Genomic DNA, 112,438 nt, shown 5'->3' with positions numbered 1-112,438 from the left:
ACGCTGGCTGAACTGGCGGCGCAGGCTGCCCTCAGCGAATACCATTTTGCCCGCATGTTCCGCCAGTCGACGGGGCTGGCACCGCATCAGTATGTGATGCAAAGACGCATGGAAAAGGCGAAAGAGATGGTGCAGCATACCTCAACGCCGCTAACGGATATCGCCCTGGCCTGCGGGTTTAACTCCGCCAGCCACTTCAGTAACCGTTTTCGCAGCGTTATGGGCCTTACGCCGTCTCAGCTGCGCGCGGCGAGCGCGTGAAAACAGGGCATAGCACACGCCGCCCAGCACCAGCCCCCAGAATGCCGAACCGATGCCCAGGAGCGTGACGCCGCTCGCGGTCATCAGGAACGTGACGATGGCCGCGTCGCGCTCCGCTTCGTGGCTTAATGCCTGATATAAACTTCCGCTGATGGTGCCCAGCAGCGCCAGACCGGCCAGCGTCTGGATCCAGCTGAGCGGCAGAGCGGCCATCAGCCCGGTGATCGAGCCGCCGAAAATCCCCGCCAGCAGATAAAACCCGCCTGCCGCGATGGCCGCCAGCCAGCGTTTATCGGCATCCGGATGGGCATCCGGGCTTTGACAAATGGCGGCAGTAATGGCCGCGATACAAACAGAAAAGACGCCAAAAGGCGAAAGCAGCAGCGCCAGCGCGCCGGTAGCAATGATGAGCGGCGAGACCGCCAGCGGGTAACCGGAGGCCTTCATCGTGGCGAACCCCGGCGCGTTTTGCGAAGCCATGGTGACCAGGAAGAAGGGCACGCCAATGCTCACCAGGCTGGTGAACGTGAACGTAGGGGCAATAAATTCAGGCATGACCAAAGAGAGGGTAACCTTATCCGTGACAACGTCACCGCCCGCCCAGGCCGCGATCCCCCCGACCAGCAGCGTGACCACGATGGCATAGCGCGGAGCCAGCGCCCTGGCGATGAGCCACGCCGCTATCATGCTGCCGCACAGCAGAAAGTGCCCCTCAAGATGCGCAAACGCGTGGAGGCCAAACTGCAGCAATACCCCGGCCAGCATGGCGGCAGCAAGCGAATGGGGGATCAGCTTCATCAGACGGGCGAAAAGGCCGGTGATGCCGCAGAGCAAAATAAGCGCGTTAGCAAAGATAAACACGCCGATGGTCTCTGCCAGCGTCACGCCGTGCAGGCTGGTGGCGAGCAGCGCCGCGCCGGGCGTCGACCAGGCGGTCAGGACCGGTGCTTTATACCACCAGGAAAGCGCCAGGGTGCTGACGCCCATGCCAATCCCCAGCGCGGTCATCCAGCCCGCAATCTGCTGCGCGCTGGCGCCTGCCGCAGCGGCGGCCTGCCAGATGATGGCGGCCGAGCTGGCGTAACCGACCAGCACGGCGACAAATCCTGCCAGTACGGCCGGAACAAGATGAGAGGAAGGGCGCATGATAACTCCGCTGTGCGTTATAACGTCCGTTATAAGGTAGCACTGTGCGCTATAGCGTACAAGTGGTATGCTGATCGCCATCAGGAGGAAACATGGACATCACACAACATCTTGCAACCACGCTGAAAGCGCTGCGCCAGGCGCGCGGCTGGAGTTTGTCGAAGCTCGCGGACGAGACCGGCGTGTCAAAAGCCATGCTTGGGCAAATCGAGCGCAATGAGTCCAGCCCGACGGTGTCGACGCTGTGGAAAATTGCCACCGGGCTGAACGTGCCGTTTTCCGCGTTTATCACGCCGGAGGCTGACCGGCAGGCGGTGTTTGACCCGCAGCAGCAGGCGATGGTCGTCAAGCCGCTTTTTCCGTGGGACGAAACGCTCGGGGTTGATTATTTTTCCATTACCCTGGCCCCCGGCGCGCTGAGTGAATCCACGCCGCATGAGGCCGGAGTGATTGAACATGTGGTGGTCATTAGCGGAGAACTGGAGATGAAAATCGACGGCGAATGGCAGACGGTTTATGCCGACTCGGGCGTCCGTTTTGCCGGCGATAAACCGCACGCCTACCGCAACAGCAGCGACCGGACGGTGCATTTTCACTCCCTGATTCATTATCCCCGCTGACGCTGCGCAAAACTGTTTCGCTGACGCAGACTTCTGACTACAATAGCCGCCATTTTGACCATAACGGATAACGACGAAGTATGCGCCTGCAATCCCATCATCTTGAACTTTTAAGCCCGGCCCGCGACGCCGCCATTGCCCGTGAAGCGATCCTTCACGGCGCTGACGCCGTCTACATCGGTGGCCCGGGCTTCGGTGCCCGCCATAACGCCAGCAACAGCCTGAGCGATATTGCAGAACTGGTGCCGTTTGCCCATCGCTTCGGGGCGAAAGTGTTCGTGACCCTGAACACCATTCTTCATGATGATGAGCTGGAGCCTGCGCAACGTCTGATTACCGATCTCTATCAGGCCGGGGTGGATGCCCTGATCGTTCAGGATATGGGCGTGCTGGCGCTGGATATTCCGCCCATTGAACTGCATGCGAGTACCCAGTGTGATATCCGTACGGTAGAGAAGGCGAAGTTTCTCTCCGACGTCGGCTTTTCGCAGATCGTTCTGGCGCGCGAGCTTAACCTGAATCAAATTCGTGATATTCACCAGGCCGCGGACGCGACGATTGAGTTCTTCATCCACGGCGCGCTGTGCGTCGCCTATTCCGGGCAGTGCAACATTTCCCACGCGCAGACGGGCCGCAGCGCCAACCGCGGCGACTGTTCTCAGGCCTGCCGACTGCCGTATACCCTGAAAGACGATCAGGGGCGCGTCGTCGCGTTCGAAAAACACCTGCTTTCCATGAAGGATAACGATCAGACGGCCAACCTGGGCGCCCTGATCGACGCGGGCGTGCGTTCCTTCAAGATTGAAGGGCGCTACAAAGATATGAGCTACGTGAAGAACATCACCGCGCACTATCGTCAGATGCTGGACGCCATCATCGAAGACCGCGGCGACCTGGCGCGCGCGTCGGCTGGCCGTACCGAGCATTTCTTTATTCCGTCGACGGACAAAACGTTCCACCGCGGCAGCACGGACTATTTCGTGAATGCCCGTAAAGGGGACATCGGCGCGTTCGACTCGCCGAAGTTTATCGGTTTACCGGTGGGTGAAGTGCTGAAGGTGGCGAAAGATCACCTGGATGTCCAGGTGACGGAACCGCTGGCAAACGGTGATGGCCTCAACGTGATGATTAAGCGTGAAGTCGTGGGCTTCCGTGCCAATACGGTTGAGAAAACCGGCGAAAACCGCTACCGCGTATGGCCGAATGAAATGCCTGCCGATCTCTACAAGGCGCGGCCAAACGCGGCGCTTAACCGTAACCTCGATCATAACTGGCAGCAGGCGCTGCTGAAAACCTCCAGCGAGCGTCGTATCGCGGTGGATATCGAGCTTGGCGGCTGGGAAGAGCAGCTGATTCTGACCATGACCTGTGAAGACGGCATCAGCGTGACCCATACGCTCGAGGGTCACTTCGACGTGGCAAACAACGCGGAAAAAGCGCTTAACAGCCTGAAGGATGGCGTGGCGAAGCTGGGCCAGACGATCTACTACGCGCGCGCTATCGATGTGAATCTGCCGGACGCGCTGTTCGTGCCAAACAGCCTGCTTAACGCATTCCGCCGTGAAACGACAGAGTTGCTGGATGCCGCGCGCCTGGCACAGTATCCGCGCGCCAGCCGTAAAGCGGAAACCGTCCCTGCGCCAGTCTACCCGGAGACCCATTTATCCTTCCTGGCCAACGTCTACAACCATAAGGCGCGCGAGTTCTATCATCGCCACGGCGTGCAGCTGATTGACGCCGCCTATGAAGCGCACGAAGAGAAGGGCGACGTGCCGGTGATGATCACCAAGCACTGCCTCCGCTTTGCGTTTAACCTGTGTCCCAAGCAGGCGAAAGGCAACATTAAGAGCTGGAAGGCCACGCCCATGCAGCTGGTAAACGGTGACGAAGTGTTGACGCTCAAGTTTGACTGCCGTCCATGCGAAATGCATGTGATTGGTAAGATGAAGAACCACATCTTCAAAATGCCGCAGCCCGGCAGCATCGTGGCGTCCGTTAGTCCGGACGACCTGATGAAAACGCTGCCAAAACGCAAGGGCAGCTAATTACCGAACGTGCGTGTCCGGTTTGCGCGATTTTTGCCACAGGTGATGCTCGCGCAAACCCTCCGCCGATTCTTCCGCAGCACTCCGCAACTCATCGCTGTCGGCTTCATGACGAAGCTGATGCGCGACGTTCTTTACCCATAAATATTCATGTCCTTTGTGCCCGGCCATAAGCTGGCCTGAAAACAGCGCACAGATAAGCATGATGAGAGATAACCCTTTTTTTATCATGGCTTCACCGCTAAATGATTTTGCCGGGTAATCATGGCGATTATTTCTTAGGGTTATTATTCAAAACGTCAAAGTACGGCAAAGAAAATGTCAAATACTGTTGGTATGGAATTCTTTTTAAGAAACATCCTAAATGCCACTAGCGCGCTGTAAACTACCACTTCTGGTAATTAAACAGACGTTTCTTTTAAGGATTATCCTATATAATAGTGATTCTCTGGCTAAGGAATGAGTCTCAATAAATGAAAAAAATAATCGCGTTTGCGCTCCTCGTGGTGGCCGTTGGTGCAACGGCAGGGGTTCGCTATATCGGGAATGATGAACCAGAATACATTCAGTCCGCAGAAACCCGCGTTGGTTCATATTTAACCAGTGATTACGGGCGTGTAGCCTGCAAGAGTAAAAAAGTAGACGTCCAACGCTGGGAATTAGATTGCCTGCATCAGGCAAGAGGAAAAATATTCCAGTTTGCGGTGTATCCTTCTGAAAAAGCCCCTTATGGCGTTTCGCGTTCGTTTTATCTCGAAGCGATTAACGACGATGCTAAGCAGAGCGCCGATCAGGGCCTGATGCGTTATTTGCAAATCAACACGAAGGCGAGTTAATAAGGCTGTTTAGCTTTCGTTAATCTAATCAGTGTTAGTTTGTAAGGGATCCGCAGCCCGACCATGGAGTGTCGGGACGTAGAGACCAAAATACAAATCTATCCATGCAAGCATTTACCGCCTTTTGGGGCGGTTTTTTTTTGGACGGTTCACTGCGGGCTTAACCCTGCGTGAAACCCTCGGCCGTTAGCGGGCCGTACCTGGACGTGAAAATTGCTTGCGGTACTGAGCCGGAGAAAGGGCAAACTGCTGGCGGAAATGATGACGCAACGTGGCCGCCTGACCAAACCCGGTCTGTTCAGCGATGCTGTCGATGCTTAACCGGCTGCTTTCCAGATAATCTTTTGCTCTCAGCAGACGCTCATTGATCAGCCAGCGAGCAGGCGTCGTACCCGTTGCCGCCTCAAAGCGACGAAGGAAGGTGCGCTGACTCATGCCGACCCGACGCGCCAGGGAGTCGACGCTGTGCGCCTCGATAAGATGCGTGTGCAGAAAATCAAACAGCTGGCCCAGGCGCTGGCTCTCCCGCAGCTGGGCCACCGGCCGGCTCAGCTGCTGTGGCTGTGAGCCATCCCGGTGAGGTGGAATGACCAGCCGCCGCGCCACGCTGTTGGCGGTTTCCATGCCATAATCCCGACGCACGACGTGCAGGCAGAGATCGATCCCCGCCGCGCTGCCCGCGGACGTCAAAATATCCCCTTCGTCCTGGTAGAGCACGTCCTCAACCACCTCGATGTCAGGGTAGCGGGCCTTAAGCACGTCAATATAGCGCCAGTGCGTTGTGGCCTTGCGGCCATTTAGCAGGCCCGTAGCGGCCAGCACGAACACCCCAGAACAGATAGAGAGCAGCCGGCATCCTCTGGCGCTGGCCTGGCGTAGCGCGCCGCAGAGCGCATCCGGAACCGGTGAATCCAGCCCCCGCCAGCCGGGAACCACAATCAGGTCCGCAGACGCCAGCAGGCTTAAATCACCATCGGTAATGATGCGGATCCCGCCCGTCGCCCGAAGTTCACCGTCGTCAACGCTCGCCACCGCAAAACGATACCATTCGTCGCCCAGCTCCGGACGCGGCAGGCCGAAGATCTCCACCGCCACGCCAAACTCAAAGGTACACAGACCGTCATACGCCAGCACAACCACCTGCGGGCGCGCAATTTGTCTTAAGTTTGTCATCTTTTTGCTGTTTTCTGGCATAAGCGAACGCATTCACGGGCTGAATTTGTGGATAGAGTAGTGTTAACACAAACGCCAAAGATGAGGAAGGATCATGAGCTATGTTACTGAATTTCCGGCTGCCGAGCCGCAGGAAGCCGTTACCCATTTTCTGCGTCGCCTGAGCGTCGAGACCGACTGCGCCGATGTGCATCATGCCATTGCCAGTGATGAGCAGGACTTTGTTTTGCTGCACGTGGTGGGGAGCCCGGCGCAGTTTGCCCGTCGTCACGTGCCGGGCGCTGTGCATATGCCGTGGAGCCAGATTACCGCCGAGCGCATGGCCCAGTGGCCGGAAGGCACGCTGTTTGTCGTTTACTGCGCGGGGCCGCACTGTAACGGCGCGGACAGGGCCGCGCTGAAGCTGGCGCGTCTCGGGCTGCCGGTCAAAATTATGCTCGGCGGCATCACCGGCTGGGAAGACGAACGCTACGCGTTTGCCGGCCAGGAATCCGTTGCCACCCTGTGAAGATGAATTTTTTTCAACACCCGTGAAATTTTCTCGTTTGCCGGAGCCGGTGAGGTATGACATTGTTTTCGGACATTTAGACATCCAGAAGTCTAAAGATTCAAATAATGAATTATCACTGCTGGCAATCATCGCCGGCAGACTGAGGAGATTTGCATGCAACGACACCACGCCCCATACCGCGCCGACGTAGTCGGCAGTTTTTTACGCCCGGATGCCATCAGGCAGGCTCGCCTGAAGTTCGCCAGCGGCGAGATTGATGCCGGACAGCTTCGTGCGGTCGAGGACGAGGCGATTCGCCACGTCGTCGAGCAGCAGTGCGCGTGCGGCCTGAACGTGGTCACCGACGGTGAGTTTCGCCGCGCGTGGTGGCACTTTGACTTCTTCGACGGCCTGCAGGGCGTCGAGCGTTACGATTCCCAGCAGGGGATCCAGTTTAACGGGGTGCAAACCAAAGCCCACGGCGTGCGCGTCACCGGCAAGCTGGGCTTTGGCAACCACCCGATGCTGGAAGACTTCCGCTATCTGAAAAGCATCAGCGGCAGCGCGCAGCCGAAGATGACCATTCCCAGCCCGAGCGTGCTTCATTTCCGCGGCGGTCGCAAAGACATTGACGCGACGGTGTATCCCGACCTGAACGTCTATTTTGACGATCTGGCAACCACCTGGCGCGACGCCATTCGGGCCTTCTACGACGCGGGCTGCCGTTACCTGCAGCTGGACGACACCGTCTGGGCCTACCTGTGTTCGGACGATCAGCGCCGTCAAATCCGCGAGCGCGGGGACGATGCCGATGAGCTGGCGCGTATCTATGCCCGCGTTCTCAACAAGGCGCTGGAAGGCAAGCCGGAGGATCTGACCATCGGGCTTCACGTCTGTCGCGGTAACTTCCGTTCCACCTGGATTTCCGAAGGCGGCTACGAGCCGGTGGCTGAAGTGCTGTTTGGGACGGTCAACGTTGACGCGTTCTTCCTGGAATACGATAACGACCGCAGCGGTGATTTCGCGCCGCTGCGCTTTGTTCGCCCGGGCAAGCAGCAGGTGGTGCTGGGCCTGATCACCACCAAAAACGGCGAGCTGGAGAATCCGGAAGGCGTGAAGGCCCGTCTTGGAGAGGCGGCGAAATACGTGGCGAAGGAGCAGATTTGCCTGAGCCCGCAGTGCGGCTTTGCCTCGACCGAAGAGGGCAACAGCCTGAGCGAAGCCCAGCAGTGGGACAAAGTTCGCCTGGTGACGCAGATCGCCAGCGAAGTTTGGTAAAAGCCCCTCCGCAGCGCTGCATTATAAAAGTGCAGCGCTGTACCATTCTGAGTCGTTCTCTTTACATCCCGCATTCCACCGCCCGCTATAGCGCAATTTTCATTCTGGCACTCTTTTTGCTCCTGCTTCGCTGAGACTTTTTTTCCGCGTCCATGCCGTAACGGACGTTTTCGCACAGCGTTCTTTTCAGGAGTGAAAATATGCAGCGTCGTACCTTATTAAAGGCCTTTGCGTTATCCGCGTCCGTCGTGGCGATGGGCATGAGTTTTGGCGTGCAGGCGGCCGACACCATCAAAGTGGGGATCATGCATTCTCTGTCCGGCACCATGGCGATCTCGGAAACGCCGCTCAAGGACGTTGCCCTGATGACCATCGACGAGATCAACGCCAAAGGCGGCGTGCTGGGGAAAAAGCTGGAGCCGGTAGTGGTGGATCCCGCCTCAAACTGGCCGCTGTTTGCCGAGAAGGCGCGCCAGCTGCTGAGCCAGGATAAAGTGGCGGTGGTGTTTGGCTGCTGGACGTCGGTGTCGCGCAAATCCGTACTGCCGGTGTTTGAGGAGCTGAACGGCCTGCTGTTCTACCCGGTGCAGTATGAAGGTGAGGAAATGTCGCCAAACGTCTTCTATACCGGCGCGGCGCCGAACCAGCAGGCCATCCCGGCGGTGGAGTACCTGATGAGCGAAGACGGCGGCGCGGCGAAGCGCTTCTTCCTGCTGGGTACCGACTACGTTTACCCGCGCACCACCAACAAGATCCTGCGCGCGTTCCTGCATTCGAAAGGGGTGGAGGATAAGGACATCGAAGAGGTTTACACCCCGTTTGGTCACAGCGACTACCAGACCATCGTCGCCAGCATCAAGAAATTCTCCGCCGGCGGCAAAACCGCCGTGGTGTCGACCATCAACGGCGACTCCAACGTGCCGTTCTACAAAGAGCTGGCTAACCAGGGGCTGAAGGCCACCGACGTGCCGGTGGTGGCGTTCTCCGTCGGCGAAGAAGAGCTGCGCGGAATCGACACCAAACCGCTGGTGGGTAACCTGGCGGCGTGGAACTACTTTGAGTCCGTGGATAATCCAACCAACCAGGCGTTCGTCGCGGATTACAAAGCCTATGCGAAGGCGCACAAGCTGCCGAATGCCGATACCGTGGTGACCAACGACCCGATGGAGGCGACTTACGTGGGGATCCATATGTGGGCGCAGGCGGTGGAAAAAGCGGGCACCACCGACGTGGATAAGGTGCGCGCGGCGATGGCCGGTCAGTCATTTAAGGCGCCGTCTGGCTTTACGCTCACCATGGATGCTACCAACCATCATCTGCATAAGCCGGTCATGATCGGTGAAATTGAAGGCAACGGCCAGTTCAACGTGGTCTGGCAGACGGAACAGCCGGTGCGCGCCCAGCCGTGGAGTCCGTTCATCGCCGGGAATGACAAAAAGCCCGACCAGCCGATGAAAACCGCCAGCAACTAGGCCATTGCCTCAGGGAGAAACGTCATGAACGCCATGCGCATGTTCATCGTTCTTGTATGGCTTTCCGGACTGCTGCCAGGGATGGCGCAGGCATCGGATGCCGATCGTTTTGTTGCCGCCAGCCGAAGCCAGCAGGCGGAGTTGCTGACGCAGTGGGCCGCCGCGCCGGATGCCGCGAGGCTGCCGCTGCTGCAGGCGCTGCAAAAGGAAAACCTGTATACCGACAGCCAAAAGCACGCCTTCGCGCAGCGTAACGGTCAAATGGTCTCGCTCGGTGACGCTCAGGCGGCCGCAGCGCCAACCAAAGCCGTCCGCCTGACGAACCGGCTGCGGGTGCTGGCCGCCACGGCTATCGCTACGCATCAGCTGGTGAGTGACAGTGTCACGGAAAGGCGGGCGGCAGCTCGTCAGCTTCAGCGGGATGCCCAGCCGGAGATGCTCGCGTTTCTGGAAAAGCGGGTAAGCGATGAAACGGATGCCGTGGCACGTAAGGCTTTGCTGCTTGCGGTAGCTCATCTCCAGCTGGCAAGCACGCAGGCGGAGGTGCGCCGCAAGGCCGTCGAATTATTAGGGCAGTCCGACGATCCGGACGAGGAATCCAGACTCACCCCGTTTACCCAGGCACAGACAGAGCCGGATGCCGGGGTTCGCGCCGCCGCGCAGGAGAGTCTGAGCCAGATCCAGCATCGACTGATGTGGGGCGATCTGCTGGGGCAGGCGTTTATGGGGCTGTCGCTCGGATCGGTGCTGCTGCTGGCGGCGCTGGGGCTGGCCATTACCTACGGCCTGCTCGGCGTCATTAACATGGCGCACGGCGAGATGCTGATGCTTGGGGCGTATGCCACCTGGATGGTGCAGCAGGCGATGGCCGGGCTTGCGCCCCAGTGGCTGGCGCTCTATCCGGTGATTGCCTTGCCGGTCGCGTTCTGCCTGACGGCGGGCATCGGGATGGTGCTGGAGCGTACCGTGATCCGCCATCTGTACGGTCGTCCTCTGGAAACGCTGCTCGCAACGTGGGGCATCAGCCTGATGCTTATCCAGCTGGTGCGCATGACGTTTGGCGCCCAGAACCTGGAGGTGGCGAACCCGGCATGGCTTTCCGGCGGGGTACAGGTTTTCGCCAACCTGACGCTGCCGTGGAACCGTATAGTGGTGCTGGGTTTCGTGCTGCTGGTGCTGTTCTTTACCTGGCTGATTCTGAATAAAACCCGTCTGGGGCTCAACGTGCGGGCCGTGACGCAAAACCGCAGCATGGCTGCCTGCTGCGGGGTACCGACAGGTCGCGTCGATATGCTGGCGTTTGGGCTGGGCTCGGGGATAGCCGGGTTAGGCGGCGTGGCGCTCTCGCAGCTTGGTAACGTCGGGCCGGAGCTTGGTCAGGGGTACATCATCGACTCCTTCCTCGTGGTGGTGCTCGGTGGCGTAGGCCAGCTGGCAGGCAGCGTGGCGGCGGCCTTTGGCCTCGGCATTTTCAATAAAATTCTTGAGCCGCAGATGGGCGCGGTGCTGGGCAAGATCGTGATTCTGGTGGCGATCGTGCTGTTTATTCAGAAACGCCCGCAGGGGCTGTTTGCGCTGAAAGGGAGGGTGATTGACTGATGAGCCAGCCGCTAACCTTAACGCTGGCGCGTAAAGCGCCGCGCACAACGCAGATCGCAGGCAGCCTGCTGGTGGCGTGTCTGCTGATATTGCCGTTTTTTGCCCTGCTGCCTGCGACGCATCCGCTGGCGCTTTCGACCTGGATGCTGACGCTGATGGGCAAAATCCTCTGCTATGCCATCGTTGCGGTGGCGCTGGATCTGGTGTGGGGCTATGCCGGAATGCTGTCCCTCGGGCACGGCATCTTCTTCGCCCTCGGCGGCTATGGGATGGGCATGTACCTGATGCGCCAGGCCGCGGGTGACGGTCTGCCCGCGTTTATGTCGTTTCTTTCCTGGAGCGAACTGCCGTGGTTCTGGTGGGGGACCCAGCATTTTGCCTGGGCGCTGGCGCTGATTGTGCTGGTGCCGGGGCTGCTGGCGCTGGTGTTCGGCTGGTTTGCCTTTCGCTCAAAGATCAAAGGCGTCTATTTCTCGATTATGACCCAGGCGCTGACCTACGCGGGCATGCTGCTGTTCTTTCGCAACGAAACCGGCTTTGGCGGCAATAACGGCTTCACCGGCTTTACCACGCTGCTCGGGTTTTCAGTGACGGAAACCTCCACGCGTATCGCGCTGTTTCTGACGACCGTGCTGTTGCTGATTCTGGCGCTGGGGAGCGGATTTGCGCTGGCGAGGAGCAAGTTTGGCCGCATCCTGACCGCCGTTCGCGACGCGGAAAACCGCCTGACGTTTTGCGGCTACGATCCGCGGGGGTTCAAGCTGCTGGTATGGACGCTCTCCGCCGTGCTGTGCGGCCTGGCGGGGGCGCTGTACGTCCCGCAGGTCGGCATCATTAACCCCGGCGAAATGTCGCCGACGAACTCGATAGAAGCCGCCATCTGGGTGGCGCTGGGCGGACGCGGCACGCTGGTCGGGCCGGTGATTGGCGCGGCGCTGGTGAACGGGGCGAAGAGCTTTTTCACCGTCGCGATGCCGGAGTACTGGCAGCTGTTCCTGGGGCTGATTTTTATCGCCGTCACGCTGTTCTTGCCGCGCGGCGTCTACGGACTGTTTCGTAAGGGAGAGAAATAATGCAGCCAGCCGAAGGGTTATTCACACGCCAGCTGCCGGGCGACCGCTACCGAGACCAGACCGACCCGGTGCTTCAGCTTGAGGCCATTAACGTCAATTTTGATGGCTTTCAGGCCCTGACCGATCTCACGCTGCACATCGGCGTGGGGGAGCTACGCTGCGTGATCGGTCCCAACGGGGCCGGTAAAACCACGCTGATGGACGTGATTACCGGCAAAACGCGGCCAAAGAGCGGCCGGGCGATTTACGATCAGTCCATCGACCTCACCGCGCTGGAGTCTGCGGCCATTGCCCGACAGGGGATCGGGCGCAAATTCCAGAAGCCCACGGTCTTTGAGGCGCTGACGGTGTGGGAAAACCTGGAGATCGCCATGAAAGCCGATAAATCCGTCTGGGCGAGCCTGCGGGCCACGCTCAACGGCGAGCAGCGGGACCGCATTGACGAGATGCTGGTATTGCTGCGGCTTAGCAGCGAGCGCGACCGCCGCGCCGGGCTGCTGTCGCACGGGCAAAAACAGTTCCTCGAAATCGGTATGCTGCTGGTGCAGGACCCGCATCTGCTGCTGCTGGACGAACCGGCCGCCGGGATGACCGACGCAGAAACGGAATACACCGCCGAGCTGTTCAAAACCCTGGCGGGCAAGCATTCCCTGATGGTGGTGGAGCACGATATGGGCTTTGTTGAAACCATTGCCGATCGCGTGACGGTGCTGCACCAGGGGCGCGTGCTGGCAGAAGGATCGCTTCGCGAGGTGCAGGCCAACGAGCAGGTGATTGAGGTCTATCTGGGACGCTAAGGAGAGAGGATGCTACAGGTCAACGAACTGAATCAGTTTTACGGCGGGAGCCATATCCTGCGCGGCGTGAGTTTTGCAGCCGTCACCGGTGAAGTCACCTGCCTGCTGGGACGCAACGGCGTCGGGAAAACCACGCTGCTGAAGTGCCTGATGGGGCTCATCCCGGCGAAAACCGGGGAGATTATCTGGCAGGGGAAGAAAATCACCCACAGCAGGCCGCACCAGCGGGTGCAGTCTGGCGTGGCGTATGTTCCGCAGGGGCGCGAAATTTTCCCGCGCCTGACCGTGGAAGAGAACCTCCTGCTGGGGCTGTCGCGGTTTCCCGCCCGCGAGGCGAAGCGGGTGCCGGAAGAGATCTGGCGGCTTTTCCCGGTGCTTAAAGAGATGCAGCACCGCCGCGGGGGCGATCTCTCCGGCGGACAACAGCAGCAGCTGGCGATTGGGCGCGCGCTGGCGAGCCGCCCGCAGCTGCTGATCCTCGACGAACCGACCGAAGGCATACAGCCGTCGGTAATTAAAGAGATCGGCCAGGTGATCCGCACCCTGGCGAACAGGGGCGATATGGCGATTCTGCTGGTCGAACAGTTTTATGACTTTGCTGCCGAGCTGGCCGACAGCTACCTCCTGATGTCGCGCGGCACCATCATCCAGCATGGGCGGGGTGAAAACATGGAGCAGGAGGGCGTTCGCGGGCTGGTTGCGATTTGAAATGTTATAATATAACATCCTCATTCTTATAAAACGGAATGAGGGTGTTACTTTGGCTGCACATATTGGAAAATTTGCCATGACTCTGGGGGCGCTGCTGGTCAGCGGCCAGCTGTTTGCCCACTCGCACGGCCATCAGATGACCGAAGCGGAACAGAAAGCGGCAAACGGCGTGTTTGAGGATAAAGACGTGAAGGACAGAGCGCTGTCAGACTGGGACGGAACCTGGCAGTCCGTCTATCCGTTCCTGCTGGACGGCTCGCTGGATCCGGTCTTTAAGCAGAAGGCGCAGAAGGATAAAAGCAAAACCTTCGACGAGGTGAAGGCCTACTATCGTAAGGGATATGCAACGGACGTGGATGCCATCGGTATCGAAAATAACGTGATGGAATTCCATAAGGGTAAAGCGATCAGCCGCTGCCACTATGACTACAGCGGTTACAAAATTCTGACCTACGCGTCAGGCAAGAAAGGCGTGCGGTATCTCTTTGAGTGCAAGGACGCAGACAGCAGGGCACCGAAGTATGTTCAATTCAGCGACCACACCATCGGGCCGAAAGCCTCTTCACACTTCCACATCTTCATGGGCAACACCTCTCACGAGGCGCTGCTGAAAGAGATGGATAACTGGCCGACCTATTACCCGAACGAGATGTATAAAGAGCAGGTGGTGGAGGAGATGCTACACCACTGATGCTTTATTGCCGGGTGGCGGCTGCGCCTTACCCGGCCTACATTTTCTACGCTGCTTTGGGCGACTCGCACCATGCCTTCACGCTCATCCCGCGCAAAATCATCAGCCAGGCAATGATAATGGCGACCATCATAATGACAAACAGCGACCAGTGCGGCAGGTGGGTCAGGATAATACCGGTGATCATCGGGTTTGCCGCCGCGCCGAGCCAGCCCAGCGCCTGTGCGGAAAAATAACTTGCCTTCATTCCCGGCGGCGCAATATTGTCGATCAGCATGTATTCGCCCGGCGCATAGATAATCTCACCCAGCGTAAAGACGGCGGCGGCGATGCCCCAGTAAACCAGGTTTTCACCGGAGAGCATAAAACCGCCCAGCCCCACGATAAAAAACAGGGTAGCGAGGGTCATCAGCGGGCGAATATTGCTGGCGGAGATCTTGCGCCCGAGCGCATATTGCAGCGTCACCACCACGGCGGCGTTGACGGGTAAGACCACGGCAACCACCTTCTCGGCAAAATCGCTGTCCGCGTGCGCGGCGAGAACGTATTGCGAAATACAGCTCGCGAACGAGCCGCCGACGTAGGAGGCCAGCAGGCCAGACAGCGTATACCAGAACAGCGCGCGGTCTTTCAGCAGGACCGACGGCTGCCAGGGCATCTTCTCCTCGGCGGTATCTAACGCCACGCTCTTCTGCACGAAGAAATGAATAAATCCCAGCGGCAGGGCGGCGCAGAAGGCCGCCAGCCAGAACGGCAGCTGCAGGCTGTACATCACCAGCAGGGTGCCAATCGGCGGCCCGATCGTCCAGCCAATGTTCAGAAAGCTGTAGTTCAGCGAGAAGACGCGCGCTTTCTGGCTTGCGGTGAGCACGTCGGAGAACCAGGCTTTTAGCACTGTCGAAAAGACGGAATAGGCGCAATTGATCAGCGCAAAGAACAGCACCACCAGGGTGACGTTATCCACCAGCGGGATCGCGACAAATCCGGCGATAAACGCCACGATCGCGATCAGCATGTAGCGTTTTTTATCAAACTTATCGGCAAGAATGCCAAATCCCAGGCTGAACACCACGCCGATGGTTAGCGCAATCGTCAGGGCATAACCAATATTCTCCACGCTCATGCTATAGACGCGCGTGAGATAAATGGTCATGAACGGCAGCGTCGCTCCCCGACCGATGGTTAACAACAATGACGATGCCAGCAGCGCTGCGGTTGAGCGCCTGAGAGATGGTTTCATATTTCTGCCCGACAGTTGCTTATGCTTTTATTAGAGGTGTGTTAACAGGATTACCATGACATAAGGGGCTTGTATAGCACCTGGTTTATCCGTAAGTGCTTCTGCTGCCTGCCAGAATTAATGATCTTCTCGCGGCGTCCTTTTTTCTGTTACCTTGAAGTGTTAACAAATTATTAATAAATCAGGGGCAGGGTATGACGCGTAAAGACGGGCTGCTGGCGTTGCTGGTGGTCGTAGTATGGGGGCTCAATTTTGTGGTCATCAAGCTGGGGCTGCACAACATGCCGCCGCTGATGCTGGCCGGTTTGCGTTTTATGCTGGTGGCGTTCCCGGCCATCTTCTTTGTCGCCCGTCCGAAGATACCCTTCAAACTGCTGCTGGGCTACGGTCTGACCATTAGCTTTGGCCAGTTCGCGTTTCTCTTTTGCGCCATCAAGTTCGGTATGCCGGCTGGCCTGGCCTCGCTGGTCTTACAGGCACAGGCGTTCTTTACCATTATTCTCGGCGCGTTTGTGTTTGGCGAACGCCTGCAGGGCAAGCAGCTGGCGGGAATTACGCTGGCGGTGTTTGGCGTGCTGGTGCTCATTGAGGCCAGCCTGAACGGTCAGCACGTGGCGCTGCTCGGCTTTATGCTGACGCTGGCGGCGGGGCTGAGCTGGGCGTGCGGGAATATCTTCAACAAGCTGATTATGCAGCACGAGGCGCGCCCGGCGGTGATGTCCCTGGTGGTGTGGAGCGCGCTGATCCCGGTGATACCTTTTCTGCTGGCGTCGTCTGTTCTGGACGGTCCGGCCGTCATGCTTAACAGCCTCGTTGAGATCGACCTGACCACCATTCTTTCGCTGGTCTATCTGGCCTTTGTCGCCACCATCGTGGGCTACGGGATCTGGGGATCGCTCCTGGGGCGCTATGAAACCTGGCGCGTCGCGCCGTTGTCCCTGCTGGTGCCCGTGGTGGGGCTTGCCAGTGCGGCACTGTTACTGGATGAAACGCTGAGCGCGCTGCAGCTGTTTGGCGCCGTGCTGATCATGGCCGGGCTCTATATTAACGTCTTTGGCCTGCGCGTGCGCCGCGCGGCGCGGGTGTGATAAAGGCATAAAAAAAGCCCCGCGTCTGCGGGGCAAAAACGAATCAGAGGCCGTGCTGATTATAATAAGGCACGCCTAATTCGTCGGATTTGTCGCTACCAGCACCCATATGGTTGAAATCATAAGGCGACTGGTCATGTGCTGACGGCAAAATCATCGTATCAGGATTATTTTGCTGCGTTGCACGAGGGGTTTGCTCCGCGAAGGTCTGGCTGGAGAACAGCACCAGCAAGGCGAGGGCGGCGGAGGCGATAACTTTCATGATTTCCTCGGTTACGTCTGTGACAGGCGATAATTAACTACAGTGTTTTAACGGATACAGGTATCGGGATTCGCCCGGCACGCTGGTGATTCGGTACTTATGAGGCGGCACGTCAAAATAGTTCTTGAACGTACGGGTCAGGGTTTGCTGCGATTCAAATCCGTAGCGCTCCGCCAGGTAAAGGATTGGCTCATTGCTTTCTTTCAGTTTCTGGGCAATTTCCGTCAGCTTGCGGCTGCGAATATATTGACCTAGTGAATGGCCGGTCTCTTTTTTGAACATCCGTTGCAGGTGCCATTTGGAGTAACCTGAACGCTCTGACACTTTTTCAAGGGAGAGCGGCGATTCCAGGTTATCCTCGATCCAGTCCAAAATGCTATGAATGGTGATAGCGTCAGTATTGCGTCTGGACATCGTCATACCTCTTTTTCTGTTTACGGCAGTATTTTCTTAAGCAGAAGCTCAAGGGTTGCCACCTCATCTGCCGTTAAGTTTTTTGTTAGTTCCTGATGCAGTGTTTGTCCTACTAATTGATGACATTGCTCGCACATGGCCGCGCCATCGCTGGTCAGCTTCACCAGTACGCCGCGTTTGTCATTCGGGTTAGGGCTTCGTTCTATCCATCCTTTGCAGACGAGACGATCCAGCATGCGGGTTAACGCGCCCAGATCGACAGAGAGCACCTTTTTCAGCTCAACCGGTGTGATACACACTTCGCAGCGAATGGAGCACAGCACTTTGAACTGTGTTGCGGTGATATCCAGCGGTGACAGGTAGTCATTGAGCAGGCGATCTTTTTTCTGATTGACCATATGAATAAGACGACCCAGCGGAACAACGTCGTTAAAGATATCACTGGTGCTTTTCACAATGGTTGCCCTGGCAAGTAGTTAGTCACGGCAGATATTATTGCTCAGGCAAGTATAAGTCAACTGAATGAATAGGCCGATGCCACGAATTGCTAAAACGTTTCATGAACTTTTTTTGAACGCTTTAAAATCATATAGATAACCACCAGTTATCTTTTCCGAAGGAAAATAATCGTTACGTTGCGCGGATGGCCTAACGTCACACTTTCCCCCTATACTTGCGGGGATGAATATGGATAAGGACGACGATGCACTATGTTGGATTTAATTAAAGCAGTGAGTCTTGGGCTGGTGGTCTTGCTGCCGTTGGCGAACCCGTTAACCACGGTGGCGCTTTTCCTTGGGCTGGCCGGGAATATGAACAGCGCCGAGCGCAATCATCAGTCGATGATGGCTTCCGTCTATGTGTTTGCCATCATGATGGTGGCCTACTATGCCGGACAGGTGGTGATGAATACCTTCGGGATCTCCATTCCGGGCCTGCGTATCGCCGGGGGGCTGATCGTCGCTTTTATCGGTTTCCGCATGCTGTTCCCGGCGCAAAAAGCGCATGAGTCGCCGGAGGCCAAAAGCAAATCCGAGGAGCTGGAAAGCGAACCGTCCGCCAATATTGCCTTTGTGCCGCTGGCCATGCCGAGCACGGCGGGACCCGGGACCATCGCGATGATCATCAGTTCCGCGTCGACGGTGCGCGATAGCTCAACCTTCCCGGACTGGGTGCTGACGGTTGCGCCACCGCTGATTTTTGCGATTATCGGGATTATCGTGTGGGCATCGCTGCGCAGCTCCGGCGCCATTATGCGCTGGGTAGGCAAGGGCGGTATCGAGGCGATTTCCCGCCTGATGGGCTTCTTACTGGTCTGTATGGGCGTACAGTTTATTATTAACGGCGTGCTGGAGATTATTAAGACTTACCATTAAATTCATTGCCGGGTGGCGCTGCGCTAACCCGGCCTACGTTCGAGCAGTTGTAGGCCGGGTAAGGCGTAGCCGCCACCCGGCACAAACACTCCTCACCCGTGCTGCCCCTGTTCCTCCAGCGCCACCGGCCATTTGCGGAAGATAAGCACCGACCAGATCAGCGCCACCAGGGCCGGAATAGCCCCCAGATAGCCAATCGCCGACATCGAGACGTGCAGAATAACCTGATTTCCCACCAGCGCCCCCGCGCCAATGCCCAGATTGAAAATCCCCGAGAACAGCGACATGGCAACGTCCGTCGCGTCCGGCGCCAGCGCCAGCACCTTCACCTGCATGCCCAGACCAATAATCATGATCGCCACGCCCCAGAACAGGCTGAGGATCGCCAGATGGCTTTCACTGCCAGCGGCGGGCATCAGCAGCAGCAGGCAGGCCAGCAGCAGGCCGATGGCGCTGCTCACCAGCAAGGAGGCGTGCCGGTTACCCAGCTTGCCAAACAGCACGCTGCCAATAATGCCCGCGCCGCCGAGGATCAGCAGTAAGACGGTGGCAAAGTTGGCGCTAAAGCCCGCCACCACCTGCACAAACGGTTCAATGTAGCTGTACGCCGTGTAATGCGCGGTCACCACAATGACGGTAAGCAGATAGATACCCAGCAGCGCGGGGCGACGCATCAGCAGCGGCAGGCTTTTCAGCGAGCCGGAATGTTCGCTCGGCAGCGCGGGCAGCAGCTTAATCAGACACACCAGCGTCACCAGCGCGCCCATGCCAATAGCAAAGAAGGTGGTACGCCAGCCGAAGTATTGCCCCACGATGCGGCCAATCGGCAGGCCCAGCACCATCGCCAGCGCGGTACCGGTGGCAATCAGGCTCAGCGCCTGCGCGCGTTTGCCTGCCGGTGCCAGGCGGATTGCCAGCGACGCGGTGATCGACCAGAACACCGCATGGGCAAAGGCAATGCCGATGCGGCTTATGACCAGCACCGTAAAATTCCACGCCATAAATGACAGAATGTGGCTGCCGATGAACAGGGTAAACAGGCCGATCAGCAGCTTACGACGCTCTATCTGGCTGGTCAGCAGCATAAACGGTAAGGACATCAGCGCCACGACCCAGGCGTAGATGGTCAACATAATGCCCACCTGAGCCGTTTCCATCTGGAAACTTTCAGCGATGTCAGACAACAGCCCAACCGGAACAAATTCTGTGGTGTTAAAAATAAACGCGGCAATGGCCAGCGTGACCACGCGTAGCCACGCAACCCTGCGGGAAACTATGTTCGTTGTCATAGGGATGTCGGAGATTCGTTGCTGAAAAGAAGAGGTGACGATCTTAAAACGGCAAACGGCGAAAACTCAACCATTATGTGATGCAGATCTCAATATTTACCTTATGAAGGCGGTAGCCGGGAAGGCGGTTTTCGTTGAAGATAAAAGAACATCACAATAAAAACAGGCGGTAAGACAATGCAGGAGATTGATTTTTATCTGGTCGATGCGTTCAGCGACACCACGTTTGGCGGCAACCCGGCAGCCGTTTGCCCGCTGAACGCGTGGTTACCTGATGAGACCTTGCTGAAAATGGCGCAGCAGCATAATCAGTCAGAAACGGCCTTTTTCGTCTGCAGTAAAGGGGGCATTGAGCTACGCTGGTTTACCACCCTCACCGAAGTCAATCTCTGCGGTCACGCCACGCTGGCGGCCGCACACGTTCTGTTTACCGAGCTGGATTACCCGGATTCGCGGATCCACTTCGACACCGCGTCTGGCCGCCTGACGGTCAGCCGGGAGGGGGAGTGGATGACGCTGGACTTCCCGGCGTGTCCGACCCATACAGAGACACCGCCGCCGGAGATGCTCTCGGCGCTGGGTATCAGCCGCTACGTCGAAGCCCGTAAAGGGCGCGCCTGGACGATCGTTCTGGAGAGTCGCGAGCAGGTTGAGGCGCTTGCGCCTCACTTTTCGGCAATGACGCCGGGCGAGCATAAGGTGAGCGTGACGGCGCGCGGTGAGGGGGAATATGATTTTGTCAGCCGCTTCTTCTCACCGGGCGTGTCTGTCCCGGAAGATCCGGTCACCGGCTCCGCGCACACGATGCTGATCCCCTACTGGGGCGAAAAGCTGGGCAAAACGTCGATGTTTGCCCGCCAGGTTTCTGCACGAGGGGGGGATATACGCTGCGAGCTGAGAGGATCGCGCGTGCTGATGAGCGGGCAGGCCACACTTTATCTGAAAGGCACAGTTTTTCTGCGCTAGATACCCATAACAAGAGAGGAAGAGACAATGCAGAAAATTGATTTTTATCTGGTGGATGCCTTTAGCGACAAAACGTTTGCCGGCAACGCCGCGGCGGTATGTCCTCTGGAAGCGTGGTTGCCGGACGAGACGCTCCTTAAAATGGCGCAGCAGCATAATCAGTCCGAGACCGCCTTCTTCGTGCGAACGGACGGTGGGTTTGAGCTGCGCTGGTTCACCACGCGGGATGAAATTAACCTTTGCGGCCATGCCACCCTTGCCGCATCACACGTCATTTTTGAATATCTTGATTATCCGCATACCGAAATCACCTTCACCACCCGCTTCGTGGGCGAGCTGACGGTAAAACGCAGCGGCGACTGGCTGACGCTGAATTTCCCGGCCTGGTCGACGGAGGTCGTGGATAATCCGCCCGAGGTGCTGTTTAGCGCGCTGGGCATCACGGACGCCAAAGAGGTGCGCGTTGGACGCGATTACATGGTGGTGCTGGAGAGCCAGCGGCAGGTGGAGGCGTTAACGCCGGATATTGGGGCGATGCTTCCGCTGGATAAAATGGTCTGCGTGACGGCGCCTGGAGAAGAATATGACTTCGTCAGCCGCTTTTTCTGCCCCGGCGAAGGGGTGCCGGAAGATCCGGTCACCGGCTCCGCCCACAGCATGCTGATCCCCTACTGGAGCGAAAAGCTGGGCAAAACGTCACTCAGCGCCCGCCAGGTGTCCTACCGTGGCGGGGATCTGCGCTGCGAGCTGAAGGGCGATCGCGTGCTGATCGGCGGCCAGGCCACCCTGTACCTGAAGGGAAGCGTCTTTTTACGCTAACAGGGCAGTGCGATAAGTTAATCGTATGAAGCACCCGGGCAGGCCTGCGCTATGTTGAAATTTAGCCTCACATACAAAGCAAGGAGCCTGCCATGTATTCCATTACCTCTGAATCCGCACGTCACCCGGACATTCTCAAGCTGATCGCGGCGCTCGATCGCTATCAGAGTGAGCTTTATCCCGCCGAAAGTAATCATCTTCTCGACCTCGCCGCGCTGCCGGAAACCTCCCTTATCCTGATGGTTATTCGTGACCAGCAGCTGCAGGCCGTGGGCTGTGGAGCCATCGTGCTCAACGGTGACGGCACGGGGGAGATGAAGCGGGTGTATATCGATCCGGCCCATCGCGGGCAGCATCTGGGGGAGACGCTGCTGGCCGCTCTGGAAGATGAAGCCCTGAGCCGTCATTGCCACACGGTACGGCTTGAAACGGGGATCAAACAACCCGCCGCGGTGCGTCTTTACGCGCAGTGCGGGTACGATTTGCGTCCGGCATTTGCCCCGTATGTTGACGATCCGCTCAGCCTGTTTATGGAGAAGGCGCTGGTTGAAGACGTTCGTTTAGCAGCGCTATAAAGGCTTCGAGCTGTCGAGTCATCGCCCCGCGTCGCCACACCAGCCAGGTGGTGAGCCAGCGCCAGTTTTCTGCCAGCGGCCATGCCTCAACCTGATGATGTCCCGGCATACTCTCCAGCATCGAGCGCGGCATCAGCGCGATGCCCGCCCCCGCAATGACGCAGGCGAGCATGCCGTGATAGGATTCCATCTCATGAATGCGGCCGGGCGCGGCGCGGTCAGCGTGAAACCAGCTCTCCAGGTGTCGGCGATACGAGCAGTTCGCGCGAAAGGCGTAAACATCGCTGCCGCTGACCTGTGCGGCGCGTGAGATTTCCGCCTGTCCGGCGGGCGTGACCAGCATCATCTCTTCTCTGTAGACCGGCATCCCCTCCAGCTCAGGGTGCGACAGCGGCCCGTCGACGAAGGCGGCGCTTAGGGTTCCCTCCAGCACGCCGTCAATCATCGTCCCGGATGGCCCGGTAGAAAGGGCAAACTGGATGCGCGGATAGCGCTGGTTAAACTGCGCCAGCGTTTCGGGAATGCGCACGGCGGCGGTACTTTCCAGAGCGCCGAGGGCAAACAGCCCCTGCGGCTCGTCACCCGCGACGACCATCCGCGCTTCATCCACCAGCGCCAGGATCTGCCTGCTGTAGCGCAGGAAGTTATGCCCGGCGGGCGATAAGCGCAAACGCTGGTTCTCACGGATAAACAGCTCCACGCCAAGATCGGCTTCCAGCTGGCGGATGCGGGTCGTCAGGTTTGAGGGGACGCGGTGCACCTTCTGCGCCGCCTGGGTGATGCTGCCCGTCAGCGCGACGGCGTTAAACATTTCAAGCTGGGTTAGGTCCATAGCATTCTCGTTTCGTGAATAAGGTGGTCAGTATTATTCATTTTTAAGAAATAGCAGAGTGGGCCACAATGAATCAACCGAAATGCGTGGAGAACATCATGAAATATTCATCTGCTACACATGCCCTCTCTGTTAACCCGGCTACGGGTGAAACGATCGCAGCGTATCCGTGGGCGACGCCGGAAGAGGTAGAGCGCGCGATTTCTCTGTCTGACTCAGGCTATCGCCAGTGGCGACGCGAAAGCGTGTCCCACCGGGCGCAGAAGCTGCGGGATCTCGGCGCCGCGCTGCGAAACCGCGCGGAAGAGATGGCGCAGACGATCTCCCGTGAAATGGGCAAACCCATCCTGCAGGCGCGGGCCGAAGTGGCAAAATCCGCCGGTCTGTGCGACTGGTACGCCGAACACGGCCCGACGATGCTGCGCGCGGAGCCTACGCTGGTGGAAAACCAGAACGCGGTCATTGAATACCGTCCCCTGGGGCCGATCCTCGCCGTGATGCCGTGGAACTTCCCGCTCTGGCAGGTGCTGCGCGGCGCGGTGCCGATCCTGCTGGCCGGGAACAGCTATCTGCTCAAACATGCGCCCAACGTGCTCGGCTCTGCTGAGCTTATCGGGCAGATCTTTGCGGATGCGGGTTTTCCGGAAGGCGTGTTCGGCTGGGTGAACGCCACCAACGACGGCGTCAGCCAGGCGATTACCGATCCCCGTATTGCGGCGGTAACCGTTACCGGCAGCGTCCGAGCCGGTGCGGCGATTGGCGCCCAGGCAGGGGCCGCGCTGAAAAAATGCGTTCTGGAGCTGGGCGGCTCCGACCCGTTTGTCGTGCTTAACGATGCCGACCTGGATCTTGCCGTGAAGGCCGCGGTGGCGGGTCGCTACCAGAATACCGGGCAGGTTTGCGCGGCGGCGAAACGTTTTATCGTCGAGGAGGGTATCGCCGAGACCTTTACCCAGCGCTTTGTCGAGGCGGTTGCTGCGCTGAAGCTGGGCGCGCCTGACCAGGAAGAAAACTACCTGGGTCCGATGGCGCGTTTTGACCTGCGCGATGAACTGCATCAGCAGGTGCAGGCTACCATGTCGGAAGGGGCAACGCTGCTGCTGGGCGGAGAGAAAATCAGCGGCGACGGCAATTATTACGCGCCAACCGTCCTGACGAACGTCACCCCATCGATGACGGCGTTCCGCCAGGAGCTGTTTGGTCCGGTCGCGGCCATTACCGTCGCGAAAGACGCGGCGCACGCCCTGACGCTTGCCAACGACAGCGACTTTGGCCTGTCCGCCACCGTCTTTACCGCTGACGCTGCGCTTGCGGATACCTTCTCTCGCGAACTGGAGTGCGGCGGGGTGTTTATCAACGGCTATAGCGCCAGCGATGCGCGCGTGGCCTTCGGGGGCGTGAAGAAAAGCGGCTTTGGCCGCGAGCTTTCCCACTTTGGCTTGCACGAGTTCTGCAACGTGCAGACCGTGTGGAAGGATCGCGTGTAATCCCGTCATGTCGGCCCTCATCGCGAGGGCCGCTGTCATTATTCTGCAATGGTTCTGTCATTTTCATTTCGTAGACTCGCACGCGTCTAACGCATTGTTAATGAAGCTAATTATGAACCTAACGCAAATTTCTCGCCGTATTGCGCAGCGTCTTACCCCTCGTCGCTTTGGCCTGTTGACGGGCATCTTTTGTATTATTGGCCTTTTCTCCGCGCTGCAGCTCTCCTCATCCTTCCTGCTTAACGCCTCCCTGAACGAAGCCCAGCGCAACGAGCAGCAAAACCTGCTGGCCTGGCAGCAGCAGAGCAAGCTGGATCTGGCCCGCGTCTCCCTGCTGGCGGCAAGCGATCTGCTTAACCGCGCCGGCGTCTGGTTTATGCAGGATAAAGAGACCGGATCCGACGGAAGCTGGCATAGCCTGATGGATGATGCGCAAAAGGCGCTGGCGGTTTCACAGCAGGCGTGGAAGGCCTGGCTGGCGCTGAATCCGCCGAAAGACGACGCCCTGGTGAACAGCTATCAGCTTTTCTACGGCGCGATCGAAGAGCAGGCCGAAGGGCTTCTCAAAACCAACACGATTGACGCCTTCTTTGCCGTGCCGTCTCAGGCGTTTCAGTCTGATTTTAACGACAACTACGCTCGCTATCAGCAGGCAAGCGAAAAGCAGGCCATGCAGGGGCGTCAGAGCTTAATGGCGCAGCTCTCCGGCCTGCAAACGCTATTCCTGCTTGCGCCGGTGCTGCTGCTCGCCATCGCGGTTGCCGTCTGGTTCGGCATGTCCCGGTGGGTGATTACGCCGCTGCGTCGCCTCATTGCGCATATTAACCGCCTGGCGGCAGGGGATCTCTCCGGCACGCCGCCGAACGTCATGCGCTTCAACCGGGAGATAGGGCAGCTTAGCGACAGTATTGCGACGATGCAGCAGGGTCTCCAGCAGCTGGTAACGCAGGTTAGCCATGCCACTGCCACCATGGTGGAGAATATTGGATCCCTGGCGGAGGGTAACCAGAAGCTGTATCAGCAGTCGGCACGCCAGGCGAAAGAGCTGGAGGACGTGACGGCGCATATCGCGGCGCTGGAAAGCCATGTAGAAGGGAATACCGGCTATGCCAGGCTCGCCAGCACGCGGGCCGATGAAGCGCGCCAGGCCGCCGTAGGGGGCGACCAGATGATGTCGACCGTTAACGCGTCCATGCAGGCGATCGTCGACCGATCTTCTGAAATGCGCGGGATCGTGGCGATGATCGACAGCGTGGCGTTTCAGACAAACATTCTGGCGCTGAATGCCGCCATCGAGGCGGCCCATGCCGGAAACCAGGGGCGCGGGTTCGCCGTCGTCGCCCGGGAAGTTGGGCTTTTGGCCAGAAAGAGCAGCCACTCGACGCAGACCATTCAGGAGCTGATTAACCGCTCGCTGCAGGGCATTGAAGACGGCTCCCGCGCCGTTAATCTCATGGAAGAGAATCTACAGCAGGTCACCGGCCTGGTGGGAAATTTAAGCAGTTTACTGAATGAGATCTCAACCGCCACGCTCAGTCAGGGAGACAGTATTCATCAGATGACGCGCCAGCTTCAGGCGCTGAATCAGGTTTCCCGTCAAACGGATCTGCTGGTCTCTGACGCGTCGGATGCGTCGGAACGCCTGCAAAAGCAATCCGACCTGTTGCTGCAGGCCGTTTCGCGTTTTCGTCTTAGCGCCTGACGCAATACATTAGCCTCTGTTATACTCGCAGCCCGTTTTAGCCTGAGGGCAAGGAGCAAAGTGTGGCTGCGGTCATCCATAATGAAATGTTGGACGAGATTCTGGCGCAGGTTCGTCCGTTAATTGGAAAGGGGAAGGTTGCCGACTATATTCCGGCCCTTGCCTCGGTGAGCGGGAACAAGCTGGGAATTGCTATCTGTACCATCGACGGACAGCGGTTCCAGGCAGGCGATGCCACTGAACGTTTTTCCATTCAGTCCATTTCGAAAGTGCTGAGCCTGGTTGCGGCGATGCGCCAGTATGAAGAGGAAGAGATCTGGCAGCGCGTGGGCAAAGATCCGTCCGGCCAGCCGTTTAACTCCCTGCTTCAGCTCGAAATTGAACAGGGTAAACCGCGAAACCCCTTTATTAACGCCGGGGCGCTGGTGGTGTGCGATATGCTGCAAAGCCGCCTCAGCGCGCCGCGCCAGCGCATGCTTGAGATCGTTCGCCAGCTCTCGGGCGTGGACGATATAGCCTACGACCCGGTTGTTGCCCGCTCGGAGTTTGAACACTCCGCCCGTAACGCGGCCATCGCGTGGCTGATGAAATCCTTCGGCAATTTCCATAACGACGTGGCGACGGTGCTGCAAAACTACTTCCATTACTGCGCGCTGAAAATGAGCTGCGTTGAGCTGGCCCAGACGTTCCTGTTCCTGGCACACCAGGGGCACGCGCCGCATCTCGATCAGGAGGTCGTTTCTCCGCTGCAGGCGCGCCAGGTTAACGCCCTGATGGCGACCAGCGGGATGTATCAAAACGCCGGTGAGTTTGCCTGGCGGGTTGGGCTTCCGGCTAAATCCGGCGTTGGCGGCGGAGTGGTGGCGATCGTGCCCCATGAAATGGCGATAGCCGTGTGGAGCCCGGAGCTGGATGAAACGGGAAATTCGCTTGCAGGCGTGGCGGTTCTGGAGAAACTGACCCAGCGTCTGGGACGTTCGGTATACTGATGTCCGATCTGGATCCTCTTTTTTCCCGCCTGGCGCGATCGACATTTCGCTCGCGCTTTCGCTTAGGCGAGAAGGAACGACGGTACTGCTGGGACAAAGGCCCCGAAACCATTGACCAGCACGCCGCTGATTTTATTGAAAAGCGGCTTGCGCCCGCTCACCCCGTAAACGACGGCAAGCAGACGCCGATGCGAGGTCACCCGGTATTTATCGCCCAGCATGCCACCGCCACCTGCTGTCGGGGCTGTCTGGCAAAATGGCATAATATTCCGCAGGGCGTCACGCTCACCGCGCAGCAACGGTATTATATCGTCAGCGTTATTCATCACTGGCTGGTACTGCAAATGAACGCCTAAATTTGACGAGTTATGCTCCCGTTATATTTGTGTTATAGATGCATCCCAAGTGAGCCCCGATCATGCTGACGACCGCAATTATTGCCATAAGCCATCACATGGAATGATATTTGATGCGATCTGCCCTTACCGCTTTCAGGCCGTTCCAGCCCGACACGCCGCTGCGAAATGCCGCGACGATCTTTATTCTCACCACCTTATTTTATTTTGTGGGTGCGGAATTGCGTCTCGTGGAGGCCTTGTCGCTGTTCTGGCCGCTAAATGGCGTAATGGCAGGGATCTTTGCCCGCTATGTTTACCTGAATCGCCTGCATTACTATGCGGTATGTTATGTCGCAATGCTGTTGTACGACGCGGTAACAACCAACTGGGGGATGGCCTCCGTGACGATCAACCTGTCGAACATGGTCTTCATCGTCGTTGTGGCCGTGCTGATTCAGCGTGACAGGCGGTTGATGAAGAAAACCCCCGATCCGCTTAACGCATTACGCCTGTTTAACTACTGCCTGATTGCCGCGCTGTTCTGCGCCTTGCTTGGCGCGGTGGGCTCGGTCGGGATTGACAGTCATACCTTCTGGCCGCTTTTTGCCGACTGGTTCAGCGAACAGTTCTCAACCGGGGTGCTGGTGGTGCCCTGTATGCTCACGATAGGTATGCCCGGGAGCACGCCGGTGTTACGTCTGGAGAAACTGCTGCCGGTGATTGCGCTGATCGTCTCCGTTGCCGCGTCGGTGGTGATTGGCGGCGCGGGGAGCCTCTGTTTTCCGCTGCCGGCGCTTATCTGGTGTGCGGTTCGCTACTCATTGCCCGCGACCTGCCTGCTGACGTTTATCACTGGCGCGACTGAGATCGTTCTTGTCGCCAACGCGATTATTAATATTGCCGTGGCGACGCCCTTTACGACGCCAATGATGTTTTCAGTCCGGCTGGGCATTGCCACGATGGCGATCTGTCCGGTGATGGTATCCGTCAGCATGGCAGCCATTAATTCCCTCATCCGCCAGGTTTCACTGAGGGCGGATTATGACTTTCTCACGCACGTCTATTCGCGTTCCGGGCTCTATGAAGCGTTAAAACAGGAAGAGACGTACCGGCACTCCCGTTTTCTGACCGTCATGCTGCTGGATATTGATTACTTTAAAAGCATTAACGATAACTACGGCCACGAGTGCGGCGACCGCGTGCTGGCGTCGTTTGCCCGTCAGGTTCAGCAGGTTGTTGGCGAAGATGGTATGGTCGCGCGGATGGGCGGTGAAGAGTTCGCGGTGGTGGTGAACTCTGGCGATGCGCAGCACGGATTTGAACTGGCCGAACGTATCCGCGTGACCGTTGCCAGCCATCCGTTTACCTGGCGGAATCAGACGCTCTCTCTGACGGTCAGTATTGGCCTCGGAAGCGGGAAGGCCGAGGCCTGGCAGTTGACCGAGGTCTTCAACAAGCTCATGGCCGAAGCGGACGATCATCTCTATCGTTCCAAAAAAGCGGGGCGAAACCGTACCAGCGCCCGGGTGTCGGACGAGCACATTGTCGCGCCATCCGGAAATGAATCTTAGCTGCGTTAATCGTCATAAGGCATTGACGTGAATAGTAAGCGGCTTAACAGGATGTGGGGACACTGACAATGTCTCTGTTTAAGCTACGCTTTTAGTAAGGCTTTACGTCAGGAGACATTATGAAAGCACCTGCAACCCCTGAAAATGAAACAGACAGACTCAACTCGCTTCGTGAATCAGGCCTGCTTGAGATCGACAGTTCCCCGGCGTTTGACCGCTTAACGCGCCTGGCAAAACGCTTCTTCCAGGTACCGCTGGCGATGGTCAATCTCATTGATGAGCACTCGCTCATCGTTAAGTCGGCTGATGGTCAGGCACCCGGTTCCGTTCCGCGTAATATCTCATTTTGTGGCCATACGATCCTCGCCGAAACGCCGCTGGTGGTGGGGGATATGCTTCAGGACGATCGTTTTGCGGATAATCCGCTGGTGGCCGGTGAGCCTCGGGTGCGTTTTTACGCGGGGTTCCCGCTGCGCCTGCGTGACGGTGCAAGCGTCGGCTCGCTCTGCCTGATTGACTACGCCCCCAGGGAGTTTTCCGCAGCCGATCTCGCCGTTCTTGGCGATCTGGGCGCGCTTGCTGAAGATGAGTTTGCCGCCATCAGCGCGGCGACAACGGATGAATTAACCGGCTTATTCAACCGCCGGGGCTTTAATCAACTGGTGCGGTTCACGCTTTCGGTCGCCCGACGCCGGGCCGAGCCGCTGACGCTCGGCTGGCTGGATTTGGATCGCTTCAAGGAGATCAACGATCGCTACGGGCATGAAGAGGGGGATAAGGCGCTGAAGGCCATGGCGCAGCTGATGCGCACCTCTTTCCGTGAAGCGGATCTGCTGGTGCGTTTTGGCGGGGACGAGTTCGCCGTGCTGTTTGCCGATACGGATGAACAGGGCGCCTGGATTGCCATGCAGTATCTCGCCGAACAGGTCGAAAACTATAACGCGCGCAGGCTGCATCCCTGGTCGCTTTTATTTTCGTGGGGCCTAAGCGAATTCGATCATAACGGCAACGACCTGCAGCAGTGGTTGAAGGATGCGGATGAAAAGATGTACGCCATGAAGCAGCAGCGACAGCGCGCCCGGTGACATAACGAAAGCCTATGTCCGAACCGCTTGCGTTAATAAGTTGTTAAATACAAAGTGAGCGTATTCAACGTAAGGAAAAACAATGAATACCTCACTGCAAGTCAAAATCCTCACCGGGGAAGCAATCCTTGCGCACCTGGACGCGCTGGCCGGGATCCTCGAAAACTGCGTAAACGGCGGGGCATCCGTCAGCTTTATGCTCCCTTATAGCCTCGATAAGGCCCGTATTTTCTGGCGCGGCATTGCTCAAAGCGCAGCGCGAGGCGAGCGTCTCGTGCTTGCCTGTTTTGACGAGCGGGACGGCGTCATCGGAACGGTGCAGCTGATCACGGACCAGCCGGAAAACCAGCCGCACAGGGCCGATGTGGCAAAGCTTTTGGTTCACGAGAAAGCGCGTCGGAAAGGGGCCGCGATGGCACTGATGGAAGCGCTGGAAGCTGAGGCCAGGGCCAGAGAGATTTCCGTTCTGGTGCTCGATACCGCTACCGGCAGCGGCGCTGAGACGTTCTACCAGCGAGCCGGCTGGCAAAAGGTGGGGGAGATCCCTCGCTATGCCCTGATGCCGGACGGCGCCATGACGGCCACGTCACTCTTTTATAAGTTCTTATAATTATTTTGCACAACTACGCGGCGGATTGATCAAAACAGGGTTTCTGGTCGTTAAGTTTTGATAAGTTATCGTACCAATCTTATCAGGCTGTATGACTAATCATAAAAGGAACCCCCTTGTGAACACGCTCAACCGTCATGATTTTCCCGGTGCTCAATACCCCGAACGCATCATTCAGTTTGGTGAAGGCAATTTCCTGCGCGCCTTCATCGACTGGCAAATCGACCTGCTCAACGAGCATACCGACCTGAACGCTGGCGTGGTTGTCGTCCGTCCTATCAAGAGCGACTTTCCGCCGTCGCTGAGTACGCAGGACGGGTTGTACACGACGATTATTCGTGGCCTGAACGAGAAGGGGGAGGCGGTGAGTGACGCCCGGCTTATCCGCTCCGTGAACCGGGAAATCAGCGTTTATGACGACTATGACGCATTTCTGACGCTGGCCCACAATCCGGATATGCGCTTTGTGTTCTCGAACACCACCGAAGCGGGCATCAGCTATCACGCGGGTGACAGATTCGACGATGCGCCAGCGGTGAGCTATCCGGCGAAGCTGACGCGGCTGCTGTTTGAGCGCTTTAGCTACTTCAAGGGAGCGACAGACAAAGGCTGGATCATCATTCCGTGCGAACTGATTGACTATAACGGCGACGCCCTGCGCGAGCTGGTCTTACGCTATGCGCAGGAGTGGGCGTTACCTGCCGCTTTCATCGAGTGGCTTAATCAGGCAAACACGTTCTGCTCAACGCTGGTTGACCGTATTGTGACCGGTTACCCGCGCGACGAAGCGGCTACGCTGGAAGCCGAGCTGGGTTATCACGATGGGTTCCTGGACACGGCGGAACACTTCTATCTGTTCGTTATCCAGGGGCCAGCCTCTCTCGCTCAGGAACTTCGTCTCGATCGGTATCCGTTAAACGTGCTGATCGTCGACGACATCAAGCCCTACAAGGCGCGCAAGGTCGCCATCCTGAACGGTGCGCACACCGCGCTGGTGCCGGTGGCTTTCCAGGCGGGTCTGGATACGGTGGGCGAGGCGATGAACGACACAGAGGTCTGCGCGTTTGTTGAAAAAGCGATTTATCAGGAGATTATTCCGGTCCTCGATCTGCGGCGCGACGAGCTGGAATCTTTTGCCCGTGCGGTAACAGGGCGTTTTCGCAATCCCTACATCAGACACCAGCTGCTGTCCATTGCGCTCAACGGCATGACCAAGTTCCGCACCCGCATCCTGCCACAGCTGCTGGCGGGGCAGGAGGCAACCGGACGCTTACCTGCGCGCCTGACCTTTGCCCTGGCGGCGCTCATCGCGTTTTATCGCGCGGAGCGTAGCGGGGAGAACTATCCGGTGCAGGATGATGCATTCTGGCTGGAACGTTATCAGCAGCTCTGGGCGCAGCACCGGGACCAGCAGTTGACCACCCGTGATCTGGTGCAGGCTGTACTGCGCGTGAGCGAGCACTGGGAACAGGATCTGACGCAGGTGGCCGGACTTGTCGACCAGGTCACGCTGGATCTCGATGCCATTCTGCTGAAGGGGATGCGCGCAGCGGTGAAACCGCTTTGCTAATGACTTTACCCGGCTTCGGCCGGGTTTAAATACCCCTTATTTTAGTTACAACATACTATATACCCTGTTTTTAAAAACAGATGCAGCACCGTGCGGTTATTGCCTTGCAGGTGAGAAAATTCAATGTTTCGTTAACATGCTTGCAACCGTGAGGGGGATCACGTTTAATAGCCCGGCACTTTCCTTTCCTGAAACTCACTATGATTGTTCGTCCTAAACAGCACTGGCTCCAACTGATTTTTGTCTGGCACGGTTCGGTACTTCCCAAAATCTATACCCGACTGTTGCTCAACTTCCTGCTCTCTATCGCCGTAATCCTGATGCTGCCCTGGTATACCTCGCTGGGCATCAAATTTACCGTGGCGCCATTCAGCATTCTCGGCGTGGCGATTGCCATCTTTTTGGGTTTCAGAAACAACGCCTGCTATGCACGCTACGTTGAGGCTCGCCTGCTCTGGGGGCAGTTGATGATAGCGGCACGCTCGCTGTTTCGCGAGGTAAAAAACACCTTGCCCGACGATAAGCACCTTGGCGAATTCGTCCGCCTGCAAATTGCTTTTGCCAACTGCCTGCGCATGACCCTGCGCCGTGAGCTGACCGCCGGGCAGCTTTCTCGCTATCTTGCTGCGGATGATTTACGTAAAGTCATGGACGCCAGCTCACCGGCGAACCGTATTTTGCTGATCATGGGTGAGTGGCTGGCCGTGCGGCGGCGTAACGGGCAGCTTTCGGACATCCTGTTCCATAGCCTGAACAACCGTCTGAACGATATGTCCATCGTCCTTTCCGGATGCGAACGCATTGCGACAACGCCGGTGCCGTTTGCCTATACGCTGATTTTGCACCGCACGGTGTATCTGTTCTGCATCATGCTGCCGTTCGCGCTGGTTGTGGACCTGCATTACATGACGCCGTTTGTCTCCGCGTTGATCTCCTATACCTTTATCTCGCTGGACACCCTGGCGGAAGAGCTGGAAGACCCGTTTGGCACGGAAGATAACGATCTGCCGCTGGACGCTATCTGCAACAATATGGAACGCGATCTGCTGCAGATGAACGACGAAGAGAGCATTCCGGAAAGGCTGATGCCGGATAAGCACTATCAGCTGACCTGACGGGCGTTCCACTCGTCGCGGGTGATCTCCCACAGTTCGGAATCCAGCATGCCGCTGACGTAGGCTTTCTTCTCCGTCCTGATGAGCCGCATGCCGCTGCTGTCCGAAATACGACGCGAGCGGCCGTTTGCGGCCGCCTTCGGCGCACGTAATACGGGTTTGTTTAGCGTGTTGAACCAGTAATCAGTCGCGGCAATGCTGGCCTCGCGCATATATCCTTTGCCCTGGAACTCCGGCGCGAGCCAGAACCCGCGATTGTTGTCCTCGACGTCGTACAGGCAAATAATGCCCATCAGTTCATCCGGCACCTCGCGTCGTCGGATGCTCCAGAACCAGGCAATCCCTTTCGCCATATCCGGCAGCGCGACGTTGTTAACATAATTTTCCGCACCGTTATCCGGGTAGGGCCAGGGCACGGAAGAGACCATATAACGCACGATCTCCCAGCGTGGATACAGCTTCTGTATCTGGATGGCATCGTCGGCAACCAGCGGTTTTAGCAGCAGGCGTTCTGTCGTCAACGTCGGAATTGTCATGCGCGAATCTCCCTGTTTAGGCGTTATCTTGCCGGGTGGCGCTGCGCTTACCCGGCCTACTGGGTGCTAAAATATCAATGAGTTTCATATTACACTGTTTCGAAATGGCGATTAATGTCTAATGTGAGGAACACATGGCTATTACGGTAAGACCGCTGCGTGAAGACGATTACCCCCAATGGCGACCGCTGTGGGACGGCTATACCCAATTTTATGACTGCTTTTTAGAGGAATCCGTCACCGCATCAACGTGGGAAAGGGCGCTCTCAGCGCAATCGTCGATGTTCTGCCGCGTGGTAGAGAAGGACGAAAAGGTCATCGGTTTCGCCATGTGCGTTCTGCACGAAGGCACTTGGTCAACGGCCCCCATCTGCTACCTGGAAGATCTGTTTGTTGATGCTGCCGAACGCGGGGCGGGTGCCGGTAAGGCGCTCATCGACGCTTTGATTGAGGAGGGCAGGCGCGAAGGGTGGTCGAAACTGTACTGGGTCACCCGGGAGAACAATCCGGCGCGTAAACTTTATGACAAATATGGTGAAGCCGACGATTACGTCCGCTATCGCCTCTCCCTTTAAGACAAAAACGCCTGCGTTTGTATCGTACTGTATCAGCGTTCCACATACATACACAGGCTTGCAATAAACCCGCTTTCGCACATATTCGCAATACACTGCAGTGTTGTTATATCCCCGTGAATTGTACTCAACCGGAGATACCAACATGTTCAGCAAACTCGCTTTCTCAACCCTCGCACTGACCGTTTCTCTTGGCACCGTGATGTCCTGTCAGGCCGAAGTCGCCGGTACCAGCTTCGCCGCGGCCTTCGATCGTCCACAGCAAATTAACGCTGGCGATCTGAACGTCGGTTATGTCGACATTGGCCCGAAAGACGGCCAGCCGGTTATTTTACTGCACGGCTGGCCCTACGATATTCACAGCTATGCCGACGTCGCGCCCGCGCTGGCGGCAAAAGGCTACCGGGTGATTGTGCCGTCTCTGCGCGGCTACGGCACCACGCGCTTTCTGTCAGCCAAAACGCCGCGCAACGGGCAGCCTTCGGCCATGGCAAACGATGTTGTGAACCTGATGGATGCCCTGAATATCAAGCAGGCGGTATTTGCAGGATATGACTGGGGGGCGCGCACGGCGGATATCGTTGCGGCATTATGGCCAGAGCGCGTGAAGTCGCTCGTTTCGGTGAGTGGATACCTCATCAGCAGCCAGCAGATTGGCAAACAGCCGCTGCCGCCAAAAGCCGAGCAGCAGTGGTGGTATCAGTTCTACTTTGCCACCGCGCGCGGTGCGCAAGGCTATGCTAAAAACACGCATGACTTTGCGCGATTGATCTGGTCGCAGGCCTCGCCTGACTGGAAATTTAGCGATGCAACCTTTAACGCCAGCGCTAAATCGCTCGATAACCCGGATCACGTCGCGGTGACGCTCAGCAACTATCGCTGGCGCTTAGGGCTGGAGAAAGGCGAGCGCAAATACGACGGCTACGAGAAAAAACTGGCCACGCTGCCGAACATCACCGTACCGACGATCACCATCGAAGGCGGAAACAACGGCGCGCCGCATCCGGCACCGCAGGCCTACGCGGGTAAATTTACCGGTAAGTATGAACACCGCACCTTTGGGGCGACCGTAGGACACAATCCGCCGCAGGAAGATCCGCAGGAATTCGTCAAAGCGGTGGTCGACGCAGATAAACTCTGAAATGTGCTATTTTCAATACGTTACCCTTCGGTCTGGAGATTTCGGTGGAGCATATTGATCATATCCTTGTCGTCGATGACGACAGGGATATCCGTGAACTGATCGTCGATTATCTCGGCAAGTCTGGTTATCGCGCGACGGGGGCGGCCAACGGCAAAGAGATGCGCGTCGTGCTGGATAAACAGCATATCGACCTGGTGGTGCTGGACGTCATGATGCCCGGTGATGACGGTCTTACGCTATGTCGGCAGCTGCGCAGCGGCAAACATAAAGATCTGCCTATTCTGATGCTGACGGCGCGCAATGAGGAGACGGACAGGATCCTGGGGCTGGAGATGGGAGCCGATGACTACGTGGTGAAGCCATTTGTTGCGCGCGAGCTGCTGGCGCGTATCAAAGCGATTTTACGCCGTTTTCGTACAATGCCGCCCAATCTACAGGTGACCGAAGCAGGGCGGCTGGTGACGTTTGGTGAATGGCAACTCGATACCGTCGCCCGGCACTTAATCGATCCGGAAGGGATGATTGTCGCGCTCAGCGGGGCGGAATATCGCCTGCTGCGCGTTTTCCTCGATCATCCTCAGCGGGTGCTGACCCGCGATCAGCTGCTCAACCTGACGCAGGGACGGGACGCCGAGCTGTTTGAACGCTCTATCGACCTGCTGGTTAGCCGGGTTCGCCAGCGCCTGAATGAAGATGCCCGCACGCCCGCCTACATTAAAACCGTGCGCAGCGAAGGCTACGTTTTTACCATGCCGGTCACGATTAAAGAGGCTCACGAATGAGGTTTTGGCCGCGTTCTCTGCTGGCCCGTTTGCTGATCGTCGTGCTGCCCGGTCTGCTGCTGGCTAACGCCCTGAGCCTGACGCTGGTCATGATTGAACGCATGCACAGCGCCCGCTCGGTGATGCTCGGTAATCTGGAAAACGACGTCGCAACCAGCGTCGCCATTTTAGACCGGCTACCGGCCAGCGAACGCGCCGCCTGGCTGCCGCGGCTGGAACGGGGTAACTATCGTTATATTCTGGGCTCAGGTGAGCCCGGCCCGGTGCCGACGGATACGCGTTCGCAGGATGCTATCCGTACCTTAAAAGCGACGCTTGCGGCAGAGTATCCGCTCAGCTTCACCGCCGTTCCCGGCGCCGTTTCCCACATCCAGGCGCATCTTACGCTACGCGATGGCTCGCCGCTGACCATTGACCTCATCCCGCGCATGCCGCCGGTCGCCAGCTGGCTCCCCGTGGTACTCATCCTGCAGCTGCTGCTGCTCGCGGCATGCGCCTGGTTTGCCGTGCGCCAGGTCGTGCGGCCTTTTTCACAGTTTACCCGTGCGGTTGACTCCCTCGAACCGGGAGCCACCACGCCAATGGCAGAGAAAGGGCCGATGGAAGTTAAGCGGGCAGCCCATGCGTTCAACGCCATGCAGGCACGCATTCAGTCTTACCTTAAGGAGCGGGCGCAGATCCTGGCCTCCATTTCTCACGACCTCCAGACGCCGATTACCCGCATGAAGCTGCGGGTCGAAATGACGGAGCAGCCTGAACTGCGCGACAAGCTCCTGAACGACCTTGATAACATGTCGCGCCTGGTGCGGGAGGGCATTGCGTATGCCCGGTCATCAGAATCACTTGAAGAGACGACCCTGAAGCTGGAGCTGAACGCATGGGTCAACAGCATCGCCAGCGATTATCAGGACATCGGTAAAAACGTGCAGTTTCAGGCAGGCGAAGTCCGCTTACCGATTGTTACCCGCCCGCAGGCGCTTCGCCGGGTGATGACCAACCTGCTGGATAACGCCCTGAAGTTCGGGGAGTATGCCGTCATTACCCTTGATGCGTCATCTGCCGCACAGGTGATTATTCACATTACGGACGGCGGACCGGGGATCCCCGAGGCCGAGCTTGAGGCGGTACTGCAGCCGTTTTACCGGGTTGAAACATCGCGCAACCGCGATACCGGCGGAACCGGCCTCGGCCTTGCCATTGCCGCGCAGCTCACCGCTCAGCTGGACGGGAAGCTCCACCTGGCGAACCGGGCCGGAGGCGGGCTTGACGTATCCATTACGCTACCGCGCCGCTAGCGAATTGTACGGTTTTGTATCTCCCGCCCAGGGGGATACAGGGCCAGACAAAATCCGCGTTTTTACACACATCCTGAATACATCCGCACGATGAAATGGCCTCACTGCAGCGTCGCAGGACTTCTATCGTGAGGTTTCTATGTTTCTGGTAATCGCTTTTCTGGGCGGGATGATAAGCCTGCTCAGTCCATGTACGCTCCCGGTTATCCCGCTTCTGTTCGCCGGTTTTCAGGGGCAACGACGCCATATTCTGGCCCTGCTTGCGGGGATGATCGTGATGTTCACCCTGGTGGCGATGGTTGTCACCGCCGCCAGCGCGTGGATCGCCGAGGCAACCCTCGTCGGGCGCTGGGTCGCCCTCGTCATCCTGGGCGTGGCCGCGCTGGCGTTAATTTCTCCGTCATTCGCCCAGCGTATTGCAGGGCCAGCCGTCAGCGCGGGTAATATCCTCAACACCCGAAGCGGCAGAACGCGCGGTATGGCATCGGCTTTTCTGGCCGGGCTTGCGGTCGGGCTACTCTGGTCTCCCTGCGCCGGGCCCATTCTGGGGGCGATATTCAGCATTAATATTGCGGGGCATTCCGCCATTGCGACGGGCGCGCTGTTGGCGGCCTACGGCAGCGGATGCGCGCTGATGCTGGGCCTGCTCGTTTCAGGAGGCCGCAGGCTGATGGCGCCGTTAAGAGCTAAATCGGCGCTGATGGCAAAGCTGCGGCAGGGGGCGGGCGTGGTGATGCTGGCAGCTGTAGTGCTCAACGCCACAGGGATGACGTCGCTCCTCAGAGGGGCAAACGGCATCGCGGATCGTCTGGAGACAAGGCTTCTGACGCTGGTGAAACCGACGAACGTGCCGGTGAAGCTCCAGCCGGTCGTGATGACAAAGCCCAGCAGCCAGTTGCCCTCATTGAGTGTGGGAACCGGGTGGATAAACGGTGACCCTGTCACGTCTGAATCCCTGCGAGGGAAGGTGGTGCTGATTGATTTCTGGACCTGGGACTGTATTAACTGCCAGCACACGCTCCCGCATGTGCGAGACTGGGCCGCGAAGTACCAGCCGCAGGGGCTGGTCGTGATTGGGGTTCACACGCCGGAATATCCCTGGGAAAAACCGCTCGCCTCGGTGAAAAACGCGGTCAATAAATGGCAGCTGCCGTATCGGGTGGTGACGGATAACAACTACCAAATCTGGAACGCTTTCGGCAACCAGTACTGGCCAGCGCATTACTATTTCGATGCCAAAGGCCAGCTGCGCTATACCGCCTTTGGCGAAGGCGATTATGAGCAGCAGGAAAAGGTTATCCAGCGGCTGCTCAAAGAGGCCCGGTCTTAGCCCCGTTCAGGGCTGACGCTGAGCCACAATAAACAGCCGCGGGAAAGGCAGCAGTATCTGCCCGTTTTCCTGGAGCGGATACTGCTCTTCCAGGAGCTCATGGTAGCGTTTCAGGAAACGTTTCTGCTCGCTCTCATTCAGTTCCTGAAGCCACGGACGCAAGCCGGTGGCGCTGACCCAGTCAATGATGGCCTGGTGGGAGCGCATTTTATGGAAATAGGTTGTCCGCCAGATATCCACCTCACAGCCCGCCTCCGACAGGATGTCGTAATAGGCACGCACGCCCGGCAGAGGTTCCCGACCGCGATCGGGGTAGTCTTGCTCCAGCGCCACTTCGCGCATCGCTACGTGAGTCGGCTCAAGCCAGTTGTCTGGCATCTGGATCGCCAATACGCCATTCAGCGCCAGGAGAGAAACAAGGTGCGGCAGGAGATCGTAATGGTCTGGTATCCACTGTAGCGATGCGTTAGCGTAGATCAGATTCAGCGGCTGGCCAGGCTTGTACTGGCGGATATCGGCCTCAACAAAACGGCAATCGGGTAACGCGGTGCGCGCTTCCTCGAGCATTGCAGGGGAGTTATCGACCCCGGTAATCTGTGCCGACGGCCAGCGGTGCTTCAACAACGCAGTACTGTTTCCTGGCCCACAGCCCAGATCGGCGATGTTTGAAACCTCATCCAGAGGAACTCTGGCGAGCAGCTCAGCGGCAGGACGCGTTCTTTCCGCGCCGTATTGCAGGTAAAGAGAAGGATTCCAGTCGGCCATCTTCAGATCTCCGTTTTGCGTGTACCAGCAAGAATAGCACAGGCCGACACCCGCACTGAGGCAGGCGTCGGAACAGGAGCAGATTACAGAATGCCTTTCAGCGCAACATGATAGAGGAGCATAATGGTCTTCCCGTCGACAATCCTGCCCGTTTCAATGCCGCGTAACGCTTCTTCAAGCGTCATTTCCAGCACGTCGATATCTTCTCCCTCCGCCTTGATCCCGCCACCTGCGCCGGTTTTGTCTTTCGGCTGGTATTCGGCAAGATAGAAATAGAGTTTTTCCGTGACGGAACCCGGGCTCATATAGGCTTCAAAGATTTTCTGCACGCCTGAAACCTTGTATCCCGTCTCTTCTTCCGCTTCTGCTTTTATGCGGCTTTCGGGATCCATGTTGTCCAGCAGCCCCGCGGCGGCTTCAATTAAGTCGTCCTCATGACCGTTAATAAAGACGGGGAAGCGGAACTGGCGAGTCAGGATCACCGTCTTTTTATCACGGTTGTAGAGCAGGATAGTCGCACCGTTCCCGCGGTCATAGACTTCCCGCTGCTGTCGCTGCCATTCGCCGTCACGTCGCTGCAGGTCAAAGGTGTATTTCTTAAGGACATACCAGTTATTTGACAGCACTTCACCGTTGATGATGCGCACATCTGCACGTTTTGATTGCACGTTTGTCTCTCCTTACGTAGAGTAATCATAATAAACAGCATTATCGTGCACAATCAAGATAAAACATGCAACATCAGGAATTAAGATGCTCACCAGTCAGCGAAAACAATTGATCCTTGAAAAGCTCGGCGCCGAGGGCCAGGTCCAGTCTAAAGCGCTCAGCATTATCTTCGATGTCTCTGAAGACACCATTCGGCGCGACTTACGCGAACTGGCGGCAGAAGGGCGTTTGCAGCGCGTTCACGGCGGCGCGCTGCCGTCGTCTTCCGCTATTGTGCCTTTTGCGGAACGTCAGTCCGTCAAAATGGATGCCAAAAAAAAGGTGGCGCAGAAGGGCGCGCAGCTGATCTCTTCGGGTCAGGTGGTGATTGTTGACGGTGGAACGACCACCTCGGAGCTGATTACCTTCTTACCGCCCGATCTGCGTATCACCGTGGTGACGCACAGCCCGAGCATTGCCCTGGGGCTTGTCGATCATCCGTCTATAGAGGTGATTCTGATTGGCGGCCGCTTGTATAAACACTCAATTGTCGCCGTCGGCGCGGCGGCCATTGAAGGCATCGAAAATATTCATGCGGATCTGTTCTTTATGGGCGTGACCGGGATCCATCCCGAAGCAGGGCTGACGACCGGCGATTTCGAAGAGGCGTGTATCAAACGTGCATTTTCCGGCAGAGCCGCCGAGACGGTCGTTCTGGCTTCGCCGGAAAAAATCAACACCGCTTCTTCGTTTGTGATTGGCGATGTGTCCCTGGCGAATACCATTGTTGTCGAGGACGATACCGATCGTGGCTGGGTGAACGCGCTATCGGAAAAAGGGGTATCGGTCGTGCTGGCTACGGCATGAGCCAGCCAGATAACTGACTGGCTCGGTTACGTTAAGCCTGAGGAATGCTCTCTAGCGTAGTATAGACCTTAAGGCCAAGTTTCCGGGCCACGTCAACGTCCATATCCGCCCCCTTAGACGCACCGGCAATACGATAAATCGCATCGCATTTGGTGATGAGCCGGTGAGCAACGGGGTAAAGCATTGATTCCGCGATCTCATCTCCCAACGATTTCGAGCCCGCGGCCGTCGCCAGCGGAAGGGCCAGCCACTCCCCAATCACCGGGACGTGACCTCTCTGGTAAACATCTAAGGCCGCGCGTTCAAGACGGGCAAGATTCTCATCAATACGAGCCTGATTGCCATCAGTGCCGCTTCGATAGGGCCCGGCAATTAAAATTAGCTGTTGTGTCATAGATACCTCGTTACGTGTTTTTGCATGAGCTTGCAGGTTTGCTAGTGACTAAACGGAATAATAACCGGCAATATCGTGCACACACAAGAAGTATCGTGCATTAAGAAGAGTGTTAACGGCTACATAACGGATCATTTTCGTCCCACAAAGGTCCAACGCAGGTAGTCGTAAAGCCAGTTATACAGCATCGTGTATGGCAGGAAAAAGAGCACAAGACCAATCTCAACAAAAAATGCTTCTGTGATGCTTAAATCCAGCATAAACATAGCCACGGGGATCAGGGTGACGATAAGTCCTGTTTCAAAGCCAACCGCATGGATAGCTCTCACGAGAAATGTACGTTGAAAGCGGTGTTTTTTCTGCAGGGAGTCAAAGAGTTTGTTGAAGAGAAAATTCCATGCGGTGGCGGTAAGTGCGGAGATCGCGGATAACGAGCCAGACTGGAGTACGGAAACGTTCATCAACCGTGCCAGAGACAATGCGATGATAGTGTTGGCCGTTACTTCAAAAATGACGGCATGGAAAATTCGTTCTCTATAACTTTTATCTAATATGTTTTGTCAAAGCGCAATTCAAATGACCGTATTCCGGCTCAATTAAAATGTCCACTTTGATCTCGATTTCTCTTTGCTGGTAAACTGTCTTCCGACTGACACAACGGGATGATTGACGTCATGCTTCGATACGAATTAACGCCTAACAATGCCGGATTTGTACTGTGGGGAGATTCAGAGGCGCTGGATGAGTTACACCAGTTAATCCATTTCCTTGTCGATGAAAGCCCTCTGATAGAAGGTAAGGATGGCTTTATGTTGTCCCTTGCTTATGATATTCGCAAGGCAAGAGAAGGCTGTCGCAGAACTGAACAATATGAGTATGAGAGCCAAGACACATACAATATTTATGGGGTCGAGCTTTTATGGCCACTTATTTTAATCCAGATAGCTTTATTCCGGCGTTCAATGAGCTATATCCAAGTGAATAAAAATCACTTGTCACAGATGTATTCATTTGAGCACATACTGGAATCCGCGTTAAAAGAGTTAATCCCAGAGTGCTGGGAAGATCTGATAAGAATCGCCAAATGTGCCGCCGATTCAGATTTTAAGTCGCTTGAAGATAGCATCGACAGCAGGTGCTGCTATTTTATCAATCTGCAACCTGAAGCCAGAAAAAAACAATTAAGAAATATTCTCTGTTCGTTTGATTCGCTATGGGGGAAATATAACCGTAATAAAGAGGACATAAAAATGTTGAATGAAATGAATAGCACTACTTGGTATTGGCCAGAAAATATAACATGGTAAAAAGAAGGGGAGTCAGGCTCCCCGACAACTTTATTTAGATAAAGAGTTCAGCCTATCTATAGACTGCCGCATCTTTTCCTCGTCTTCCCAGGAGTTACGCTCATGATAGACCGAGTGCCCAAGCTCCCAGAGGTTCCAGTGCCTGATCTGCTAGTCTTGGCAACAATTGGCGGTTACCACGCATCCCACATCGACGGCTGGCCATACTTGAGATTGAGCTACAGGCGGACATTACTATTGAGCCTCTACATGTTTGGTGCGCATAATGTATATTATGTTAAATCACCTACTGTGGTAAATAAGTTCATAAGCCCCTTCCACTAACTTGGATAAGCCATAGTGACGTATTTTTCCCTCCTTGATCAAATCTCCCAGCGTTCCCGCGATATCACCTATTTCCATGTTGATCCGCAGCATTACGGTTGGTTATTTGCCGTCAACATTGAATGGGGCTAAGTGCGATTAACCGTCGCCTGGTGCAACGTTACCCTCTGGAAACGCTCTTAAAAGGTGCAGTACTGATTGCCGCTACTGCGTCCCTGATGCTGGCGGTTGCGACAAAACAGGATGTCGGTGGAATCGGCCTAATTGCTTTCGCAATCTTCATCCTGTTTTCAATGAATGGCATTATTGCCGCCACCGCAACGGCCGCCGCGCTGGATGCCGCTCCGAATGCTGCGGGGTCGGCTTCGGCACTGATTGGTTCACTCCAGTACGGCAGTGGCATCGTTTCATCATTGCTGTTGGCGATGTTCAGCGATGGAACCCAATGGACGATGGGCTGGATTATCACCCTTTTCACTTTGGCCAGTGCAGCTATGGCGCTGACCACCCGAATGAGCTCCGGTGATTTTTTTTAAGCGCTATAGCGTAACGTATCAATCATTAAGGCAAAGGCCGGTGGGTGCTGTTTTCTACTGGGATAATAAAGGTAATAACCGGGAAATACCGGGCTCCACTCCTGCAATACCTCAATGAGTGTTCCTGATTCAAGCTGCTGCTGAATCATGTCTTCAGGAACAAACGACAGGCCGAAGCCGTCTTCTGCCGCATCGATTCTTTCAGAGAGGTGATTGAAGGTAAGCTGGCCATCCACCTTTACCTGAAGCGGTTTTCCGTCTTTTTCAAACTCCCACTGATATAAGCCGCCCAACGTCGGAAGACGCATATTGATACAGCGATGGCGCTGAAGATCGTGTGGGGTATCAGGAATGCCATAGCGGGTAAAATAGTCGGGCGAACCCACCACGACCAGCCGCAGGTCTGGGCCGATGCGCACCGCGACCATATCTTTTTCGAGGCTTTCTCCGAGGCGAACGCCCGCATCAAAACGGCCTTCGACGATATTTACAAAGCCGTTATCAACAACCAGTTCAACATTAATTTCGGGATATTCACGCAGGAATGGTTTGAGTTTCGGCCACACCAGGCTTTTCGCCGCATGCTCTCCGGCTGAGATACGAATATTCCCGGCCGCCACGCCGTTAAGCTGCACCAGCTGTTCCAGTTCCTGTTCCAGCTCTGTCAGACGAGGCTCCAGACAGGCGATGATCCTCTCCCCCGCTTCCGTAGGTGCCACGCTGCGCGTGGTGCGTGTCAGCAGACGGATATTAAGTCTGGCCTCCAGCGCCTTCATGGCATGGCTCAGGGCTGACTGGGAAACACCAAGTTTGGCCGCCGCCCGGGTAAAACTTCGCTCCCGCGCCACGGCCAGAAAGAGCTGAAGTTCATTAAAGTTTTCTTTAAGCACCCGTATTCCCTAAGTGTGTTGGCTAAGAAATTAATCATGAGAAGAGTTCATAGAAGCAATCATTTTAGCCCCATTATTCTCAATAATCACAGTTGATACACTTATCACAGTGAAATGTTCCGATTACATAACAGGTTCATAATGAAAGTCTTAATTAAACATCTTTAACAGGCGGTGAAATCTGGCTGGTACTCTCTATTTCCCGACCAAAAAGTGCGGTAAATAACGGATGCAAAGAACCGTCCAAAGATGAGCAAATCGATTCTGGCACGAAGCGAATAGACTGACTGACCTGAAGGTCCGCAATGAGCCGTGAATTCAATGGGTCGATGCAACGCTATCCTTAATCAAAGGGGGGCTATGAAACGATGAACTGTTCTCTTTACTGCCCCATAGCGGATATCAGAAAATCAATCAGGGCCTTCACTCTTTTCGTTTTACCCGCGTTTTTGGGGTAATAAAGATACACTGGCGGATAGGTTTTCCAGTAGCTCTCCATCACGGGAATAAAATGCTCCCTGTCGGGCTGTAACTGCCAGATTGGTTCAAACAAACGTCCAATTCCAAGCCCGTTACGGATCCCGTCAGCCATAACATCAATATCGTTGCTGATTAACTGCCCGGGCATCTCAACCGTCAACTGCTCTCCGCGATCGTTCAGGATCAACGGAAGGATGCGGTTGTTAGTGATGAAACGGTAGCCAATCAGCTTGTGTTGGCCTAGATCTGACGGCACCTCAGGCATTCCGTGCTCGCTGATATAAGCTGAGGATGCATATAACCCTTCACGAAAGGGTTTCATTAACGGTCGCGCCACTACCCCACCCTCAAGGATATCGCCAAAACGGATCCCAAGATCAAAACGCTCTTCGATAATATTCACGGTACCGTCGTAGACCGATATTTCCAACTGTATACCCGGATATTGCTGACAGAATTTCGCCATGGCAGGCTTAAGAATTAACAGATAGGCAAAACGCGAGAGCGTGATCCGAACGATACCAGAGGGCTCCTGATTCTGGTCGCGAATGCTTTCAAGCGAATTTTCCAGCGACTCCACCGCCGCAGCGGTCTGTTCCAGCAGCAGCTGCCCGGTTTCCGTCAGCTCAATACGGCGCGTCGTACGCACAAAAAGCGGATGGCCAATATGCTCTTCCAACAGCTTTAGGGCATTACTTACTGAGGGCGGCGTAATTTCCAGTTTTCTTGCGGCTGCTGAAATATTGCCCTCACGTGCAATGCTCTGAAAGATGCGTATCTGGTTATAAAGGGCGTTATTCATAATGCATTCCTTGAGCAATCTCTGCCTGATTATTAAGTACAGCCTAATGATGCTTAAGTCAATCTCCCTCTAATCTTCCTGAAATGCGCCTCTTATACTTTACTCTCTTTCTACACCGACCTGAGATCAGGAGACAAAGATGCGTATTTTATGTCTGGATATCCCCGCTCCTGGAGCATCGCTGGAAAGCTATGCTCCGCACCTTAACGCTGAAGCGTTGCACGCCTGGGGATTGTATAAATCCGGCTTCATCCGCGACATCTACTTCCGTCAGGACAGACCTGGCGTCGCTATTTTTCTTGAATGTGACTCTGTCGATGAGGCGATGAACGTCATGGCCGAATTCCCGCTGGCAAAAGCAGGCTTACTAAGCTTCGAGTGCATTCCGCTTGGCTCATTTATTAACTGGGAAAATCTCTTTGCCGCTGAATTTAAAAATAAAGAGTGAGGCCCGATATGAAACCTGCAGATAAACCCGTGCTGTGTGTCGTTTCCAGCCACCCGATTAAAGGCGCATCCGGCGTACCGACCGGTTTTTTCCTGGCAGAGCTGACGCATCCGCTGAAAGTGCTGGAAGATGCCGGACTAAAAACGACGATAGCCAGCATTCGCGGGGGACAGCCTCCGGTGGATGGATTTGACCTCAGTGACCCTGTCAACGCCTGGTACTGGAACGAAACCAATTTTCAGCAGCGTCTGGCAACCACCCCTGCGCTATCGGAGCTGAACGGTGCCGATTATAGCGCCGTTTTCTTTGCGGGCGGGCATGGCACCATGTGGGATTTCCGTGACAGCCAGGATGCCCAGCGCATTATCCGCGAAGTGTATGAAAGCAATGGGATTGTCTCAGCCGTCTGCCACGGCCCGGCGGCACTGGTTGACGCCAGGCTCTGCAGCGGCGAATACCTGGTGAAAGGCAAAAACGTGGCGGCCTTTACCAACAAGGAGGAAGAAGAAGTACAAACGACGAACGTTGTTCCTTACCTTCTGGAAACAGCACTCCGCGAGCATGGCGCACTTCATCATGAAGCACCAAACTGGTCTGAAAACGTGGTTACCGACGGTCGCCTGATCACGGGGCAAAATCCCGCTTCAGCGCAAGGTGTCGGTGTAGCGCTGTTAAATGCCCTTCGCCAGACAGCTTAAGCCATTCATTTCTCTTTCACCGTTACTCACCCTCTTTGGCCGGTTTACATCAGCAACATTCCGGCCTTTTTTCAGGAGCTGAATATGAAAAACCTTCCTCCCGTCGCGCTCGGCACCTGGTCCTGGGGCACAGGCTTTGCCGGTGGCGACACTGTATTCGGTAATCATCTTTCTGATACTCAGATGGCAGAGGTGTTCACCACGGCCATGAGTAAGGGCCTCAATCTCTGGGATACCGCTGCTGTCTACGGCATGGGAAGTTCCGAGGCAGCGCTGGGAGCATTAGCCCGTCAGTGTGTTCGCGAGGACATGATTTTATCCACTAAATTCACGCCGCAGATTGCGGACGAACAGTCAGCGCAGCCTGTCAGCGATATGCTTGAGGCCAGCCTTGGACGTCTGGGCGTGGACGCGATTGATCTCTACTGGATCCACAATCCTTTGGACGTCGAGAAATGGACGCCAGGACTGATCCCACTTTTGCAAAGCGGCAAGGTCAAACGCGTCGGTGTGTCCAACCACAATCTGGCACAAATCAGACGCGCCAACGAGATCCTTAACGCTTCCGGTTATTCCATCAGTGCAGTACAGAATCATTACAGCCTGCTCTATCGCGCTTCTGAAGAGGCCGGGATCCTTGAGTATTGCCGAGAAAATAACATCACGTTCTTTGCTTACATGGTCCTTGAGCAAGGCGCGCTCAGTGGTCGTTATGATTCAAATCATCCCATGCCTGCCGGAAGTGGCCGGGCCGAAAGTTATAACGCCGTACTGCCGCAGATAGAGAGATTAACCGCCGCCATGAAAAAAATGGGGGCCGATAGGAATGCCAGCGTTGCGCAGATAGCCATCGCATGGGCTATTGCGAAAGGTACCCTTCCACTCATCGGTGTGACTAAAGTCCAACACGTTCTGGACGCCGCCAGCGCTTCAGATATCCAGTTACGCGATGAGGAAATCAGCCTGCTGGAACAACTCGCTGCAGAGACCAGAGTGGATACACGAGGCGCATGGGAAAAACCGATGGTGTAAACCCCGTCTTTGTATGAAGGCTAAGAATATGAAAATCATTTGCCTCAAAGAAGATTATCTCGACAGCGAGTTAGGGCGAGCGTGTATGCCCGTTGCGCTTGAGCAGGCGCCTTTCCTTGGTGACTGGGGGAAAACCGTCGCTGATGGTCATCATCCGGACCGAAGCCGGCCGCATGATGACCGGGCACAATAAGTTCGGCCGACCATTATTAGTTTTTGTCTAAAAGTGAATGAGCCTTTACTGCTCTAAAAAAAATAATGGTGTCACTCTATACTGGGTTAAATATTCACCAAGACATTTAACCTATTGAAATGAAAAATATCCTTGTTATTTCAGGTCATCCTGAGCTGAACCGTTCCGTCGCCAACGCCACTATCCTCGATGAAGTGGCGAGCGCCCTTCCCGATGCTGAAATTCGTCGTCTGGACTGGCTCTATCCGGACGGCAAATTCAACATCGCCGCGGAGCAGGAAAGCCTGCTCAGGGCCGATGTGATTGTCTGGCAGTTCCCTTTTTCCTGGTATGGGCTGCCCGGGTTAATGAAACAATGGCTGGACGAGGTCTTTGTCCACGGCTTCGCGCATGGCTCAACGGCGAAACTGGGCGGTAAAAAGCTGATCCTCTCCTTCACTACAGGGGCGCCGCAGGCGCTCTATACCGCTGACGGTTTCTTTGGCCATCCCATTGAAGCGTATCTTATTCCGTTCGAGACCACGGCAAGGCTGTGCAATCTCGAACTACTGGCGCCGGTTTATACCTGCGGTATCAGCTACGCCGACCGGGATGCCGACAAAATCGCGCAGCAAAAAGCGCTTGCCCGGGAACACGCTTCAAGGCTTGTCGATGTGCTCAACATCGTTTGTAAAGGATCCTCGTGAAAAAGACTCTTATGCTTTTAATTTGCATGCTAATCAGCAGCCCTGTCTTTGCAACAAAACTGGACGCGCCGGATAAGGTAGTGATGAATATCTTTGAGCTAGGCGTCAGGCCCGATCGGGACAACGACTTTGCAGACGTGGCCAGGCAGACGATTTCCGCTTCGGTTGATCATGAAGCAGCTACGCTGGCGATGTATGCCCTGCAACGCAGCGACAATCCACGTCAGGCATTCATGGTCGAACTCTATGAAAATGAGAGTGCTTATCGCAAACATCTCAATGCCGCCCCATACAAAGCATTCGCTGCTCGTGCACCTGACATTATTGACAGTAAAAATAAAATCGCCCTGGAGCCACAGTTTCTGGGCGATAACCACATTATACCGAATGAGCGAACCATCAATAATCTGGTGATCGTCGAGGTAAAGCCTGAATTTCAGAGCGAATTTAAAAACATCGTCCTTCCTGAAATGGCCGAGTCGCTCAAAGTAGAGAAAGGCGTGTTAGCCATGTATGCCGGTACAGATTCAGAGACGCCAAACCGCTGGTATTTCTATGAGATTTACGCCAGTGAGGAGGATTATCAACTGCACCGACAAACGCCGCACTTCCTGGATTACCTCAGGCAAACGGCGCATATGAGCGCCAGGAAGGACGCTATCCCGGTAAAACCGGTATTTCTTCGTAACAAAGGCGGAATCAAACAGGATCCGCAACGTTGACCAGTAAGGACTAACATGAAAAGCGTACTTGCAGCGGCGGCCATGTCGCTTGTTATTTCTGATTTTGCCAATGCTGAGGAAACAAGAGGTAAAGCTATGATGAAAATTGAACCTTCAGCGATCTCGGAAGCTGATATTCGTGCCGTCTCACCGGCTCTCGCACGCTTTGGTCGCGAAGCTATTACTGAAGATCTGTGGACACGCGACGCCCTCTCGCCCAGGGATCGTAGTGTGGTAACCGTCGCCATGCTGATAGCCCGCAACCAGCCTGCCGAGCTTAAGCACTATATTGACGTCGCTCTCGATAGCGGCGTGACGCCAGCGGAATTATCAGAAATCATTACCCATCTGGCGTTCTACTCAGGTTGGCCAAATGCAATGTCAGCCGTCGGCGTGACAAAAGCGGTTTTTGAATCTCGCGGCGTCACGGCAGATGCACTTCCTGAAGCTTCTCCGGACCTGCTTCCCCTCAATCAGGAAGCAGAAAAGCAGCGTTCAGAGACGGTGGAAAAAAACGTGGGCCCAATATCTCCAGGCCTGGTTAAATTCACTGCCGATCCACTCTTCCTGGATCTCTGGCAAAGACCCGCTCTGAAACCCCGCGACAGAAGCCTGATTACGGTCAGCGCGTTAATCGCATCCGGACAGAGCGCGCAGATTGGCTATCACCTTAACAGAGCGATGGATAATGGACTTTCTGCTGAGGAGGCTGGTGAAATCGTTACCCAGGCTGCGTTCTACGCTGGCTGGCCAAATGCATTTACCGCTGCCCCGGTTGTCGGAGAGGTGCTAAACAATCGATCATTGAGTAAAAGGTAATATAACTGAACACTAAAACCTGAGGTTCCGATGTTGCATGGCTTTCTTGTAAAAAAACCGCCGCGACCGGCGGTTTTTTTATGCCTTCCTATGCCTGCGCAACCAGATTAACTTATACGCCGCAGGAATAATAAACAGCGACAACAGCGGCGCGGTGATCATCCCGCCGATCATCGGCGCCGCTATACGGCTCATGACTTCTGACCCGGTCCCCGTCCCCCAGAGAATGGGCAGCAGCCCCGCGATGATCACCGCAACGGTCATCGCCTTTGGTCGCACGCGAAGCACGGCACCATGATAAAGAGCATCATCAAGCCCCTGCTCGGTGAACGTTTCCCGATGGGACAGCGCAGGATGCGCTTCAATGGCATGACGTAAATACATCAGCATCACCACGCCAAACTCCGCCGCGACCCCGGCCAGTGCGATAAAGCCCGTGCCGGTTGCCACAGACATATGAAAGCCCTGCCAGTAGAGGAACCATATCCCGCCTACCAGGGCGAAAGGCAGACTCATCAGGATCAGCAACGCTTCATCCACGCGCCGGAACGCCAGGTACAGCAGAATGAAGATGATCATCACCGTCATCGGCACCATCAGCTTTAGCTTCTTGTTCGCGTGCTCGAGCAGTTCAAACTGTCCGGAGAATGACACGCTAGTACCTGGCCGCAGCTTCACGCGCTGACCGATGGCCGTCTTGATGTCACTCACCACCGATACCATATCCCTGCCCCGCGCATCGATGTAAATCCAGCTGGCGGGTCGGGCATTCTCCGTTTTCAGCATCGTGGGGCCGGAAACAACCTTGATATCAGCCACATCGCCCAGCGTGATCTGCTGCTTCATCGGCGTCAGGAGCGGCATCTGCTTCAACGCGCTCGGGCTGTTCCGGTAGTCCTGCGGATAGCGAACATTAATCGGGTATCGGGCGACGCCTTCCACCGTTTCGCCCACCGTCGCCCCGCCGATAGCCGAGGAGACGAACAGCTGCACGTCGCCCACCGTCATCCCGTAGCGGGACGCTTTTTCCCGGTTGATATCCACATCAATATAGCGCCCGCCCTCCAGGCGTTCAGCCAGGGCCGACACCACGCCCGGCACCGTTTTGGCGACCGCTTCAATGCTCTGCGCCGTCGCGTCGATATCAGCCAGAACGGTACCGGACACCTTGATGCCGATGGGGCTTTTTATCCCGGTTGACAGCATATCAATGCGGTTGCGGATGGGCGGAACCCAGAGATTTGCCAGGCCGGGCAAACGAACGGTTTTATCCAGCTCGTCAATAATCTTGTCAATCGTCATGCCGGGCCGCCACTGGTCCGCGGGTTTAAGCTGAATGGTGGTTTCCACCATTTCGAGCGGCGCGGGATCCGTTGCCGTTTCGGCCCTACCGGTCTTGCCGAAAACAGACGCCACCTCCGGCACGGTTTTGATGAGCTTGTCCGTCGTCTGCAGGATCGCCGCCGCTTCTGCCGGAGAGACGCCGGGAAGCGTGGACGGCATATACAGCAGATCGCCTTCGTTGATCTTCGGCAGAAACTCTCCGCCCACCTGGCTCAGGGGCCAGATCACCGTGAAGATGGATAAGGCCGCAATCAGCAGGGTTGTTTTTGGCCAGTTGAGCACCCGAAGCAGAAGCGGATGATAGGCGTTAATCAGCCATCGGTTCAGCGGGTTACTGTTCTCTGCGGGGATTTTCCCGCGGATCCAGAAGCCCATCAGGATGGGGATCACGACGATGGCCAGCGCGGCCGCGCCCGCCATCGCGTACGTTTTGGTGAAGGCCAGCGGACCAAACAGCCGCCCCTCCTGCCCCTCGAGGGTAAAGATGGGAATGAAGGATAAGGTGATGATCAGCAGGCTGATAAACAGCGCCGGGCCAACCTCGACAGAGGCATTGGTGATCACCTTCCAGCGGGTGGCGTTATCAATCTGCTCTCCCGGATGCTGGTGATCCCACTCCTCCAGCCGCTTGTGCGCGTTTTCAATCATGACGATGGCGGCATCCACCATCGCGCCGACGGCAATGGCAATGCCTCCCAGCGACATGATATTGGCATTTAGCCCCTGGAAATGCATGATGATAAAGGCAATACACAGGCCAAGCGGCAGAGAGATAATCGCCACCAGCGCGGAGCGGACGTGCCAGAGGAACAGCGCGCAGACGATGGCCACCACGATAAACTCTTCGAGAAGCTTGCCGCTCAGGTTATCAATGGCCCGGTCGATGAGCTGGCTGCGATCGTAGGTGGTGACAATCTCGACGCCTTCCGGCAGGCTGGCCTTCAGCGTCTCCAGCTTATCCTTCACCGCTGAAATGACCTCGCGCGCGTTTTTGCCCGAACGCAGGATCACCACGCCGCCCGCCACTTCACCCTGCCCGTTCAGCTCGGCAATACCGCGCCGCATTTCCGGCCCCGTTTGCACGCGCGCAACATCGCGCAGGTAAATCGGAACCCCGTTCACGCCGGTTTTGAGCACGATATTATTGAAATCTTCTATCGTCTGCAGATAGCCGCTGGCGCGGACCATATACTCCGCTTCCGCCATTTCCACGGACGATCCCCCTGCTTCCTGATTAGACGCCTCAAGCGCCTGCTTAACCTCCGGCAGGGTAATGCCGTACTGGGCCAATTTTAACGGTTCGATCTGAATTTGATACTGCTTCACCACGCCGCCAACCGAGGCTACCTCAGCCACGTTTGGAATCGTTTTCAGCTCAAATTTCAGGAACCAGTCCTGCAACGAGCGCAGCTCGGCGAGATCGTGCTTTCCGCTGCGATCCACCAGCGCATACTCAAATATCCAGCCCACGCCGGTCGCGTCAGGACCGATTTCGGAACTCACGCCGGCAGGCAGTTTGCCCTGAACCTGATTCAGGTACTCCAGCACGCGCGAACGGGCCCAGTACAGATCGGTGCCATCTTCAAAAATGACGTACACGTACGAATCACCAAACTGCGAAAAACCGCGCACGGTCTTTGCGCCGGGAACCGAGAGCATGGTGGTAGTCAGCGGATAGGTCACCTGGTTTTCAACAATCTGCGGAGCCTGTCCGGGATAGCGGGTTTTGATAATCACCTGAACGTCAGAGAGATCGGGCAAGGCATCGACCGGGGTGTTGATGATGGTCCATGCCCCCCAGACGCTGAGGAACAGCGCCCCCATCATGACCAGAAAACGGTTGGCCACTGACCGTCGGATAATCCATTCAATCATCATCGTCTCCTTAATGGCCAGCATGCGCGTCGTGAGCGGTTTCAGCCTGACGCATGCGCTCCAGCGCGCCGGTGATATTGGCCTCCGAGTCAATCAGGAACAGACCGCTGACCACCACCGACTCCCCCTCTTTCAGGCCAGAACCAATGCCGGACTGCTGCTGAGATTCATGCAGTACGTGTATTTTTTTCGGCACAAAGCGCCCCTCTGCGTCAACGGTAATGACGCGCTGCTCCCTGCCGGTATCGATAACGGCCTGGGACGGGATCAGCAGCATCTCCTGACTTTGGGTATTCAGCTGCAGGTATGCATTCATGCCCGGTTTCAGCAGCTCATCCTTATTAGAGACCTGCAGGCGAACCTGCAGCGTACGGGTGGCAGGATCCACGCTCGGCAGAAGATTCCATTTTTCCACCGGGAAGGTTTTATCCGGATATGCCGGTATGGAAACGGCAAACTGCGAGGTATCTTTCAGCAGATATGCAATGGACTCAGGCACTGCCGCGCCGATCCAGACCGGATCCATCCCCTGTATTTGCGCTACCACCTTATCTTTCGAAATGTTCATGCCGGTACGCAGGTCAAATGCCGTAATCACCCCGTCGATCGGCGCCCTGATGGTAAACCGGGTCTGAATGGTGCGGGTCGCACGCAGCCTCTGAACATCCTCCTCCGGCATCCCGGCCAGCCGAAGCCGTTCCAGAACGCCTTTTATTTGCGTTGGCGTTCCGCCGGTGCCGGATAGCAGCAGATACTCGCTCTGGGCCTCAACCCAGTCAGGAAGGGTAATATCAATCAGCGGCGCGCCTTTCTTTACCTTATCGCCAATCGTCAGCGGGTAAACTTTCTCCACGAACCCGTCCGCGCGCGCCTGCACAATGACAAACTGATAGTCGTTGTAGCTGACGTTGGCTGGGATCGTCTGGCTATAATTCAGCGTTCCGCGCGTCACCTTTTGCGTTTTTAATCCCAGGTTCTGAACCTGCGTGGGGTCAATACGTATTCCGGCACCGCTTTTATCATCATTTTCATCCGCATATTTCGGCACCAGGTCCATATCCATAAACGGCGATTTACCCGGCTTATCGAATTTAACGTCCGGCTTCATCGGGTCATACCAGAAAAGTACCTTTCTTTCTGGTGCGCTACTTTCCGTTTTTACAGATGAATGAAAAACCTGCCATGCAGTCACCGATATCAGCCCCCCCGCAATAAGGCTGCTGACTATCATGGCAGCGTATTTTATTTTTAAAGATGCCATGCTGCTTCTCGCTATTTAATGCTCTTCAGTAAAGAGATATTGCCCTGCTGGACAAACGAAAAATCAACGTGGCTACCAACTTTTAAGGCATTGATACTCTCGTCAGCCTGAAGAAAGGTGAAACGCATCGTCATCGCGGGCCAGCCCACCGCCGGGATAGCATCATGGGCAATAGTGACTTTTTTATTCGTGAGATCAATATCCTTGATAATGCCAGTCCCCTTTATGATCTGCTCTGAGGTTCCTTCACTGGCAACATTCATTCCTGCGTGCTGATGTACTTCGGCCTGAAGGCTGGCGGAAAACATTACGGCGATCGCGCCGAAGGCAAGGGTTTTAAGTGAATTACGCATTTTACTTTCCTGTTTAATGAAATGAATTTATTCGACCCAGCCGCCGCCCAGCGCGGTGAAGAGAGTAATTTCATTCACCTGACGGGCATAAATAAGGTCGAGAATAGTTTGCTGCGTGGAGAACAGAGAACGTTCTGCATCAAGCACTTCGATATAGCTCACTGCACCGCTGGAATATAACCCTCTGGCACGTTGCAGGGTAATATTCAGCGAATTAAGATACCGCTGCTGGGCATTAATTTGCTGGTTAATGCTCTCCCGCAGCGCGAGCGCGTCGGCAACCTGTTTAAAGGCGGACTGAATTTTTTGTTCGTAATTCACAACCGACTGCTGCTGGCGAATTTCAGCCAGCTTCAGGTTGGCTTTATTCCTGCCTGCATTAAAAATGGGGATATCAATTTTAGGGATAAAATTCCACATCCCACTGCCCGTCGTGAAAAGGCTGGACAGTTCCGTGCTGCCCGTTGAAAGCCCGCTGGTCAGGGAAATGGACGGGAAAAAGGCCGCGCGCGCCGCGCCGATATTCGCATCGGCCGCTTTAAGCTGATATTCCGCCTCCATGATATCCGGACGCTGCAGCAGTATCGCGGAGGAAAGATGGGGCGGCAGCCTGACCGGCGCAATATCGCTGGCGTTCATGCCGCCGTCGCCCGGCAGCGCGCGATACGTCCCCAGCACCAGCTGTAGCGCATTATTGGCCTGCGCCAGCTCCCCCTCTCGTTTGGCAATCTCTGCCTGCGCGCTTTCGATCTGCCCCTGGGCCTGTTCCAGCGCCAGGACGTTCGCACTGCCCGTCACAAGCTGCTGCTCAACGAACGCAAAAGACTGTCGGTAATTTTTCAGCGTATCCCGCGCGATACGCAGCTGTTTATACGCCAGCTGCTGGTTGAAATAGCTCTGCGACACGTTAGAGACGAGCAGAATATGCACCGCCCGGCGGGCTTCCTCGCTGGCAAAATAGTTTTGTCTGTCGGCCTCACTCATGTTCTTCAGCTTGCCGAAGAAATCGAGTTCATAGCTCAGCGCAAGACCCGCGTCGTACTCCTGCTCGGTGGGTTTGTCATTTTTCAGCCCTCCGCCGTAGGTGATACCCGCGGACGCGTTCAGCTGAGGATAACGATCCGCATCCGTTACGTTGAGCTGCGCCCGGGCTTCTTCAACCTTCAGGGCGGCCATTTTGATATCGCGGTTATTTTTCAGGGCTTCCGTAATCAACCCGGCTACCTGAGGGTCGACAAAAAAGTTGCGCCAGCCGGTGTCCTGATACCCGGCCTGCGCGGGGCTCAGGCCGTTGCGCGAGAGCGAAAACTGCTGGGGCACCGGCGGCGCCGGAGGCGGGTACTCAGGGGCCAGCGAGATGCAGCCAGCGAGGATAAACACCGTACCGATGCTGAGTCGTTTTAACGGGAACATAATGGTTCAGATAGAGTCCAGATTATTTTTAGGGCTACTCTACTGAACGCATCCTGTTTGACGGGTGACAGGATAATGACAATGTTGTCATTTATGGCGTAAGTCATTGTTAACGGCCTCAGGCTCACTAGAATGTCGTCAGCAGCCAGTAGGGGAAAAAGATGAAAATACTGATCGTTGAAGACGAAATGAAAACCGGGGAATACCTCAGCAAGGGGCTGACCGAGGCGGGGTTTGTGGTGGACCACGCTGACAACGGCCTGAACGGCTACCATCTCGCCATGACGGCGGAATACGATCTGCTGATCCTCGATATCATGCTGCCCGACGTGAACGGCTGGGATATTGTCCGCATGCTCCGCTCCGCCGGAAAAGGAATGCCCATCCTGCTGCTCACGGCGCTCGGTACGATTGAACACCGGGTTAAGGGGCTTGAGCTGGGCGCAGATGACTATCTGATCAAGCCTTTCGCCTTTGCTGAGCTGCTCGCCCGGGTGAGGACGCTGCTGCGACGCGGAAATACGGTGATCGCGGAAAGCCAGCTTCAGGTGGCGGACCTGACGGTTGACCTCGTGTCGAGAAAGGTCAGCCGGGCCGGGAATCGCATCCTGTTAACCAGCAAAGAGTTCAGCCTGCTGGAGTTTTTTATGCGCCATCAGGGGGAAGTGCTTCCCCGCTCCCTGATTGCCTCCCAGGTGTGGGACATGAACTTTGACAGCGACACGAACGCGATTGACGTGGCGGTAAAGCGGCTGCGGGCAAAAATCGATAACGATTTTGAACCGAAGCTGATCCAGACGGTGCGCGGCGTAGGCTATATGCTGGAGGTACCGGATGCGCGTTAAGCCCCTCCGACGCCCTTTCTCTCTTGCGCTGCGGCTGACCTTTTTTATCAGCCTCTCGACAATACTGGCCTTTTTCGCCTTTACCTGGTTTATGCTCCATTCCGTTGAAAAGCACTTCGCCGAGCAGGATATCAGCGACCTCCAGCAAATCAGCACCGCGATGCACCGCATACTGCAGTCTCCGGCCGATCCCGACCAAAAGAAAATCAGCAAGATCAAAGAGTCGATCGCCAGCTACCGCAACGTGGCCGTCCTGCTCCTGGATCCGCAGGGAAATACCCTGTTCAGCTCGGCACAGGGGGCAGCACTGCGCCCTGCACTCAATACAGCGGATTTCGACGCACACCGTCGCGCGCGGGACGTCTTTCTCTTGACGGTTGAAGACCCCGGCACGCCCATGCACGCCGGGTCCGGCATGAACATGGAAACGTACCGGATCGTCGCCTCTGCTGGCGCGGCGACGCTGCAGGGCAAAACCCAGGACTACGTGATGCTGATCGGGCTCTCCATTAATTTTCATCTCCACTATCTTGAGGCGCTGAAAAAAAACCTTCTGGCGATTGCCGCGGTTATCAGCCTGCTGATTATTCTTGTCATCCGCATCGCGGTGCGCCAGGGACATTTGCCCCTGCGTAACGTCAGCAACGCCATTCAAAATATCACCTCAGAGAATCTGGACGCGCGGCTGGAGCCGTCCCGCGTGCCCGTTGAGCTGGAACAGCTGGTCATCTCCTTCAACCAGATGATCGAAAAGATTGAAGATGTCTTTACCCGTCAGGCGAATTTTTCCGCCGATATCGCCCATGAAATCAGAACGCCCATCACCAACCTGGTGACGCAAACGGAAATCGCGCTGAGCCAGCACCGCTCGCAGAAAGAGCTGGAAGATGTGCTGTACTCCAGTCTGGAAGAGTACAACCGAATGACCCGCATGGTCAGCGACATGCTTTTTCTGGCGCAGGCGGATAACAATCAGCTGATCCCCGACCGGGTAATGTTTGACTTAAGTGCCGAGGTGATGAAAGTCTTCGATTTCTTCGAAGCCTGGGCGGAAGAACGCAATATCATGCTGAAATTCAACGGGAAGCCCTGCCTGATTGAGGGCGATCCGCAGATGTTAAGAAGAGCAATAAGCAATCTGTTATCCAATGCCCTGCGCTATACGCCGGGAGGTAAAACGGTCACGGTCTCCATCAGAACGCGGAATAACGACGTAGAGCTGGTGACGGAAAACCCCGGCACGCCGATCCCGCAGGAGCATCTGCCAAAGCTGTTTGACCGTTTTTATCGCGTCGATCCGTCCAGGCAGCGCAAAGGCGAAGGCAGCGGGATCGGGCTTGCCATCGTGAAGTCCATCGTCACCGCGCATCACGGAAAAGTCCGCGTGGAATCGGATGCGGTATCCACTCGCTTCATCCTCTGCGTACCGGGAAAAACGACCTGAGCGCTTAGCGCACAGAGCGGCACACCTCCAGAACCGTCTCCCTGAGCCACCGGTGCGCCGGGTCCTTCTCCATGCGCGGATGCCACATCTGTGACACCGTGATGGCTCGGGCTTTAAACGGCAGCTCAAAGACGTGCACGCGCTCGTTCATCGGCTGATTAAGCAAGTACAACGCGGGCACCATTGCAATCAGGTCGGAGGCCAGCGCCACGGATAGCGCCGTCGGAAAGCCGGGCACTACGCTGGCGATCTTGCGCGTCATCCCGCGCTCCGCCAGCGCCTCATCGGCAAACCCGTGTAATGAGCCGTCCGGCGAGGCCACCACGTGACCCCACGCGACATAATCGTCAAGCGTGACGTCAGGCTGTAATGACAGCGGATGCCCCTTGCGCACCGCGCCAACAAACCGATCCTGGAAAAGCCGCTGCAGCCGTATCTCTGGCCCCATATTGCTCTGCACGCCAATCTCCAGGTCGACAAGCCCCTCCCGCAAATAGCGCGACGTTTTTTCCGGTTTTGGCGCAAAGCGGATGCATACCCCGGGCGCAGCGCTCGCCACCGCCGCGATGAGCAGCGGCCCAAAGGCCACCACAAAACCGTCGTTGGCACGGATGGTAAACAGCCGTTCGAGGCCTTCCACCTTCAGCGCGTCGGTAGAGGGCTGCAGTACCGCCCTTGCCTCCTGTACGGCGTTTCTGGCGCGGTCCCGGGTCGCTTCGGCCCAGGGCGTCAGCACCATATGACGCCCTGCACGCACCAGGATAGGGTCGCCGGTCACCTCCCGCAGCCGGCTCAGGGTGCGGCTCATGGCGGAAGCGCTGAGATTCAAACGACGCGCCGCGCCCGCGACGCTGGCTTCCGCCAGCAAAACGTCGAGCGCAGCCAGCAGGTTAAAATCAGGATCGGACATGATAAATCTCCAGATGTGGCGTTACGCGCAACGATAAAGTGCAAATGCTGCGTCTTCCGCCCTGTATAGCGCATGATTATAGTCTCGTCATCACTATTCTTATCCGGAGTAACGACGATGACGATCTTCTCAAACCAGCCCGGCGATGAAGGTTTACCCGGGCATGAACGCGCCCGGGTCCTGGCCGCCGTCATGACCACCACGCTGATGGGCGTCTTTGACGGCACCATGATCAACATCGCGCTCCCCTCCATGGCAAGGGCGATGCAGGTCCCCGCGAACGTTGCGGTCTGGTTCGCCAATGGTTATCTGCTGTCTGCGGCCATGACGCTCGCCATCTTTGCCGCGCTGGCGGCGCGCGTGGGCTATCGCCCGGTGTTTCTGGCCGGGCTTGCCACCTTTACGCTCACCTCGCTCGGCTGCGCGCTGGCAACAGCGCCGGAAATGTTAATCGGCATGCGTATTCTGCAGGGCATCGGCGGCGCGGCCACCCTGAGCATCGCCCCGGCAATCCTGCGTTCCGTTTTTCCGGGCCGACTGCTTGGCCGCATTCTGGGGCTGCACGCCCTGCTTATCGCCTCCAGCACGGCGATTGCCCCCGTGTTGGGCGGGACGATACTGGACGCGCTGAGCTGGCAGTGGCTGTTCGCCATTAACCTTATTCCGGGCAGCATCGCCCTGCTGCTGGCATGGCGGGCCTTACCGCGGGAATCGGCCGTGGACCGTACTCCCTTTGATGTGCCGGGCGCCGTGTTCTCCGCCGCGCTGTTAGGTTCGGCGATTATGCTGGCCGACAGCCTTCAGCGGGTGACGCAAGGCATTAACCTGGCGGCCACAGGCTGGGGGCTGCTCACGCTGTTCAGCGCCCTCGCCTTTATCTTGCGCATTCGGCGCGCGCAACATCCCATCCTGCCGCCCGTCATGTTTAAAAACGGACGCTTCACCCTCGCCGCGCTGACCTCGCTGGCGTCGTTTGTGAGCCAGGGCATCACCTTTGTCGCGCTGCCGTTCCTGTTTCAGAGCGTGTATGGCTACAGCCCGGCGGTGTCGGCGCTGCTGTTCACCCCGTGGCCGATTGGCATCGTGCTGATCGCGCCGCACGCGGGGCGCTGGGCGGATAAAATCTCCGCGCCGCTGATCTCGACAATCGGGCTAATGATATTTGTCGGCGGGCTGGTCCTGCTGGCGACGCTGCCGGACAATCCTTCCGCATGGAATATCTGCCTGCGCAGCCTGGTGTGCGGGATGGGGTTTGGGTGCTTCCAGAGCCCCAATAATCGGGAAATGCTCGCTAACGTGGCGCGGGAATATGCCAGCTACGCCTCCGGCGTGTTGTCGATTGTGAGGACGTTTGGCCAGTGTCTCGGCGCCGCTACGGTGGGGGTTCTGCTTGCGATGACCGGAGCAGACCATGACCGGGCCGTGCATCTGGCGCTGTGGATTGCGGTGATGGCCTCAACGGGATCGGTATTGTTTAGCCTGAGCAGGCTGCGCCCGGCGGCGCTGCGCTTGCACGGGCCTACAGGATAATTTCACCATGTAGGCCGGATAAGCGCAGCGCCATCCGGCAAGAAAGACGACTCGTTCGTTTACTCCAGCGCCAGCAGCGCAAAGCTCGCCAGCCAGTGCCCGCCGCTGTAGTGGCTGCCGACCACGTGCTCGACGCTCGCCGCCAGATGCTTCGCCACCGCCTCGCGCAGCGCCTGCTGCGCCGGATGGTTTGCGGGAAGCGCGCGAGCAATATGCTTCATGCACCACGCGCGGCTGAGGTTTAACCCGTCGAGATGGGCAATTTTCGGGTCGGTACGATCGCTCACTTCCGCCGGGTTCATCAGCGCGGCAACGGAACCGACATCCGGCAGGAACGCGTCAAACCAGGCCGGAAAGTCTTCGGACACCTTGCTCATCAGCAGCGCTTCCGTCAGCGCGCCGGAAATATACTCGTCTCCGCCGGGTTCGTAGTGCGCCGGATAGCGCGTGTCGGCGAGATAAAAGCGGTCCGCCGCCGTCAGTATCGCCTGCTCAAGCGCGTTATCTCCTGCGGCTCGGGCATAATCGATCGCCAGCGCGAGGGCAAACGCGGTGTTGTAGTGTGTCCCGACGCGGATCGGATAGGTGAGCTTGCCGAGATAATCCACCAGCCGGTTGCGAATGTCCTGGGTGAGCGGCTCGAGCGTCCGGGACCAGCCTGCGGCCTGCGGCAGCAACGACTGTTTCAGCTCCTGGGCCAGCGCCAGCAGCCAGCCGTAGCCGTACGGCCGCTCAAACGAGGCGCGGAACGGCGCGGTAAAATAGGCCAGTTCCTTAGCCACGTTCTCTTCGGTCAGGTGTTCGTCAAATAGCGCGACGATTTCATCCCGGCACGGCAATTCGGGATAGAGACGCACGCAGCGCAGCAGCAGCCAGTAGCCGTGCACCGCCGAGTGCCAGTCAAAGCAGCCGTAGAAAATCGGGTGCAGTTCGCGAGGCGGCAGCACGTCACCATCATCATTCAGCAGGTGCATGATGTGGTTCGGGTATTCCTGGCGCAGATAGGTTAAAGGCATGCGGGCAAACGCGTCGGCCTGATGTTGCGTTAATTCCATAACAGCTCCTTAGCGAAACACGAGGAAATACATTAAGAACACGTTCACCACCAGCAGGGTTAACGCGGTCGGGATCTGGATCTTGATCACCTGATATTTGTCCTTCAGCTCCAGCAGCGCGGCGGGAACGATGTTGAAGTTCGCGGCCATCGGCGTCATCAGCGTGCCGCAGTAGCCCGCGTACATGCCAATCGCCAGCAGCGGCGCCGGGTTGCCGTGATGCACGTTGATCAGAAACGGCAAGGCGATCCCCGCGCTCAGCACCGGGAAGGCCGCAAAGGCGTTACCCATGATCATGGTAAACAGCGCCATCCCCACGCAGTAAATCACCACCAGCATGAAGCGGCTATCCGGGTTCACGAACAGGCTCACCACCTTTTGCACGGAGTCACCGGTGTTGGCGGCCACGAACACCCCGCCCAGCATGGCCAGCATCTGCGGCAGGATCACCGCCCAGCCGATGGTATCCACAAGACGGCGAGACTGGCGAACCGCGTGCAGCGGCGTGCCCTTCGTCAGCCACCAGCCGGTGAGGATCGCCGCGACGCAGGCCACGCAGAGCGCCGCAAGGGTAAGCTGTTTCTGGTCAAGAAGATAAACGCCGCCAATCGACACGCCCTTCAGGAACAGGGTCCCGATAACCGTCACCACGGGGATCATCAGCGCGGGCAAAAACAGCCAGTTTTTCAGCCGGTTCGATGAGGCAACGCGCTCCTCGTCGGATGCCATTTTATAATGCCCTTTCCCAACCAGGCCAAACCCCGCCAGCAGCGCGATGGCGATCACGCCGCCGCCAATAATCCGGTACGCCAGCGATTTTCCCAGCTCCTGAACCATCAGGTCGCCAAACAGGAAGATCCCGCCAAACAAGAACCAGAACAGCGCCGTGGTAAAACGTTTAGGATTGGCGCGATCGCGCAGGGTCATCACAACCAGCAGCATCACGATAAAACCAATCAGGTAGTACACGCGGTTAATGGTGATAAGGGTCATCATTGCGCGGCCTCCTGCGTACCCTGCTCCGCGCGCCAGGCCATCACGTCGCGACGGATGCTGGCATCCAGGCGCAGCAGGCGAGCCATATGAATAATCAATGCCGCAATGGCGGTTGGAATGGCCCACAGGCCAATATGCAGCGGTTCGATGCCCGGAATACCGTTCTCTTTCAGGAACGCGTCAATCAGCAGCACCGCGCCAAAGGCAATAAAGATATCTTCCCCAAAGAAGACCGCGATGTTGTCACACGCGGCGGCATGGGCTTTGATTTTGTCGCGAATGTGCTGCGGCAGCTCGCCGTATTCGTTCAGCGCTGCCCCTTCGGCCATCGGCGCCAGCAGCGGGCGCACCGTCTGGGCATGACCGCCCAGCGACATCAGCCCCAGCGCGGCGGTGCCTTCGCGGGCAACGAAATAGAGCATCAGAATACGCGCCGAGGTGGCGCTGGCGATCTTCGCCACCCAGGCCTGGGCGCGCTCCTTAAGCCCGTAATATTCCAGCAGGCCAATCACCGGCAGGATCAGAATGAAGGTGGCCAGCGATCGGCTGTTCACGAACTTTTCGCCAAAGGTCTCCAGCAGCATCCCGAAATCCATACCGACCAGCAGACCCGTCGCCAGCCCAGCCACCACGACCACCAGCAGCGGGTTGAAGCGCAGTGCAAAACCAATAACCACGATCGGAATCCCGATCAGCGGCAGCAGCGTAGTACCGTCCATAACGTTTACCCTATCGAAAGTGAGCGTTGCGCGCCGACGGCTATTTTTTTAATTTGCGGCGAGCGATGTTGTGTTTTTGGGCAGGCTTCACAAAACCTGCGCTAAAAAGCTATATCTGAACCTCAAAAACATGTAAACAAATTATCAATAAAATGTTCTTATTTTATCGATGAGTTTACATTTCTGGCTAAGGAACGTTATGACCCCGAAAAAGAGTGCTTCACCCGATCGCGACGATATCAACGACGGTCGGATCGTCTCCTCCCGCCACCTGGTGTCGGAGCGCTGCGCGGAGCTGTCAGAGCTGGAGTACGCGCTGATCATGACCAGCAACGCGTTTAATAAATGGATGGTGCGCTGCATGACCGCCGCGGGCGAGCCCGACATGGGCGCCTTTGACGTCTCGCTGCTCCATCACGTAAACCACCGCGACCGCAAAAAAAAGCTGGCCGATATCTGCTTCGTCCTCAACGTGGAAGATACGCACGTGGTGACCTATGCCCTGAAAAAGCTGGTTAAAGCGGGCTACGTGACGAGCGAGAAAGCGGGCAAAGAGCTCTTTTTCTCCACCACCGAGGAAGGGAAAGCGCTGTGCATGAAATACCGTGACGTGCGGGAGGCGTGTCTGATCGCGATCCACGCGGAGAGCGGCATTGCCGGGAAGTCGATTGGCGAGACCGCGCAGCTGTTACGCACGATCTCCTCCCTGTATGACACCGCCGCCCGGGCGGCGGCGTCGCTATGAGCTTAAGGACGCCTGAACAGGGTAATACTGCGCCCGGCCAGGTCATATTCTACGGCATCGGCGATCGCTGTCCCGGCGGCAGCGTCGTTCGCCGTAGAGAGCTCCAGCACCCATCCCCCTTCACCAAACTGCGGGATCTGGAACGGCACGGTGCCTTCAAACGGGTTGAACAGCATCAGCACGTCGTGCCAGATGCCCTCCTCCTGCCGGAGATCCGGCCTGCTGATGGAGACCCCGAGCGTTGAGCCTTCATCCCACTGCTCCGCCTTCTGCGGGCCGCCTCCGGCATTGAACCAGCGGATCTCCAGCCCGTCGCGCCAGCTCTCACGGCGCAGCAGCGGCTGCTGCGCGCGAAGCGCAATCAGCCGTCGGGTAAAGTCGCGCAGCGCGGCGTCGTTTTCGGACAGCCCCTTCCAGTCGATCCACGAGATCTCACTGTCCTGACAGTAGCCGTTGTTGTTGCCCTTCTGCGTGCGGCCAAACTCGTCCCCCGCCAGCAGCATCGGCGTGCCGTGGGAGAACAGCAGCGTGGTCAGGAAATTGCGCTTTTGCCGTTCGCGGGTAGCAATAATATCCGGGTTTTCCGTCGGCCCCTCCTCGCCGTAGTTGTACGAACGGTTATCGTTGTGCCCGTCGTTATTGTCCTCGCCGTTGTCGGCGTTATGCTTTTCGTTGTACGACACCAGGTCATTCAGCGTAAAGCCGTCATGGGCGGTGATGAAGTTGACGCTGGCCCACGGGCGACGCCCGCGCAGATCGTACAGATCGCCAGAGCCGAGCAGCCGCGCGGCAAAGTCCGTGGAGACGTTATCGCCCTTCCAGTATTCGCGAACGGTATCGCGATATTTGTCGTTCCATTCTCCCCAGCCCGGCGGAAAACCGCCGACCTGATACCCGCCGGGACCAATATCCCAGGGTTCACCGATCAGCTTCAGCCGGGACAGGACCGGATCCTGAGTCACGGCGTCGAAGAAACCGCCGCGCGGGTCAAACCCTTCCGGCTCGCGGCCCAGAATGGTCCCGAGATCAAAACGAAAACCGTCTATGTGCATGGATTCCGCCCAGTAGCGCAGGGAGTCCATCACCATCTGCAGCACGCGCGGGTGCGAGGTATTCACCGTGTTGCCCGTCCCGGTGTCGTTGATGTAATACCGGTGCTGGTCGGGCAGCGTGCGGTAGTAGCTGTAGTTATCGATCCCCTTAAACGAGAGCGTGGGGCCAAGCTCGTTCCCCTCCGCCGTGTGGTTATACACCACGTCCAGAATCACCTCGATGCCCGCATCATGGTACGCGCGCACCATATCGCGAAAGCCCTGGATCCCCGCCGGGCCGCAGTAGCGCGACGCCGGAGCAAAAAAACCGAGGGTGTTATAGCCCCAAAAGTTCTTCAGTCCGCGGTCGAGCAGGTGCTGGTCGTCCGGAAACCAGTGCACCGGCAGCAGCTCCACCGAGGTGATGCCCAGGCTTTTGATGTAGTCGACCGAGGCTTTGTGCCCCATCCCTTCAAACGTCCCCCGCAGCTCGGGCGGAATGGCCGGGTTCATCTGTGTAAACCCTTTTACGTGGCTCTCATAAACAACGGTATGCGGCCAGGGCACGTTCGGTCGGCTGCCGTCCTGCCAGTCAAAGGCGTTCGGGTCGATGACCCTGCATTTCGGCGTGAACGGCGCGCTGTCCCGCGTATCAAAGCTCAAATCTAATTCGTCGTGCCCCAGCTCATAGCCAAAATGGGCGTCGTTCCAGTCAATATCGCCCACCAGTTCCCGGGCGTAGGGATCGATAAGCAGCTTATGCGGGTTGAAGCGGTGACCGTTCTCCGGGTCGTAAGGGCCGTGGACGCGATAGCCGTAAAGCGCACCGGGCTTCAGATCGGGTACGTAGCCGTGCCAGACCTCGTGGGTATATTCCGGAAGCGTCAGCCGGGCGATTTCCGTTTTCCCGGACGGGTCAAACAGACAGAGCTCCACCCGCTCGGCGTGGGCGGAGAACAGCGCGAAGTTGACCCCCTTCCCGTCATAATTAGCCCCCAGCTGCTGGCCATCACCGGCCCGAATTTCAAACGTAGTATCCTTTGCCATTGTCGTTCTCCACGATTATTCGCAGGTAAGCAGAACCAGTACAGATCCCTTTTCTGACGTTAAATCCAGCGTCTTTTGCAGCATGCGGCTTTCGCCGCTGAACAGATCCCGATAGCGTTTTCCGGCCAGTTCGTCGGGTAACGCGACCGTGGTATTGACCCACAGCTGATGATTGTCGGTAACGTCAAAAACCAGACGCGACACGGCAACGATCAGCGCCTCGTCGTCCTTAACGCGCGCATAGACAATCAGATTCTCCTCGCGATCGCCGGTGACCTTAAGCGGCAGCCAGTCGCCGTAGCGGAACAGCGCGTCGTAGTGCGGCCGAAGCCGCAGGAGCGTGGCGGTAACAAACTGTTTGACGCTTCCGTCTCGCCAGCATGCCGGGCTGTCAAACACCCCGGCATCCGCCGCGCTGAGGTTTTGTACCAGCGCGTCGAAGTCCGGCTCGCGTCGGTTGTCCGGGTCGACCAGGCTGAAGTTAAGCGCCTCGCTGCCCTGGTAGATATCCGGCACGCCGGGGGCCGTCAGCTTGATCGTCGTCTGGCTCAGGCTGTTCATCAGCCCGGCGCGAATGAAGGGCTGCATCGCCTCGCTGAAGTCGTGCAGGAACAGGCTATTGTCGGGCGAAAGCAGGTGCCGCGCGTAGCTCAGCACCACGCTCTCATAGCTCTCGTTGCTGTCGATCCAGTCGGTGCGCTGTTTCGCCTCGCGCAGGGCTTTTTCGAGGAAGCCGATAAAACGCTCGGCAAGCGATTTCAGCCCGTCGGCGTCGTCCGGCGACAGCGTGGCGGGCCAGACGCCCGCCAGCGCCTGGTAGATCATCCAGGTATCGGCGGCGTTCGGCGCGGTACCGTCATTGAGAAAACGCACCTGGGTCTGGTTCATCTGCCGCCAGCGGGCAAGATTTTCGCCCCACCGTTCCGGGGCTTCCGTCAGGGCGTAGAGGCGCGCCCGAGCGTCTTCCCCGCGCTTGGTATCGTGCGTGGAGGTGCCCAGCAGCGCATCGGGCTGACGGGCCAGACGAATGCGCATCTCCTGATGAAAGCGGGATAATGAAAACGCGCGCGGGGTCGGGTCGGCGCCCACTTCATTGAGCGCCAGCTCGAGGTTGTGGCGAAAGAACAGCGTGTCTTCAACGGACTTCGCCATCAGCGGCCCGGTCAGCTGCTGGAAGCGGGTTCTGAACAGCGCGGCGGACTCGCGGCACGCTTCCGGCAGGTCGCCGGTAAGAATGCGCACGATCAGGCTCAGCGCCGCTTCGGAGGTTTCCACGCCGGCGACCACGCGGCTAAGCAGCGCCACGTCCGGCGGGGTTAATCCCTCCCGGGTGCCGTAGGTGCGGTACACCGGAAAGGCGATAAGCAGCTCGCGCAGCGCGTGGCGGATATCGTCGCGCGGCAGCGCAACCTCATTGCGGCGGGCCAGATCGTCGGCAAGGTTCAGCAGCGTGGTGAACTCGCCTTCAAAGTTGCGATCGACCATCAGGCCTTTGGCATCGCGCAGTTCGGCGTGGCGATCGACCGTGACGCCCAGCGTCTCGTCGTGAACGGCCTCCAGGCGCGGCAGGTTCGCGTCGTCGACCAGCACTTCCGCCAGCGAGGCGATAAACTCGTAGCCGGTGGTCCCGGAAATCGGCCACCCGGCGGGGAGCTGCTCCCCTTTGGCGAGGATCTTTTCGACCGTGATATAGCAGTCGGGTCCGGTTTTCTCCCGCAGATGCTGCAGATAGCCCAGCGGATCCGCCAGGCCGTCAACATGGTCGATGCGCAGGCCGTCCACCGCGCCCGCGCGGACCAGCTCAAGGATCAGGCGGTGCGTATCGTCAAAAACCGCGTCATCTTCAACCCGAACGCCCACCAGCCCGGTGATCTCGAAGAAGCGCCGCCACGAGAGCTGCTTTGGCGCTTCCCGCCAGGACATCAGCCGCCAGCTTTGGGCCTCGTGCAGCTCGGCAATGCTTTTATACTCGCTGTACGTCCCGGGGTTGAGCGGATACTCGGCATCATAGTAAACCAGCGCGGCCTTTTTAGTGACAGGGTCACGTTTTAGCGTAATGGCTCCCTTCTCCAGCTCCGCCTCAAAGGTGTCGCCGAGGAACGGCAGCGTCAGCGGGCGCGACCCGTCGATGTCGAAATAGCGAAAATAGCGGCTCTGCTGTCCGTACTCAATTACGTCCCGCCACCAGGGGTTTTCCAGCGAGGTGGACATGTGGTTCGGGACAATGTCCAGAATCAGCCCCATACCGGCCTGCTTAAGCGCCGTGGCCATGCGGTCGAAACCCTCTCGTCCGCCGATAGCGGGGTCGATTTCATTCGGGTTGGTCACGTCATAGCCGTGAGTGGAACCTGCCGTGGCGGTAAACACGGGCGACGCGTAGAGATGACTGATACCGAGATCCTTCAGATACGGCACCAGCGCCGCAGCGCGGTCAAAGGTCATGCCGTTACGGAACTGAATACGGTACGTGGCGAAAGGGATCATAACGATGCTTCTCCATCAGCAAAGCGAACGACAATACCGTTCGGAGGTAAAACGTCAGTGACCTCATGCGAGGCGAAACGCGTCTCCCCCGGAAGAGCGGGCAGCGCGACGGGCTTGATGCCGATATTGAGCGCCAGAGAGAGCGTCCCCGACGGGAAGCGCCAGCTCACCGCCACCATGCCGGGCGCGGTCTGAATCACCTTGCCCTCCACGTGGCCGCCAGGATGGAGAAGCGGCACGATATAGCGATGGCGCAGCGTCAGCAGGTGGCGCGTGTAGCGCAGCCACGTTTTACCCTCGTCGGTGGCAATTTTATTCCAGTCAATCTTTGAGCGGCTAAACGTGTTCACGTCGTTCGGATCCGGGACGGTTTCATCGTGACCGGCGTGGCCGGTAAACTCCTTCGCGCGCCCTTCCCGCACCGCCCTGGCCAGTTCGCCGTGAAAGTCGGTGAAGAACAGGAACGGGTGCGTTTCACCGTACTCCTCGCCCATAAACAGCAGCGGGATATGGGGGGAAAGCAGCAGCGCGGCCAGCAGCACCCGCGTCCTGTCGGCACCCGCGAGGGTGATAAGCCGCTCGCCCTGGGCGCGGTTCCCAATCTGATCGTGGTTTTGAATAAAGTCGACGAAGAACTGGGGGGGCTGCGTGCGGCACGCCACCCCGCGGGATTCGCCGGTTTGCAAAGAGACCTCGCCCTGGTAGACAAACCCTTCCGCCAGCGCCCGGGCAAACTTTTTCTCCGGCTCGAAGGCAAAATCCTGGTAGTAGGCGTGCGTCTCGCCGGTGGCAAAAACGTGCGCGGCGTTGTGAAAGTCATCATTCCACTCGCCGGTGAACAGCGGCGCGTTGCCATGCGCATCACGGGGATGCAGGAAAATCACGTTGCGGCTGTCTTCCGTGGTCAGGTGAACGTGTCGGTGAGGAATAGCCTCGCGGATGCGGGTGGCAATCTCTTCGAGAATATGCGTCTCCGAGCCGTCTTTAATCTGGTCGATGGCATCAAAGCGCAAGCCGTCCAGGCGGTATTCCGTCAGCCAGTAGAGCGGCGCGTCGGTGATGTACTGCCTCACCGGCTCGCGCTCGTAGGCAATGCCGTTGCCCCAGGGCGTCATCCGCTCCGCGTCGAAAAACGCGGGCGACAGCAGCGGCAGGTAGTTTCCTTCCGGCCCAAAGTGGTTGAGCACGATATCCAGCACCACGGAAAGCCCCAGCCCGTGCGCGGCGTCGATCAACGCGTGGAAATCCTCCGGCGTGCCGTAGGCAGCGTGCGGAGCATACAGCAGCACGCCGTCGTAGCCCCAGCCGCGGGAACCGCCAAACTGGGAGACGGGCATGACCTCGATCTGGGTAATGCCCAGTTCTGCCAGATAAGGCAGTTTTTCTATGGCCGCCCGGAAGGTGCCCTCCGGAGTAAAGGTGCCGATATGCAGCTCGTAAATGACCGTCTCTTCCCAGGGGCGCCCCGCCCAGTCCCGGTTGACCGGCGGGTAACGGCGGGGATCGATCACGATAGAGGGGCCGTTAACGTCCCCCTTTTGCGCGCGCGATGCCGGGTCGGGTATCGCCATGCCGTTCTTCAGGACCAGCTGATACTCTGTGCCGTGCGTAACGCCGGATACGTCTGCCTGAAACCAGCCGTTGCCCGCTGCCGTCATCGGCACGTCGGCGCTGTTCAGACGTAGCGTAAGTTCTTCCTGTCCTTCTGCCCAGACGCGAAAACGTACAACGTCATCGGAAATAAACTCAGCGCCCCACCGCTTTTGAAATGTCCTGAATTCCATTCATTGTCCTCGAATGACCCACGTTTTACGCGGAACGAAGTACAAGCTTAGTTCAGGATTAAAAGTGTGTTAGCCCGGCGAACTTAACCGCTTCGTCTATTCTTTATGAATTAACTCACTACAGGGAAATTTATGCAGATTCGAAAAGGATTAAATACCGACCTCGCACGTCTTGAATGCTATGACTTTTCTTTCACCGTTAACCACATTGCGCGAGAGCCCTTTATCCACTGTGATTTGCATATCGAATCCGTCGCCGAACCCTGGATAAAAATCTACGAGCTTGACATTCAAACCCTTGAAAATCACTGCGTTAATCCGGACGCCATATTTCTTGTCGCCGAAACGGATGACGGTGAAATAGCGGGATTTATTACCGCCTCGATCGGCTGGAATAAATTTATCTCGGTAGATTATATTGCCGTGGAGCGCACGAAGCGCAGAACCGGCGCCGCGCAAAAACTGATGGCCGCCGCACACGTGTGGGCCAGAAGCGTAAACGCGCCGGGACTGCGGCTGGAAACCCAAAATGTGAACGTCCCGGCCTGCCTGTTTTACCGTCGCTACGGATTCACCCTGGGCGGCTACGACCGTTATCTGTACAACGCCCTGCCGGAAAAAGACGAAGTCGCCCTGTTCTGGTATTACATGCTGGTGTAGCGACGCGGCCTTCATATTTCTGTCACTGAACTTCATTACGCTTTCGGGATTTTATCCACGGTGTTGAGGAAAGAAGTGTGAATTCAATGGCTAAGGCATTACTGCTGGCATTACCGGTTTTGAGTGCAGCGGCAGCGGCGACGGCCGCCGAGAGCGGCCTGTGTGAACCTAAAGCGTACGAAATGGCGCTGCGCTATCAGCAGAAATCGGCGGAAATCATGGCGCTTCAGCTGCAGACGTATCGGTTTGCCACCGAGCGTTTCAACGAAAAGTTAAAGGAGCTGAAAACGCCTGAAAATTACGCCGTGGTGATGGACCTGGATGAGACGGTGCTGGATAACACCCCGCTGCTGGTGCGCGACGTGGAGCAGTGTCACGACTATACAAAATGGGATACCTGGAGCGACTGGGAAAAACAGGGAAAACCCGGCCTCATCCCGGGCGCGAAGGCGTTTCTTGACCATGTGAATCAAAGCAAGGTGCGGATCTACTATGTCTCGGATCGTATGCAGGAGAATAAAGCCGACACGCTGAAGACGCTAAACGCCCTCGGCCTGCCGCAGGTATCCGACGAGAGCGTCCTGCTGGATACGGTCAGCAAGGAAGAGCGTCGTCAGAGTATTCTCAAAAAGCAGCAGATCGTGATGCTGTTTGGCGACAGCCTGCCGGATTTCGCCGTGCAGTTTAAAAACAAAAAGCCGAGCGAGCAGCAGCGCGAGCTGGTTGAAGCCAGCGCGGAACACTTCGGCAACGACTGGATTGTGCTGCCTAACGCCGCGTATGGCGCCTGGTCTAAAGCCACGCCGGACGGCTGGAACGCACCGCTGAAAAAATAACGCCTTACGGGCCGGGCCAGGCTTCACCGCCGCCCGGCTGTCGCGTTGAGCTATTCAGCGTGTTTACAGGTCCTATCATTTCTGGGCAGGTTCTTATACTTTTACGGAACAGTAAGATGAGCACGTTCAAAGGAGACTCGTATGCTTACCGTAAAAAAACTTGCTCTGTCCACGCTGATTTCCAGCTCACTGCTTATTTACCCCGCGCTGCAGGCGTCGGCTGAAACGCCGCAGCACGTCGTGAAACAACCGGCGGGCGGATACCGCGTTCAGGTCGGTGACGTCATGGTCACCTCGTTTACGGACGGGACCGTCGCGCAGGACCTGCACAAGCTGCTGCGCCGGACAACGCCGCAAAACATCGATGCGCTGCTCGCGAAGAATTTCCAGACCAACCCGGCCGAGGTCTCGATCAACGCCTTTCTGATTGCGATGCCCGGACACAACATTCTGGTGGATACCGGTTCAGGCCAGCTCTTCGGTCCTGATGCGGGCGGACGCCTGGTTGAAAGCCTCGCCACGCAGGGGATTAAGCCCGAGGACATTACTGAAGTCCTGCTGACCCACGCACACTCCGATCACGCGGGCGGTCTGGTAAAAGACGGCAAGGTGGTGTTCAGCAACGCGCGCGTATTCGTTGGCAAACCCGACGTCGACTTTTTCTTTAACGACGACAATCAAAAGAAAACCGGCTACGGCAAGAACTACTTTGACGTCGCGCAGAAGACCTTAAAGCCCTATCTGGACGCCGGCAAAGTGGTGCCGTTTAGCGGCACGGCTGAGATCCTCCCGGGGCTGACCGGCACGGTTCATCCCGGCCATACGCCGGGTTCAGCCTTCTACACGCTCACAAGCAAGGGCGAGAAGATCACCTTCGTCGGCGACATCATTCACGCCGCGGCGGTCCAGTTCCCGCAGCCCGACGTAACCATCACCTACGATGAAGATCAGAACAAAGCGGCGGGCGTGCGCGAACGGGCGTTTGCGGACTTTGTGAAAAACAGAGACCTGATTGCCGCGCCCCATCTGCCGTTCCCGGGTATCGGCTATGTCACCAAAGGCGAAAACGGCGGCTACGCCTGGGTCCCCGTCACCTATACCAACCGGGACGCCAGCAGCGCGAAATAAGCGGATGGCGGCGTCAGGCGCGATCGAGGGTAGTCAGAAATTTTTTAAGCACTTCTGAGCGAATAATCCGGTGGCAAATCAGCGTCAGCTCGCTTTCCCGAAGCCGGTCGAGGATGTCCACGTAAACGACATTCTCGACGCTCACCGCCTTTGCCGAGGCGGGCAGCAGCGCCAGGCCAAACCCTGCCGACACCAGGCTTATCACCGTGGGCACGTCGGTCGCATTCTGCACCACGTCAGGCTGAAATCCCGCCCCGCTGCAGGCGTCGTAGAAATACTGCTCCAGCCCCATGCCTTCCGGATCGCGCAGGGAGATCCATTTTTCATCTTTCACCGACGACAGCGTCAGCGCGGCGGACCCGGCCAGAGGGTGCTGACGATACAGCGCCAGCACCGTTTTCTCGCGGGTGAACGGGCGGCTTTGCAGATCCTCCGGCAGCGACGGCAGCGGCGCGCGGATGATGGCCACGTCCAGCTGGTTGCTCTGCACGGCGGCGTAGAGCATTTGCACGTTTCCGGTCATCAGCGACATGGTAATGGCCGGCCAGCGCGTATGCATCTGGCGCAATACGGCGGGCAACCTGCCGTCGAACATCGCGCTCGATACGCACCCCAGGTTTAACACCCCCTGCTCGCCCCTTGCCGTTTGCCTGGCGTCCAGCACCGCCTGCTCGGTTAACGAGATGGCGAGCCTGGCTTTCACCAGAAACGCTTCGCCCGCGGGCGTCAGGGTCAGGCGGCGGTTGGCCCGGCTGAAAAGCGTGACGCCTAAACGTTCTTCCAGGGCCTTTACCTGCTGGCTCAGCGCCGGTTGCGCCATGTTCAGGCGCTCGGCGGCCCGGTGCATGTGGAGCTCTTCGGCCACGACGATGAAGTGGCGCATCTGACGAAACTGCACGCGACGCCTCCTTTTTGATATGAATTTACTTATCAATTTAGCAGTAATGATGCAATTGATGCTATCGGTCTTTGCCATAAAAATGGAGGCATTCAACCGTGGGAGGAAAATATGGAACATAAGATTAACGATCTCCGCAGCGCCATCGCCTTACTGCAGCGTCACGAAGGGCAATATCTTGAAACCCATCATCCGGTCGATCCTAATGCAGAGCTGGCGGGGGTTTACCGCCACATCGGCGCGGGCGGTACGGTCAAACGCCCGACCCGCATCGGCCCGGCCATGATGTTCAACAGCGTGAAGGGCTATCCGGACTCGCGCATTCTGGTGGGCATGCACGCCAGCCGCGAGCGCGCGGCGCTCCTGTTAGGCTGCGAGCCCTCTGAACTGGCAAAACACGTCGGCCAGGCGGTGAAAAAGCCGGTAGCGCCGGTGGTGGTTCCGGCCTCGCAGGCGCCCTGCCAGGAGCAGGTTTTCTACGCTGACGATCCTGACTTCGACCTGCGCAAGCTGCTTCCGGCACCGACCAACACGCCGATTGATGCAGGCCCGTTCTTCTGCCTGGGGCTGGTGCTGGCAAGCGACCCGGAGGACAGCTCGCTGACGGACGTCACCATACACCGCCTCTGCGTTCAGGAGCGCGACGAGCTTTCCATGTTCCTTGCCGCCGGTCGCCATATCGAAGTCTTCCGCAAAAAAGCGGAAGCGGCCGGAAAACCGCTGCCGGTGACGATCAACATGGGGCTCGATCCTGCCATCTATATCGGCGCGTGCTTCGAGGCCCCCACTACGCCGTTTGGCTACAACGAGCTGGGCGTCGCCGGGGCGCTGCGCCAGCAGCCGGTCGAGCTGGTACAGGGCGTGGCGGTTAAAGAGAAAGCGATCGCGCGCGCCGAAATCATTATCGAAGGTGAACTGCTCCCTAACGTGCGCGTAAGAGAAGATCAGCACACCAATACCGGCCACGCGATGCCGGAGTTCCCGGGCTACTGCGGCGAGGCGAACCCGTCTCTGCCGGTGATCAAGGTGAAAGCCGTGACCATGCGACACCGCGCGATCCTGCAAACGCTGGTGGGACCGGGGGAAGAACATACCACCCTGGCCGGCTTGCCGACCGAGGCCAGCATCCGCAACGCCGTTGAGGAGGCGATCCCGGGCTTCCTGCAAAACGTCTACGCCCATACCGCGGGCGGCGGCAAGTTTCTCGGGATATTGCAGGTGAAAAAGCGCCAGCCGTCAGATGAAGGGCGTCAGGGCCAGGCGGCGCTGATTGCCTTAGCCACCTATTCGGAGCTGAAGAACATCATTCTTGTCGACGAAGACGTGGATATTTTCGACAGCGACGACATCCTGTGGGCGATGACCACCCGCATGCAGGGCGATGTCAGCATCACCAATCTTCCGGGGATCCGCGGCCACCAGCTCGATCCGTCCCAGTCGCCGGACTACAGCAACTCGATTCGCGGCAACGGCATCTCCTGCAAGACCATCTTCGATTGCACGGTGCCGTGGGCGCTGAAGGACCGCTTCGAGCGCGCCCCGTTTATGGAGGTGGACCCGACACCGTGGGCGCCGGAGCTGTTTGCCGACAACACAAAATAAAATCACGCGCGTATGGCCTGCGGGTCATACGCTGATTTTCTTCTCAAGCGTGGCAATATTTTCCCCCGCCACGCGTTCCACGGTGAAACGATCGACGCTCAGCAAAATGAGCATCAGCCCCCTGCCGCTCTCCAGCAGCGGCGACATTTCACAGAAACGGTCTCGCCTGGCGGCCTCAAGCCGCTCCAGCGGGAAGGCGTCACCCGCGTCGGTAAAAATAACGCAGGCATCGTTGCCGCGAATGTCGAAACGTACGCTAAAGAGGCGCGAGCTATCCTCGTGCAGCGCGTAGCGGATGATATTCGTCGCCGTTTCACAGACGGCGAGATCGAAGGCGAAACGCCACTCGTCGTCTACGGCAAGCGCGCCCAGCCGCTCTCCCAGCCAGGTGGCAAGCGGCGTCAGGGAATCGATCGCCGCCGGAAATTCAGCACGATCCAGCCTCGGCATCTACGGCCCCAGCTGCGCAAGCGCGCTGCTTTTATCCGGGTAGATGCGGAATATGCGATCCATTCGGGTCAGGGTGAACATATTCATGATCCCCGGGTTCAGGGCGCACAGCGCCATTTCGCCTTTGCCGTTCATCAGCTTAAACAACGATACCAGCATACCCAGCCCGCTGCTGTCGATGAAATCCACTTTGCTAAAGTCGACGATTAAGGCTTTACGATCGCTGCCAATCTCTTCAGCTACAGAGGCCTTAAACGCGGCGGCAACAGAGGCGTCCAGCCGCCGGATCGCGGGCGTAAGAATGTTGACGTGCGGTAGCCTTTCAGTATTAACAATCATTTTGTTCTCCCTGACGCTCGATCACTAACAGTGAAACGTCATCGGTTAAGGCGGTCGGTTCATCACGATTCGCGTTGCGCCAGCCGGTCAGGTGATTACCGAACCGCGGCAGAAGTTCATCAAGCGGCAGCCGGGCATGTTGCTGAAGCCAGCGTTCAAGACGCTGCGGGCCAAACTGCTCTCCCCCGACGTTCTCGCACTCCGTGATACCGTCGCTGAATATGCATAAGCGTTCCCCTGGATTGAGGGTAAACGTGACGTCGTCCCAGCTCAGGTCCGGGATCAGCCCGACCGGCGGTCCGCCATCGCCCACGGACGTGACGGCACGCGCCGCGTTCACAATAAGGGGGGTAGGATGGCCGGCCTGGCACAACACCCCCTGACCGCTGGCTGGATCGATCACCCCGTAGATGATGGTGAAATAGCTGGTAATGTCGCTCTCTTCGCTGCAGAAGCGGCTGTTCAGTATTCTGACGACCTCGGCAGGCGACTGAATCCCCCCCTCTTCGGTAAACAAAAAACGATCCACCACTCTGCCGTGCAGGAACTGACGCGCCACCGCCAGGGACATCATCGCCGCCCCCACGCCGTGGCCGGACACATCCACGCAGTAAAACCCCAGATGCGAGTCAAGAGCAAAAATATTGAAAACATCACCCGCGACCCACGCTGAGGGTAAAAAAAGCCAGTCGGAAAAATAGTCGCCGAAGCGTAAGCGGTGCGAAGGCAGCACCGAGTGCTGAACGCGCGCCGCCAGCTCAAGATCCTTTTCAATCTGGCGTAACGCTTCACTCAGACGCTTGTTGTGCGCCGCAAGGGTCGCCTCCAGCGTGAGAATGCGTACCCCGGCGTGCAGTCGCGCCCGCAGCTCGTCCTGCTCGACGGGCTTATTTAAAAATTCATCGGCTCCGGCGTCAAACCCCCGCGCCAAATCGCCCGAATTCTCACGCGCCGTCAGCAGAATGACGTACACGTAGTGACCCCATTCCCGACTACGGATCGCCTTGCAGAGGGCAAGGCCGTCCATTTCAGGCATTTCCCAGTCGCTGATTACCATGCTGACGGGCTGGCTGGACAATATCTCCAGCGCGGCGACGCCATTTTCCGCTTCGCTCACGGTGTAGCCCCACTGGATAAGCATTCGAGAGAGTAAGCGACGATAAATCAAAGAATCTTCAACGATTAATACGTGCAGCGCCGACATGTATCCCTCCTAGATGGGTAAGAACCAGATGAGGCTCACGGTCCCTTCCCTGAATTTTGCATTCCCGCTGCCATGACCCGGGTAGCGCGTCCCCGCATAGTTCGCATACTGGATGGAAAACGATCCCGGCGTGTAGCCCGCGTAGCCAAAGCTGTAGCTGTAATCGCCGTTCCAGGGCTGCTGCTGGCTGCTGTCCGGGAACCAGAACGCCGTTGCGCGAACGAAGAAATGTTGTTTGAAGGTATAGCCGCAGCCGCCGAGCATAACGTTTTTATTTTTGCGGATGTCATCGCTGCTGAGATCGTAGTAGCGCGGAACCCAGCTGTATCCGACCTGGCAAATGATGGAATCCCCTTTATTAATCAGGAGCGTGTTTTCAACCGGCTTGGGCAAGGAAAACTTATAGGCCAGCGTGAACGCGCCCTGTTCGAAGTAGGTGTGTCTCCGGCTGCCCGACGTCCAGAAGTGGTTTTCGCCGTAGTTGCCGTAAACCAGGCTCACCGTATTGGCATGCCAGTCGTCATAGCCGAAACTGTAGCGAAAGTCCGCGGTGTAGCGGTTGGTATCTCTGATCGGCAAGCGAGAGGTTATGTTGGCAAACCAGAAGCTGTAGGGGGAATACTGCAGGCTAAGATTGAGCGTCTGGTTGAGCGTGTTCTTCTGCGCGGCGCCGTCCGAGCTGTTAGGCACGCTCACCAGCTGCTCTTTCAGCCCTGAACTAAAGCTCAGGGCACCAGAAAATTGCTTTTCATTCCCCGAGAACAGCCGCCCCCAGCGGCTGGTAAAGACCCCAGCCTGAACCGGTTCGCCGTTCCGATCGCGCAGCGTGTCTGCCGCATCCGCCGCGGGTATCGCGGCGAGCAGGACGCCCGCCAGAAGCCATTTTTCGCGCATAGCCGCCATCCTTAGTTAGGTATCCAGCGTGCGGCAACGTTGTATCTTGCCATCAGCCACAACATGCCCAGCGCCGCCGCATGCACTAGCGTATTTTCTATCCAGGCATGACGCCATAAGTCGAAGGTGATGAACTGGCTCATCAGCAGCACGACGTACACATGCAGAATAAAGGTATAAAGCGAGTGCTGGCCAAGCGGGATCAGAAACCAGCCCAGCAGACGATTGAGCGGCACCCAGCAATACGTCAGCACCAGATAGACGGTGACCATCAGGGCGATATCGTTCAGCACCCGCACCGGGCCCAGCTCATTTTTTGCCGCCCAGGTGTGATAAAACGCATTGAAGCTGTCAGGCGAAATGACGTGAAGCAGCAGCGCGGGCGGCATAAACGGGTTGGTATGGTTCTGGGCAACAAACGCCAGACCGAGCGCCACTATCACCAGCGCAGCTACCACGGCTTTTCCTGGCGGAGTGCGGGCGAAAGAGATCAGTTCGGCTTTATACCAGCCGCTGGCCATGCCCAGCACGAAGATGAACTGCCATGCCAGCAGCGGAAAGGCGAATTCGAACTCCGACGGCGTGAGCCGCACCGGCCACTGCTGCCACAGGCCGTACGCCAGCAGCGACAGCCCCAGCAGCCACCAGACTTTACCCTTCTGCAGCATCCCCAAAAACAGGGGGCTGAATAACAGCAAAAAGATATACAGCCCCAGAATTTGCGTCTGATGCGGGCCAATCTGCAAATAGAGAATAATGTTGAACCAGGTCTCCTTTATTTGCGGCGTAACCGGATAAAGCGACCAGCTTTCACCCGAAAAGCGATCGGTAAAGTGGGTGACCTCGAAAAGATTAATATGCGGCACATAGCTCAGCAAAATAAACGACACTATGATAATGATATTTACGCGATATATTTTCCAGGCTCTGCGATATAGCCCCCAGGAGACCGTGAGCAATACCGCTTTTTGCAGGCGCGCGCGATTCAGCATGCCCAGCATAAAACCGGAAAGTATGACAAAACCCTCTGCACCGGTTGTTAACCCAAAACGCTCCCAGGAGAATATATTAAATATTGACATCACCTCGGTATGCGCCACCACCATCATGACGAGGGCAATGCCGCGCATAAAGTCGATTCTCAGGTCCCGAGCGCCCGCAACGGAGTAACGCCATGATATTGATTTAACTTCATCTTCTTGCGCTATCGACGGCGCAACATGGCTCATAGGATGTCCTTTACCTGGAAAAAGAAAACGACGTTATAAATAAAGTAGATAGCCTAAAGGAATAGTATCCGCAATTTATCGCAGGCAGAAGAAAACAATTAAGCTGAATTTAAAATTAATTAACTCCTACTAAATAACAGCAATAAACGTCGCTGGACACTTTTATTCGGCGTTCTACACTTACCTTAAATCTTGTTTAGTCGCTAAATTTTACTTTCGGGCCACTGCCTGCGCCGCAGAATGGGTCTGCATTTTTCACGGAATCAGGAACGCCGGAACTATGGATTTTTATTTTTCACGTTTTGAACAACGTCGACCTCCGGAACCGTTAAAAACACCGCGCTGGGTCATGATGACCTGGCAGGTGCTGGCGGTCGCGGCGCTTATTCTGGGCGCAAATTATATTTACTGGCGCTGGACCGCTTCCCTGAATACCGACGCGCTATGGTATGCCATACCGCTGGTCCTCGCCGAAACCCTGGCCTGGATAGGCACCGTGCTGTTTACCATCAACTTGTGGAAAGAACAGGATCCTCCCCAGAGCCCGCCGCCTGGCGAGATTAACGAATGCCTGGCACCTGACGAGGCCGTAGAGCCCCGTCCCGTTAAGGTGGATCTGTTCATTGCCACCTATTCGGAAGACACCGAGCTGGTCAGGCTGTCCATTCGCGACGCCCTGAAGATGGAATACCCGTTCCCGATTGACTATCGCATCCACGTGCTTGACGACGGTCGCCGACCGGAGATGAAAGCCGTTTGTGAAGAGGAAGGCGTTAACTATATCAGCCGTCAGACCAACATCGGCTTTAAGGCGGGCAACCTGCGCAACGGCCTTGAGCAAACCGACGGCGATTTTATTGTGATCTGCGACGCCGATACCCGCGTGTTTCCCACCCTGCTCAGCCATACGCTGGGCTATTTTCGCGATCCGGATGTCGCCTGGGTGCAGACGCCGCAGTGGTTTTTCGACCTTCCGGAAGGGGAAAATCTGTCGCGCTGGGGGCAGCGAAAAGCCGGAAAAGTGGGCTACGGCCTGGGCTGGCTGATTCAGAAATTTGTCGGACCGGTCACCGTTGGCCGCGACCCGTTTTTTAACGATCCGCGCATGTTCTATGACGTGATCCTGCGGCGGCGCAACTGGGCCAACGCGGCATTCTGCTGCGGCGCGGCGTCCATCCACCGTCGCGAGGCGGTCATGCAGGCCGCGCTGCGCAGCTACGTCTGGTCCGTCGAAGAGGAGATCCATCGCCATACCCGCGACATCCGCGATGACGAAACGCGCGAAGCGCTGCAGGAGGCGATGCGCCCGCACGTGGCGTTTGACACCGAGCTCACCCCCTACAAATTCCACGTCTCCGAAGATATCTACACCTCGGTGCTGCTGCACGGTGACGCCGCCCGGCGCTGGCGCTCGGTCATGCATCCGCGCGTTGAGTCGAAGATGCTCTCGCCGCAGGATATGCTGACCTGGATGATCCAGCGCTTTAAGTATGCCGCCGGTTCGCTGGATATTTTGTTCCATGACAATATCTTCAGCCGTAGCCGCTTCAGGCTTTCGCTTCCCCAGACGCTGATGTATGCCACCACCTTCTGGTCCTATATGGCCTGCGTGTGGAACACGGTATTTTTGATCTCGCCCATTATCTATCTGTTCACCGGCATTCCGCCGGTCTCCGCCTGGTCGACGCCGTTCTATCTCCATTTTCTGCCGTTTTTTATCGTCTCGGAGCTGGCCTTTATGTTCGGGACCTGGGGGATTTCGGCCTGGGACGGCAGAGCCTCTTACCTCTCCTTCTTTTCCATGAACCTGCGCGCGCTCGATACGGTGCTGCGGGGCGAGCAGATCAAATTTCACGTCACGCCAAAAGAGCGGCAGACGGGCCGTTTTCTCTACCTGGTGAAGCCGCAGATTGCCATCGTGGTGCTCACCCTCGCAGGGCTTATCTGGGGAGGGATTCAGGTAGCGCGCGGTCAGGTGGACGATCCTTCCGGCTACGTCATCAATATTTTCTGGGGTGGGGTGAACATCGCCGCCATGCTTCCCCTGATTTTTGCGGCCATGTGGACGCCCGCTGAAGAGGACGAGGTCACCCCATGAGGATACGTGATGCCCTGCTGCCCGCGCGCAGTTACCTCACCATTTTGCTCGGGTTTCTGCTCGGCTTTGCCGTGGTGGTCTGGGTTGAAAAACAGATGCCCACCCGCGTGGAAAGCAGCGGCGGCATCGCGCTCAGTAAAGACTTCCCGCCGCTGCCCGCGAAGCGCGCGCTGACCTATGACGAAGCCATCTGGGCGCGGGTCGCCTGGCAATACTACGTGAATAATACCCAGCCGAACGGCCTGGCGAACGCCAGCGACGGCGAGCCCTGGCTGAGCCTCTGGAGCGTGGGTAGCTACCTGTTTGCGACCGCTGCTGCAGAGCAGCTCAACATTATTTCCGCCGATGAATTCGACGAGAGGATCGGCACCGCCCTGTTCACGCTCGGGCAACTGCCGCTCAACGAGCAGAGCCTTCCCGCCGCGTATTACCATGCGGATACCCTGAAGATCCTCGGGAAACCCGACGCCTCGGCAATCGGGCTGAGCCGCCTGCTGACGGCGCTTCAGACCCTGCTATGGCGCTATCCTCAGCACGCGGCGGCTATCCACGATCTGATTAGCCTCTGGAACATCGGCGCGCTGATAGAAAATAACGACCAAAGCCAGGCGGCCGTGCCGCTCCACCACTGGGCGCTGACCGCTGACGAACAGCGGGACAGCTTTGGCTACCGCCTCTACGCCAGCCATACGCTGCGCCTGATTGACAGCGCGGCGGGCCTTGCGGTCACCAATCCGCCGGAAGGGCAAAAGATGATCGATCTGGACGGCGTGATGGTGCCCGATGAAGGGCTACGCACGCCCTGGGGAAAGCAAACCTCCCTCATCAGTCTCCCCTATCTGTTAACCGGCCTTGAGCTGGGCTTTGATGCGAAGAGCGCTGAAATTGCATGGCGAATTATGCAGATCCAGCAGCGGCGCCATAGCCTGCGTACCCCAAAACCGCCGGTCAGCACGGATTATGCCGAACCGGCGCCGGATTACGTCAACGATCTGCCGAACAGGCAGCCGGTTCAGGCGCGCAACCTGCGCGACGAGGTGCCGGAGAAAGTGGCGATTACCTCCACCCGCACCGCGTTTGCCTGGTATGCCCTGTTCCGCAACAGCTGGAGCGAAGCGCTGCGCCAGCAGGTTCTGGCCCTTCAGGTGCCGGGTAAGGGCTGGCAGCGCGGGTTAAATCTCAACAACAGCGTCAACGCCGTCGTGGACGCCGATACCAATGCCATCGTGCTGGAAAGTTTGTCTTACATCGCGCATGGTCAGATGCTCTGTCTGGCCTGCCTCTACACTTCCCCCTCAGCAGGAGCAACGCCATGAAGCCACGATCCCCGATCCTTTTCCACCTGCTCACGGGAATAACGATCTGCTGGCTGGCCTTATCGACCGTGCGTGCGGATACCGAGCTCCCTGCATCAGGTTACTCCCCGCGCAGCGGCGAGCTGACGGCCCGAGAGATGACCATCGCGAAAAACGCCTGGCAGTATTTCGTTGCCAACTATCAGCCCACGACGGGCCTGGTGAATGCGGTCAATAAATATCCCTCCACCACCATGTGGGACAGTGCCTCCTATCTGGCCGCCCTGACGGCGGCGCGCGAGCTGGGGATCATTGATAAAGCGGAATTCGATCGCCGGATGCTGAAATTTCTCGCCACGTTAAACACCTTGGTACTGTTCCGCAACGAGCTGCCCAACAAGGCCTATAACACCATCAGCGGCCAGAAGGTGGACTACACCAACAAGCCCGGCGAAATTGGCTTCTCGGCGCTGGACATCGGGAGGATGCTGGTCTGGCTGAAAATCATCAAAGAGCGCTATCCGGAGTATGGCAACAGCGTGGATAACGTGGTGCTCGGCTGGGATTTCAGCCATGCGATCGACCCCTGCGGCACGCTGTATGGGGCCTATCTGGAGAACGGCCAGCCGAAATATGTTCAGGAAGGTCGGCTGGGCTATGAAGAGTACGGCGCGGCCGGTTTCCAGCTGTGGGGGTTTAATACCTGTAAAGCCAGCCGTCCGCAGCCTTACGAGCTGGCCGAAATCTACTGCGTGCTGGTCCCGTACGATACGCGCGATCCGCGCAACACGTCGCAGCATAACTACGTGGTGACGGAATCCTACCTGCTCTACGGGCTGGAGTTTGGCTTTGATAAGCCGACCGACCGGGACAACGCCCCGCGCGACTACTCTCTGACGTGGATGAAAAACTTTGCCGACCGCGTTTATCAGGCGCAGGAGAACCGCTATACCATTACCGGTGTTCTCACCGCGCGCTCCGAGCACCAGCTCGATAAAGCCCCGTACTTCGTATATGACACCGTCTTCAGCGACGGATACAACTGGAACACCATTACCGATAAGGGCCAGTTTGTTCCTAACGCTGCCGCGATATCGCTGAAGGCGGCGCTGGGCATGTGGGTGCTGTGGAACTCCCCTTATACCGACCGCCTGCTGAATACCATTGAGAATGCCAACGAAGAGGGAAAAGGCTACTACGAAGGGCTGTATGAAAACGGTGACGGCCCGATCAAAGAGTTCACGGCGAACAATAACGGCATCATGCTGGAGGCCCTGCTGTTCAAAAAAGAGGGAAAACTGCTGGCCTTCAACACCGACAACCCGAAGAGCAAGGATTTTGCCCCGTCTTTGTGGGATCAAAAGCTGCTCGATCAGTTTGAAGAGAACAACGCACAGCGCAACCGCCCGTTCCTGAGCAGCACGCCGTCGGTAAAAAGCTGGTGCGACCGAACCGGCGTCACGCAGCGCACCCAACCCGCCTGTCAGGCCTGTCAGTGCGCGTCATGCAGCGCGGACGAGCCCGTTAAACTGCCTCCGGTGACCGCGCAATGCTTAAAACCATAGCCAGAGGGCTCGCGGGATTACTCCTCGCAGGCGCGACCGTCTTTGCTCTGTTTGGCCATCAGGGAGCAGGCTGGCGCTGGCTCATCAACGGCGGCTGGCATTCCAGCGCGCGTATCTCAGCCCTGACGCCGGAAGAGCAGGCGTGGGCGGCTACCGCCTGGCGCTATTTCGCCAATAATACCCAGCCGCAAACCGGGCTGGTCAACGGAAGCGACAAACAGCCCCGCGTCACGCTCTGGCAAATGGGCGATACGCTTATCGCCCTGCTGGCGGCAAAAGAGCTGGGGCTGATTGATGACGCCGAGTATGACGCTCGCTTAACCCGTATCATGGGCACCCTTAACCGCCTGATGCTGACCGATGCCAAGACGCCGGGCCGACTCTATTCCAGCCAGACGGGGGCGTCGGTCGACTTTAGCGGCACCCCTGCCCATACTGGCTGGTCCGCGCGCGACATGGCGCGCCTGATGCTCGCCCTGCGCCTCACCGCGGAGCGGGAGCCGCAGTACAGCGAATACCTGGATAAAATTATCCTGCGCTGGAATTTCTGCCCGGTCATCGACAGCGAGGGCGAACTGTGGTCATCGTCCCTGCAAAACGGCCAGCCGGTTGTACGGGAAGAGCTGCGTCTGGGCGAGAGCGAATATGCCGCGACGGGGTTCCAGCTGTGGGGGTTTTCTCCCGATAAGGCGTTCACGCCCCCGGCGCGCCACGTCATCATCGCCCAGCGACGTCTGGCCGTGGACGCGCGGGATCCGCGCACCACGTGGCAGCCCTCTTTGATTACCACCCTTCCCTATATGCTGCCGGGCCTGGAGTTTGGCTGGGAGCCCGACGGCGTGGGGGCCGACCTGCAAAAGCGGCTGCGCAAGCAGGCCGAAAACGTCTGGCTGAGCCAGAAGACCCGCTGGGAGACCGATAAAATCCTGACGGCAAGGGCTGATTTCACGCTCTCACAGGCACCCTGGCATATTCAGGATGCCGTCTGGGGAAATGGCTATGCCTGGAACGCGGTCGGCGACGATGGCCGGGACTACACCCGTTTCTCGCAGGTATCGACCAAGGCGGTTTTTGCCCTCTGGGCGCTATGGGACACCCCGTACACCGACGTGCTGATGTCGGTGACAAAGCATCTTAACGACCCGCAGAAAGGCTGGTACGAAGGCCGCCTTGAAGCCACGGGCGATACCAACGCTGCGTTAACCCTGTCCACCAACGCCACGGTTCTGGAAGCTCTTTTCTTTAAACACAACGCCGGGCCTCTGTTTGACGTCCGTCGCGCGAAGAAAGAGAGCTACTTTTCACGCCGCCTGGCAGAGGAATACACGCCCATCGGGCACTGTCTGCCGGGCGAAAGCACCATAAGGAGGAGGCCGTGAAGTTCTATCGCGATCTGTTTGAATCCAGCCTGAACCGCGTCTTTCCTGATAATGAAAAAACCGCGTTTTTTCAGACGTTCTATGACGCCTTCGTCCATATGTCGCCCGAAACTGAAGCGCATTTTTCTCGCCTGCCGGAACGGGAAGGTCAGCAGACCCTGTTTAAAAGCTTCTTTGCCATGCTGGCGGTAGACGGCGCCCTGATCGTCCCTGATTTTCTTGAGCGCCTGGCGCGGGAGCAAAGCGATGACGGTCTTCATCTTCCCCCGCGCTTTTTTGCCCTGTGGCGAGAAGCCATGCTCAACGCGGTGAGCCTGCGCGATCCGCTCTGCGACGATGAGATCCTGACCGCCTGGGCGATGGCCATCGCGCCCGGTCTGGAATACCTGCGCCGACAGGCAGAACTGCATTACCGCGCGTAGGGAGAATCACGATGAGCGCATTCACGTACGATCTTAACGCGCTGCCGGCCGCCGTCATGATTTATGACCGTGATGAACGCCTGCAGGCCTGGAATCACAACGTGGCCCTGTTCTATCCGGTCATCACCCCGTGGCTGAAGGAAGGGACGCCCCTTGAAGCGCTGGCGGAGCGCTTTATCGATGCCGTTTACAACGTCGATCCCGGCCTGCGCCAGACGTTGCGGGAGTCGATTGTGCGCAACTGTCGGCAGGATAAACACTGCGAGGTGCGCCAGGCCGGACAGCGCCGCATCTTCGTCCAGCACCAGCGGCTCGCGGACGGCGGCATTGTCAGCCTGCACAGCGACATCACCGAGCTGGACGAAGCCCAGCGCGCGCGCCACCAGCTGCATGACGACTTTTTGCTGACGGCGGAGTCCATTCATATCGGGATTTGGGACTGGCAGGTTTCCGGCGACACGCTGCAGGTGAACGATACCCTGCTTGCCATGCTCGGTCAGTCACGTACGCAGTGGCGATATCCGGTGCGTTTTCTGCTCAATCATGTCCACGAGGACGATCGCGCTGCGCTGCGCAGGGCGCTGCACGCCTCGAAGCAGGATCACCGCCCGGTCTTTGAATGCGAGATCCGCGTGCATCACCCTGGCGAAGGGCTGCGCTGGATGCTGCTGTCCGGGCAGGTCGTCACGCTCTCCATTGAGGGAAACGCCGAGCGGGTGATTGGCACGCTTCAGGATATAACCCGGCGCAAAGAGGCTGAAATTCAGGCGATCGCCTCGGCCCTTGAGGCAAAAAAAGCCAACGAGGCGAAAAGCGCGTTTCTGGCGAATATGAGCCATGAAATCCGCACCCCGATGAACGGCATCATCGGCATGACCCAGCTATGCCTCGATACCCCTCTCAGCGCCGATCAGCGCGATTATCTGACGCTGGTGATGAGTTCAGCGCAGTCTCTGCTGCATATCATCAACGATATTCTCGATTTTTCCCGTATTGAAGCTGGCAAAGTGGTACTGGACTCCGGGCCGGTTAATATTCGCCCTTTTATACAGTCACTGATTCGCCCTCTAATGCCCGGCGCGAGTGATAAAGGCATTGAACTTCTAGTGGATATCGCACCCGTTGTACCAGACATCCTGCTTGTTGATGGCGACCGGCTTCGTCAAGTCCTGACTAATTTACTGGGTAACGCGCTGAAATTTACCCATCAGGGGGAAATTATCCTGATTGTCGAGCCCGGCGATAGCGAGAGTCACTGGCGTTTTCGGGTTCGCGACAGCGGCATTGGCATACCGGCTGATAAGCAGAAGGTCATTTTTGAAGCCTTCAGCCAGGCGGATAATTCAACCACCCGCCGCTATGGCGGAACAGGACTCGGGTTAACCATTTCTTCGTGGCTGGTTTCAGCAATGGGAGGCAAGCTAACGGTTAGCAGTGAGCCCGGAAAAGGCAGCGAGTTTGCCTTTACGTTACCGCTAGCCGCCTGTGCGCTCTCTTCAGAGGAACGGCCATATAGCCACCGATTCAATGGAGAGGCGGTACTGGTGGTCGATGACAATACAACCAACCTGCAGTTGCTGGCCGCCATGCTCAGCCAGATGGGGCTAAAACCCACCTGCGTTAACAACGCCAGCGAGGCCATTGACCGGGTTAAAAGGGGAACAGCATGGCCGCTGATCCTGCTGGACGCGCAGATGCCCGATATGGACGGCGTGTCCCTGGCGCTTGAGCTTTCGGTGCTGCCGCAGGTTGCTGAAAGCCATATCATCATGCTGAGCTCCATGAGCCGGCATTTTGATATCACTATGCTGAAGCGGATCGGGATTAAACGCTATCTGCATAAGCCTATCGCCCACGACGAGCTGCATCAGGCGATTGCCGACGCGTTTGAGCGTTCGCCGGTGCCCGTGAGTGAAAACACGCCCGCGCCTGCCGCCTCTTCCGTGGCGACGGGGCTGCGGATCCTGCTGGCAGAAGATAATCTGGTTAACCAGAAGGTCGCCGCGCGCCTGCTCGAGCGGCTCGGCCACAGCTGTCAGATCGTTGATAACGGCGTCGCGCTGCTGGAACGCTGGCGCGCGGGCGTCTGGGACGTTTTGCTGATCGACCTTCAGATGCCGGAGATGGACGGTGAAACCGCCATTCGCCTGCTGCGGGAAGAAGAACGGTCCCGCCCCGGCCCGGCTCAATCCACCGTTGCCATGACCGCTCACGCCATGCAGGGGGATAAAGAGCGCTGTCTCAACATGGGGTTCGACGGCTACATTGCTAAGCCCATCAGCCAGGCGCGTCTCGCCGAAGAGATTGCCCGCGTGCTCGAGCGCCACGATGAGTCAGCCGGTTTCCCGGATGAAGCGCGCCTGCTGAAACAGTGCGCTGACGATCCCGCCCTGGTGCAGGAGCTGCTGGCCCTGTTTGGCGAAGGGCTCAATGAGGCGATTAAAACCATTGCCCTGGCCATCGACGGCAACGATCGTGACGCACTGCGACGCGCTGCCCATAAGCTGCGCGGAGAAGCCGTCACGCTGGACTTCAGCACGCTCGCCCGGCAGCTCCAGGGGCTGGAAAGCGGCGCGCATGCGCTGGATGGGCAACAGCTTGCGGCGCTGAATGACAATCTTCGTAAGGAATCGCTGCGCCTGCTGGCGTGGCTCAACGCGCGCGGGGTAAACGAACCATGACGCGAAGCCTCGTGCTGCTTTTATCGCTCTTTATTCCCCCGCTGGCGGCGAACCCGGTCCCGGTCAGCTGGTCTCTTGCGGGAGAGTGGCAGGTTCAGGACGCTAACGACAGCACCACGCCTCCCGCGTCAGGCTGGCGCGCGCTTAAGGTCCCGGCCAACTGGTACAGCGCCGGGTACGATCATCAGGGTGCGCTGTGGTATAAGCAGGCGTTTACCCTGCCCGCGCAGCCGCCTGACGTGATGAGCACCCTGGTGTTTGACGGCGTCGATTATCTGGCGGACGTCACGCTGAACGGCCAGCCGCTGGGCAAGCATGAGGGCTATTTTCAGCGCTTTTCGCTGGATGCCAGCCCGGCGTTACAACGTCACAACCGCCTTGTGGTGAGGGTGGATAGCCCTTACGAAGATCCGCACACGGTCTGGCCGCTGCATAAGACCGCCATGAAGGGGATCCTTAACCAGCATGATACGCGCCCCGGGGGCGCCTGGTCGCCGGAAGGACAGGACGCCAACTCTGGCGGCATCTGGGCACCGGTCAGGCTGCATCTCAGCCGGGGTGTTGCGATCGACAACGTTATCCTCCGTCCGGACTGGTCCCGGGGGCTGACGCACCCAACGCTGAAGGCCGAGATCCGCTATCGCGCGCGCGGTCAGGCCCCGGCGACCGTGCGGCTCACCGCCACGCCCGCCAACTTCAGCGGCAAACGCTACCAGGCAGATTTACCGGTTACCCTCGAAAGCGGCGCCCATTCCGCGCAGGTGACGCTACCGATGCCGGAGGCAAAACTGTGGTGGCCGGTCGGCACGGGGAAACCGCACCTGTATAACATTCGCGTGGCATTACGCGATGAAAACGGCGTGATGGACACGGCGACAGCCCGCACCGGGCTGCGTAAAATCGTCGAGCAGCCCGACAATAAGGGCTGGCTTATTAACGACAGGCGCCTTTTCATTAAGGGCAGTAATTACATCGGTTCCCCCTGGCTCAGCACCATGACGCGAGAGAAATATCGTCGCGACCTCCAGTTGGTGAAAGCCATGAACGCCAACGCCATACGCGTGCACGGACACGTTGCCGGGCGCGCGCTATATGACGTGGCCGATGAGATGGGGATGATGATCTGGCAGGACGTCCCGCTGCAGTGGGGCTACGACAGCAGCGATGCCTTTACGGAAAACGCGGTGCGACAGACGCGGGAGATGATCGAACAGTTCGGTAATTCCCCCGCCATTATCGTCTGGGGCGGGCATAACGAACCGCCGTGGAACTCGCCGTGGATGGAAAAACGCTTTCCCGACTGGAATAAAGATCTGAACCGCACGCTTACGCAACGGGTCGCGGATACGCTGGCCGAAGATAGTTCCCGCATCGTGCATCGCTTTTCCGCCGTTGAGGAACATTACTGGGCGGGCTGGTATTTCGGCACCGTACGCGACCTGCTTACGCCGGCCAAAACGGGGATCATTACCGAGTTCGGCGCGCAGGCGCTGCCCCGCCTGTCCACGCTAAAAACCATCATCCCAGCGTCGCATCTGTGGCCAAAAACCAGCGCCGCTGACGATCCCGGCTGGAGCGTCTGGAAATACCATAACTTTCAGCCCTTCCAGACCTTTAAGTTTGCCGGTATTCCGCGCGGGAAGACTATTCAGGAGATGATTCGCAACACCCAGGCGTATCAGTCTCAGCTGGTCGCCACCGCGGCAGAAAGCTATCGCCGACAGCGATACCAGCCGGTGACGGCCCTGTTCCACTTCATGTTTGTTGAAACCTGGCCCTCTATCAACTGGGGCGTGGTCGACTACCTGCGTAAGCCTAAGCCCGGGTTTTACGCGTTACAACGCGCCTACCAGCCGATTCTGCCGTCCATTGAGCCGGTCACCGCCCAGTGGACATCCGGGGCGGCGGCCACCGTGCGTCTTTGGGCCATCAACGACACCTGGAAACCGTGCCGCGAATGTCTTCTGTCCTGGCGCATCAGCCAGGGCGATAAGATACTGGCAAAAGGCACGACAACGTCGACGATCGCCGCCGACTCGGGAACGATGGTTAAAACGCTTACGGTCACGCCCGCGGGCCAGGACGACGTGTCGATTCACTTTACGATTGAAAACGGCGCGGGAAAAATTGTCGGTGAAAACCAGCGCACGGAGTCCGTCATAAAGTGAGCGAGGGGAAAAGGAAAATTGCCGCTTCCCCTGCTTTCTTGTACCCTTTCAGCGTTTACCCCAATCCCAATTAAGCGAGACGCCCGGACGCCTATGACTGCACATATTTCCAAAGATCCTTTGCATGGCGTAACGCTGGAGATGATGGTCAACGCCCTGGTGGCGAAGTATGGCTGGAGCGAGCTGGGCGACCGCATCAAAATTAACTGCTTCAGAAAAGACCCCAGCGTTAAGTCGAGCCTGAAGTTTCTGCGCCGCACCCCGTGGGCGCGCGCGGAAGTTGAAGCCCTGTATCTGGACTCCCTTCACGATGAGGTGAGCGCAGAACAGGCGGCACCCGCCTTTAATCCCTGGGCCAACAGTCGGATTATCAAGAGCTAATACGCAAATGACGCGACACGTAAAACGGATTGGTGCGCTGACGGCCTGCGCACTTTTACTTGTAAGCTGCTCCTCAAAACCACCCAAATCACTGGTAACCCCGCTCCCCACCGTGAGCAAACCCGCCCAGCAGACCAACGAGCCGATGCGCGGGATCTGGCTGGCGACCGTCTCGCGCCTCGACTGGCCGCCGGTGGCCTCGGTGAACGGCCGCAGCGCGGACCAGCGCATCGCGATGCAAAAGCAGGCGCTGATTGCAAAGCTCGACAACCTGAAGCACCTCGGCATTAATACGGTATTTTTCCAGGTGAAGCCGGACAGCACGGCGCTCTGGTCATCCAAAATTTTACCGTGGTCAGATATGCTGACGGGCAACATCGGGGAGTATCCGGGATACGACCCGCTGCAGTTTATGCTCGATGAAGCGCACAAGCGCGGCATGAAGGTCCATGCCTGGTTCAACCCGTACCGCGTGTCCACCAACACCAAGCCGTCCACCATCGCCGCCCTGAACCGGACCGCGTATCAGTCCCCGTCCAGCGTCTATGTCCAGCACCCTGAGTGGGTGCGCATCTCGGGCGATCGCTTCGTGCTCGATCCCGGCATTCCGGAGGTGCGCGACTGGATCACCCGCGTGGTGACCGAAGTGGTGGCGAACTACCCGGTAGACGGCGTGCAGTTTGATGACTACTTTTACGCCGAATCCCCGGGATCCGCGCTGAATGATTCACAGACTTACCGGCAGTACGGACAGGGATTTGCCTCAAAGGCCGACTGGCGAAGACACAACACGCAGCAGCTGATCGTCCAGGTCTCCCGCGCGATTAAACAGACCAAGCCCGACGTTGAGTTTGGCGTCAGCCCGGCGGGCGTGTGGCGTAACCGCTCCTTTGACCCGGCAGGCTCCGACACCCGCGGCGCCGCGGCCTATGATGAATCCTACGCCGATACGCGTCAGTGGGTGCAGCAGGGCCTGCTGGACTACATCGCCCCGCAGATCTACTGGCCTTTCGCCCGGGATGCCGCCCGCTACGACGTGCTGACCAAATGGTGGGCCGACGTCGTGAAGCCGACCCACACTCGCCTGTATATCGGGATAGCGTTTTACAAGGTGGGCGAGCCGTCGCGAAACGAGCCGGACTGGACGGTTCAGGGCGGCGTGCCGGAGCTGAAAAAACAGCTCGATCTCAACGATTCGCTGCCCAACGTCAACGGCACCATCCTGTTCCGGGAAGATTACCTGAACAAGCCGCAGACGCAGCAGGCGGTGAACTATCTCCGTGGACGCTGGGGTAGCTGAATAACGGTCAGGCAGAAACCCCACGTTTCTGCCTTTTTTTTACGGCTTCGGCCCGAACATCGCCTCAAGCTGCTGCGCGTCCGGCATCCCCACCACCTGCTGCAGCTCGTTATCCGCATTGAGATAGTAAATGGCCGGGGTGGCGTTGGCGCCCAGGCTGTCCATCAGCGTCTGATGCTTCTGCAGGATCGCTACCGTTTCGCGCGACGCTTCCCCCTCAGGCTTCGGTAACTTTTTGCCGCCGGAGAGCTCGTACTCGCGCCAGGCTGAGACCGGATCTTTCGCATTCAGAATAGCGGAGGCGTTACGCCCGCTGTTGGGGTTAAGAAACGCCACCAGCAGCGTATTGAGCTGAACCTTGCCCGCCTTCACCCACGGCTGCGCTTCGGCCCAGAACTGCTTGCAGTACGGACAGAACGGATCGGCGAAGACAAAGACCTTGCGCGGCGCGTTCTCCGCCCCTTCCTTCAGAGGGTGCGCCGCGTTGAGGTTCTTCCACATTTCGCGCCCCATCGGGGCATAGATCTCTTTCTGGAAATAGCCCTCGCTGAGGTTTTTCCCTTTTTCGTCATACAGATAGCCCGAAATCACGTGCTTGCCGTCCGGGGTTAAAAAGAGCGTCACGCCCATGTCCTGATACTGCCCCAGCCAGGCAGGCGCGCCGCCGGGGGCATCCAGCTTCTTGATGATTTTAATATCCTGCTGCTCGCTGAATAGCTTCACCACATCCGGTATGGCGTCAGCGGCCTGGACCAGCCCTGAGGTCGCCAGCGCCGAAAGTAACAATAATTTTTTCATTTCCCTCTCCGGTTTATCGGGGGCATTGCGCCCCCTTCAGGTTAGCGGTTTTTCAGCGCGTCGCTGACCATTTCGTCGAACTGTTCGAACGGCACCCAGCCTGGCAGTAATCCCTCGCCAATCAGCGTGGCGGGCGTACCCTGTATGCCCATTTTTTCCGCAACGAGCAGGCTGCGCCTGATCGTCATCAGGCTCTCCTCGTCCGGCGTCGTGACGCTCACGCCCGCCCGCTTTTGCGCCTCCTGAATGCTGGCGTCATCGTGGTACCCCTTCTTCGCCATCAGGGCATGGTTCAGCTTCATAAACTGCCCGGGATCCTGACGCCAGAGCGTTAAGGCGTCTTGCGCGGCGGTTAGCGAGCTTTCCGAGCGGAAAGGTAAAAACTTAAACACCACGGCGACGTCGGGATGTTTTTCAACGATCTTCTCCAGGTACGGATCGAATTTCTTGCAGTACGGGCAGTTGTAGTCGGTAAACACCACCAGAGTGAGCTTCGGATTTTTTGCCCCGATGCGCGGGGAGTTCGGATCGTTAAACAGAAAATCTGCGATGATCTTCTGCGCGCGCTGCTCCTGGTCCGGCGTCAGCGGCTGGGCGGCGAACAGCTGAACCGGGGCCAGCAGGAGCATAAGCGTGATAAGGAGTTTTTTCATGACACAGTTAGCCTTTTGCGTTGTTCAGGGTGGTGACCAGGGCGTGCTTGTCCAGCAGCGGCGAGAGGATCTCCCCCTCAGGCAGACCGGGGCCATAAACGGCGTTAAACGGAATGGCGTAGCGGTTTCGCTTCGCCAGAAAATCCGCGATGAACGCGGACGGCTGGCTCCAGTCTCCGCGCAGGGCCACCACGTCCGGCTGGCGCAGCGCGGCAATGACGTCAGGCTGGTTCAGGACCCGGTGCTCGTTAACTTTGCAGGTCACGCACCAGTCCGCCGAAATGTCCACAAACACCCGTTTCCCCTGCGCCAGCGCGCTTTCGATAGCCTTTTCACTGAGCGGCTGCCACGGGATGGTCTGCGCAACGTTTTGTGCCGGAGCGTCCGGCGGCGCGTTTAGCAGCCCGCGCGCCTGATACCCGCCGAACGCCGGCAGCGCGATGACCACGACCCAAAACAGCGGTGAAGATTTTGGCCCCTTCAGCGCGAACAGCACGAGCGCGACGGCCGTCAGCACCAGCATCACGATCTGGCTAACCGCCTCGCCCAAATGCCCGCTCAGAAGTGTCGCCAGCCAGAGGCTGGAGGCCAGCATCATCAGGCCCAGAATGACCTTGAGCGTGTTCATCCAGCGGCCGGGCTTCGGCAGCAGCATGGCCGTTTTCGGCACCAGGGCAACGAACAGCCACGGCAGGCTCATGCCCACGCCGAGCATCAGGAAGATCAGCCACAGGGCGTGCAGCGGCGCGCCAAGCGCAAAGGCGACCGCGGTACCGAGGAACGGCGCGGAGCACGGCGTCGCCAGCAGCGTGGCGAACACCCCTTCGCAGAAGCTGCCGCCAAGCCCCCTGCCGCCTGCGGTTGCCAGCCGTCCTGAGGCGGCAGAAGGCAGCAATACCTCAAACGCGCCAAACAGGTTCAGCGCAAACAGGAAGGTCACGGCGACCATCAGGCCGATAAACCACGGGTTCTGAAACTGAATGCCCCACCCCAGCGACGCCCCGGTCAGCTTAAGAGCGGTCACCATCCCCGCCAGCAGCATAAAGGAGGTGAGGATCCCGGCGCTGGTGGCGAGGAAGCGCAGCCTGATCGCCCGCCTGTCCGATCCCGCCTGCAGGATGCTGTTAAGCTTCATGCCCATCACCGGCAGCACGCAGGGCATCAGGTTGAGGATCAGCCCGCCCAGCAGGGCAAAGAGCACCATTTTTCCCGTCCCGTCGGGCGCGTAAGGCTCGGCGGGCGCAGCGCCAACGGTCATGGTGGTTTGCTGCGCGTGACCGCCGCTGGTCAGCACAAACGACAGCCTCTTGCCTTCCAGCGACGCGGGTTTATCGCCCCATTCGTCCGTCACGGGTACCGTAACCCGAAGCGCATTGCCGTCGTGCGTAATAACCGGCTCTCCGGGCAGAATGTCGCCCTCCAGCGGGTCAAAGTAGATCCCCGGATTATCCCATTTCCCGTCCGTCGTGCCGGTAATGACCAGCTTGTCGCCTGAAAGCCAGGCGGAGAGATCCTTGGATACGCCGGACGTGCCCGGAACGGCGCGCATTGCTTGCTCGAAGCTGCTGCGAAAACCCTCATCCACGGGCTGGGTAAAATCGAGATGCAGCGGGTAGTCCGTCAGCAGGCAGACGTTGCTGCACGTAGAGAGCGTGAGCGTTGCGTCGAGCGCGTCGCCCTTCACGCCGTCGAGCGTAATGGGGATCGTGACCTTGTCGTGATAGCCCTGGGTCGTCATGCCGGAGATATCAAAGCGCGACGGTACCGGCCAGGACCAGCTATCCGTTACGCCCTCCGGCCAGCGGATTGTCGGCGCAACGCCGCCCTCGCCGGGCGATCGCCAGTAGGTTTTCCAGCCGGGCTTGAGCTCAACGGTGAGCAGGCCTTTAACGTGCGTTTGTTCCCTCTCCGCCTGAAAGCGGATGCGGGCGTGATCGTTTTGTGGGGAGACCAGCCAGCCGGTGTCTGCCGCATGGACAATGCCGATGCAGGACAGCCACAGGAAGACGAATCCCCTGAAGAGGTTAACCATGTTTTACTCCGTGAACAGTGAAAAATTATCGCGTGGTGACGATGTTTTTCATTCACGGAAGACGCAGTTTTTAAGGTGTATTCGGGGAGGCGGAGCCTGAACGGGCTGTTCCACGGACGCAAATGCCCGCCCTTGCGTAAACAGCTGCAGCAGCGCGAAGAAGATAATAATGGCCGGCAGCGCGCCGTCGAAGAACAGCGGCTGCGCGCAAAGCAGCGAGTGTGCGCCTAGCTGACAGGGCGATGGCCCGGACTGCTCGGTGCTGCTTTGCGACGGGGCATCTGCAATCAGGGACGTCTGCGTCTCCAGGCCCTGTAAAAAATGGTTGAGCATCACCGCGCGCTGCACGAGGCAAAGCGCCATCGCGAGACAGGTGACGATCAAAAGCCATTTTCCGAGGAGCTGACGGTTGCGCATAACATTCCAGAGTGACAAGACGCCCAGATCATAAACGATAGTGATGAATCTACAAGTGCCGGAAGTGTAAGGTTTTGTCTGCCGCCGCTATTCGCCCGTCAGCGCGTCATAAACGTCCCGCAGCCGCGTGCGCAGAAACAGCACCGCCTTGTGCTTGCGGGATAACAGCGCCTGTTCGCTGGCACCGGTCTCCTCTGCCAGCATTTTGATGCTGTAACCGTGAAGCTCGGTCTTTTCAAACGCCTCGCGCTGCGGCTGAGGAAGTTCAGATAGCGCCTGACCCAGCTCTTCCCACAGCAGCGTCTTGAGGTACTCCTCTTCCGGCGTGTGCGGGACGCCGAACAGGGTTTCGGCCAGCTCGTCCTCCGGAAAACCGTCATCATCTTCGCCCGTAAAATAGCCGGAGAGCGACACCTCGCGCTTTTTACGCGCCCGGTCGGTCATCTCGTTACGCGCCGCGCGGAACAGCCAGGCGGCGACGTTTTCGACCGGCTGCTCCACCTTCATCAGCTGATACGTCACTTCCTGCAAAATGTCGTCGGCGTCATCGCGGACGGGCGTCCGCCCGCGAATGAAGGCCTTCAGCCGGGCGCGACAGGCGTTGAGCGCCGACATCAACAGGGATCCGCCCGCCTCCCCGGCTTTCATTTCGCTCACTCTGCGTCTGGCGCTTTTGGCGTGGCGTCATCGCGCTTATCGTCACGATGACCGTGCCAGCCGCAGTGCCCGCGACCGTGGCGGCCAAACCCTTCGCGACGCTGCTGAATAAACGCCTCGCGCTGCTCGGGCGTCATGTTCATCCAGCGCTCGTGCATCCGGCGGTGCGCGCCAAACATGCCCGGGCGGAACCCCAGCCCGCCAAACAGAATGCGGCTCAGCACCAGAATGCCCAGCGCCTGCCAGAATCCGATGGCCTTCACGCCGAGGATCGCCGGGAGCAAGGCGTTCCACAGGCACATCACCAGCAGGCCGAGCACGATGAAAATCACCGCGCCGATGACTAAGCCCTTGCCCATACGGTGGCGACCGAATCCGCGCCCGTGACCTCTGCCGTGCATTTCAAAATCTCTCATCGTGTTTACCTCGTTTACCGTAACTGATTATGGCTTGTGATGAGGTAGACGGATGAGGATGGGAAATATTGCTGGGGAGAATATATTTTTTTGTGCTGCCGGATTTGGACTCATAGCTGTTAGAGCTGACGGGCGCTATGAGTCGCTTGCAGGCAAATAAGTATCAGTTTTGCCATGAAATGATATCGTCCAGACCAGAGAGCAGGTCGGGAAAGTAACTTTCATCAATATCGAAGGAATCATCAAGTGTAATACTGTCAGCATGGTTTTCAGGCTTAAGAACCATACTGACACCAACTGCCCCGGCAAAATGTGCCTGATGAAACTTAAGCACAACCTGTTCGAATACCGAGGTTAAATTGATATCCTTAAATTTCGCTCCCGTCTTTAAGGCCTGATGGAAACCCTGTGTATCATTTCGGAACTGCACCAACTGACCGACTAAAAACTCTGCAGCAAACTCTGTTTTTAAGGCAGGGATTGAGAATTCAACCCAAACCATAATACGGCTATAGGCAGGTTCTTCGGGCTCATTCAGCCTTTCATAAGGCGTTAATTTAAGGTGTCTGTCACCGCTTGTGATATCTATCATGATCCCCCCTTACGGCATGTACTGAAAATGCATGATAGTCCAGTCAGCTTCCCTGACCAAAACCTCAAGACGGTAAGCCTTATAAATATAAGTGCCTTTATTTTGCCTGTCTTCTACAAGCTTATACATACGAGCCTCGTAACGGAAAAGCCCTGGCTTTTTGAGAGGGTCCGGCGTTCTTATGCCATAACGAATGGCTTTCTCCTGAATCTGTAAAGGCACATAACGACCTGGGGTCAACATGTGTTTTGCCGATGACTCACTCATCCTGAGTGCGCGAGCTGATAAGCCCATTTTAAGGCGGCCACGCAAAAGACTGATGGTAGCCTCACTGAGTCTCACAGTTACGGCGGATTTGACACCACTTTCCAGTAACGCCTTACCTGCCCGAAAGAGACGAAATGCACCAAATGCAATGAGAGCGAGGTCTGTTGGGTCAATCAGGGGAGCTTCTAATGGCGCTTCTTCCAGCCTGACAAACCTGCCGTCGGCATCATAAATCTGCCATAAACCGGGAGCCTGAGCGACGGAATAACCAATACACATCCCGCTTTCATCATCAACAATGGGCTTTGAGTTCAGTGGAGGATTGCGGGGGCGAAATTCGAAATATTCACCGACTGGCAATGTAGACTGGAAGGTGTAGAAACGTCCGGGCTCGTCTGTAATTAATCCAACCGCCATTTCCAGGTTTCCTTTTGGGTTTATCCTGCGGCCATCTTAATGGACGTTATCGCTTCATTCCACTTTTCATGACGTTAACTTCATCCGCACAGAACATGAACGCTTCGCTGGAATTATTGAGAGGATGTGAACACCGCATTTTGTGAAGTCCTGTCTGGTACGGCTTCTCCATTACACCTACCAAAGATAAGGCTCCCTCAGGAGCCTCCTACCATCAATCAAGCCTGCACCGGCAACCTAAAGCTCGAAATACTCCGCGACAGCTGCTGCGCCTGTTCTTCCAGCGAAGCCGCTGCCGCAGCGGACTGTTGCACCAGCGCGGCGTTCTGCTGGGTCACGCCGTCCATCTCGGTCACCGCCTGGCCGACCTGGCTTATCCCGCGGCTCTGCTCTTCCGAAGCCACGGAGATCTGCTCCATCAGCGTATTCACTTTGTTCACCGACAAAATAATCGAGTCAATCACCTCGCCCGAGCGGTTGACCAGCTCCGCACCGTTTTTCACGCTGGAGACCGACTGCGCGATCAGGCTTTCGATGTCCTTGGCCGCCACCGCGCTTTTCTGCGCCAGGGTGCGCACTTCGCTGGCCACGACCGCAAAGCCGCGCCCCTGCGTGCCGGCTCGCGCCGCTTCAACCGCGGCGTTCAGCGCCAGAATGTTGGTCTGGAAGGCGATGCTGTTGATCACGCTGGTAATGTCTTCAATGCGCTTCGAGTTCGCCGCGATGGTATTCATCGTGTCGATCACCTCGCGGGTCACCGCTTCGCCGGTATGGGCATTGTTCACCGCGTCCTGGACCAGCTTTCCGGCCTGATACACGTTGTCGGTATTGTTCGCCACCGTCGCGCTCAGCTCTTCCATGCTGGCCGCCGTCTGGGTTAAGGCGGAAGCCTGCTGCTCGGTGCGTGATGCGAGGTCGATATTGCCGGAGGCAATCTCCTGGGCCGCGTGCGTCACGGTGTGGCTCGCATCGCGTACCTGGGCGATGGTCGCCAGCAGCGCCTGACGCATCTGCTCCATCGAGCCCATCAGTTGGTCGATTTCGTTATGTACACTGCCCTTCACCGGCACCGGAACGTCCAGCTTGCCTGCCGCAATCTGGCTACAGTGCTCGCGCGCCAGGTTGACCGGCGCGAAGACGAAGCGCTTCATGAAGATGCTGACGGCAACTATCACCAGCACAAACAGGCTGGCGATAGCGGCAATGATCGCCAGGCCAGAGACGAAGTTACTGCTCGCGTCTTCGTTCAGGCTTTTGGCGTATTTCTGGTGGACGGAAAGGACCTGGTCGAGAACGATCTCGTACTGGCGGTCAAGGCGGGAAACTTCCGGGATCAGCGCGTTAAATTTAGCGACATCGTGCGCCTCGGCGGCGTCGATGAGCGGCGCCAGCCCCTGGTTGCGGTAGTTTTGCCAGGCGTCCTGATAGGCGCTTACCAGCGGCGCTTCATCCGATAGACGCGGCGACGCCATAAAGGCCGCAAAGGCGCGATCCGCTTTGGTCAGGGCCTCTTTTACTGCAGATAGCTTTGCAGACTCGTCGGCAGTATTGCCCGCTTCCACCATCTTCACATACTCCATCACCCTAACGCGCAGCGTACGGCTGTGGTTGATGGGGTCGATAATGGACAGCACGACCTGAATCTCTTTGTTGACGTTATCCAGCGAATTATTACTTTTAATGATGAGGCCAACGCTGGTAACGGTGCTGACGACAAAGAAGAAAAGCAGCGAGAACAGGACAATCAGTGACGACTTTTTCAACGACATAAACCAATACCTCAAGGAGAATTATTCCTTATGGTTATCGGCCATTCCAAAACTTAAATTAATTAAAGTTATTGAAGTATCAGGTCGGGCTATTTCGCTGACTTATAGCGTCGCTGCAGGGTAGCATCCAGCTTCCGTTGCAGCGGTTCCGGGGTCTCACCCTCGATCAGTTTGCCAATCAAATCAAAGCAGTGCCACGCCAGCTGGCGGTTATCCTGGCGGATGGTATCCACCGGGATCGTCAGCGAATCGTAGAGATAGTGATCGTCAAAGCTGGCTAACCTGATATCGCTTTGCAGCAGGTTATGCTGGCCCATATAGCGCAGCACCCCTTCCAGCAGCCCGCAGGCGGCGGTGAACAGCGCTTTCGGCGGACGCCCCAGGCGGGCGCAGAGCTCGGCGAACATCTCGTACCCGGAACTTGGGTGATAGTTGCCGTGAATGATCCACTCCGGGCGCAGCGCTACTCCAGCCTCACGCAAACCTTGCTTAAACCCGTCCAGACGGTCGCGCGTCGGCGAAAGGCGGGGCTGCCCGCCCAAAAAATAGAATTCATCCGGATGCTGGCGCGCAATGTCCGCCACCAGCTCCGTCGTTGGCGTAATGGAGTCGGTGATCACCAGCGGCAGCGCGCTGTCGTTCATATGGCGGTCAAACAGCACCACGGGGAGCTGCTCGCTGAGCTTCAGGTAGTCCGCATCATTGAGCATGCTGGAGGCGACAATCAGCCCGTCGACCTGACGCGCCACCATGTTGTTCACCACCACCGTCTCCTGCCCCGGATTTTCATCGCTGCAGGAGATCAGCAGCTGAACGCCCGCCTCGCGGCACAGCGTTTCCAGCTCGTGAGAAAAGACGGCGAAGCCGTAGTTGGTGATCTCCGGCACAACCAGGCCAACGGTGTGGCTGCGGTTATCGCGCAGCGACCGGGCGTGAATGCTGGGCTGATAGTGATGCTCTTTGGCGATCGCCAGCACGCGCTCGCGCGTCTCTTCCGCCACGCGAAGCTCTTTGCTGCGCCCGTTCAGGACCAGGCTGGCGGTGGCTTTTGATACCCCCGCCAGCTCCGCGATGTCTTTAATGGTGACGCGTTTTGTTTTTCTCACAACGACTTAGATCCGGCTGCCAAAACCCTCATTCTATCATGCAGGCGCGCAGCGACCAGTAGCGTAATGTGATATCGGACGCACCTTCGAAACGCACCCGGGCCGGATGGTCAGGAAAATAGCGGCTGCTCATTACCCCTTCGCCGTGGTTAATGAAAATTTCGACGCTGGAGCGGTCGCACAGCACGCGCAAATGGCGAACGTCGCCCTGCCAGTAGCGGTTCAGCGTTTCACCGGTGTCCAGGCTCGCGCGTTCCAGGCGTATACCCTGCACATCGAGCGTGAGGCGCAGCGCGCCGGCAAAATCGACGCTCACCTGCGATGCGCTGAGCTCAAACTCCAGGCGCGTCGCGTCCAGAAGAGGCGCATTGCTGGCGCGTCCCTGCCAGCCCTGTTCCTCTTCACGCAGCGCCGCCAGCTCGCGCGCCGGGGTCTGCCAGAGCCTGCCGTCGCGATAGCGCAGTTCGCGCGGACAGGTCATCTGGTGCATCCAGCCGTGCGCCCGGGTTGGCTGAAGCATCTCTTCTCCGTCCGGGACGCCCATCCAGCCGATCAGAATGCGGCGGCCGTCTTCCGCCAGCGTCGTTTGCGGGGCGTAGAACTCAAAGCCCGCGTCCAGCTCGTGCAGGTCTCCGTGATCGAACCGGGCGGTGGAATAGTCAAACGCCCCGCTCACCCAGGTCGCCGGATAGGTGTTGAGATAGCGGTGCGGCTCGCGCGCCAGTCCCTGAGGGCAGCAGATCAACACGTGCGTGTCGTCGAGCGCGAACAGGTCCGGACACTCCCACATATACCCCGCATCCTTCAGGCCGTGAACCCCGTGGCCTGCGATCTCCCCGCAGGACGTCCAGGCGTGCAGATCGGCTGATGTAAACAGCAGCACCTTGCCGCGCTTTTGCACATCCTGCGCGCCCAGCACCATGTACCACGCGCCGTCGTGCTGCCACACCTTCGGGTCGCGCACGTGACCGGTGTAGCCTTCCGGCAGCGCCAGCACCGGTCCCAGCTTCTTAAAGCTTCCGTCCGGCTGTTCCACGGCCAGGCACTGCCAGGCCGTACGGCTGCCGTCATCGAACTTGACGTTGCCGGTGTAGCACAGCGTCAGCACGCCCTGGTTGTCCACGGCGCTACCGGAGTAGCAGCCGTTGCGGTCATACGCTTCGTCGGGCATCAGCGCCAGCGGCTCGTGCCGCCAGTGCACAAGATCCGCAGAGCTCCAGTGCCCCCAGCACTTAAACCGATGCGCGCAGTCCAGCGGGTTCCACTGATAGAACAGATGGTAGCGACCGGCAAACCAGATGAACCCGTTCGGGTCGTTCATCAGCCCCGTCACCGGCGCGGCGTGCCACTGCGGATAGTGGCTATCCGCCAGCGCCCGCGGCTGGCCTTTCATAACGGCCTGCAGGATCGCAGGCCAGCGGGAAGGTAACGTCATTATTCAGCATCCGTTTTATATTTCAGCAGCAGCGAGACGGTAAACGCCACGCCGAAGGCAATCACCATGCCGATAATATAGTTCAGCAGCGAGCTGGCCTGAACGATGGCCATGCCCGGAATGGCGGTCAGCCCGACGGCCGTCATGTAGACATGCACGGAGACCACCCAGGCCCCGCCCACCGCGCCGCCGATCAGCGCGGCGATAAACGGCTTAACGAAGCGCAGGTTGATACCAAAAATGGCCGCTTCGGTGATGCCCAGCATCGCAGAAAACGCCGACGGCAAGGTAATAGCTTTGATTTTGGCGTCTTTGGTTTTGAACCACACCGCCAGACACGCGCCGCCCTGCGCCACGTTCGCCATGGCCCAGATCGGCAGCAGGAAGTTCACGCCAATCGACGGGTTGCCCAGCAGCCCGGCTTCAATCGCGTGGAAGCTGTGGTGAATACCGGTGATCACAATCACCGAGTAAAGCCCGCCGAACAGCAGCCCGGCCAGCCAGCCCGCGTGTTCAATTAAGGTGCTCAGGATAAAGGAGATGCCGTCGCCCAGCCCGCGCCCTGCCGGACCAATAATCAGCAAGGCGATGAAGCCGGAGATCACCACGGTGAGGAACGGCGTCAGGATCAGGTCTAAGGCATCCGGAATTACGCGGCGCAGGTTTTTCTCCACGATGCTCATAAACCAGACGGCCAGCAGCACCGGAAACACCGTGCCCTGGTAGCCAATCATCGCGACCTCAAGGCCGAAGAAGTTCATGGTGTGGAAACCGGAGGCTACGCCCCAGGCATTGGTCAGCGCCGGGTGCGTCAGAATGCCGCCCAGCGTCGCGCCCAGATACGGGTTGCCGCCAAACTCCCGCGCGGCGGTAAAGCCAATCAGAATAGGCAGAATGATAAACGCCGCCGAGCTGCACATGTCCAGCATGATGTAGAGGGCGTTATCCGCATTGACCCAGCCGTAGGTTTTCACCATGCCGAGCAGGCCCATCAGCAGGCCGGAGGCGACAATCGCGGGGATGATCGGCACAAAGATGTTGGAGAGCAGACGTGCAATGCGCTGGAACGGGTTCAGCTTGCGCGCCGCCAGATCCGCAGCCTCCGATTTACTGGATTCGCCGATCCCCGCCGCCTGAATAAACGCGGCGTAAACCTTGTTGACCACGCCCGTGCCAAAAATCACCTGCATCTGTCCGGCGTTACGGAAGCAGCCCTTCACGCCGTCAACCTTGCCGATCGCCTGCTGGTCGGCCAGCGCGTCATCGACCAGCACCAGACGAAGACGCGTTGCGCAGTGCGCCGCGCTGGCGATATTTTCCTTGCCACCGAGCAGCGGAATGAGCTCGCGGGCGATTTGATTAAAATCCATAGACACCTCTGCCTGACTTCTTTTTATGATGTGCGAAACGCCCCCGCCAGGCGGGAGCGTGATGGGTTAAAACCAGGTTTCCATCTGGACCCCAAAGTTCCATTCCCCGCCGGCGTTGAAGCCGCAGCTGCCAAAGGCATCATCGCTGGCGTAATGATCCAGTTTGCTGCTCCAGTCCATCCAGGTGGCAAACAGGCGCAGCTCCGGACGGCTGAAGAAATCGCCGATTTTGCTCGCTTTTAAGGTTGGCGCAAAGGTCAGCTTGTAGAAGCTGCCGTTGACGGCGTTGCGGTCCTTATAGCCTTCCGGGTGCAAATCCATGTACTGATAGCTGCCCTCAAACGCCAGGGCAAAGTTCTGGGTCACCTCTTTGATCAGGCGGGTGTTGAGCGTCACCCATTCATAGCTGTCGCCCTTGACGTAGCGATCCTTACTGCTCTGCGCCAATACGGCGGGCGCAACGCTCCAGCCACCGCCGATCGGCGTGACACCGTAACTTGCAAAGCGCCAGGTATCGGCTTCAGACAGCAGCGCGCCGTCGGAGCCGATGCTTTTCACTTCCGCACCCAGCCCGTGACCGTACAGCAGCGCCGTTTTAGCGGTCCCTTCGCGCAGGCCGTAGAAGCTGTCATTATGCAACCCAATCAGGGCATGAACGCCGGTATTGGCGGCGTCCGTTTTGATGAGATCGCCGTTGGCGTCCTTACGGTCGTCGTTATCCTTCGCCCGCAGGCCGCTCACCATCAGCTGGAGCGGCCCGGCGAAGTGGTTCATGGTGAGGATATAGTTCTGAACGTTATTGTCGGTCTGCTCCACGCTGCCGAAGTTGCGGCCATAAATGGAGAAGTTGCTGCGCAGCGAATCGTTCCATTTCACGTCATAAACGCCGCCGCCGGTACCGGCCAGGAACACCACGTCGGAATCCAGCCAGTGGATATCAAAGTTATCGCGGTCGAAGCGTTTACCCGCCCAGAAGGTGCTGCCCTTCAGCGCGCCGGTAAAATCAGGCAGATTGCCCAGCTCCGCGAAAGCCTGGCGAATATTGAGGTCGCTGGTATCGGCTGACCAATCGTTATAGGTTCTCTGGCCGTCGGCCAGCATCGCTTTAAAGCGCGTGGTCGCGCCGTTGTCCAGCGTCTGTTTGTGCTCAAGGTTAAGCTCAACGTAGGTATCAGCTTCGTTACCCAGACGCCCCACCGCACCGCCGGTTTCCCCGGCCGGAGTCAGGTAAGGGCCGCTTTTGCTGCTGGAGGCCGCGTCGTTCATCAGCAGGCCGGAACGAGCGTAGCCGTGAAACTCAAACCCGCCGCTTTGGTCCGCCTTCTTCTCCAGGGCGGTGGTACGCTGTGCCACCTCCTGGGTCGTGGTTTGCGCCTGCTGCTGCGCGGCAACCAGCTGCTGCGTTTTTTGTTCGGCCTCCGTGGCGCGTTTTTCAGCCACCTGGGCACGCGTTTCCGCAGCCTGAAGGCGCTGTTCCATCGCGGCAAGACGCGCTTCGATACTTGTCATATCCGTTTGGGCAAAAACAGAGGTACTTCCGGCCAGCATGCCTATCATCACGGCAAGTCTGCGTTTCTTATACATTTTGTCGCATCCCTAAAAGAAGTTATTAAACGTGCTAAATTGCTAAACCGGTTTAGGTTGCTGATACTAAACCTCTCGATTTTGGATCGACAATCTTTTTTGCTAAACCGTTTTAGTAAGTGTGATCGGGGCGACAATTCAGGCCATCGAATGACGGCCTGTGAAGGAAGGATTTACAGATCGTGCTGCCAGGGCAACGCGGTCATCGCCCCTTTGGCCGTGGTGGCCAGCGCGCCGCAGCGCTGGGCGAGCGCGATAACCGGCGTCAGGTCCTGTCCGGCGGCCAGCCCGTAGAGCAGCCCCGCCACAAAAGCATCGCCCGCACCGGTCGTATCGACGCACTGCACAGGCGTTGCCGGGTAGTGTTTTACGGTACCTTCATGCCACGCTGTTACGCCCGCTTTTCCCTGGGTAACCAGCACCAGACGCGCCGGGCAGCGCTGCATCAGCACCTCCAGACCGCCGTTGACCTCCGCGCTGCCGGTGAAAAAGGCCAGTTCTTCTACCGAAAGTTTCACCACGTCAGCGCTTTGCAGCGCCTGTTCAAGACAGCGGTGAAGTGCGTTCTCATCCGGCCAGAGATCCGGGCGAATATTCGGGTCGAAACTGACGTAACCGCCCGCCTCCCGGATGGCGGCCATCGCCTGAAATGTCGCAGTACGGCTCGGCTCGGCGCTTAAGGCGATGGAGCAGACATGCAGCCACTCCCCGGCGCTGAACGACGGCAGGTCGGCGGGTTCGAGAAACAGATCGGCGCTCGGGCGCACCATAAAGGTAAACGCTCGCTCGCCGTGGTCGTCCAAATCGACCACCACCGTTGAGGTGCGGTGCGCCGGGTCAAGGCGCATCCACGTCACGTCAACCCGCTCGTCAGCGAGCGTTTTCGCCATAAAGCGCCCGAAAGGATCGTCGCCAACCCTGCCGATAAAGGCGCTCTGGCCGCCCAGCCGGGCAATACCGACCGCGACGTTCGCCGGCGCGCCGCCGGGACACTGCAGTAATCGACCTTCTCCATCGGGCAGCAGATCCACTACCGCGTCGCCAAGTACCCAGATTTTTTTCATGTGATCCTCATAGCTAAACAAAGTTAAACCGTTTTAGCCATTTAAGCACAGGCCGGGCTAAGGGGAAATAACGGGAGGGAAATTTGACTTAACGCGCCAGATGCGGCCAGTGGATATCGCCGACGCCATTCAGCTGCGGCCGGGCAAACAGGAATCCCTGAAAGCGTCGGATCCCGGCAGATTCGAGCCAGCACCACTCCTCTATTTTCTCGATACCTTCCGCCACCAGGGTGATTTCAAGATCGGAGCAGCAGCTGATGATAGAGCGCACAATCGCCTGTTTTGGGCCGCTGAGGTGAATATTGCTGACAATTTCCCGGTCGATTTTAATTTTATCCGGCTGGAAGCGCGTCAGCAGAGAGAGGCCGGCATAGCCGGAACCAAAATCATCGATCGCCATGCCCACTCCCTCGCCGCGAAGCTGCTTAATGGCGCTGTTGAACTGGTTAAGTCCGGATATCATTTCGTTTTCAGTGATTTCAAGCACAACCTGCTCTGGCTGAAGCCCGTGTTTTTTAATGTGATCGACCAGAAATTCTACTGCGCCAGGGACATTCACCAGCGACATCGGCAGCAGGTTTACCGCAATTTTATGGCTGCCAATGCCCATCTTTTCCGCCAGCGCAAAGGCATACGCTTTCGTCTGGAGATCGACCTGGTAGAGGGTGTCCGGGTCAAGGGTGCGGAAGAATTGCTCCGGGCTGCCGCCGTCATTGCCGCGGATAAGGGCCTCAAGAGAGCTGATCTTCCCTTCCGAAGGCTCAACGATTGGCTGAAGCGCAAACTGACAGGTTTGCCCGGCAATCAGGCCCAGCGGCGCGCCAAAAGGCAGCGTTTCGGGTTCGAGCGTCCACGTTGTCGGGTCGTAACGCCCGCCCGACAAGATCGGACGTTTGCTGGTAATGAACGTCTGGATAAATTTGAACACCCGGTGATTAGACTTGAGATAAATGACAGGGAGTTAGTGAGATAATTATGGGAAGAACTGGGTCGACATGGGAAGAGACTGGATGGAATATGCAATAATCTTACAGTATGTGAAAATCAGACCGGCCCGAAAAAAACAAAGCTCGCACCAGCCTGATTTCAGAGTTTACTCCTTTTTCCCGATGTTGGCATCGGGGTCACCATCAAACAGTTTTCCCTGCATCCGATCCAGCTCTTCTTTTCTTACCCGCTTCACCACGCTGTAGACCCACTGCAGAGAAACGCCAAACTTGCGGGCCAGTTCATGATGGTTGCGCCCGTCAAACTCCTGGAAGATTTCCCTGTCGCGCTGGCTGACTTTCCAGACCATCCCCATCGGGAAATAGACGTTTTGCCCGCCCCAGACCTGCATCATGCGGTTAGCGACAGCCTCACCAATCTGATCGGCAACGGCGGGGTCAATATCGATAATCTCACGGACGGTCTCTGAGGTATGCTGCGCCAGTTCAACCAGCAGCTCCGGCCCCTTACTACGAAACTGACTCATATCGCTCATAGTTTTCCCCCCGTGGCCCTGCGTTGCCACTTCTTCAGTTTCTCTATTACGCTACTGGCCTGGTCACTGCCGAGCCAGCGTAACGCACTGACACCGGTTTCACGTTTAACCCAGAGCGCCAGCGCCTGCTCAGAACTGTCGCGAACGATGCCAGCAGAGGCCATTTCAAGCCACAATGCACGGATTTTCTTCGACTGCGGGTGGGTATCAAGCGATAAACCGGACCGGGCTTTTCCCGCAGGCTTAATGCAAAAGCCCTTATTCTTCATAGACTCCATGACGCGGTTAAGCTGCGTGACGTCCATTCCTTTCGTGGAGGCTTTACCCGTCAGCCCCTGCAGCATCTGCCGGTAAGTATCCTCGTCCATATGCAGATCGTTACGGGCAATATGAATAAGCTGAATGAGGCGTTGTTTAGTCATCATCGTTCTCCCCCTTTGACTTCCCCCTGATATAGTCAACATATAAAGGAAGGGCCACCGGCCAGAACATGAACATCACCGCCCAGCTAATCCAGTATTTGGCTCCGCTGTATCGTGAACAAAAGCCCGTATAACGATGCAGGTCCGCGGTACACCAGCCCACGAGGCTATACCAGAACAGGGCGCATACAACAGTATTAGCTATCATAAGCCGCTCCTCAGTTTCCGCTGTTCCTGCCCGCTGACGGGCTGATGCAGCCTGACATTCTCCCCTTCCTGATAACCATGGTTACGGGACATATCCGCATCACGCGATTTACCAGCCTCACGACCAGTGGTTTTACCAGAATCCGGGTATTTCTGTTCAAGCCAGAGACTAGACAGCTCCCGCTCCTCACGGGTCATAGCAAAAAATTGCACTTCACTGCGCACGGCCAGTACCCAACCTTCGGCAAATTTGTCGCCCCGGCTGGTCTTCGTTGTGCTTTTGATTCTTTTATTCTGCTGCCCGATATAGTTTTTCCGCGCCGCGATGAGTTGTCTGGCGAGAACATCCCAGGTATAAGACGCCAGCTCAACGCGGTCTTTATTGCCGTAAAAACCAACGCTGGGTTTGTGGCCTGAATGGATAATAGATTCAACACCAAAAGCGGCCTGGATGATGCCCAGCAGCCCCAGCATGTAACGTGGTGGATTGACGCTGCCTGCAGCCCAGTAGTTACTGATGCTTTCATCTATATCGCTGAGCGCGATATCGTCACGGGTGATGCCATATGCCTGCATCAGTTTTTGAACACGCTGCAGTGCCAGTGAGGCTTCGTGGGGATTATCAGATTTCGACAGCGCCAGCAGTTTTTTTAACTTTTCCAGCACTTTTTCTTTATCAGTCATTGGCATGGTTTAGTCCTTTGGTGTGCACACACCACGAAGATAAATTTCACCGGCATTGACGCGTTTAACTTCCTGGAATGCCGCCCTGCAGGCGCTTTCAGTAGTAAATTCCAGAGATGTTATGACCAGCCCTTCGCCTTCAGTACCTGATGTGAACATCCACAAAATAAGTATCCACATGATTACCGGCCCTCTTTAATAGCGATATCCAGCATATTGAGCACCATATCTGTCATTACGCCTTTTCCGTTTATCGCAACATGGGCCAGTATTTCACTGCGAGCCGCTTTAAGTATCCCGAGATTAATCCGTACAATTCGCTGGTTATCTGCGTTCAGAGCCTTAATTCGTTCTAAACAGGTTGCCTCTGAGATATTAATTTTCATCGGGTACCTCCGGAGAGGCAAAACCCATATTCACCTCACAGGGTTCGAACTCCATTAAGGGAACGTCTGTAAGGTAATGCTGGCTGCAGTGAGGGCATACCAGGACGATGCGCACTGCCGGAACGTGGTGCCGGTCGGAGAACACCACGCTGGCTTTGCTGAAGTTCAGGGTCTCAACACTGGCCTCACAATTTCTGCATTTAATACCCATGATTTATACCTCTGTGTGGTTTTCGGCGTGCAGAAGCCCACAGCTCTGACGCCGAAATAAAAAGAAATTGAATTAAAATTAAATGGCAGCGATATCTAACGGGATATTAATTAGCTTCCCGTGCTTATTTTTCTCCCGGAAATTAATATAGGTTTTGGACATGGCCACCTGCAGTGATTCCGATATGGCCTCCATTGCCCGGCTCCAGCGCTCGTCCTGGATTTTGACGCGGCGCAGGGACAGAATACGTCCGGTATTGAGCTGGCCTTCTTTGTCCACCTGGAAGGCGTCGGCAATAATGGCCCGCAGA

111 protein-coding genes and 2 pseudogenes (2 of these 113 cut by a window edge) are annotated in these 112,438 nt (G+C 57.5%); 58 read left to right on the top strand and 55 right to left on the bottom strand.

The annotated features are described in order from the left end of the window. Window positions 1-261 carry the 3' portion of a helix-turn-helix transcriptional regulator gene (locus L6R44_RS03365; protein WP_032640219.1) on the top strand. It extends 612 nt beyond the left edge of the window, so the window shows 261 of its 873 coding nt (coding positions 613-873); its start codon lies off the left edge, out of view; the stop codon is at window positions 259-261. Here L6R44_RS03365 and L6R44_RS03360 read toward each other — a convergent pair. Next, a complete protein-coding gene (locus tag L6R44_RS03360; RefSeq protein WP_237423261.1) occupies window positions 151-1,407 on the bottom strand; it encodes a benzoate/H(+) symporter BenE family transporter in 1,257 nt (418 codons plus the stop codon). The genes L6R44_RS03365 and L6R44_RS03360 overlap by 111 nt on opposite strands. A gap of 92 nt (window positions 1,408-1,499) precedes the next feature. Here L6R44_RS03360 and L6R44_RS03355 point away from each other — a divergent pair, with 92 nt between their 5' ends. Both L6R44_RS03355 and L6R44_RS03350 read left to right on the top strand, forming a co-directional pair. Then, window positions 1,500-2,027: a helix-turn-helix domain-containing protein gene (locus L6R44_RS03355; RefSeq protein WP_237423260.1), complete on the top strand. Its 528-nt coding sequence runs from the start codon at window positions 1,500-1,502 to the stop codon at window positions 2,025-2,027. 80 nt (window positions 2,028-2,107) lie between these two features. Next, on the top strand, window positions 2,108-4,072 hold the full coding sequence (locus L6R44_RS03350; RefSeq protein WP_237423259.1) for a peptidase U32 family protein: 1,965 nt from the start codon (window positions 2,108-2,110) through the stop codon (window positions 4,070-4,072). Here L6R44_RS03350 and L6R44_RS03345 read toward each other — a convergent pair whose 3' ends face one another. Then, complete coding sequence (locus L6R44_RS03345; RefSeq protein ID WP_032640211.1) at window positions 4,073-4,303, bottom strand: DUF2554 family protein; 231 nt, start codon at window positions 4,301-4,303, stop codon at window positions 4,073-4,075. A gap of 242 nt (window positions 4,304-4,545) precedes the next feature. On the opposite strand from L6R44_RS03345, the gene L6R44_RS03340 reads away from it, so the two are divergent. Further along, on the top strand, window positions 4,546-4,908 hold the full coding sequence (locus L6R44_RS03340; RefSeq protein ID WP_237423258.1) for a hypothetical protein: 363 nt from the start codon (window positions 4,546-4,548) through the stop codon (window positions 4,906-4,908). A 186-nt stretch (window positions 4,909-5,094) separates the two neighbouring features. Here L6R44_RS03340 and ftrA read toward each other — a convergent pair whose 3' ends face one another. Then, complete coding sequence (gene ftrA, locus L6R44_RS03335) at window positions 5,095-6,102, bottom strand: transcriptional regulator FtrA (protein WP_237423257.1); 1,008 nt, start codon at window positions 6,100-6,102, stop codon at window positions 5,095-5,097. Between the two features lie 73 nt (window positions 6,103-6,175). Here ftrA and L6R44_RS03330 point away from each other — a divergent pair, with 73 nt between their 5' ends. From L6R44_RS03330 to zinT, 8 genes are all read left to right on the top strand, one after another. After that, window positions 6,176-6,589, top strand: coding sequence for a rhodanese-like domain-containing protein (locus L6R44_RS03330; RefSeq protein ID WP_237423256.1), 414 nt, complete (start codon window positions 6,176-6,178; stop codon window positions 6,587-6,589). A gap of 156 nt (window positions 6,590-6,745) precedes the next feature. After that, window positions 6,746-7,849: a cobalamin-independent methionine synthase II family protein gene (locus L6R44_RS03325; protein WP_237423255.1), complete on the top strand. Its 1,104-nt coding sequence runs from the start codon at window positions 6,746-6,748 to the stop codon at window positions 7,847-7,849. A 200-nt stretch (window positions 7,850-8,049) separates the two neighbouring features. Then, a complete protein-coding gene (gene urtA, locus L6R44_RS03320; RefSeq protein ID WP_237423254.1) occupies window positions 8,050-9,321 on the top strand; it encodes an urea ABC transporter substrate-binding protein in 1,272 nt (423 codons plus the stop codon). A 24-nt stretch (window positions 9,322-9,345) separates the two neighbouring features. Continuing rightward, window positions 9,346-10,920 (top strand): urea ABC transporter permease subunit UrtB, encoded by a 1,575-nt coding sequence (gene urtB, locus L6R44_RS03315; RefSeq protein WP_237423253.1) that lies wholly within the window; start codon window positions 9,346-9,348, stop codon window positions 10,918-10,920. Next, window positions 10,920-11,993, top strand: coding sequence for an urea ABC transporter permease subunit UrtC (gene urtC / locus L6R44_RS03310; protein ID WP_237423252.1), 1,074 nt, complete (start codon window positions 10,920-10,922; stop codon window positions 11,991-11,993). The genes urtB and urtC overlap by 1 nt, the downstream gene beginning before the upstream one ends. After that, complete coding sequence (urtD, locus tag L6R44_RS03305) at window positions 11,993-12,790, top strand: urea ABC transporter ATP-binding protein UrtD (RefSeq protein WP_237423251.1); 798 nt, start codon at window positions 11,993-11,995, stop codon at window positions 12,788-12,790. Before urtC ends, urtD begins: the two co-directional genes overlap by 1 nt. A gap of 9 nt (window positions 12,791-12,799) precedes the next feature. Then, on the top strand, window positions 12,800-13,498 hold the full coding sequence (gene urtE / locus L6R44_RS03300; protein WP_237423250.1) for an urea ABC transporter ATP-binding subunit UrtE: 699 nt from the start codon (window positions 12,800-12,802) through the stop codon (window positions 13,496-13,498). A gap of 52 nt (window positions 13,499-13,550) precedes the next feature. Further along, window positions 13,551-14,192, top strand: coding sequence for a metal-binding protein ZinT (zinT, locus tag L6R44_RS03295; protein WP_237423249.1), 642 nt, complete (start codon window positions 13,551-13,553; stop codon window positions 14,190-14,192). A gap of 46 nt (window positions 14,193-14,238) precedes the next feature. Here zinT and ydeE read toward each other — a convergent pair whose 3' ends face one another. After that, window positions 14,239-15,432 carry an efflux MFS transporter YdeE gene (gene ydeE, locus L6R44_RS03290; RefSeq protein WP_237423248.1) on the bottom strand — a complete coding sequence of 398 codons (1,194 nt, stop codon included), beginning with the start codon at window positions 15,430-15,432 and terminating at the stop codon, window positions 14,239-14,241. Window positions 15,433-15,626: 194 nt separating this feature from the next. On the opposite strand from ydeE, the gene eamA reads away from it, so the two are divergent. Then, the gene (gene eamA, locus L6R44_RS03285) at window positions 15,627-16,520 is read left to right on the top strand and encodes an O-acetylserine/cysteine exporter (RefSeq protein ID WP_032640195.1); all 894 of its coding nucleotides are present in this window, start codon (window positions 15,627-15,629) and stop codon (window positions 16,518-16,520) included. Window positions 16,521-16,563: 43 nt separating this feature from the next. On the opposite strand, the gene marB is transcribed toward eamA, so the two are convergent. From marB to marR, 3 genes are read right to left on the bottom strand one after another with little or no spacing between them, the layout of a single operon-like run. Next, on the bottom strand, window positions 16,564-16,782 hold the full coding sequence (gene marB, locus L6R44_RS03280) for a multiple antibiotic resistance protein MarB (RefSeq protein WP_023335698.1): 219 nt from the start codon (window positions 16,780-16,782) through the stop codon (window positions 16,564-16,566). A gap of 33 nt (window positions 16,783-16,815) precedes the next feature. Then, window positions 16,816-17,196, bottom strand: a complete 381-nt coding sequence (gene marA, locus L6R44_RS03275) for an MDR efflux pump AcrAB transcriptional activator MarA (RefSeq protein ID WP_008502237.1) — start codon at window positions 17,194-17,196, stop codon at window positions 16,816-16,818. Between the two features lie 20 nt (window positions 17,197-17,216). Beyond that, the gene (marR, locus tag L6R44_RS03270; protein WP_008502236.1) at window positions 17,217-17,651 is read right to left on the bottom strand and encodes a multiple antibiotic resistance transcriptional regulator MarR; all 435 of its coding nucleotides are present in this window, start codon (window positions 17,649-17,651) and stop codon (window positions 17,217-17,219) included. 255 nt (window positions 17,652-17,906) lie between these two features. Between marR and L6R44_RS03265 the strand changes: the two genes are divergently transcribed. Continuing rightward, complete coding sequence (locus L6R44_RS03265; protein ID WP_032640193.1) at window positions 17,907-18,572, top strand: MarC family NAAT transporter; 666 nt, start codon at window positions 17,907-17,909, stop codon at window positions 18,570-18,572. 92 nt (window positions 18,573-18,664) lie between these two features. Here the strand turns inward: L6R44_RS03265 and L6R44_RS03260 are convergent, their stop codons facing one another. Further along, a complete protein-coding gene (locus tag L6R44_RS03260; protein ID WP_237423247.1) occupies window positions 18,665-19,861 on the bottom strand; it encodes a sugar transporter in 1,197 nt (398 codons plus the stop codon). Between the two features lie 177 nt (window positions 19,862-20,038). On the opposite strand from L6R44_RS03260, the gene L6R44_RS03255 reads away from it, so the two are divergent. From L6R44_RS03255 to L6R44_RS03245, 3 genes are all read left to right on the top strand, one after another. Next, window positions 20,039-20,827 (top strand): PhzF family phenazine biosynthesis protein, encoded by a 789-nt coding sequence (locus L6R44_RS03255; RefSeq protein WP_237423246.1) that lies wholly within the window; start codon window positions 20,039-20,041, stop codon window positions 20,825-20,827. Window positions 20,828-20,854: 27 nt separating this feature from the next. Beyond that, entirely contained in the window at window positions 20,855-21,646 is a 792-nt protein-coding gene (locus tag L6R44_RS03250; protein WP_237423245.1) for a PhzF family phenazine biosynthesis protein, read from the top strand. Window positions 21,647-21,738: 92 nt separating this feature from the next. After that, the gene (locus L6R44_RS03245) at window positions 21,739-22,221 is read left to right on the top strand and encodes a GNAT family N-acetyltransferase (RefSeq protein ID WP_032640164.1); all 483 of its coding nucleotides are present in this window, start codon (window positions 21,739-21,741) and stop codon (window positions 22,219-22,221) included. Here L6R44_RS03245 and ptrR read toward each other — a convergent pair. Next, complete coding sequence (gene ptrR, locus L6R44_RS03240; RefSeq protein WP_237423244.1) at window positions 22,175-23,053, bottom strand: putrescine utilization regulator PtrR; 879 nt, start codon at window positions 23,051-23,053, stop codon at window positions 22,175-22,177. The genes L6R44_RS03245 and ptrR overlap by 47 nt on opposite strands. A 98-nt stretch (window positions 23,054-23,151) precedes the next feature. On the opposite strand from ptrR, the gene sad reads away from it, so the two are divergent. From sad to L6R44_RS03195, 9 genes are all read left to right on the top strand, one after another. Next, entirely contained in the window at window positions 23,152-24,540 is a 1,389-nt protein-coding gene (sad, locus tag L6R44_RS03235; RefSeq protein ID WP_237423243.1) for a succinate-semialdehyde dehydrogenase, read from the top strand. A 112-nt stretch (window positions 24,541-24,652) separates the two neighbouring features. Beyond that, window positions 24,653-26,242, top strand: coding sequence for a methyl-accepting chemotaxis protein (locus tag L6R44_RS03230; RefSeq protein ID WP_237423242.1), 1,590 nt, complete (start codon window positions 24,653-24,655; stop codon window positions 26,240-26,242). A 62-nt stretch (window positions 26,243-26,304) separates the two neighbouring features. Beyond that, window positions 26,305-27,231 (top strand): glutaminase B, encoded by a 927-nt coding sequence (gene glsB / locus L6R44_RS03225; RefSeq protein ID WP_032640159.1) that lies wholly within the window; start codon window positions 26,305-26,307, stop codon window positions 27,229-27,231. Further along, window positions 27,231-27,587 (top strand): DUF4186 domain-containing protein, encoded by a 357-nt coding sequence (locus L6R44_RS03220; protein WP_237423241.1) that lies wholly within the window; start codon window positions 27,231-27,233, stop codon window positions 27,585-27,587. Before glsB ends, L6R44_RS03220 begins: the two co-directional genes overlap by 1 nt. A gap of 113 nt (window positions 27,588-27,700) precedes the next feature. Continuing rightward, entirely contained in the window at window positions 27,701-29,140 is a 1,440-nt protein-coding gene (locus L6R44_RS03215) for a GGDEF domain-containing protein (protein ID WP_237423240.1), read from the top strand. A 119-nt stretch (window positions 29,141-29,259) separates the two neighbouring features. Next, entirely contained in the window at window positions 29,260-30,225 is a 966-nt protein-coding gene (locus L6R44_RS03210) for a sensor domain-containing diguanylate cyclase (protein WP_032640151.1), read from the top strand. Window positions 30,226-30,307: 82 nt separating this feature from the next. Next, window positions 30,308-30,835 carry a GNAT family N-acetyltransferase gene (locus L6R44_RS03205; RefSeq protein WP_237423239.1) on the top strand — a complete coding sequence of 176 codons (528 nt, stop codon included), beginning with the start codon at window positions 30,308-30,310 and terminating at the stop codon, window positions 30,833-30,835. A 118-nt stretch (window positions 30,836-30,953) separates the two neighbouring features. After that, a complete protein-coding gene (locus L6R44_RS03200; protein WP_237423238.1) occupies window positions 30,954-32,405 on the top strand; it encodes a tagaturonate reductase in 1,452 nt (483 codons plus the stop codon). Window positions 32,406-32,605: 200 nt separating this feature from the next. After that, window positions 32,606-33,520 (top strand): bestrophin family protein, encoded by a 915-nt coding sequence (locus tag L6R44_RS03195; protein WP_237423237.1) that lies wholly within the window; start codon window positions 32,606-32,608, stop codon window positions 33,518-33,520. Here the strand turns inward: L6R44_RS03195 and L6R44_RS03190 are convergent. Beyond that, a complete protein-coding gene (locus tag L6R44_RS03190) occupies window positions 33,508-34,056 on the bottom strand; it encodes a GNAT family N-acetyltransferase (protein ID WP_237423236.1) in 549 nt (182 codons plus the stop codon). The genes L6R44_RS03195 and L6R44_RS03190 overlap by 13 nt on opposite strands. 134 nt (window positions 34,057-34,190) lie before the next feature. Here L6R44_RS03190 and L6R44_RS03185 point away from each other — a divergent pair, with 134 nt between their 5' ends. The 5 genes from L6R44_RS03185 (at window position 34,191) to L6R44_RS03165 (ending at window position 39,182) form a co-directional block, all read left to right on the top strand. Beyond that, on the top strand, window positions 34,191-34,631 hold the full coding sequence (locus tag L6R44_RS03185; RefSeq protein WP_237423235.1) for a GNAT family N-acetyltransferase: 441 nt from the start codon (window positions 34,191-34,193) through the stop codon (window positions 34,629-34,631). 145 nt (window positions 34,632-34,776) lie between these two features. Beyond that, entirely contained in the window at window positions 34,777-35,772 is a 996-nt protein-coding gene (locus L6R44_RS03180) for an alpha/beta fold hydrolase (RefSeq protein WP_237423234.1), read from the top strand. A 44-nt stretch (window positions 35,773-35,816) separates the two neighbouring features. Beyond that, complete coding sequence (locus L6R44_RS03175; protein WP_237423233.1) at window positions 35,817-36,557, top strand: response regulator; 741 nt, start codon at window positions 35,817-35,819, stop codon at window positions 36,555-36,557. Continuing rightward, entirely contained in the window at window positions 36,554-37,852 is a 1,299-nt protein-coding gene (locus L6R44_RS03170) for an ATP-binding protein (RefSeq protein ID WP_237423232.1), read from the top strand. Before L6R44_RS03175 ends, L6R44_RS03170 begins: the two co-directional genes overlap by 4 nt. A 139-nt stretch (window positions 37,853-37,991) precedes the next feature. Then, complete coding sequence (locus L6R44_RS03165) at window positions 37,992-39,182, top strand: cytochrome c biogenesis protein/redoxin (RefSeq protein WP_237423231.1); 1,191 nt, start codon at window positions 37,992-37,994, stop codon at window positions 39,180-39,182. Window positions 39,183-39,188: 6 nt separating this feature from the next. Here the strand turns inward: L6R44_RS03165 and tam are convergent, their stop codons facing one another. Both tam and L6R44_RS03155 read right to left on the bottom strand, forming a co-directional pair. Then, complete coding sequence (gene tam, locus L6R44_RS03160) at window positions 39,189-39,947, bottom strand: trans-aconitate 2-methyltransferase (RefSeq protein ID WP_237423230.1); 759 nt, start codon at window positions 39,945-39,947, stop codon at window positions 39,189-39,191. 83 nt (window positions 39,948-40,030) lie between these two features. Continuing rightward, complete coding sequence (locus tag L6R44_RS03155; RefSeq protein ID WP_237423229.1) at window positions 40,031-40,615, bottom strand: NUDIX domain-containing protein; 585 nt, start codon at window positions 40,613-40,615, stop codon at window positions 40,031-40,033. Between the two features lie 85 nt (window positions 40,616-40,700). Between L6R44_RS03155 and L6R44_RS03150 the strand changes: the two genes are divergently transcribed. Further along, the gene (locus L6R44_RS03150) at window positions 40,701-41,462 is read left to right on the top strand and encodes a DeoR/GlpR family DNA-binding transcription regulator (protein ID WP_237423228.1); all 762 of its coding nucleotides are present in this window, start codon (window positions 40,701-40,703) and stop codon (window positions 41,460-41,462) included. Between the two features lie 31 nt (window positions 41,463-41,493). Here the strand turns inward: L6R44_RS03150 and L6R44_RS03145 are convergent, their stop codons facing one another. Continuing rightward, a complete protein-coding gene (locus tag L6R44_RS03145) occupies window positions 41,494-41,856 on the bottom strand; it encodes a DUF4406 domain-containing protein (RefSeq protein ID WP_237423227.1) in 363 nt (120 codons plus the stop codon). A 131-nt stretch (window positions 41,857-41,987) separates the two neighbouring features. Continuing rightward, window positions 41,988-42,410, bottom strand: coding sequence for a PACE efflux transporter (locus L6R44_RS03140; protein ID WP_237423295.1), 423 nt, complete (start codon window positions 42,408-42,410; stop codon window positions 41,988-41,990). A gap of 108 nt (window positions 42,411-42,518) precedes the next feature. Here L6R44_RS03140 and L6R44_RS03135 point away from each other — a divergent pair, with 108 nt between their 5' ends. Further along, complete coding sequence (locus L6R44_RS03135; protein WP_237423226.1) at window positions 42,519-43,163, top strand: DUF6904 family protein; 645 nt, start codon at window positions 42,519-42,521, stop codon at window positions 43,161-43,163. A 387-nt stretch (window positions 43,164-43,550) separates the two neighbouring features. Beyond that, window positions 43,551-44,023 (top strand): annotated as a pseudogene (locus L6R44_RS03130) (Bcr/CflA family drug resistance efflux transporter); the annotation flags it as partial. Here L6R44_RS03130 and L6R44_RS03125 read toward each other — a convergent pair. Next, window positions 44,020-44,913 (bottom strand): LysR family transcriptional regulator, encoded by an 894-nt coding sequence (locus L6R44_RS03125; RefSeq protein WP_237423225.1) that lies wholly within the window; start codon window positions 44,911-44,913, stop codon window positions 44,020-44,022. The pseudogene L6R44_RS03130 and the gene L6R44_RS03125 sit on opposite strands and share 4 nt — an antisense overlap. Window positions 44,914-45,295: 382 nt before the next feature. Continuing rightward, complete coding sequence (locus tag L6R44_RS03120; protein WP_032640121.1) at window positions 45,296-46,195, bottom strand: LysR family transcriptional regulator; 900 nt, start codon at window positions 46,193-46,195, stop codon at window positions 45,296-45,298. Window positions 46,196-46,334: 139 nt separating this feature from the next. Between L6R44_RS03120 and L6R44_RS03115 the strand changes: the two genes are divergently transcribed. From L6R44_RS03115 to L6R44_RS03085, 7 genes are all read left to right on the top strand, one after another. Next, entirely contained in the window at window positions 46,335-46,643 is a 309-nt protein-coding gene (locus L6R44_RS03115; RefSeq protein ID WP_032640119.1) for a hypothetical protein, read from the top strand. Between the two features lie 8 nt (window positions 46,644-46,651). Then, complete coding sequence (locus tag L6R44_RS03110) at window positions 46,652-47,341, top strand: type 1 glutamine amidotransferase domain-containing protein (RefSeq protein ID WP_237423224.1); 690 nt, start codon at window positions 46,652-46,654, stop codon at window positions 47,339-47,341. 84 nt (window positions 47,342-47,425) lie between these two features. After that, window positions 47,426-48,373 carry an aldo/keto reductase gene (locus tag L6R44_RS03105; protein WP_237423223.1) on the top strand — a complete coding sequence of 316 codons (948 nt, stop codon included), beginning with the start codon at window positions 47,426-47,428 and terminating at the stop codon, window positions 48,371-48,373. Between the two features lie 28 nt (window positions 48,374-48,401). Further along, window positions 48,402-48,566 (top strand): hypothetical protein, encoded by a 165-nt coding sequence (locus L6R44_RS03100; RefSeq protein WP_237423222.1) that lies wholly within the window; start codon window positions 48,402-48,404, stop codon window positions 48,564-48,566. Between the two features lie 119 nt (window positions 48,567-48,685). Further along, window positions 48,686-49,252, top strand: a complete 567-nt coding sequence (locus L6R44_RS03095) for an NAD(P)H-dependent oxidoreductase (protein WP_032640111.1) — start codon at window positions 48,686-48,688, stop codon at window positions 49,250-49,252. A gap of 26 nt (window positions 49,253-49,278) precedes the next feature. Further along, window positions 49,279-49,974 (top strand): putative quinol monooxygenase, encoded by a 696-nt coding sequence (locus L6R44_RS03090; RefSeq protein ID WP_237423294.1) that lies wholly within the window; start codon window positions 49,279-49,281, stop codon window positions 49,972-49,974. A 15-nt stretch (window positions 49,975-49,989) separates the two neighbouring features. Beyond that, window positions 49,990-50,793 carry a carboxymuconolactone decarboxylase family protein gene (locus tag L6R44_RS03085; protein WP_237423221.1) on the top strand — a complete coding sequence of 268 codons (804 nt, stop codon included), beginning with the start codon at window positions 49,990-49,992 and terminating at the stop codon, window positions 50,791-50,793. A gap of 78 nt (window positions 50,794-50,871) precedes the next feature. Here the strand turns inward: L6R44_RS03085 and silA are convergent, their stop codons facing one another. From silA to L6R44_RS03065, 4 genes are read right to left on the bottom strand one after another with little or no spacing between them, the layout of a single operon-like run. Continuing rightward, window positions 50,872-54,012, bottom strand: a complete 3,141-nt coding sequence (silA, locus tag L6R44_RS03080) for a Cu(+)/Ag(+) efflux RND transporter permease subunit SilA (RefSeq protein ID WP_237423293.1) — start codon at window positions 54,010-54,012, stop codon at window positions 50,872-50,874. A gap of 10 nt (window positions 54,013-54,022) precedes the next feature. Continuing rightward, window positions 54,023-55,273 carry an efflux RND transporter periplasmic adaptor subunit gene (locus L6R44_RS03075; protein ID WP_237423220.1) on the bottom strand — a complete coding sequence of 417 codons (1,251 nt, stop codon included), beginning with the start codon at window positions 55,271-55,273 and terminating at the stop codon, window positions 54,023-54,025. An 11-nt stretch (window positions 55,274-55,284) separates the two neighbouring features. Continuing rightward, window positions 55,285-55,626: a cation efflux system protein CusF gene (cusF, locus tag L6R44_RS03070; protein WP_237423219.1), complete on the bottom strand. Its 342-nt coding sequence runs from the start codon at window positions 55,624-55,626 to the stop codon at window positions 55,285-55,287. A 27-nt stretch (window positions 55,627-55,653) separates the two neighbouring features. Continuing rightward, the gene (locus L6R44_RS03065; RefSeq protein WP_237423218.1) at window positions 55,654-57,039 is read right to left on the bottom strand and encodes an efflux transporter outer membrane subunit; all 1,386 of its coding nucleotides are present in this window, start codon (window positions 57,037-57,039) and stop codon (window positions 55,654-55,656) included. A 161-nt stretch (window positions 57,040-57,200) separates the two neighbouring features. On the opposite strand from L6R44_RS03065, the gene L6R44_RS03060 reads away from it, so the two are divergent. Continuing rightward, window positions 57,201-57,884: a copper/silver response regulator transcription factor gene (locus tag L6R44_RS03060; RefSeq protein ID WP_237423217.1), complete on the top strand. Its 684-nt coding sequence runs from the start codon at window positions 57,201-57,203 to the stop codon at window positions 57,882-57,884. Next, window positions 57,874-59,328 (top strand): Cu(+)/Ag(+) sensor histidine kinase, encoded by a 1,455-nt coding sequence (locus tag L6R44_RS03055; protein WP_237423216.1) that lies wholly within the window; start codon window positions 57,874-57,876, stop codon window positions 59,326-59,328. The genes L6R44_RS03060 and L6R44_RS03055 overlap by 11 nt, the downstream gene beginning before the upstream one ends. 4 nt (window positions 59,329-59,332) lie before the next feature. Here the strand turns inward: L6R44_RS03055 and L6R44_RS03050 are convergent, their stop codons facing one another. Continuing rightward, window positions 59,333-60,238, bottom strand: a complete 906-nt coding sequence (locus L6R44_RS03050; RefSeq protein ID WP_237423215.1) for a LysR family transcriptional regulator — start codon at window positions 60,236-60,238, stop codon at window positions 59,333-59,335. Between the two features lie 117 nt (window positions 60,239-60,355). On the opposite strand from L6R44_RS03050, the gene L6R44_RS03045 reads away from it, so the two are divergent. Next, window positions 60,356-61,768, top strand: a complete 1,413-nt coding sequence (locus tag L6R44_RS03045) for an MFS transporter (RefSeq protein ID WP_237423214.1) — start codon at window positions 60,356-60,358, stop codon at window positions 61,766-61,768. Window positions 61,769-61,827: 59 nt separating this feature from the next. Here the strand turns inward: L6R44_RS03045 and L6R44_RS03040 are convergent, their stop codons facing one another. From L6R44_RS03040 to L6R44_RS03030, 3 genes are read right to left on the bottom strand one after another with little or no spacing between them, the layout of a single operon-like run. After that, complete coding sequence (locus L6R44_RS03040) at window positions 61,828-62,823, bottom strand: DUF2891 domain-containing protein (RefSeq protein ID WP_237423213.1); 996 nt, start codon at window positions 62,821-62,823, stop codon at window positions 61,828-61,830. Window positions 62,824-62,832: 9 nt separating this feature from the next. Beyond that, a complete protein-coding gene (locus tag L6R44_RS03035; protein ID WP_032640569.1) occupies window positions 62,833-63,819 on the bottom strand; it encodes a DUF979 domain-containing protein in 987 nt (328 codons plus the stop codon). Further along, entirely contained in the window at window positions 63,816-64,538 is a 723-nt protein-coding gene (locus tag L6R44_RS03030) for a DUF969 domain-containing protein (protein ID WP_237423212.1), read from the bottom strand. Before L6R44_RS03030 ends, L6R44_RS03035 begins: the two co-directional genes overlap by 4 nt. Before the next feature lie 199 nt (window positions 64,539-64,737). Between L6R44_RS03030 and L6R44_RS03025 the strand changes: the two genes are divergently transcribed. Beyond that, window positions 64,738-65,283: a winged helix DNA-binding protein gene (locus L6R44_RS03025; protein WP_237423211.1), complete on the top strand. Its 546-nt coding sequence runs from the start codon at window positions 64,738-64,740 to the stop codon at window positions 65,281-65,283. A 2-nt stretch (window positions 65,284-65,285) separates the two neighbouring features. Here the strand turns inward: L6R44_RS03025 and glgX are convergent, their stop codons facing one another. From glgX to treZ, 3 genes are read right to left on the bottom strand one after another with little or no spacing between them, the layout of a single operon-like run. Further along, window positions 65,286-67,361: a glycogen debranching protein GlgX gene (gene glgX, locus L6R44_RS03020; RefSeq protein WP_237423210.1), complete on the bottom strand. Its 2,076-nt coding sequence runs from the start codon at window positions 67,359-67,361 to the stop codon at window positions 65,286-65,288. A 15-nt stretch (window positions 67,362-67,376) separates the two neighbouring features. After that, entirely contained in the window at window positions 67,377-69,845 is a 2,469-nt protein-coding gene (gene treY / locus L6R44_RS03015; protein ID WP_237423209.1) for a malto-oligosyltrehalose synthase, read from the bottom strand. Beyond that, the gene (treZ, locus tag L6R44_RS03010) at window positions 69,842-71,629 is read right to left on the bottom strand and encodes a malto-oligosyltrehalose trehalohydrolase (RefSeq protein ID WP_237423208.1); all 1,788 of its coding nucleotides are present in this window, start codon (window positions 71,627-71,629) and stop codon (window positions 69,842-69,844) included. The genes treY and treZ overlap by 4 nt, the downstream gene beginning before the upstream one ends. 132 nt (window positions 71,630-71,761) lie before the next feature. On the opposite strand from treZ, the gene L6R44_RS03005 reads away from it, so the two are divergent. From L6R44_RS03005 to L6R44_RS02995, 3 genes are all read left to right on the top strand, one after another. Beyond that, complete coding sequence (locus L6R44_RS03005; protein WP_237423207.1) at window positions 71,762-72,289, top strand: GNAT family N-acetyltransferase; 528 nt, start codon at window positions 71,762-71,764, stop codon at window positions 72,287-72,289. Window positions 72,290-72,375: 86 nt separating this feature from the next. Beyond that, entirely contained in the window at window positions 72,376-73,125 is a 750-nt protein-coding gene (locus L6R44_RS03000; RefSeq protein WP_272930017.1) for a 5'-nucleotidase, lipoprotein e(P4) family, read from the top strand. 141 nt (window positions 73,126-73,266) lie between these two features. Continuing rightward, on the top strand, window positions 73,267-74,253 hold the full coding sequence (locus L6R44_RS02995) for an MBL fold metallo-hydrolase (protein WP_237423205.1): 987 nt from the start codon (window positions 73,267-73,269) through the stop codon (window positions 74,251-74,253). Window positions 74,254-74,266: 13 nt separating this feature from the next. Here the strand turns inward: L6R44_RS02995 and L6R44_RS02990 are convergent, their stop codons facing one another. Next, on the bottom strand, window positions 74,267-75,151 hold the full coding sequence (locus L6R44_RS02990; protein WP_237423204.1) for a LysR substrate-binding domain-containing protein: 885 nt from the start codon (window positions 75,149-75,151) through the stop codon (window positions 74,267-74,269). A gap of 111 nt (window positions 75,152-75,262) precedes the next feature. On the opposite strand from L6R44_RS02990, the gene L6R44_RS02985 reads away from it, so the two are divergent. Continuing rightward, entirely contained in the window at window positions 75,263-76,753 is a 1,491-nt protein-coding gene (locus tag L6R44_RS02985; protein WP_237423203.1) for a UbiD family decarboxylase, read from the top strand. A gap of 24 nt (window positions 76,754-76,777) precedes the next feature. Here the strand turns inward: L6R44_RS02985 and L6R44_RS02980 are convergent, their stop codons facing one another. From L6R44_RS02980 to opgC, 5 genes are read right to left on the bottom strand one after another with little or no spacing between them, the layout of a single operon-like run. Next, on the bottom strand, window positions 76,778-77,203 hold the full coding sequence (locus L6R44_RS02980) for an ATP-binding protein (protein ID WP_237423202.1): 426 nt from the start codon (window positions 77,201-77,203) through the stop codon (window positions 76,778-76,780). Next, on the bottom strand, window positions 77,204-77,542 hold the full coding sequence (locus tag L6R44_RS02975) for an STAS domain-containing protein (protein WP_077064018.1): 339 nt from the start codon (window positions 77,540-77,542) through the stop codon (window positions 77,204-77,206). Beyond that, complete coding sequence (locus tag L6R44_RS02970; RefSeq protein ID WP_237423201.1) at window positions 77,532-78,746, bottom strand: PP2C family protein-serine/threonine phosphatase; 1,215 nt, start codon at window positions 78,744-78,746, stop codon at window positions 77,532-77,534. Before L6R44_RS02970 ends, L6R44_RS02975 begins: the two co-directional genes overlap by 11 nt. Window positions 78,747-78,755: 9 nt before the next feature. Beyond that, window positions 78,756-79,640, bottom strand: a complete 885-nt coding sequence (locus L6R44_RS02965; protein ID WP_237423200.1) for a hypothetical protein — start codon at window positions 79,638-79,640, stop codon at window positions 78,756-78,758. Window positions 79,641-79,651: 11 nt separating this feature from the next. Next, the gene (gene opgC, locus L6R44_RS02960) at window positions 79,652-80,869 is read right to left on the bottom strand and encodes an OpgC domain-containing protein (protein ID WP_237423199.1); all 1,218 of its coding nucleotides are present in this window, start codon (window positions 80,867-80,869) and stop codon (window positions 79,652-79,654) included. A gap of 280 nt (window positions 80,870-81,149) precedes the next feature. Between opgC and L6R44_RS02955 the strand changes: the two genes are divergently transcribed. The 9 genes from L6R44_RS02955 (at window position 81,150) to L6R44_RS02915 (ending at window position 94,158) form a co-directional block, all read left to right on the top strand. Further along, complete coding sequence (locus L6R44_RS02955) at window positions 81,150-82,967, top strand: glycosyltransferase family 2 protein (RefSeq protein ID WP_237423198.1); 1,818 nt, start codon at window positions 81,150-81,152, stop codon at window positions 82,965-82,967. Further along, window positions 82,964-84,283, top strand: a complete 1,320-nt coding sequence (locus tag L6R44_RS02950) for a DUF3131 domain-containing protein (RefSeq protein ID WP_237423197.1) — start codon at window positions 82,964-82,966, stop codon at window positions 84,281-84,283. The genes L6R44_RS02955 and L6R44_RS02950 overlap by 4 nt, the downstream gene beginning before the upstream one ends. Continuing rightward, window positions 84,280-85,827: a DUF3131 domain-containing protein gene (locus tag L6R44_RS02945; RefSeq protein WP_237423196.1), complete on the top strand. Its 1,548-nt coding sequence runs from the start codon at window positions 84,280-84,282 to the stop codon at window positions 85,825-85,827. Before L6R44_RS02950 ends, L6R44_RS02945 begins: the two co-directional genes overlap by 4 nt. Beyond that, window positions 85,812-87,206: a DUF3131 domain-containing protein gene (locus L6R44_RS02940; protein ID WP_237423195.1), complete on the top strand. Its 1,395-nt coding sequence runs from the start codon at window positions 85,812-85,814 to the stop codon at window positions 87,204-87,206. The genes L6R44_RS02945 and L6R44_RS02940 overlap by 16 nt, the downstream gene beginning before the upstream one ends. Continuing rightward, window positions 87,203-87,628 (top strand): hypothetical protein, encoded by a 426-nt coding sequence (locus L6R44_RS02935; protein ID WP_032640641.1) that lies wholly within the window; start codon window positions 87,203-87,205, stop codon window positions 87,626-87,628. The genes L6R44_RS02940 and L6R44_RS02935 overlap by 4 nt, the downstream gene beginning before the upstream one ends. 11 nt (window positions 87,629-87,639) lie before the next feature. Further along, window positions 87,640-90,309 carry a hybrid sensor histidine kinase/response regulator gene (locus L6R44_RS02930; RefSeq protein WP_237423194.1) on the top strand — a complete coding sequence of 890 codons (2,670 nt, stop codon included), beginning with the start codon at window positions 87,640-87,642 and terminating at the stop codon, window positions 90,307-90,309. Further along, entirely contained in the window at window positions 90,306-92,477 is a 2,172-nt protein-coding gene (locus tag L6R44_RS02925; RefSeq protein ID WP_237423193.1) for a glycoside hydrolase family 2 protein, read from the top strand. The genes L6R44_RS02930 and L6R44_RS02925 overlap by 4 nt, the downstream gene beginning before the upstream one ends. Before the next feature lie 93 nt (window positions 92,478-92,570). Next, a complete protein-coding gene (locus L6R44_RS02920; RefSeq protein ID WP_032640648.1) occupies window positions 92,571-92,858 on the top strand; it encodes a VF530 family DNA-binding protein in 288 nt (95 codons plus the stop codon). Window positions 92,859-92,865: 7 nt separating this feature from the next. Continuing rightward, window positions 92,866-94,158: a glycoside hydrolase family 10 protein gene (locus L6R44_RS02915; protein ID WP_237423192.1), complete on the top strand. Its 1,293-nt coding sequence runs from the start codon at window positions 92,866-92,868 to the stop codon at window positions 94,156-94,158. A gap of 39 nt (window positions 94,159-94,197) precedes the next feature. Here the strand turns inward: L6R44_RS02915 and dsbG are convergent, their stop codons facing one another. The 22 genes and pseudogenes from dsbG to L6R44_RS02805 all read right to left on the bottom strand — a co-directional run. Next, window positions 94,198-94,956 carry a thiol:disulfide interchange protein DsbG gene (dsbG, locus tag L6R44_RS02910; RefSeq protein WP_237423191.1) on the bottom strand — a complete coding sequence of 253 codons (759 nt, stop codon included), beginning with the start codon at window positions 94,954-94,956 and terminating at the stop codon, window positions 94,198-94,200. Window positions 94,957-94,997: 41 nt separating this feature from the next. Then, window positions 94,998-95,609: a DsbA family protein gene (locus L6R44_RS02905; RefSeq protein ID WP_237423190.1), complete on the bottom strand. Its 612-nt coding sequence runs from the start codon at window positions 95,607-95,609 to the stop codon at window positions 94,998-95,000. 7 nt (window positions 95,610-95,616) lie between these two features. After that, window positions 95,617-97,641 (bottom strand): protein-disulfide reductase DsbD family protein, encoded by a 2,025-nt coding sequence (locus L6R44_RS02900; protein WP_237423189.1) that lies wholly within the window; start codon window positions 97,639-97,641, stop codon window positions 95,617-95,619. Between the two features lie 48 nt (window positions 97,642-97,689). Beyond that, window positions 97,690-98,058, bottom strand: a complete 369-nt coding sequence (locus L6R44_RS02895; protein ID WP_032640659.1) for a hypothetical protein — start codon at window positions 98,056-98,058, stop codon at window positions 97,690-97,692. An 87-nt stretch (window positions 98,059-98,145) separates the two neighbouring features. Continuing rightward, window positions 98,146-98,706, bottom strand: coding sequence for an RNA polymerase sigma factor (locus tag L6R44_RS02890; protein WP_080283023.1), 561 nt, complete (start codon window positions 98,704-98,706; stop codon window positions 98,146-98,148). 5 nt (window positions 98,707-98,711) lie between these two features. Then, the gene (locus L6R44_RS02885; protein ID WP_237423188.1) at window positions 98,712-99,131 is read right to left on the bottom strand and encodes a hypothetical protein; all 420 of its coding nucleotides are present in this window, start codon (window positions 99,129-99,131) and stop codon (window positions 98,712-98,714) included. Window positions 99,132-99,294: 163 nt separating this feature from the next. Continuing rightward, window positions 99,295-99,723, bottom strand: coding sequence for a WapI family immunity protein (locus L6R44_RS02880; protein ID WP_237423187.1), 429 nt, complete (start codon window positions 99,721-99,723; stop codon window positions 99,295-99,297). A gap of 9 nt (window positions 99,724-99,732) precedes the next feature. Next, on the bottom strand, window positions 99,733-100,407 hold the full coding sequence (locus tag L6R44_RS02875) for a hypothetical protein (protein WP_237423186.1): 675 nt from the start codon (window positions 100,405-100,407) through the stop codon (window positions 99,733-99,735). A 218-nt stretch (window positions 100,408-100,625) separates the two neighbouring features. Continuing rightward, window positions 100,626-102,176, bottom strand: a complete 1,551-nt coding sequence (locus L6R44_RS02870; protein WP_237423185.1) for a methyl-accepting chemotaxis protein — start codon at window positions 102,174-102,176, stop codon at window positions 100,626-100,628. Window positions 102,177-102,265: 89 nt separating this feature from the next. Further along, the gene (locus L6R44_RS02865; RefSeq protein WP_237423184.1) at window positions 102,266-103,282 is read right to left on the bottom strand and encodes a LacI family DNA-binding transcriptional regulator; all 1,017 of its coding nucleotides are present in this window, start codon (window positions 103,280-103,282) and stop codon (window positions 102,266-102,268) included. 28 nt (window positions 103,283-103,310) lie between these two features. Further along, entirely contained in the window at window positions 103,311-104,717 is a 1,407-nt protein-coding gene (locus L6R44_RS02860; protein ID WP_237423183.1) for a sucrose-6-phosphate hydrolase, read from the bottom strand. Next, the gene (locus L6R44_RS02855; protein ID WP_237423182.1) at window positions 104,717-106,087 is read right to left on the bottom strand and encodes a sucrose-specific PTS transporter subunit IIBC; all 1,371 of its coding nucleotides are present in this window, start codon (window positions 106,085-106,087) and stop codon (window positions 104,717-104,719) included. Before L6R44_RS02855 ends, L6R44_RS02860 begins: the two co-directional genes overlap by 1 nt. Window positions 106,088-106,153: 66 nt before the next feature. After that, window positions 106,154-107,671 (bottom strand): carbohydrate porin, encoded by a 1,518-nt coding sequence (locus tag L6R44_RS02850; protein WP_237423181.1) that lies wholly within the window; start codon window positions 107,669-107,671, stop codon window positions 106,154-106,156. Window positions 107,672-107,844: 173 nt separating this feature from the next. Further along, window positions 107,845-108,735: an aminoimidazole riboside kinase gene (locus L6R44_RS02845; protein WP_237423180.1), complete on the bottom strand. Its 891-nt coding sequence runs from the start codon at window positions 108,733-108,735 to the stop codon at window positions 107,845-107,847. Window positions 108,736-108,823: 88 nt separating this feature from the next. Next, window positions 108,824-109,684 (bottom strand): annotated as a pseudogene (locus tag L6R44_RS02840) (EAL domain-containing protein); the annotation flags it as partial. A 144-nt stretch (window positions 109,685-109,828) separates the two neighbouring features. Next, the gene (locus L6R44_RS02835) at window positions 109,829-110,218 is read right to left on the bottom strand and encodes a Mor transcription activator family protein (protein ID WP_237423179.1); all 390 of its coding nucleotides are present in this window, start codon (window positions 110,216-110,218) and stop codon (window positions 109,829-109,831) included. Further along, window positions 110,215-110,643: a gp16 family protein gene (locus L6R44_RS02830; RefSeq protein WP_237423178.1), complete on the bottom strand. Its 429-nt coding sequence runs from the start codon at window positions 110,641-110,643 to the stop codon at window positions 110,215-110,217. Before L6R44_RS02830 ends, L6R44_RS02835 begins: the two co-directional genes overlap by 4 nt. Next, window positions 110,633-110,848, bottom strand: a complete 216-nt coding sequence (locus L6R44_RS02825) for a hypothetical protein (RefSeq protein WP_237423177.1) — start codon at window positions 110,846-110,848, stop codon at window positions 110,633-110,635. Before L6R44_RS02825 ends, L6R44_RS02830 begins: the two co-directional genes overlap by 11 nt. Next, the gene (locus L6R44_RS02820; RefSeq protein ID WP_442876497.1) at window positions 110,845-111,531 is read right to left on the bottom strand and encodes a DUF2786 domain-containing protein; all 687 of its coding nucleotides are present in this window, start codon (window positions 111,529-111,531) and stop codon (window positions 110,845-110,847) included. Before L6R44_RS02820 ends, L6R44_RS02825 begins: the two co-directional genes overlap by 4 nt. Before the next feature lie 182 nt (window positions 111,532-111,713). Continuing rightward, window positions 111,714-111,917: a hypothetical protein gene (locus tag L6R44_RS02815; protein WP_237423175.1), complete on the bottom strand. Its 204-nt coding sequence runs from the start codon at window positions 111,915-111,917 to the stop codon at window positions 111,714-111,716. Next, window positions 111,907-112,128, bottom strand: coding sequence for a hypothetical protein (locus L6R44_RS02810; RefSeq protein WP_237423174.1), 222 nt, complete (start codon window positions 112,126-112,128; stop codon window positions 111,907-111,909). Before L6R44_RS02810 ends, L6R44_RS02815 begins: the two co-directional genes overlap by 11 nt. Window positions 112,129-112,206: 78 nt before the next feature. Beyond that, window positions 112,207-112,438 carry the 3' portion of a DUF3164 family protein gene (locus tag L6R44_RS02805; protein WP_237423173.1) on the bottom strand. 380 nt of this gene lie beyond the right edge of the window, so the window shows 232 of its 612 coding nt (coding positions 381-612); its start codon lies off the right edge, out of view — the gene reads right to left on this strand; its stop codon occupies window positions 112,207-112,209.

Source organism: Enterobacter cloacae complex sp. ECC445 (assembly GCF_021892025.1).
GTDB lineage: Bacteria > Pseudomonadota > Gammaproteobacteria > Enterobacterales > Enterobacteriaceae > Enterobacter > Enterobacter chengduensis.
Note: the sequence above shows the minus strand (reverse complement) of the source record. Positions and strands in the feature narration are given on the sequence as shown.

Excerpts from the sequence above, each read along its gene's own strand:
- treZ (WP_237423208.1), bottom strand. The coding sequence starts at position 71,629 with ATGGAATTCAGGACATTTCAAAAGCGGTGGGGCGCTGAGTTTATTTCC.
- L6R44_RS02875 (WP_237423186.1), bottom strand. The coding sequence starts at position 100,407 with ATGGCGGTTGGATTAATTACAGACGAGCCCGGACGTTTCTACACCTTC.
- L6R44_RS03090 (WP_237423294.1), top strand. The coding sequence starts at position 49,279 with ATGCTAATCAGCAGCCCTGTCTTTGCAACAAAACTGGACGCGCCGGAT.
- L6R44_RS03180 (WP_237423234.1), top strand. The coding sequence starts at position 34,777 with ATGTTCAGCAAACTCGCTTTCTCAACCCTCGCACTGACCGTTTCTCTT.
- L6R44_RS03350 (WP_237423259.1), top strand. The coding sequence starts at position 2,108 with ATGCGCCTGCAATCCCATCATCTTGAACTTTTAAGCCCGGCCCGCGAC.
- L6R44_RS03025 (WP_237423211.1), top strand. The coding sequence starts at position 64,738 with ATGACCCCGAAAAAGAGTGCTTCACCCGATCGCGACGATATCAACGAC.
- urtA (WP_237423254.1), top strand. The coding sequence starts at position 8,050 with ATGCAGCGTCGTACCTTATTAAAGGCCTTTGCGTTATCCGCGTCCGTC.
- L6R44_RS02820 (WP_442876497.1), bottom strand. The coding sequence starts at position 111,531 with ATGACTGATAAAGAAAAAGTGCTGGAAAAGTTAAAAAAACTGCTGGCG.
- L6R44_RS03195 (WP_237423237.1), top strand. The coding sequence starts at position 32,606 with ATGATTGTTCGTCCTAAACAGCACTGGCTCCAACTGATTTTTGTCTGG.
- L6R44_RS03095 (WP_032640111.1), top strand. The coding sequence starts at position 48,686 with ATGAAAAATATCCTTGTTATTTCAGGTCATCCTGAGCTGAACCGTTCC.
- L6R44_RS03085 (WP_237423221.1), top strand. The coding sequence starts at position 49,990 with ATGAAAAGCGTACTTGCAGCGGCGGCCATGTCGCTTGTTATTTCTGAT.
- ptrR (WP_237423244.1), bottom strand. The coding sequence starts at position 23,053 with ATGGACCTAACCCAGCTTGAAATGTTTAACGCCGTCGCGCTGACGGGC.
- L6R44_RS03185 (WP_237423235.1), top strand. The coding sequence starts at position 34,191 with ATGGCTATTACGGTAAGACCGCTGCGTGAAGACGATTACCCCCAATGG.
- L6R44_RS03040 (WP_237423213.1), bottom strand. The coding sequence starts at position 62,823 with ATGGAATTAACGCAACATCAGGCCGACGCGTTTGCCCGCATGCCTTTA.
- ftrA (WP_237423257.1), bottom strand. The coding sequence starts at position 6,102 with ATGCCAGAAAACAGCAAAAAGATGACAAACTTAAGACAAATTGCGCGC.
- L6R44_RS02980 (WP_237423202.1), bottom strand. The coding sequence starts at position 77,203 with ATGCCGAGGCTGGATCGTGCTGAATTTCCGGCGGCGATCGATTCCCTG.
- L6R44_RS03065 (WP_237423218.1), bottom strand. The coding sequence starts at position 57,039 with ATGTTCCCGTTAAAACGACTCAGCATCGGTACGGTGTTTATCCTCGCT.
- L6R44_RS03170 (WP_237423232.1), top strand. The coding sequence starts at position 36,554 with ATGAGGTTTTGGCCGCGTTCTCTGCTGGCCCGTTTGCTGATCGTCGTG.
- L6R44_RS03145 (WP_237423227.1), bottom strand. The coding sequence starts at position 41,856 with ATGACACAACAGCTAATTTTAATTGCCGGGCCCTATCGAAGCGGCACT.
- L6R44_RS03265 (WP_032640193.1), top strand. The coding sequence starts at position 17,907 with ATGTTGGATTTAATTAAAGCAGTGAGTCTTGGGCTGGTGGTCTTGCTG.
- cusF (WP_237423219.1), bottom strand. The coding sequence starts at position 55,626 with ATGCGTAATTCACTTAAAACCCTTGCCTTCGGCGCGATCGCCGTAATG.
- urtB (WP_237423253.1), top strand. The coding sequence starts at position 9,346 with ATGAACGCCATGCGCATGTTCATCGTTCTTGTATGGCTTTCCGGACTG.
- urtE (WP_237423250.1), top strand. The coding sequence starts at position 12,800 with ATGCTACAGGTCAACGAACTGAATCAGTTTTACGGCGGGAGCCATATC.
- marB (WP_023335698.1), bottom strand. The coding sequence starts at position 16,782 with ATGAAAGTTATCGCCTCCGCCGCCCTCGCCTTGCTGGTGCTGTTCTCC.
- L6R44_RS03245 (WP_032640164.1), top strand. The coding sequence starts at position 21,739 with ATGTATTCCATTACCTCTGAATCCGCACGTCACCCGGACATTCTCAAG.
- L6R44_RS03255 (WP_237423246.1), top strand. The coding sequence starts at position 20,039 with ATGCAGGAGATTGATTTTTATCTGGTCGATGCGTTCAGCGACACCACG.
- L6R44_RS03000 (WP_272930017.1), top strand. The coding sequence starts at position 72,376 with ATGGCTAAGGCATTACTGCTGGCATTACCGGTTTTGAGTGCAGCGGCA.
- L6R44_RS02975 (WP_077064018.1), bottom strand. The coding sequence starts at position 77,542 with ATGATTGTTAATACTGAAAGGCTACCGCACGTCAACATTCTTACGCCC.
- L6R44_RS02940 (WP_237423195.1), top strand. The coding sequence starts at position 85,812 with ATGCTTAAAACCATAGCCAGAGGGCTCGCGGGATTACTCCTCGCAGGC.
- L6R44_RS03110 (WP_237423224.1), top strand. The coding sequence starts at position 46,652 with ATGAAACCTGCAGATAAACCCGTGCTGTGTGTCGTTTCCAGCCACCCG.
- L6R44_RS02995 (WP_237423205.1), top strand. The coding sequence starts at position 73,267 with ATGCTTACCGTAAAAAAACTTGCTCTGTCCACGCTGATTTCCAGCTCA.
- L6R44_RS03325 (WP_237423255.1), top strand. The coding sequence starts at position 6,746 with ATGCAACGACACCACGCCCCATACCGCGCCGACGTAGTCGGCAGTTTT.
- L6R44_RS03075 (WP_237423220.1), bottom strand. The coding sequence starts at position 55,273 with ATGGCATCTTTAAAAATAAAATACGCTGCCATGATAGTCAGCAGCCTT.
- L6R44_RS02835 (WP_237423179.1), bottom strand. The coding sequence starts at position 110,218 with ATGAGCGATATGAGTCAGTTTCGTAGTAAGGGGCCGGAGCTGCTGGTT.
- urtC (WP_237423252.1), top strand. The coding sequence starts at position 10,920 with ATGAGCCAGCCGCTAACCTTAACGCTGGCGCGTAAAGCGCCGCGCACA.
- L6R44_RS02985 (WP_237423203.1), top strand. The coding sequence starts at position 75,263 with ATGGAACATAAGATTAACGATCTCCGCAGCGCCATCGCCTTACTGCAG.
- L6R44_RS03340 (WP_237423258.1), top strand. The coding sequence starts at position 4,546 with ATGAAAAAAATAATCGCGTTTGCGCTCCTCGTGGTGGCCGTTGGTGCA.
- L6R44_RS02850 (WP_237423181.1), bottom strand. The coding sequence starts at position 107,671 with ATGTATAAGAAACGCAGACTTGCCGTGATGATAGGCATGCTGGCCGGA.
- L6R44_RS03150 (WP_237423228.1), top strand. The coding sequence starts at position 40,701 with ATGCTCACCAGTCAGCGAAAACAATTGATCCTTGAAAAGCTCGGCGCC.
- L6R44_RS02890 (WP_080283023.1), bottom strand. The coding sequence starts at position 98,706 with ATGAAAGCCGGGGAGGCGGGCGGATCCCTGTTGATGTCGGCGCTCAAC.
- L6R44_RS02885 (WP_237423188.1), bottom strand. The coding sequence starts at position 99,131 with ATGAGAGATTTTGAAATGCACGGCAGAGGTCACGGGCGCGGATTCGGT.
- L6R44_RS02830 (WP_237423178.1), bottom strand. The coding sequence starts at position 110,643 with ATGATGACTAAACAACGCCTCATTCAGCTTATTCATATTGCCCGTAAC.
- L6R44_RS03330 (WP_237423256.1), top strand. The coding sequence starts at position 6,176 with ATGAGCTATGTTACTGAATTTCCGGCTGCCGAGCCGCAGGAAGCCGTT.
- L6R44_RS03215 (WP_237423240.1), top strand. The coding sequence starts at position 27,701 with ATGCGATCTGCCCTTACCGCTTTCAGGCCGTTCCAGCCCGACACGCCG.
- L6R44_RS03120 (WP_032640121.1), bottom strand. The coding sequence starts at position 46,195 with ATGAATAACGCCCTTTATAACCAGATACGCATCTTTCAGAGCATTGCA.
- L6R44_RS02895 (WP_032640659.1), bottom strand. The coding sequence starts at position 98,058 with ATGCGCAACCGTCAGCTCCTCGGAAAATGGCTTTTGATCGTCACCTGT.
- L6R44_RS02945 (WP_237423196.1), top strand. The coding sequence starts at position 84,280 with ATGAAGCCACGATCCCCGATCCTTTTCCACCTGCTCACGGGAATAACG.
- tam (WP_237423230.1), bottom strand. The coding sequence starts at position 39,947 with ATGGCCGACTGGAATCCTTCTCTTTACCTGCAATACGGCGCGGAAAGA.
- L6R44_RS02955 (WP_237423198.1), top strand. The coding sequence starts at position 81,150 with ATGGATTTTTATTTTTCACGTTTTGAACAACGTCGACCTCCGGAACCG.
- L6R44_RS02930 (WP_237423194.1), top strand. The coding sequence starts at position 87,640 with ATGAGCGCATTCACGTACGATCTTAACGCGCTGCCGGCCGCCGTCATG.
- L6R44_RS03210 (WP_032640151.1), top strand. The coding sequence starts at position 29,260 with ATGAAAGCACCTGCAACCCCTGAAAATGAAACAGACAGACTCAACTCG.
- L6R44_RS03115 (WP_032640119.1), top strand. The coding sequence starts at position 46,335 with ATGCGTATTTTATGTCTGGATATCCCCGCTCCTGGAGCATCGCTGGAA.
- L6R44_RS03230 (WP_237423242.1), top strand. The coding sequence starts at position 24,653 with ATGAACCTAACGCAAATTTCTCGCCGTATTGCGCAGCGTCTTACCCCT.
- L6R44_RS02845 (WP_237423180.1), bottom strand. The coding sequence starts at position 108,735 with ATGAAAAAAATCTGGGTACTTGGCGACGCGGTAGTGGATCTGCTGCCC.
- L6R44_RS02920 (WP_032640648.1), top strand. The coding sequence starts at position 92,571 with ATGACTGCACATATTTCCAAAGATCCTTTGCATGGCGTAACGCTGGAG.
- L6R44_RS03135 (WP_237423226.1), top strand. The coding sequence starts at position 42,519 with ATGATTGACGTCATGCTTCGATACGAATTAACGCCTAACAATGCCGGA.
- L6R44_RS03345 (WP_032640211.1), bottom strand. The coding sequence starts at position 4,303 with ATGATAAAAAAAGGGTTATCTCTCATCATGCTTATCTGTGCGCTGTTT.
- ydeE (WP_237423248.1), bottom strand. The coding sequence starts at position 15,432 with ATGAAACCATCTCTCAGGCGCTCAACCGCAGCGCTGCTGGCATCGTCA.
- marA (WP_008502237.1), bottom strand. The coding sequence starts at position 17,196 with ATGTCCAGACGCAATACTGACGCTATCACCATTCATAGCATTTTGGAC.
- L6R44_RS02810 (WP_237423174.1), bottom strand. The coding sequence starts at position 112,128 with ATGGGTATTAAATGCAGAAATTGTGAGGCCAGTGTTGAGACCCTGAAC.
- L6R44_RS02925 (WP_237423193.1), top strand. The coding sequence starts at position 90,306 with ATGACGCGAAGCCTCGTGCTGCTTTTATCGCTCTTTATTCCCCCGCTG.
- L6R44_RS03030 (WP_237423212.1), bottom strand. The coding sequence starts at position 64,538 with ATGGACGGTACTACGCTGCTGCCGCTGATCGGGATTCCGATCGTGGTT.
- L6R44_RS03050 (WP_237423215.1), bottom strand. The coding sequence starts at position 60,238 with ATGTCCGATCCTGATTTTAACCTGCTGGCTGCGCTCGACGTTTTGCTG.
- L6R44_RS03100 (WP_237423222.1), top strand. The coding sequence starts at position 48,402 with ATGAAAATCATTTGCCTCAAAGAAGATTATCTCGACAGCGAGTTAGGG.
- L6R44_RS02855 (WP_237423182.1), bottom strand. The coding sequence starts at position 106,087 with ATGGATTTTAATCAAATCGCCCGCGAGCTCATTCCGCTGCTCGGTGGC.
- L6R44_RS03220 (WP_237423241.1), top strand. The coding sequence starts at position 27,231 with ATGTCCGATCTGGATCCTCTTTTTTCCCGCCTGGCGCGATCGACATTT.
- L6R44_RS02950 (WP_237423197.1), top strand. The coding sequence starts at position 82,964 with ATGAGGATACGTGATGCCCTGCTGCCCGCGCGCAGTTACCTCACCATT.
- L6R44_RS02965 (WP_237423200.1), bottom strand. The coding sequence starts at position 79,640 with ATGCGCGAAAAATGGCTTCTGGCGGGCGTCCTGCTCGCCGCGATACCC.
- L6R44_RS03260 (WP_237423247.1), bottom strand. The coding sequence starts at position 19,861 with ATGACAACGAACATAGTTTCCCGCAGGGTTGCGTGGCTACGCGTGGTC.
- L6R44_RS02905 (WP_237423190.1), bottom strand. The coding sequence starts at position 95,609 with ATGAAAAAACTCCTTATCACGCTTATGCTCCTGCTGGCCCCGGTTCAG.
- dsbG (WP_237423191.1), bottom strand. The coding sequence starts at position 94,956 with ATGAAAAAATTATTGTTACTTTCGGCGCTGGCGACCTCAGGGCTGGTC.
- L6R44_RS02880 (WP_237423187.1), bottom strand. The coding sequence starts at position 99,723 with ATGATAGATATCACAAGCGGTGACAGACACCTTAAATTAACGCCTTAT.
- L6R44_RS03045 (WP_237423214.1), top strand. The coding sequence starts at position 60,356 with ATGACGATCTTCTCAAACCAGCCCGGCGATGAAGGTTTACCCGGGCAT.
- L6R44_RS03190 (WP_237423236.1), bottom strand. The coding sequence starts at position 34,056 with ATGACAATTCCGACGTTGACGACAGAACGCCTGCTGCTAAAACCGCTG.
- L6R44_RS03205 (WP_237423239.1), top strand. The coding sequence starts at position 30,308 with ATGAATACCTCACTGCAAGTCAAAATCCTCACCGGGGAAGCAATCCTT.
- glgX (WP_237423210.1), bottom strand. The coding sequence starts at position 67,361 with ATGGCAAAGGATACTACGTTTGAAATTCGGGCCGGTGATGGCCAGCAG.
- urtD (WP_237423251.1), top strand. The coding sequence starts at position 11,993 with ATGCAGCCAGCCGAAGGGTTATTCACACGCCAGCTGCCGGGCGACCGC.
- L6R44_RS03355 (WP_237423260.1), top strand. The coding sequence starts at position 1,500 with ATGGACATCACACAACATCTTGCAACCACGCTGAAAGCGCTGCGCCAG.
- treY (WP_237423209.1), bottom strand. The coding sequence starts at position 69,845 with ATGATCCCTTTCGCCACGTACCGTATTCAGTTCCGTAACGGCATGACC.
- L6R44_RS03035 (WP_032640569.1), bottom strand. The coding sequence starts at position 63,819 with ATGATGACCCTTATCACCATTAACCGCGTGTACTACCTGATTGGTTTT.
- L6R44_RS03060 (WP_237423217.1), top strand. The coding sequence starts at position 57,201 with ATGAAAATACTGATCGTTGAAGACGAAATGAAAACCGGGGAATACCTC.
- opgC (WP_237423199.1), bottom strand. The coding sequence starts at position 80,869 with ATGAGCCATGTTGCGCCGTCGATAGCGCAAGAAGATGAAGTTAAATCA.
- L6R44_RS02825 (WP_237423177.1), bottom strand. The coding sequence starts at position 110,848 with ATGATAGCTAATACTGTTGTATGCGCCCTGTTCTGGTATAGCCTCGTG.
- L6R44_RS03105 (WP_237423223.1), top strand. The coding sequence starts at position 47,426 with ATGAAAAACCTTCCTCCCGTCGCGCTCGGCACCTGGTCCTGGGGCACA.
- L6R44_RS03165 (WP_237423231.1), top strand. The coding sequence starts at position 37,992 with ATGTTTCTGGTAATCGCTTTTCTGGGCGGGATGATAAGCCTGCTCAGT.
- eamA (WP_032640195.1), top strand. The coding sequence starts at position 15,627 with ATGACGCGTAAAGACGGGCTGCTGGCGTTGCTGGTGGTCGTAGTATGG.
- silA (WP_237423293.1), bottom strand. The coding sequence starts at position 54,012 with ATGATTGAATGGATTATCCGACGGTCAGTGGCCAACCGTTTTCTGGTC.
- L6R44_RS02815 (WP_237423175.1), bottom strand. The coding sequence starts at position 111,917 with ATGAAAATTAATATCTCAGAGGCAACCTGTTTAGAACGAATTAAGGCT.
- L6R44_RS02900 (WP_237423189.1), bottom strand. The coding sequence starts at position 97,641 with ATGGTTAACCTCTTCAGGGGATTCGTCTTCCTGTGGCTGTCCTGCATC.
- L6R44_RS03005 (WP_237423207.1), top strand. The coding sequence starts at position 71,762 with ATGCAGATTCGAAAAGGATTAAATACCGACCTCGCACGTCTTGAATGC.
- L6R44_RS02970 (WP_237423201.1), bottom strand. The coding sequence starts at position 78,746 with ATGTCGGCGCTGCACGTATTAATCGTTGAAGATTCTTTGATTTATCGT.
- L6R44_RS03250 (WP_237423245.1), top strand. The coding sequence starts at position 20,855 with ATGCAGAAAATTGATTTTTATCTGGTGGATGCCTTTAGCGACAAAACG.
- L6R44_RS02860 (WP_237423183.1), bottom strand. The coding sequence starts at position 104,717 with ATGACGTTACCTTCCCGCTGGCCTGCGATCCTGCAGGCCGTTATGAAA.
- L6R44_RS02915 (WP_237423192.1), top strand. The coding sequence starts at position 92,866 with ATGACGCGACACGTAAAACGGATTGGTGCGCTGACGGCCTGCGCACTT.
- L6R44_RS03055 (WP_237423216.1), top strand. The coding sequence starts at position 57,874 with ATGCGCGTTAAGCCCCTCCGACGCCCTTTCTCTCTTGCGCTGCGGCTG.
- L6R44_RS02870 (WP_237423185.1), bottom strand. The coding sequence starts at position 102,176 with ATGTCGTTGAAAAAGTCGTCACTGATTGTCCTGTTCTCGCTGCTTTTC.
- sad (WP_237423243.1), top strand. The coding sequence starts at position 23,152 with ATGAAATATTCATCTGCTACACATGCCCTCTCTGTTAACCCGGCTACG.
- L6R44_RS03360 (WP_237423261.1), bottom strand. The coding sequence starts at position 1,407 with ATGCGCCCTTCCTCTCATCTTGTTCCGGCCGTACTGGCAGGATTTGTC.